Source organism: Pseudophaeobacter arcticus DSM 23566 (genome assembly GCF_000473205.1).
GTDB lineage: Bacteria > Pseudomonadota > Alphaproteobacteria > Rhodobacterales > Rhodobacteraceae > Pseudophaeobacter > Pseudophaeobacter arcticus.
The window spans coordinates 2,793,696-2,905,404 of record NZ_KI421507.1; the positions used below are offsets into that span (position 1 = coordinate 2,793,696).

104 protein-coding genes and 2 pseudogenes (2 of these 106 only partly in view) are annotated in these 111,709 nt (G+C 60.2%); 51 read left to right on the forward strand and 55 right to left on the reverse strand.

Going from position 1 to position 111,709, the window contains the following annotated elements; translation table 11 throughout:
• The 4 genes in view from ARCT_RS0117780 to ARCT_RS0117795 are tightly spaced (at most 57 nt apart) and all read right to left on the reverse strand, a layout consistent with a single transcriptional unit that may run on beyond the window.
• On the reverse strand, window positions 1-472 hold the beginning of the coding sequence (locus tag ARCT_RS0117780; protein ID WP_027241274.1) for an ABC transporter ATP-binding protein. It extends 647 nt beyond the left edge of the window; the window shows 472 of its 1,119 coding nt (coding positions 1-472); it begins with the start codon at window positions 470-472; the stop codon falls past the left edge of the window.
• On the reverse strand, window positions 469-1,290 hold the full coding sequence (locus ARCT_RS0117785; protein WP_036785109.1) for an ABC transporter permease: 822 nt from the start codon (window positions 1,288-1,290) through the stop codon (window positions 469-471). The genes ARCT_RS0117780 and ARCT_RS0117785 overlap by 4 nt, the downstream gene beginning before the upstream one ends.
• A gap of 3 nt (window positions 1,291-1,293) precedes the next feature.
• Window positions 1,294-2,181, reverse strand: a complete 888-nt coding sequence (locus ARCT_RS0117790; RefSeq protein WP_027241276.1) for an ABC transporter permease — start codon at window positions 2,179-2,181, stop codon at window positions 1,294-1,296.
• Between the two features lie 57 nt (window positions 2,182-2,238).
• Window positions 2,239-3,354: a polyamine ABC transporter substrate-binding protein gene (locus ARCT_RS0117795; RefSeq protein ID WP_027241277.1), complete on the reverse strand. Its 1,116-nt coding sequence runs from the start codon at window positions 3,352-3,354 to the stop codon at window positions 2,239-2,241.
• A gap of 105 nt (window positions 3,355-3,459) precedes the next feature.
• Here ARCT_RS0117795 and ARCT_RS0117800 point away from each other — a divergent pair, with 105 nt between their 5' ends.
• Complete coding sequence (locus ARCT_RS0117800; RefSeq protein ID WP_027241278.1) at window positions 3,460-4,332, forward strand: LysR substrate-binding domain-containing protein; 873 nt, start codon at window positions 3,460-3,462, stop codon at window positions 4,330-4,332.
• Window positions 4,333-4,522: 190 nt separating this feature from the next.
• Here the strand turns inward: ARCT_RS0117800 and ARCT_RS27645 are convergent.
• The 5 genes and pseudogenes from ARCT_RS27645 to ARCT_RS0117825 form a co-directional block, all read right to left on the reverse strand.
• Window positions 4,523-4,776 (reverse strand): annotated as a pseudogene (locus ARCT_RS27645) (sulfatase-like hydrolase/transferase); the annotation flags it as partial.
• Between the two features lie 131 nt (window positions 4,777-4,907).
• The gene (locus ARCT_RS0117810; protein WP_027241280.1) at window positions 4,908-6,266 is read right to left on the reverse strand and encodes a TRAP transporter large permease; all 1,359 of its coding nucleotides are present in this window, start codon (window positions 6,264-6,266) and stop codon (window positions 4,908-4,910) included.
• Window positions 6,263-6,772, reverse strand: a complete 510-nt coding sequence (locus ARCT_RS27250; RefSeq protein ID WP_051360863.1) for a TRAP transporter small permease — start codon at window positions 6,770-6,772, stop codon at window positions 6,263-6,265. Before ARCT_RS27250 ends, ARCT_RS0117810 begins: the two co-directional genes overlap by 4 nt.
• Before the next feature lie 19 nt (window positions 6,773-6,791).
• On the reverse strand, window positions 6,792-7,814 hold the full coding sequence (locus tag ARCT_RS0117820) for a type 2 periplasmic-binding domain-containing protein (RefSeq protein ID WP_027241281.1): 1,023 nt from the start codon (window positions 7,812-7,814) through the stop codon (window positions 6,792-6,794).
• 71 nt (window positions 7,815-7,885) lie between these two features.
• Entirely contained in the window at window positions 7,886-9,343 is a 1,458-nt protein-coding gene (locus ARCT_RS0117825; protein WP_027241282.1) for an amidase family protein, read from the reverse strand.
• A gap of 296 nt (window positions 9,344-9,639) precedes the next feature.
• Here ARCT_RS0117825 and ARCT_RS27255 point away from each other — a divergent pair, with 296 nt between their 5' ends.
• From ARCT_RS27255 to ARCT_RS0117845, 3 genes are all read left to right on the forward strand, one after another.
• Complete coding sequence (locus ARCT_RS27255) at window positions 9,640-10,395, forward strand: TetR/AcrR family transcriptional regulator (protein WP_051360865.1); 756 nt, start codon at window positions 9,640-9,642, stop codon at window positions 10,393-10,395.
• A 283-nt stretch (window positions 10,396-10,678) separates the two neighbouring features.
• On the forward strand, window positions 10,679-11,833 hold the full coding sequence (gene ampC / locus ARCT_RS0117840) for a class C beta-lactamase (RefSeq protein WP_027241284.1): 1,155 nt from the start codon (window positions 10,679-10,681) through the stop codon (window positions 11,831-11,833).
• 267 nt (window positions 11,834-12,100) lie between these two features.
• Window positions 12,101-12,388, forward strand: coding sequence for a hypothetical protein (locus tag ARCT_RS0117845; protein WP_027241285.1), 288 nt, complete (start codon window positions 12,101-12,103; stop codon window positions 12,386-12,388).
• Between the two features lie 22 nt (window positions 12,389-12,410).
• Here the strand turns inward: ARCT_RS0117845 and ARCT_RS0117850 are convergent, their stop codons facing one another.
• On the reverse strand, window positions 12,411-12,893 hold the full coding sequence (locus ARCT_RS0117850; protein ID WP_027241286.1) for a MarR family winged helix-turn-helix transcriptional regulator: 483 nt from the start codon (window positions 12,891-12,893) through the stop codon (window positions 12,411-12,413).
• Window positions 12,894-13,111: 218 nt separating this feature from the next.
• On the opposite strand from ARCT_RS0117850, the gene ectA reads away from it, so the two are divergent.
• The 4 genes from ectA to ARCT_RS26465 all read left to right on the forward strand — a co-directional run bounded on the left by ectA (window position 13,112) and on the right by ARCT_RS26465 (window position 16,221).
• Complete coding sequence (gene ectA / locus ARCT_RS0117855; protein WP_154665396.1) at window positions 13,112-13,642, forward strand: diaminobutyrate acetyltransferase; 531 nt, start codon at window positions 13,112-13,114, stop codon at window positions 13,640-13,642.
• 66 nt (window positions 13,643-13,708) lie between these two features.
• A complete protein-coding gene (gene ectB, locus ARCT_RS0117860; RefSeq protein WP_027241288.1) occupies window positions 13,709-14,995 on the forward strand; it encodes a diaminobutyrate--2-oxoglutarate transaminase in 1,287 nt (428 codons plus the stop codon).
• A gap of 4 nt (window positions 14,996-14,999) precedes the next feature.
• Window positions 15,000-15,398: an ectoine synthase gene (locus ARCT_RS0117865; RefSeq protein ID WP_027241289.1), complete on the forward strand. Its 399-nt coding sequence runs from the start codon at window positions 15,000-15,002 to the stop codon at window positions 15,396-15,398.
• A 157-nt stretch (window positions 15,399-15,555) separates the two neighbouring features.
• Entirely contained in the window at window positions 15,556-16,221 is a 666-nt protein-coding gene (locus ARCT_RS26465; protein ID WP_051360867.1) for a GntR family transcriptional regulator, read from the forward strand.
• An 84-nt stretch (window positions 16,222-16,305) separates the two neighbouring features.
• Here ARCT_RS26465 and ARCT_RS0117875 read toward each other — a convergent pair whose 3' ends face one another.
• Together ARCT_RS0117875 and ARCT_RS0117880 are read right to left on the reverse strand one after the other, a co-directional pair.
• The gene (locus ARCT_RS0117875; protein WP_027241290.1) at window positions 16,306-17,793 is read right to left on the reverse strand and encodes a flavin-containing monooxygenase; all 1,488 of its coding nucleotides are present in this window, start codon (window positions 17,791-17,793) and stop codon (window positions 16,306-16,308) included.
• An 11-nt stretch (window positions 17,794-17,804) separates the two neighbouring features.
• Window positions 17,805-18,266, reverse strand: coding sequence for a cupin domain-containing protein (locus ARCT_RS0117880; RefSeq protein ID WP_027241291.1), 462 nt, complete (start codon window positions 18,264-18,266; stop codon window positions 17,805-17,807).
• Between the two features lie 189 nt (window positions 18,267-18,455).
• On the opposite strand from ARCT_RS0117880, the gene ARCT_RS0117885 reads away from it, so the two are divergent.
• Complete coding sequence (locus ARCT_RS0117885) at window positions 18,456-19,409, forward strand: AraC-like ligand-binding domain-containing protein (RefSeq protein ID WP_036785113.1); 954 nt, start codon at window positions 18,456-18,458, stop codon at window positions 19,407-19,409.
• Window positions 19,410-19,462: 53 nt separating this feature from the next.
• Here ARCT_RS0117885 and ARCT_RS0117890 read toward each other — a convergent pair whose 3' ends face one another.
• The 5 genes from ARCT_RS0117890 to phnD all read right to left on the reverse strand — a co-directional run bounded on the left by ARCT_RS0117890 (window position 19,463) and on the right by phnD (window position 23,900).
• On the reverse strand, window positions 19,463-20,365 hold the full coding sequence (locus tag ARCT_RS0117890; protein ID WP_027241293.1) for an HAD-IIA family hydrolase: 903 nt from the start codon (window positions 20,363-20,365) through the stop codon (window positions 19,463-19,465).
• A gap of 58 nt (window positions 20,366-20,423) precedes the next feature.
• The gene (gene phnE / locus ARCT_RS0117895) at window positions 20,424-21,236 is read right to left on the reverse strand and encodes a phosphonate ABC transporter, permease protein PhnE (protein WP_027241294.1); all 813 of its coding nucleotides are present in this window, start codon (window positions 21,234-21,236) and stop codon (window positions 20,424-20,426) included.
• Window positions 21,233-22,027: a phosphonate ABC transporter, permease protein PhnE gene (phnE, locus tag ARCT_RS0117900; protein ID WP_027241295.1), complete on the reverse strand. Its 795-nt coding sequence runs from the start codon at window positions 22,025-22,027 to the stop codon at window positions 21,233-21,235. Before phnE (ARCT_RS0117900) ends, phnE (ARCT_RS0117895) begins: the two co-directional genes overlap by 4 nt.
• Window positions 22,024-22,797 (reverse strand): phosphonate ABC transporter ATP-binding protein, encoded by a 774-nt coding sequence (phnC, locus tag ARCT_RS0117905; RefSeq protein WP_027241296.1) that lies wholly within the window; start codon window positions 22,795-22,797, stop codon window positions 22,024-22,026. The genes phnE (ARCT_RS0117900) and phnC overlap by 4 nt, the downstream gene beginning before the upstream one ends.
• 122 nt (window positions 22,798-22,919) lie before the next feature.
• Window positions 22,920-23,900 carry a phosphate/phosphite/phosphonate ABC transporter substrate-binding protein gene (gene phnD, locus ARCT_RS0117910; protein WP_027241297.1) on the reverse strand — a complete coding sequence of 327 codons (981 nt, stop codon included), beginning with the start codon at window positions 23,898-23,900 and terminating at the stop codon, window positions 22,920-22,922.
• A 262-nt stretch (window positions 23,901-24,162) separates the two neighbouring features.
• Between phnD and ARCT_RS0117915 the strand changes: the two genes are divergently transcribed.
• Entirely contained in the window at window positions 24,163-24,885 is a 723-nt protein-coding gene (locus ARCT_RS0117915) for a response regulator (protein WP_027241298.1), read from the forward strand.
• Window positions 24,885-27,377, forward strand: coding sequence for an ATP-binding protein (locus ARCT_RS0117920; RefSeq protein ID WP_027241299.1), 2,493 nt, complete (start codon window positions 24,885-24,887; stop codon window positions 27,375-27,377). The genes ARCT_RS0117915 and ARCT_RS0117920 overlap by 1 nt, the downstream gene beginning before the upstream one ends.
• 69 nt (window positions 27,378-27,446) lie before the next feature.
• Here ARCT_RS0117920 and ARCT_RS0117925 read toward each other — a convergent pair whose 3' ends face one another.
• Window positions 27,447-28,652, reverse strand: coding sequence for a YbfB/YjiJ family MFS transporter (locus ARCT_RS0117925; protein ID WP_027241300.1), 1,206 nt, complete (start codon window positions 28,650-28,652; stop codon window positions 27,447-27,449).
• A 328-nt stretch (window positions 28,653-28,980) separates the two neighbouring features.
• On the opposite strand from ARCT_RS0117925, the gene ARCT_RS0117930 reads away from it, so the two are divergent.
• Complete coding sequence (locus tag ARCT_RS0117930; RefSeq protein WP_240476335.1) at window positions 28,981-29,487, forward strand: rhomboid family intramembrane serine protease; 507 nt, start codon at window positions 28,981-28,983, stop codon at window positions 29,485-29,487.
• Window positions 29,488-29,575: 88 nt separating this feature from the next.
• Here the strand turns inward: ARCT_RS0117930 and ARCT_RS0117935 are convergent, their stop codons facing one another.
• The 3 genes from ARCT_RS0117935 to ARCT_RS0117945 all read right to left on the reverse strand — a co-directional run bounded on the left by ARCT_RS0117935 (window position 29,576) and on the right by ARCT_RS0117945 (window position 32,649).
• Window positions 29,576-31,090, reverse strand: coding sequence for a tripartite tricarboxylate transporter permease (locus ARCT_RS0117935; protein WP_027241302.1), 1,515 nt, complete (start codon window positions 31,088-31,090; stop codon window positions 29,576-29,578).
• Between the two features lies 1 nt (window position 31,091).
• Window positions 31,092-31,574, reverse strand: coding sequence for a tripartite tricarboxylate transporter TctB family protein (locus ARCT_RS0117940; protein WP_027241303.1), 483 nt, complete (start codon window positions 31,572-31,574; stop codon window positions 31,092-31,094).
• A gap of 76 nt (window positions 31,575-31,650) precedes the next feature.
• Window positions 31,651-32,649 carry a Bug family tripartite tricarboxylate transporter substrate binding protein gene (locus ARCT_RS0117945; RefSeq protein WP_027241304.1) on the reverse strand — a complete coding sequence of 333 codons (999 nt, stop codon included), beginning with the start codon at window positions 32,647-32,649 and terminating at the stop codon, window positions 31,651-31,653.
• A 106-nt stretch (window positions 32,650-32,755) separates the two neighbouring features.
• On the opposite strand from ARCT_RS0117945, the gene ARCT_RS0117950 reads away from it, so the two are divergent.
• The 3 genes from ARCT_RS0117950 to ARCT_RS0117960 are packed head-to-tail and all read left to right on the forward strand — an operon-like array spanning window position 32,756 to window position 35,809.
• Window positions 32,756-33,421, forward strand: a complete 666-nt coding sequence (locus ARCT_RS0117950) for a response regulator transcription factor (protein WP_027241305.1) — start codon at window positions 32,756-32,758, stop codon at window positions 33,419-33,421.
• The gene (locus tag ARCT_RS0117955) at window positions 33,414-34,799 is read left to right on the forward strand and encodes a sensor histidine kinase (RefSeq protein WP_027241306.1); all 1,386 of its coding nucleotides are present in this window, start codon (window positions 33,414-33,416) and stop codon (window positions 34,797-34,799) included. Before ARCT_RS0117950 ends, ARCT_RS0117955 begins: the two co-directional genes overlap by 8 nt.
• The gene (locus ARCT_RS0117960; RefSeq protein WP_027241307.1) at window positions 34,778-35,809 is read left to right on the forward strand and encodes an ABC transporter substrate-binding protein; all 1,032 of its coding nucleotides are present in this window, start codon (window positions 34,778-34,780) and stop codon (window positions 35,807-35,809) included. Before ARCT_RS0117955 ends, ARCT_RS0117960 begins: the two co-directional genes overlap by 22 nt.
• A 224-nt stretch (window positions 35,810-36,033) precedes the next feature.
• Here ARCT_RS0117960 and comE read toward each other — a convergent pair whose 3' ends face one another.
• Both comE and ARCT_RS0117970 read right to left on the reverse strand, forming a co-directional pair.
• Window positions 36,034-36,600 (reverse strand): sulfopyruvate decarboxylase subunit beta, encoded by a 567-nt coding sequence (gene comE / locus ARCT_RS0117965; RefSeq protein WP_027241308.1) that lies wholly within the window; start codon window positions 36,598-36,600, stop codon window positions 36,034-36,036.
• Window positions 36,597-37,103 carry a decarboxylase gene (locus ARCT_RS0117970; protein ID WP_027241309.1) on the reverse strand — a complete coding sequence of 169 codons (507 nt, stop codon included), beginning with the start codon at window positions 37,101-37,103 and terminating at the stop codon, window positions 36,597-36,599. The genes comE and ARCT_RS0117970 overlap by 4 nt, the downstream gene beginning before the upstream one ends.
• A 173-nt stretch (window positions 37,104-37,276) precedes the next feature.
• On the opposite strand from ARCT_RS0117970, the gene ARCT_RS0117975 reads away from it, so the two are divergent.
• Window positions 37,277-37,879, forward strand: a complete 603-nt coding sequence (locus ARCT_RS0117975; protein ID WP_027241310.1) for a hypothetical protein — start codon at window positions 37,277-37,279, stop codon at window positions 37,877-37,879.
• Window positions 37,880-38,047: 168 nt separating this feature from the next.
• Here ARCT_RS0117975 and ARCT_RS0117980 read toward each other — a convergent pair whose 3' ends face one another.
• Together ARCT_RS0117980 and ARCT_RS0117985 are read right to left on the reverse strand one after the other, a co-directional pair.
• The gene (locus ARCT_RS0117980; protein ID WP_027241311.1) at window positions 38,048-38,455 is read right to left on the reverse strand and encodes a universal stress protein; all 408 of its coding nucleotides are present in this window, start codon (window positions 38,453-38,455) and stop codon (window positions 38,048-38,050) included.
• 111 nt (window positions 38,456-38,566) lie between these two features.
• A complete protein-coding gene (locus ARCT_RS0117985) occupies window positions 38,567-38,893 on the reverse strand; it encodes an antibiotic biosynthesis monooxygenase family protein (RefSeq protein WP_027241312.1) in 327 nt (108 codons plus the stop codon).
• A 146-nt stretch (window positions 38,894-39,039) separates the two neighbouring features.
• On the opposite strand from ARCT_RS0117985, the gene ARCT_RS0117990 reads away from it, so the two are divergent.
• Together ARCT_RS0117990 and ARCT_RS0117995 are read left to right on the forward strand one after the other, a co-directional pair.
• Window positions 39,040-39,741 carry a TonB-dependent receptor gene (locus tag ARCT_RS0117990; protein ID WP_027241313.1) on the forward strand — a complete coding sequence of 234 codons (702 nt, stop codon included), beginning with the start codon at window positions 39,040-39,042 and terminating at the stop codon, window positions 39,739-39,741.
• 97 nt (window positions 39,742-39,838) lie between these two features.
• Window positions 39,839-40,354, forward strand: a complete 516-nt coding sequence (locus ARCT_RS0117995; RefSeq protein ID WP_027241314.1) for a HugZ family pyridoxamine 5'-phosphate oxidase — start codon at window positions 39,839-39,841, stop codon at window positions 40,352-40,354.
• Window positions 40,355-40,363: 9 nt separating this feature from the next.
• Here ARCT_RS0117995 and ARCT_RS0118000 read toward each other — a convergent pair whose 3' ends face one another.
• From ARCT_RS0118000 to ARCT_RS0118010, 3 genes are all read right to left on the reverse strand, one after another.
• Window positions 40,364-42,649: a glycosyl hydrolase family 28-related protein gene (locus ARCT_RS0118000; RefSeq protein WP_027241315.1), complete on the reverse strand. Its 2,286-nt coding sequence runs from the start codon at window positions 42,647-42,649 to the stop codon at window positions 40,364-40,366.
• A 397-nt stretch (window positions 42,650-43,046) separates the two neighbouring features.
• A complete protein-coding gene (locus tag ARCT_RS0118005; protein WP_027241316.1) occupies window positions 43,047-44,681 on the reverse strand; it encodes a lysine--tRNA ligase in 1,635 nt (544 codons plus the stop codon).
• 127 nt (window positions 44,682-44,808) lie between these two features.
• The gene (locus ARCT_RS0118010) at window positions 44,809-45,702 is read right to left on the reverse strand and encodes a LysR substrate-binding domain-containing protein (RefSeq protein WP_027241317.1); all 894 of its coding nucleotides are present in this window, start codon (window positions 45,700-45,702) and stop codon (window positions 44,809-44,811) included.
• Window positions 45,703-45,839: 137 nt separating this feature from the next.
• Here ARCT_RS0118010 and ARCT_RS0118015 point away from each other — a divergent pair, with 137 nt between their 5' ends.
• The 3 genes from ARCT_RS0118015 to ARCT_RS0118025 all read left to right on the forward strand — a co-directional run bounded on the left by ARCT_RS0118015 (window position 45,840) and on the right by ARCT_RS0118025 (window position 49,235).
• The gene (locus ARCT_RS0118015) at window positions 45,840-46,346 is read left to right on the forward strand and encodes a cupin domain-containing protein (RefSeq protein ID WP_027241318.1); all 507 of its coding nucleotides are present in this window, start codon (window positions 45,840-45,842) and stop codon (window positions 46,344-46,346) included.
• 139 nt (window positions 46,347-46,485) lie between these two features.
• Window positions 46,486-46,908, forward strand: a complete 423-nt coding sequence (locus tag ARCT_RS0118020; RefSeq protein WP_027241319.1) for a tellurite resistance TerB family protein — start codon at window positions 46,486-46,488, stop codon at window positions 46,906-46,908.
• Window positions 46,909-47,180: 272 nt separating this feature from the next.
• Window positions 47,181-49,235 (forward strand): molybdopterin-dependent oxidoreductase, encoded by a 2,055-nt coding sequence (locus ARCT_RS0118025; RefSeq protein ID WP_027241320.1) that lies wholly within the window; start codon window positions 47,181-47,183, stop codon window positions 49,233-49,235.
• A gap of 109 nt (window positions 49,236-49,344) precedes the next feature.
• Here ARCT_RS0118025 and dacB read toward each other — a convergent pair whose 3' ends face one another.
• From dacB to ARCT_RS0118040, 3 genes are all read right to left on the reverse strand, one after another.
• Complete coding sequence (gene dacB / locus ARCT_RS0118030) at window positions 49,345-50,868, reverse strand: D-alanyl-D-alanine carboxypeptidase/D-alanyl-D-alanine endopeptidase (protein WP_027241321.1); 1,524 nt, start codon at window positions 50,866-50,868, stop codon at window positions 49,345-49,347.
• Window positions 50,869-51,093: 225 nt separating this feature from the next.
• Complete coding sequence (locus ARCT_RS0118035) at window positions 51,094-51,717, reverse strand: nicotinate-nucleotide adenylyltransferase (protein WP_027241322.1); 624 nt, start codon at window positions 51,715-51,717, stop codon at window positions 51,094-51,096.
• Between the two features lie 113 nt (window positions 51,718-51,830).
• Entirely contained in the window at window positions 51,831-52,922 is a 1,092-nt protein-coding gene (locus ARCT_RS0118040) for a hypothetical protein (RefSeq protein ID WP_154665397.1), read from the reverse strand.
• 120 nt (window positions 52,923-53,042) lie between these two features.
• Here ARCT_RS0118040 and ettA point away from each other — a divergent pair, with 120 nt between their 5' ends.
• A complete protein-coding gene (gene ettA / locus ARCT_RS0118045; protein WP_027241324.1) occupies window positions 53,043-54,710 on the forward strand; it encodes an energy-dependent translational throttle protein EttA in 1,668 nt (555 codons plus the stop codon).
• A 3-nt stretch (window positions 54,711-54,713) separates the two neighbouring features.
• On the opposite strand, the gene ARCT_RS26470 is transcribed toward ettA, so the two are convergent.
• Complete coding sequence (locus tag ARCT_RS26470) at window positions 54,714-55,553, reverse strand: putative phage abortive infection protein (RefSeq protein WP_154665398.1); 840 nt, start codon at window positions 55,551-55,553, stop codon at window positions 54,714-54,716.
• Window positions 55,554-56,132: 579 nt separating this feature from the next.
• On the opposite strand from ARCT_RS26470, the gene ARCT_RS0118055 reads away from it, so the two are divergent.
• Together ARCT_RS0118055 and ARCT_RS26475 are read left to right on the forward strand one after the other, a co-directional pair.
• Window positions 56,133-56,504 carry an eCIS core domain-containing protein gene (locus ARCT_RS0118055; protein ID WP_027241325.1) on the forward strand — a complete coding sequence of 124 codons (372 nt, stop codon included), beginning with the start codon at window positions 56,133-56,135 and terminating at the stop codon, window positions 56,502-56,504.
• Between the two features lie 186 nt (window positions 56,505-56,690).
• A complete protein-coding gene (locus ARCT_RS26475; protein WP_036785120.1) occupies window positions 56,691-56,891 on the forward strand; it encodes a hypothetical protein in 201 nt (66 codons plus the stop codon).
• Between the two features lie 304 nt (window positions 56,892-57,195).
• Here ARCT_RS26475 and ARCT_RS0118065 read toward each other — a convergent pair whose 3' ends face one another.
• Entirely contained in the window at window positions 57,196-57,624 is a 429-nt protein-coding gene (locus ARCT_RS0118065; protein WP_027241326.1) for a thioredoxin domain-containing protein, read from the reverse strand.
• Window positions 57,625-57,777: 153 nt separating this feature from the next.
• Here ARCT_RS0118065 and ARCT_RS0118070 point away from each other — a divergent pair, with 153 nt between their 5' ends.
• Complete coding sequence (locus ARCT_RS0118070) at window positions 57,778-58,359, forward strand: L,D-transpeptidase (protein WP_027241327.1); 582 nt, start codon at window positions 57,778-57,780, stop codon at window positions 58,357-58,359.
• Window positions 58,360-58,650: 291 nt separating this feature from the next.
• On the forward strand, window positions 58,651-58,857 hold the full coding sequence (locus tag ARCT_RS0118075) for a cold-shock protein (protein ID WP_027241328.1): 207 nt from the start codon (window positions 58,651-58,653) through the stop codon (window positions 58,855-58,857).
• A 59-nt stretch (window positions 58,858-58,916) separates the two neighbouring features.
• On the opposite strand, the gene ARCT_RS0118080 is transcribed toward ARCT_RS0118075, so the two are convergent.
• A complete protein-coding gene (locus ARCT_RS0118080; RefSeq protein ID WP_027241329.1) occupies window positions 58,917-59,582 on the reverse strand; it encodes an arylesterase in 666 nt (221 codons plus the stop codon).
• 50 nt (window positions 59,583-59,632) lie between these two features.
• Between ARCT_RS0118080 and ARCT_RS0118085 the strand changes: the two genes are divergently transcribed.
• Together ARCT_RS0118085 and ARCT_RS0118090 are read left to right on the forward strand one after the other, a co-directional pair.
• Window positions 59,633-60,340: an ABC transporter ATP-binding protein gene (locus ARCT_RS0118085; protein WP_027241330.1), complete on the forward strand. Its 708-nt coding sequence runs from the start codon at window positions 59,633-59,635 to the stop codon at window positions 60,338-60,340.
• Window positions 60,337-62,928, forward strand: coding sequence for an ABC transporter permease (locus ARCT_RS0118090; RefSeq protein WP_240476336.1), 2,592 nt, complete (start codon window positions 60,337-60,339; stop codon window positions 62,926-62,928). The genes ARCT_RS0118085 and ARCT_RS0118090 overlap by 4 nt, the downstream gene beginning before the upstream one ends.
• A gap of 172 nt (window positions 62,929-63,100) precedes the next feature.
• Here ARCT_RS0118090 and ARCT_RS0118095 read toward each other — a convergent pair whose 3' ends face one another.
• Complete coding sequence (locus tag ARCT_RS0118095; RefSeq protein WP_027241332.1) at window positions 63,101-63,568, reverse strand: RrF2 family transcriptional regulator; 468 nt, start codon at window positions 63,566-63,568, stop codon at window positions 63,101-63,103.
• Between the two features lie 106 nt (window positions 63,569-63,674).
• Between ARCT_RS0118095 and ARCT_RS0118100 the strand changes: the two genes are divergently transcribed.
• Window positions 63,675-64,244, forward strand: coding sequence for a gamma-glutamylcyclotransferase family protein (locus ARCT_RS0118100; RefSeq protein WP_027241333.1), 570 nt, complete (start codon window positions 63,675-63,677; stop codon window positions 64,242-64,244).
• 263 nt (window positions 64,245-64,507) lie between these two features.
• On the opposite strand, the gene gltX is transcribed toward ARCT_RS0118100, so the two are convergent.
• Window positions 64,508-65,833, reverse strand: coding sequence for a glutamate--tRNA ligase (gene gltX, locus ARCT_RS0118105; RefSeq protein WP_027241334.1), 1,326 nt, complete (start codon window positions 65,831-65,833; stop codon window positions 64,508-64,510).
• A 347-nt stretch (window positions 65,834-66,180) separates the two neighbouring features.
• Between gltX and ARCT_RS0118115 the strand changes: the two genes are divergently transcribed.
• Window positions 66,181-67,119 (forward strand): MBL fold metallo-hydrolase, encoded by a 939-nt coding sequence (locus ARCT_RS0118115; protein WP_027241336.1) that lies wholly within the window; start codon window positions 66,181-66,183, stop codon window positions 67,117-67,119.
• Window positions 67,120-67,201: 82 nt separating this feature from the next.
• On the opposite strand, the gene ARCT_RS0118120 is transcribed toward ARCT_RS0118115, so the two are convergent.
• Together ARCT_RS0118120 and ARCT_RS0118125 are read right to left on the reverse strand one after the other, a co-directional pair.
• Window positions 67,202-68,512, reverse strand: coding sequence for an NAD(P)/FAD-dependent oxidoreductase (locus ARCT_RS0118120; protein WP_027241337.1), 1,311 nt, complete (start codon window positions 68,510-68,512; stop codon window positions 67,202-67,204).
• Window positions 68,513-68,707: 195 nt separating this feature from the next.
• The gene (locus ARCT_RS0118125) at window positions 68,708-70,366 is read right to left on the reverse strand and encodes an NAD+ synthase (protein ID WP_027241338.1); all 1,659 of its coding nucleotides are present in this window, start codon (window positions 70,364-70,366) and stop codon (window positions 68,708-68,710) included.
• Between the two features lie 194 nt (window positions 70,367-70,560).
• Here ARCT_RS0118125 and ARCT_RS0118130 point away from each other — a divergent pair, with 194 nt between their 5' ends.
• Window positions 70,561-72,075, forward strand: coding sequence for an MORN repeat-containing protein (locus ARCT_RS0118130; protein WP_027241339.1), 1,515 nt, complete (start codon window positions 70,561-70,563; stop codon window positions 72,073-72,075).
• Window positions 72,076-72,400: 325 nt separating this feature from the next.
• Window positions 72,401-73,975 (forward strand): 2-isopropylmalate synthase, encoded by a 1,575-nt coding sequence (locus ARCT_RS0118135; RefSeq protein WP_027241340.1) that lies wholly within the window; start codon window positions 72,401-72,403, stop codon window positions 73,973-73,975.
• A 98-nt stretch (window positions 73,976-74,073) separates the two neighbouring features.
• Here ARCT_RS0118135 and ARCT_RS0118140 read toward each other — a convergent pair whose 3' ends face one another.
• The gene (locus ARCT_RS0118140) at window positions 74,074-74,862 is read right to left on the reverse strand and encodes a 23S rRNA (adenine(2030)-N(6))-methyltransferase RlmJ (RefSeq protein WP_027241341.1); all 789 of its coding nucleotides are present in this window, start codon (window positions 74,860-74,862) and stop codon (window positions 74,074-74,076) included.
• A 270-nt stretch (window positions 74,863-75,132) separates the two neighbouring features.
• Between ARCT_RS0118140 and ARCT_RS0118145 the strand changes: the two genes are divergently transcribed.
• The 5 genes from ARCT_RS0118145 to rodA all read left to right on the forward strand — a co-directional run bounded on the left by ARCT_RS0118145 (window position 75,133) and on the right by rodA (window position 80,845).
• A complete protein-coding gene (locus tag ARCT_RS0118145) occupies window positions 75,133-76,182 on the forward strand; it encodes a rod shape-determining protein (protein WP_009809486.1) in 1,050 nt (349 codons plus the stop codon).
• 62 nt (window positions 76,183-76,244) lie between these two features.
• Window positions 76,245-77,234 (forward strand): rod shape-determining protein MreC, encoded by a 990-nt coding sequence (mreC, locus tag ARCT_RS26480; RefSeq protein ID WP_036785128.1) that lies wholly within the window; start codon window positions 76,245-76,247, stop codon window positions 77,232-77,234.
• A complete protein-coding gene (locus tag ARCT_RS0118155) occupies window positions 77,227-77,766 on the forward strand; it encodes a hypothetical protein (protein WP_027241342.1) in 540 nt (179 codons plus the stop codon). Before mreC ends, ARCT_RS0118155 begins: the two co-directional genes overlap by 8 nt.
• The gene (gene mrdA, locus ARCT_RS0118160) at window positions 77,763-79,709 is read left to right on the forward strand and encodes a penicillin-binding protein 2 (protein ID WP_027241343.1); all 1,947 of its coding nucleotides are present in this window, start codon (window positions 77,763-77,765) and stop codon (window positions 79,707-79,709) included. Before ARCT_RS0118155 ends, mrdA begins: the two co-directional genes overlap by 4 nt.
• Window positions 79,706-80,845 carry a rod shape-determining protein RodA gene (gene rodA / locus ARCT_RS0118165; RefSeq protein ID WP_027241344.1) on the forward strand — a complete coding sequence of 380 codons (1,140 nt, stop codon included), beginning with the start codon at window positions 79,706-79,708 and terminating at the stop codon, window positions 80,843-80,845. Before mrdA ends, rodA begins: the two co-directional genes overlap by 4 nt.
• On the opposite strand, the gene ARCT_RS0118170 is transcribed toward rodA, so the two are convergent.
• Window positions 80,830-81,699, reverse strand: coding sequence for a LysR family transcriptional regulator (locus ARCT_RS0118170; RefSeq protein ID WP_027241345.1), 870 nt, complete (start codon window positions 81,697-81,699; stop codon window positions 80,830-80,832). The genes rodA and ARCT_RS0118170 overlap by 16 nt on opposite strands.
• A gap of 91 nt (window positions 81,700-81,790) precedes the next feature.
• Here ARCT_RS0118170 and ARCT_RS0118175 point away from each other — a divergent pair, with 91 nt between their 5' ends.
• Window positions 81,791-82,201 carry a VOC family protein gene (locus ARCT_RS0118175; RefSeq protein WP_027241346.1) on the forward strand — a complete coding sequence of 137 codons (411 nt, stop codon included), beginning with the start codon at window positions 81,791-81,793 and terminating at the stop codon, window positions 82,199-82,201.
• Complete coding sequence (locus tag ARCT_RS0118180; protein ID WP_027241347.1) at window positions 82,198-83,124, forward strand: 2-hydroxyacid dehydrogenase; 927 nt, start codon at window positions 82,198-82,200, stop codon at window positions 83,122-83,124. Before ARCT_RS0118175 ends, ARCT_RS0118180 begins: the two co-directional genes overlap by 4 nt.
• Before the next feature lie 135 nt (window positions 83,125-83,259).
• Here the strand turns inward: ARCT_RS0118180 and ARCT_RS0118185 are convergent, their stop codons facing one another.
• The 6 genes from ARCT_RS0118185 to ARCT_RS0118210 all read right to left on the reverse strand — a co-directional run bounded on the left by ARCT_RS0118185 (window position 83,260) and on the right by ARCT_RS0118210 (window position 90,460).
• Window positions 83,260-85,275, reverse strand: a complete 2,016-nt coding sequence (locus ARCT_RS0118185; protein ID WP_027241348.1) for a M3 family metallopeptidase — start codon at window positions 85,273-85,275, stop codon at window positions 83,260-83,262.
• Window positions 85,276-85,592: 317 nt separating this feature from the next.
• The gene (locus ARCT_RS0118190) at window positions 85,593-86,669 is read right to left on the reverse strand and encodes a HesA/MoeB/ThiF family protein (protein WP_027241349.1); all 1,077 of its coding nucleotides are present in this window, start codon (window positions 86,667-86,669) and stop codon (window positions 85,593-85,595) included.
• Complete coding sequence (gene dut, locus ARCT_RS0118195; RefSeq protein WP_027241350.1) at window positions 86,669-87,124, reverse strand: dUTP diphosphatase; 456 nt, start codon at window positions 87,122-87,124, stop codon at window positions 86,669-86,671. The genes ARCT_RS0118190 and dut overlap by 1 nt, the downstream gene beginning before the upstream one ends.
• Before the next feature lie 94 nt (window positions 87,125-87,218).
• Window positions 87,219-88,433, reverse strand: coding sequence for a bifunctional phosphopantothenoylcysteine decarboxylase/phosphopantothenate--cysteine ligase CoaBC (gene coaBC, locus ARCT_RS0118200; protein WP_027241351.1), 1,215 nt, complete (start codon window positions 88,431-88,433; stop codon window positions 87,219-87,221).
• Between the two features lie 162 nt (window positions 88,434-88,595).
• Window positions 88,596-89,519 (reverse strand): ChaN family lipoprotein, encoded by a 924-nt coding sequence (locus tag ARCT_RS26485; RefSeq protein WP_240476337.1) that lies wholly within the window; start codon window positions 89,517-89,519, stop codon window positions 88,596-88,598.
• A gap of 62 nt (window positions 89,520-89,581) precedes the next feature.
• Window positions 89,582-90,460, reverse strand: coding sequence for an RNA polymerase factor sigma-32 (locus ARCT_RS0118210; RefSeq protein WP_027241352.1), 879 nt, complete (start codon window positions 90,458-90,460; stop codon window positions 89,582-89,584).
• Between the two features lie 166 nt (window positions 90,461-90,626).
• Here ARCT_RS0118210 and cobU point away from each other — a divergent pair, with 166 nt between their 5' ends.
• From cobU to ARCT_RS0118230, 4 genes are all read left to right on the forward strand, one after another.
• Entirely contained in the window at window positions 90,627-91,274 is a 648-nt protein-coding gene (cobU, locus tag ARCT_RS0118215) for a bifunctional adenosylcobinamide kinase/adenosylcobinamide-phosphate guanylyltransferase (RefSeq protein ID WP_379574788.1), read from the forward strand.
• Window positions 91,271-91,852, forward strand: a complete 582-nt coding sequence (locus ARCT_RS0118220; RefSeq protein ID WP_027241354.1) for a histidine phosphatase family protein — start codon at window positions 91,271-91,273, stop codon at window positions 91,850-91,852. The genes cobU and ARCT_RS0118220 overlap by 4 nt, the downstream gene beginning before the upstream one ends.
• Before the next feature lie 84 nt (window positions 91,853-91,936).
• Window positions 91,937-92,620, forward strand: coding sequence for a glutathione S-transferase (locus ARCT_RS0118225; RefSeq protein WP_027241355.1), 684 nt, complete (start codon window positions 91,937-91,939; stop codon window positions 92,618-92,620).
• Between the two features lie 243 nt (window positions 92,621-92,863).
• Window positions 92,864-94,372: a YifB family Mg chelatase-like AAA ATPase gene (locus ARCT_RS0118230; protein WP_027241356.1), complete on the forward strand. Its 1,509-nt coding sequence runs from the start codon at window positions 92,864-92,866 to the stop codon at window positions 94,370-94,372.
• Here the strand turns inward: ARCT_RS0118230 and ARCT_RS0118235 are convergent.
• The 4 genes from ARCT_RS0118235 to rsmI form a co-directional block, all read right to left on the reverse strand.
• Entirely contained in the window at window positions 94,361-95,269 is a 909-nt protein-coding gene (locus ARCT_RS0118235) for an alpha/beta hydrolase fold domain-containing protein (protein ID WP_036785131.1), read from the reverse strand. The two genes, ARCT_RS0118230 and ARCT_RS0118235, sit on opposite strands and share 12 nt — an antisense overlap.
• Window positions 95,269-96,204, reverse strand: coding sequence for a glutathione synthase (gene gshB / locus ARCT_RS0118240; RefSeq protein ID WP_027241358.1), 936 nt, complete (start codon window positions 96,202-96,204; stop codon window positions 95,269-95,271). The genes ARCT_RS0118235 and gshB overlap by 1 nt, the downstream gene beginning before the upstream one ends.
• An 84-nt stretch (window positions 96,205-96,288) precedes the next feature.
• Window positions 96,289-96,663, reverse strand: coding sequence for a YraN family protein (locus tag ARCT_RS0118245; RefSeq protein WP_027241359.1), 375 nt, complete (start codon window positions 96,661-96,663; stop codon window positions 96,289-96,291).
• Window position 96,664: 1 nt separating this feature from the next.
• Window positions 96,665-97,522 carry a 16S rRNA (cytidine(1402)-2'-O)-methyltransferase gene (gene rsmI / locus ARCT_RS0118250; protein WP_027241360.1) on the reverse strand — a complete coding sequence of 286 codons (858 nt, stop codon included), beginning with the start codon at window positions 97,520-97,522 and terminating at the stop codon, window positions 96,665-96,667.
• An 86-nt stretch (window positions 97,523-97,608) separates the two neighbouring features.
• Here rsmI and ARCT_RS0118255 point away from each other — a divergent pair, with 86 nt between their 5' ends.
• Genes ARCT_RS0118255 through murJ form a run of 3 tightly spaced genes read left to right on the forward strand, consistent with a single transcriptional unit; the run spans window position 97,609 to window position 103,161 of the window.
• Window positions 97,609-98,781, forward strand: a complete 1,173-nt coding sequence (locus tag ARCT_RS0118255; RefSeq protein WP_027241361.1) for a penicillin-binding protein activator — start codon at window positions 97,609-97,611, stop codon at window positions 98,779-98,781.
• Complete coding sequence (locus ARCT_RS0118260; protein ID WP_027241362.1) at window positions 98,741-101,575, forward strand: [protein-PII] uridylyltransferase; 2,835 nt, start codon at window positions 98,741-98,743, stop codon at window positions 101,573-101,575. Before ARCT_RS0118255 ends, ARCT_RS0118260 begins: the two co-directional genes overlap by 41 nt.
• On the forward strand, window positions 101,572-103,161 hold the full coding sequence (murJ, locus tag ARCT_RS0118265) for a murein biosynthesis integral membrane protein MurJ (protein ID WP_027241363.1): 1,590 nt from the start codon (window positions 101,572-101,574) through the stop codon (window positions 103,159-103,161). The genes ARCT_RS0118260 and murJ overlap by 4 nt, the downstream gene beginning before the upstream one ends.
• 142 nt (window positions 103,162-103,303) lie before the next feature.
• Here murJ and ARCT_RS0118270 read toward each other — a convergent pair whose 3' ends face one another.
• Window positions 103,304-103,990 carry a rhomboid family intramembrane serine protease gene (locus tag ARCT_RS0118270; RefSeq protein WP_027241364.1) on the reverse strand — a complete coding sequence of 229 codons (687 nt, stop codon included), beginning with the start codon at window positions 103,988-103,990 and terminating at the stop codon, window positions 103,304-103,306.
• Between the two features lie 137 nt (window positions 103,991-104,127).
• Between ARCT_RS0118270 and trpS the strand changes: the two genes are divergently transcribed.
• Together trpS and ARCT_RS28985 are read left to right on the forward strand one after the other, a co-directional pair.
• Complete coding sequence (trpS, locus tag ARCT_RS0118275) at window positions 104,128-105,156, forward strand: tryptophan--tRNA ligase (RefSeq protein ID WP_027241365.1); 1,029 nt, start codon at window positions 104,128-104,130, stop codon at window positions 105,154-105,156.
• Between the two features lie 20 nt (window positions 105,157-105,176).
• Window positions 105,177-105,344: pseudogene (locus ARCT_RS28985) on the forward strand (pentapeptide repeat-containing protein); the annotation flags it as partial.
• A gap of 23 nt (window positions 105,345-105,367) precedes the next feature.
• Here ARCT_RS28985 and ARCT_RS0118280 read toward each other — a convergent pair.
• From ARCT_RS0118280 to paaG, 4 genes are read right to left on the reverse strand one after another with little or no spacing between them, the layout of a single operon-like run.
• Window positions 105,368-105,964: a TetR/AcrR family transcriptional regulator gene (locus ARCT_RS0118280; protein WP_027241366.1), complete on the reverse strand. Its 597-nt coding sequence runs from the start codon at window positions 105,962-105,964 to the stop codon at window positions 105,368-105,370.
• Between the two features lie 20 nt (window positions 105,965-105,984).
• Window positions 105,985-107,319, reverse strand: coding sequence for a phenylacetate--CoA ligase PaaK (paaK, locus tag ARCT_RS0118285; protein WP_027241367.1), 1,335 nt, complete (start codon window positions 107,317-107,319; stop codon window positions 105,985-105,987).
• A 14-nt stretch (window positions 107,320-107,333) separates the two neighbouring features.
• On the reverse strand, window positions 107,334-107,759 hold the full coding sequence (gene paaI, locus ARCT_RS0118290) for a hydroxyphenylacetyl-CoA thioesterase PaaI (protein ID WP_027241368.1): 426 nt from the start codon (window positions 107,757-107,759) through the stop codon (window positions 107,334-107,336).
• Window positions 107,760-107,773: 14 nt separating this feature from the next.
• Entirely contained in the window at window positions 107,774-108,559 is a 786-nt protein-coding gene (gene paaG / locus ARCT_RS0118295) for a 2-(1,2-epoxy-1,2-dihydrophenyl)acetyl-CoA isomerase PaaG (protein WP_027241369.1), read from the reverse strand.
• Window positions 108,560-108,745: 186 nt separating this feature from the next.
• Here paaG and paaZ point away from each other — a divergent pair, with 186 nt between their 5' ends.
• The 3 genes from paaZ to ARCT_RS0118310 form a co-directional block, all read left to right on the forward strand.
• Window positions 108,746-110,776: a phenylacetic acid degradation bifunctional protein PaaZ gene (paaZ, locus tag ARCT_RS0118300; protein ID WP_027241370.1), complete on the forward strand. Its 2,031-nt coding sequence runs from the start codon at window positions 108,746-108,748 to the stop codon at window positions 110,774-110,776.
• A 69-nt stretch (window positions 110,777-110,845) separates the two neighbouring features.
• Window positions 110,846-111,649, forward strand: a complete 804-nt coding sequence (locus tag ARCT_RS0118305; protein ID WP_027241371.1) for a PaaX family transcriptional regulator C-terminal domain-containing protein — start codon at window positions 110,846-110,848, stop codon at window positions 111,647-111,649.
• 30 nt (window positions 111,650-111,679) lie between these two features.
• Window positions 111,680-111,709, forward strand: the beginning of a protein-coding gene (locus tag ARCT_RS0118310; RefSeq protein WP_027241372.1) for an alpha/beta fold hydrolase. The gene runs 936 nt beyond the window's last position; only the first 30 of its 966 coding nucleotides appear in the window; it begins with the start codon at window positions 111,680-111,682; the stop codon falls past the right edge of the window.

The following is a 111,709-nucleotide window of genomic DNA, read 5'->3' on the forward strand; positions in this document are numbered from 1 at the left end:
GCAGCACTTTGGGTTCCAACACCAGGCTGCGGGCGAGGGCAACGCGCTGGCGCTGACCGCCTGACAGACGCGCGACATTGCGGTCTGCGTAGGTGGAAATGCCCAACCGTTCCAGCCAGTCGTCGGCACGGCGGCGGCGCTCTGCCCCGGCAACGCCGCGCATCTTTAGTCCGAACTCGACGTTTTCCCGCACGGTCATGAAGGGGAACAGCGCGAGGCTTTGCCAGACCATGGGGGTTTCCCGCTCCCAGACCGGCAGTTGGTCGATCCGGTTGCCCGCAAGGATGATCTCACCCCGGTCTGCGGTTTCAAGACCGGCAAGCATGCGCAGGCTCGTGGTCTTGCCACAGCCGGACGGCCCCATGATTGCGATGAACTCCCCTTGCGCAATATCCAGCGAAAACTCTTCGACGGCGATGAAGTTACCATAGGACTTGGCAAGCCCCGCCAGTTTCAGATGTGTGTTGGTCATGATGTCTCCTCCTTGGACATGGCGCCGCCGCTCTGGCGCAGGACCACGGCAAGCGCGATCAGAACCAGCGTCAGGGTGACGGAAAAACTCAATGTGCCGATGACGTGGATGGTCGGGTCGACCTGGCCCTGAAGCGTGGTCAGAACCGCAACGGGAATGGTCTGGTTCAAGCCACCCGTGAACCAGGAGATCACATACTCGTCGAATGACACGGCAAAGGTGATCAGGAAGGCAGCAAGGATGGCCGGCAACGTATGCGGCAGCACGATGCGGGCGAGCGCGGAATGCGGCAGGGCACCGAGGTTCTGGGCTGCGGTTTCCAGCGTCTCATCCAGTTGCGCCAACCGCAGACGGCAGACCGCCATCGCAAAGGGCGCGGCGATTACGACATGCGCGGCAACTACGGCGGCAAGCGTGCCGGCAATGCCGATGCGGGAGAAGAAAGCCAGCATCGCCAGACCCAGGATGACCAGCGGCACCGTCGGCGGCAGCAAGGCCAGCGCCAGCACGGCCTTCTGGCCCACGAACCGAAACCGATAGTCCGCATAGGCTGCGGCAAATCCCAGGGCTGTGGCAATCAACGCGGTGATCCCGGCAACCGTCAGGCTGTTGCTGAGGGCCTCTAGCATGGCGCGGTCGGTCAGGACCTGCGCGTACCACTTGGTGCTGAACCCCGACATGCTGAGGCTTGGGAAGCGGTCGGCGCTGAAGGAAAACAGGACCGCCGACAGGATCGGTGCGTAGAGCAGCAGGAAAACCAATGCGAGTCCGGCAATCCAGAAGGCTTTTGGCAAGGCGTGTTTCAGATGCGGAGGCATGTCTTATCCTTTCTCGCGGTAGGCCCAGAGGACGGTTACAAAGGCGGTGACCAGCAGGCTGGCGATCATCAGCAGCGACACCACGGCGGCGCGCGGCCATTGCTGACCGGCCCGAACAAGGTCCGTCACGAGAATCGGCAGGGTTTGGAAGGTGCCGCCGCCCAGATAGGAGGCGCTGACGAACTCGGCATAGGACAGCAGGAAGGCAAACAGCAGCCCCAGCGTCAGCCCGGGCCGGGCTGCGGGCAGGATGATGCGGAACAGGATGGCTCCGGGACGGGCGCCAAGGTTGGCGGCAGCCGAAATCCCGGTCCGGTCCACATTGGCAAGGGCGATGGTCTGCAGGATCAGGACCACCGGCAGCGCCAGCGTTGCATGGCCGAGAAACAGCGCGAAATAGGTGTTGAGAAGGCTTTCCCCCTTGCCACCCAACGCCTGAACAACGGAGGAGATCACGCCGCCCTCTGTCAGGAAGACCTGCCAGGAATAGATGCGGACGAGATAGCTTGTGAAAAACGGCGCAATCGCAAACCCCAGCAGGATCAGCCGCTGGCGCGGGGCTGCGACAAAGGCCATCGCGTAGGAGGCCGGAAAGGCCAGCAGCGAAATCGCAACCGCACTGGCCATCGACAGCCCGTAGCTGCGCCAGAAACTGGCCCAGAGGAAATCGAGGCCTAGAACATAACGCCAGGCCGACAGCGTGGCGTCCGGCGTCAGCCGGTAGTTCACCACGGACCAGAATGAAATCGCCACCAGCAAGCCAAGCGGCACTGCAAAGAACAGCAGCAGCCAGGCAGGCAGCGGCAGGACCCAAAGCGCCTGCCAGGCACGATTAAAGAGAAAGTGGAACCGGCGCCCCGAAGTGCGGGCCGGGAAAGCAGAGGAAGTCATGTCGATATCTCCGATAAGGCTGCGGCCCCGACGATTGCGCCGGGGCCGGACCGGACATCAGGCGTTTTTGTAACGCGTCCAGGCGTCGTTCCAGGTTTCCAGAGATTGCTGTACCGGAAGCTCCCGCAGCCGGATGCGCCCGGCGCGGATCTCATCAAGTGCATTGGGACCGTTCAGCACCATGTTCTGGCGCTGCGCCTCTCCTGGCAGTTCATCATTCAGCCGCGCCCAGCCCGCCCGCGACGGGATCATCGCCGGATAAGCCTTGAGCGTGGCGGTCTTCACCTGCCCTTCTGGCGACAGCATGTATTGGATGAATGTCCGGGCCAGATCCTGGTTTTCTGACTGCGCGCCGATCGACAGCGACTCGGTCCATTGCAGGCCACCTTCCTCGGGGATGGTCGTGGTGACATCCGCACCATCGCGGGCCAGCACGCCGGTGATCCAGTCGCCGATGCCGGGGATCGCGGAAACCTCGCCCGAACGCAGCGCCGACAGCATCCCGCCGTAGTCATAGAAACCGCGCACCTGAGGCCGGAGCGACATCATCGTCTCGGTCAGTTCCGCCCAGTGCGCCTCATCAAGGTCAAACGGCGACGCGTTGCCATTGAGGAGGCTCAACGCGCCCAGGTTGGGCAGATGCCAGTCGAAATGGCCGATGCGTCCCTCGTGCTGCGGATCCCACATGCTGCGATAGCTGCGGGCTTCCGCCTCGCTCATCGCGGCGCGGTTATGAGACAGCCCAAGGAAACCGAACCGCAGGAAGACCGCATAGGGCTGACCGTCGAACCAGTGGCCGCGGAAATTCTGAAACTCCGGAAAGAAGTCGTCGAACGGGTAGTCCTCAGGCGTCAGCGGTTCAATGAAGCCCGCTTGCTGCAATTGCACGACGTATTCCGCATCCGACAGGATTACGTCGTAGGTTCCGGCCGGAGACTGCGCCATTTGCGCGAGCATTTGGTCGCCGCCGACATATTCCTTGGCACGGATGCGAACATTGTGCGTCTCCTCGAATGCGCCGATCACATCGGGGTCGGCATGGCCTGCCCAGGTGAGCATCGACAAGTCGCGGCGACCCTGTGCGCGCAGGACAGCCGGGGTGGCGATGACGGCCGTGGCCGCAAGAACCCCCTTGATCAACCGCCTCCGGGTGGTGATAGTATTGTGTGTCATTTTTCCCTCCCTTTTCATTCAACAAGCTTCAGAAAGAGGAGGCCAAAAAACAAATGACCATTCGTCAGGCCAAGCTGAGATTTCTTTGCGCAAGTGGGCAACGCCATGCGTAAACTGCCGCCGTTAAACGCAATTCGAGCCTTCGAAGCGGTCGCCCGAAGGCTCAGTTTTGCCGAGGCTGCGGAAGAGCTGAGCGTCACCGCCACCGCCATCAGCCACCAGATCAGACATTTGGAAGCCTATCTTGGCTTCCAAGTGGTAGAGCGCCGCCCCCGTCAGATCGCCCTCACTCCTGCCGGGCAAGAGTTGTTCCCCAAGCTGCAGACGGCTTTTGATATCTTGGGCGAAGCCTTCGCCATGCTCGACAAGGACGTCGAGCAATCGCTGGTCCGTGTCACAACCACATATGCCTTTGCAGAACGCTGGCTGGTTCCGCGCCTGCCAGATTTTTTCGACAAGCACAGCGAGATCAGGGTTGAGGTCGAAACCGATGACGACGTTCTGGACTTGCGGGTTGACCGGCTGGACCTGGCGATCCGATATGGCCCCCAGGCCTCCGTGAATGAGGAAGCTGAGGTTTTGTTCTCGGATCGCTACATTCCTGTCAGTCTGGCTGACCGTCCGGAAACTGGCTTGCAGGACAACCGGCTGCTGGGATTCCGCTGGCGCAACCCGGACATGGGCGGCCCGACCTGGGAAGAATGGTTTAAGGAAGCCGGGGAACCGTTCCCGCCGGACCGCATTATCCGTTTCAGCGATGAAAGTGCGGCTTTTAACGCGCTGGATCAGGGGTTGGGGCTGCTTTTGTCCAGCAGTGCGCTAGTCGAAAAAGGTCTGCAATCAGGCCGCTATCGACAACTCCCTGGTCCTGAGCTGCGCGGATTTGCCTATTGCCTTGTGCTCAATCCGCTGTCGCGCAACAAGCACGGGGTGAAGACATTCGCCGATTGGGTTAGGCGAGCCGCCAAACAGATATGAGCCCAATCGCCTCCGCATCGCCAGCATTCATCTTTCCACGTTTCACCTCTGGCTAGACATAGATCTGGGCATCTGGCGCATTACCGCGCCCGAAAGCAATCAGTTCACGCGCCCAATGATGCGCAGATCCACATGCCTCGCCACTGACAAAATCCGGAATGAACAGCACGGTGCGGCCGCTAACCTCGATGTTGCCAAACGTGTTGTAGTACCGGTTGAGCGGGACATTGTTCCACGAGGCGCCATGGCTGTGAACATAGCGCCCCGTATAGATCGACATGCGCGAGGGACCACAGAGCGGCGATTGAATGCGGGCGTTGTCAAACCGCGCGCCGCGATCCGGTCGATATAGGGCGTTTTCAGATGCGGATGGCCATAGCCGCTCAGATAATCCCAGCGCAACTGGTCGAACAGGATGAGCAGGATCTTCTCGGGTGTGGCCAAGGGACGGTCCCTTTTTCGGTGGCGCGCTGCATGGGGTGCGGTGCAGGAGCATCGGCTGCCCTGCCGCTATCTTTATGAATGGCCGCGGCGGTGACGCCGCGACCTTGATCGCATCTTTGCAGGGCTTGACGCTAGCGCCCCATAAGCGTGGGCACCAGCATGGCGATAGGCGGGAAGGCCAGCACCAGCCCGAGCAGCACCAACATGGCTACAACGAAAGGCGTCACGCCGCGAAAGATGGTCCAGACGCTAATGCCGGTGGTTGCGGCCTTGACCACAAAAACATTGATCCCGACCGGCGGCGTGATCAGCCCCAGCTCGATCGCGATCACCGCGACGATGCCGAACCAGACCATGTCCACGCCCATGGGTTTGAGGATCGCCGCGACCACGGGGACCGTCAGCGTCAGCATGGCGATGCTGTCAAACACACAGCCCAGCGCCAGATAGACAGCAACGATACACAGCACGACCTGAATATTGCTGAGCTCATGGGCGGCCAGCACATCCGTCAGGGTGCGGGTCATCCCGGCGAGGTTGACGAAGTTCGAGAAAATCAACGCGCCAATGGCAACAATAAAGATCATGCCCGTGGTGATGCCGGTTTCGACCAGGCTTTCCCACAGGCTGCGCCATGTCAGGCGCTTGCGCAGCAGGGCAAAAAGTGCGGCAAAGATGACACCGACTCCGGCGGCTTCGGTGGCGGTGAAGATGCCCAGGTAAATACCCCCGATGATCACGACAAAGATCACCACGATGCCCCAGACCTTGATCACCAGCCGCATCCGCTCGCGCATCGGGACAGGTTCGGCACGCGGACCGGCAGTCGGGTCGATCATCGTGGTCATGCCGATGGCAAAGAAAAACATCAGGGTCAGGATCAGCCCCGGCAGGATGCCAGCCATGAAGAGATCGGCAATGTCGGTTTCCGCCAGGATGCCATAGAGCACCATCGGCACCGAGGGCGGGATCAGAATGCCCAGCGTACCACCGGCGGCAATCGATCCGGTGGACAGCGAATCCCGATAGCCAAAGCGCCGCATGGAGGGCATCGCCACCCGCGAGATCGTTGCGGCGGTGGCGATGGAGGAACCACAGACTGCGGCAAACCCGGCGCAGGCCGCAACAGTGCCCATCGCCATCCCGCCCCGGCGATGGCCGAGAAACGCGTTTGCCGCATCATAGAGATCCTGGCTCAACTGGCTGCGGTGAATGAAGGCGCCCATCAGCACAAAGAGCGGGATCACCGTCATTCCATAGTTGGTAGAGACATCGAACATCTGCTGTCCGGCCATGGAGACCGCCGCGTTGACGGCGCGGGCGTTATACTCCAGCCCGCCGTCGCCCCACCAGATCAACGCCTGACCAACCATATCGGCCCGAGCGATGGCAAAGCCGGCCACGCCAACCAAAATCAGCGAAAACCCCAGTGGCACGCCGCCAAAGGCCAGCAACAGCAAGACCACAAAACCAATCAGTGATAGGGTCATTCAAGCGTCTCCTCGGGTTTGAGTGTCGGCGCCGACTTGCCGCCTATTGCCTGCACCACCAGCACGGCCGAGACCGCTGCCGCCAGCCAGGCGAGGACCGTCATCGCATAGGCAACCCGCGCCAACGGGATGCCAAGTGACCCCGACAGCGCCGCGCCATGTGACAGGTGGTTGGCCTGCACCCCCATGCGCCAGGCCAGGAACACCAGCATCAGGGTTATGATGACCAACATGATGACGCGATGGATGCGCCGCGCGCGACCGCTCAGGCGGTCGGTCATCATGGAGATGGTCAGGTGCCCCTCTGCCCGCGTGGTCAGGGGCAATGCCGCAAAGACCGACAGGGCCATCAGGTATTGGACGATCTCATAGCCGCCCGGCAGCGGGGCGCCAAAGAAGTAGCGCCCCACGACATCGATTGCGGTGATCAGCGCCATTGCCAGAAGAAAGGTCGCCATGACCGCTTCCAGCACGCGCTCCACCCAGCTCCAGGCGGTTCTGAACATCCCCCGCTCTCCCCTCACCTCAGTTGCCGGCAGCGACGAGGGCGACTTGCTCGCGGTAATAGGCAAGCGCCGCAGCGCCATCGATACCGGCGGTATCGGCCGTGTCGATCCAGCTTTGATAGATCGGACTCCAGGCTTCTGCGAGCGCCTCGACCAGCGTATCCGACGCCTCGTGGATCTCACCACCAGCGGCAATAAAATCCTCACGGGCCTTTTGGTTTATCGCATCCGTCGCGCCCAGGCGGCGACCAAGGGCCTCCCCCGACAGGCTGTGAATGATCGCCTGATCCTCAGGCGAGATGGTGTCCCAGATCTCGTCGCCGAGGTAGAAGGCAAAGGCAGGCGAGTAGAAATCGTTGGGCAGCACGGTGACGGATTTGGTGAACTGCAAGACGTTGAAGTTCAACACCGAAGGGTAATTGATGCAGCAATAGGCATCGACCACGCCGCCAGAGATCACCTCATACATGCGCACCGCAGGCCCGGGCGAGACCACAGCCCCCAGTGCCGTCAACGACCGCGAGGCATAGCCGGGAAGCGCCCAGAACTTGGCCCCCTGAAAGTCCGAGATGTCGTCGAACACCGTATCGTTCATCGAATAGAAGCTGCCCGGTGCCACGGTCAAAAGCCCCAGCAACTCGACACCCTCCAGCGTTTCCGCCTTCGACAGGTGCTTCTCATAGGTGCGCCAGGAGGCAATTGAGCCAGCCATCGCGCTGGAGTTCACGGAGGGCAGCATGGAAATCTGCAACAGCGGGTTCGAGCCTTCGAGGAAGCCCGTCATGATGAACCCGCCATCCGCGATGCCCTGCTGTACCATCGACAGCAATTCCGGGGGCGGCGCAAGCGTGGCTTCGGGAACATGGAAGGTCACCCGCCCGTCGGTCTGGGCTTCGATCTCATTGAGCCAGGGGTGGATGACATCGGTATAGAGCGTGTCGTTCGGCCCGAGGAAATTGTTGAACACGATGGTTGTATCGGCCTGCGCCGCAAGCGGGCTCGCCATGAGCGCCGCTGCAAAGAGTCCAGAGAATTTTGACATGTCGTCTTCCTTTCAAGATATCTTGCGCCGCAGCGCTTGCCGGGTGAATTGAAATCAGGGCGGCGCCACGATCAGGCGAACCCCGGTGGCGGAACAAAGCCGCCAAAGACCGCGTCGCACAGCGCGGTGAAGCGCATCGTGGTGCGGTCTGCGTATTCCGCGCCGATGGCCTGAACACCAGCGGGCAAGCCGCGCACCGGATCGGGCAAGGGGCGCACGGTCGCGGGCAGATGCCCCAGCGTCGCGATGCCCGGCCAATAGAGGTTTTCCATATAGGGCCGCGTCACGCCGCCGACCTCGAGAACCCGCGACATCTGCGGCACCGGCCCGTGCCCGTCCTCGGTCTGATGCGGGAAGGCGACGGTCATGCTGACCGGGCACAGAAGAATGTCGAAATCAGTAAACCAGGCGCGCCAGGCCTGCCGCAGTTTGGCCTGGCGTTCGACCATCTCGGCGACTTCGGCAAAACTGGACCGGGTTGCCCGCGCCACCTGGTCGGGCAGACTGCCTTTGGGATGTTGGGCTGCGGCTTCGGCATAGGCGTCAAGCTCGGCCTGGGGGACACCGGATCCGATGGTTGCAAACAGCAGCGCGATATAAAGATCATCATTGCCGATCAGGGGGGCCGGTGTCTTGTCGAGATAGGTCACCTGCACGCCCTGCCCCGCCAGCGCCGCCGCATAGGCCTCGATCGCCTCGGCATAGGCGGGATCGACCGGGTTGCCACCGGTCCAGACGGCGACGCGATAGTCAGAAAGCGCCTCGTGCCGTGGCTTGGGCAGGTTCAGAACCCAGCCGCTGTCCGGCATACCGCCAGCCAGCAGATCGAGCCCCAGCTCCAGATCGGCGCCGCAGCGCCCCATCGGACCGCTGACCGCGAGCGGCGATGTCGCCAGGGCGCCCAGCGGCGGTACCTGGCCACGCCCGGGGATGATGTCAAAGGTGGGCTTATGCCCCCAGACCCGGCAGAAATGCGAGGGGATGCGGATCGAGCCGCCGATGTCGCTGCCCAGCTCCAACGCCGTGAAGCCCGCAGCCAGCGCCGCAGCCGCCCCTCCAGAAGAGCCGCCGACCGTGCGGGAGGTATCCCAGGGGTTGCGGCAGACGCCGTGCAGCGGGTTATAGCTCTGGTGGTCCGAGGCGGCGACCGGCACGTTGGTCTTGCCCCAGATCACCGCGCCAGCCGCGCGCAGCCGGGAAACTGCCACTGCATCCTCAGCCGAGACATAATCCTTCAGCGCGGGTATTCCGGCGGTGGTGTGGAAATCCTTGACCTCGTAGGTTTCCTTGATGGTCATGGGCAACCCGGCCAGCGGGCCGGACGCGCCAGCGGCATCCGCCGCCCTGGCCGCCTGACGCGCGGCCTCTGCCCGAACCTCGACAACCGCATTCACCTCGTTATCGAGCCGGGCGCGACGCTCCAGACAATGCTCCAGCAGTTCGAGTGCGCCGATTTTGCGGGCCTTCAGCGCCGCAACTGACTCGACGGCGGTCCACTGATGGGGGGCTTTTTGTAGGAATTCAGTCATTGAGCGGCCTTGCTTATGAACGATTGAAGAAATTTTGACAGGTCGGACCAAAGGCCCTGCGGCATCGACAGGCTGCAAGCCGCGCGTTCGACGCCCAGCATCTGGCCCCACCAACGGACTCTTCCAGCGCGTCTGATCGTCAACGTCATGCTCCCCCCTCTCAGCCCAATGTCACCAGTGGTGATATTAGGCGAAAGCGATCCAATCTTGTCAAGCCTCATCGCATTTATGGAGGTCTTACCGGGCAAGCTGAGCTTGTCGAGCCGGGCCGCTCATGTTACGAAGAAGCCCCTCAGATGTCGGGAAATAATGCGACCGTGAACCAGCAAGAGACACCCAAAGCGCCCCAGAAATTGCGCAAAAAGGGATATCATCACAAAGACTTACGCAACGCACTGTTGGAGACGGCCCTGGTTCTTATTGATCAGCGGGACGGCCCCCATTTTTCACTGCGCGAGCTGGAACGGGCGCTCGGCGTCTCCCATGCCTCGGCCTATCGTCACTTTGCCGACAAGGCGGCCTTGCTGGATGCACTAACGGCAGAAGGATTCGGCAGGCTGGCCGCTTGTCAGGGGGAAGAGCTGAAAAAAGCGGGGGGCGATCCGATGGATCGGCTCAAGGCACTTGGCGTCGCCTACATTCGCTTTGCCCTGAACAACAAGGGGTTCTTCTCGTTGATGTTCTCCGAACGCGGAGACGAAAATCCCGAGCGCAGCAACAGGATCCAGCACAATCAGCAGGCCCTGGAAACTTTGCTGGGCTGTATCATCGCTTGCCAGACCGCCGGATTGATCGCCGATGGTGATCCAAAACGTATCGCCGGCTATGTCATTCTCGCCACCCATGGTCTGGCGGCCTACCGGACGCAGGGCCATGACCCCTTGGGCAGCGGCAGCGACGATACATTCTTTCCGGGCATTGATGCGGTCAACGAATTGACCATCGCCCCCCTGCTGCTCGATCGTCCAAGCGCGTCCGAGATGTCCAGGCGCTGGTTCGCGCCCCTCGACCCTGCGCTGCGGACCAGCGCGGAACCGCAGTCGGAAAGTTGATTTCGGGTCTCGTCATGCGTTTCAACATAATCCGAAAAAAGGGCTTCAAACGGCGATGTTGCACAAATCAGGCTTCAGTTTGAAAACGCCCTTTCCCGCCTGAGTTCAGGCGACGGATCGGTATCACCACGTCAGCCTCTCGTTCAATGATCGCACCGTGGCACCCTCGCGTGTCATAAGCGTCTTGCCGCGCATTTGGTTGGACGTGCGAATTCGCATTTGCATTTACGTCGGATGAAAAATAATCGACGAAGCCCAAAAAACGAACAATGCTGAGGCAGCAATGAAGACATTAACCCTTGCAGCGGCCGCGCTGCTGACCATCCCGACCACACTTGTCGCGCAAGATCTGACGGATGCTCAGTTCACCGGCCTGGCGCGTGACAACTTCGCACCTGTGATTGCAAAATTCGACATCCCCGGACTCGTCATCGGCATCACCTACCGTGGAAAACAGCATTTCTATGCGACGGGGCTAGCCGCGCGCGAGGGCGAGATTGCAGTATCGCCGGAGACGATCTTCGAACTGGGATCAATCAGCAAGATCTTCAATGCGACCCTTGCGGCCCTGGCCGAACAGCAGGGCATCATTGATCTTGAGACCCCGGTGTCGGCTAGTCTGCCGGACCTGAAGGGCTCCGCCTTCGACGACATCAAGCTTGTCGATCTGGCCACGCACGTCACCGGTGGTCTTCCACTGCAAGTTCCAAACGAGGTGCAGGATGTGCCTGAGCTGATCAACTGGCTGGCAGATTGGCAGCCCCCTCAGCCCGGTGCCCGCAGCTATTCGAACGTCAGCATCGGACTGCTGGGGCACATCACGGCGGATGCGTTGGGGATGCCTTATGCGCAGGCAGCGGAAGACATCCTGTTTCCGGCGATGGGCCTGACCAGCACTTTCGTGAACGTGCCGGATACCAAAATGGATCGCTACGCCTTTGGCTATGATCGCAAGACCGACGCGCCGATCCGGGTAAACCCCGGTGTGCTGGCGGACGAAGCTTACGGCGTGAAATCCACCGCGCGCGACATGGTGCGCCTGCTTGCACTGGAACTGGGCCACGGCGACACAGATCCGGCGCTGGCTGCCGCCCTGGAGCGGACCCGCGAGGGCCGGGCCGAGACGGCTTTTTACACGCAAGACATGATCTGGGAACAATATCCCTGGCCCGCCGATAGGGCGGCGATGGAGGCTGGCAACGGCTATGACTTCATCCTGTCGCCCCAGCCCGCCACCGCCATCACGCCACCTATGCCGCCGCAGCGGGACGTCATCCTGAACAAGACCGGGGCCACCAACGGCTTCGGCGGCTATGTGACGCTTCTGCCCAGTCAGGACCTCGGTATCGTCGTTCTGGCCAACCGGAATTATCCGAACGAGGCCCGCGTCCAAGCCACTTACAACCTGATCGAAGACCTTTTGGCAGTGCACAAATAGCAAACAATAGAAGCCACTTGAGGGGTCCGAAGCAATTCGGGCCCCTCTATGTGTTCCAATACGTCTGTACTACAAAGCCGGGGAAAACCGCTTTGATCGTGAGATAGGCACTGAAAGGAGCCAGTCGAACTCAGGAATACATTTGGGAGCGCGTGCTTGGCCAAGCTTTCAGGCAGGGGGGGCATCGGAATTCTCTATGATGAGTCCAGGCACTTGTTTTCTGAGGGCACAAAGTCAAACCGCGTATTCTTGGACAGTTTCAAGTCAATGATGATTTTGTCCGGCGTCTCGTTGTTGACAAAATACGCCAAATCCTGCGAGCAGCGCGACAAAGATGAACTCGTCATGCTTTTGTTAGCCTTCGCCGACAAAGTAGATGTTGATATCGAAAAACGTGTCACCCGGATTTTTGGGCTCGCCTTGATCATGCCTACGCGCACCGAAGGGGCCTTTTCTTTGAGGAAAACTGTGCAGGCGCATGCTTATGCCCAATTGGCATCTGCCAAAGCTACTTTTCCTTTGATTTTGCACTCTCTTCCCGATTTCACCGGTTGAGAGGCATAACCCAAGGGTGGTTTTACTGGGGGCCGGCCGGGCGGATATCGCCGGTCGCCAAAACAGGAGAGGCGTCCAGATCTTCTGCGTCCAACATGGCGGCGACCCGTTCCAGACTGGCAACCAGCATCGCCTGTTCCCAATCCTCCAAGGCGTTAAATTTGCGCACAAAGCGTTGCTGCAATGGATCGGGCGCGTCCACAAGAGTTTCCCGCCCCGCATCAGTCAGCATGATATGAATCTGCCGCCGGTCTTCGCTGGATTTCTGCCGCAGGGCCAGCCCATCCCGGACAAGTTTGTCGACCAGAGACGTGACTGTCCCTTGCGAGACCTGCATGCGCAGCGAGATCGCCTTTGCCGTGACAAAACCATTCTCCGCGATGATCTGCAGAACGCGGAACTGAGCAGGGGTTACACCGGTCGCCTGACGGATTTCGCGCCCGAATAGTTCAGTTGTGCGGATAATGCGGCGAAGCGCGATCAGGCTACTGTCGATACGGTCCATGAAATCCCCGATGGTTTAGACATCAAAGCATACCGTATCGCTTTGGTGCCTTCAATTCTCAAATCACTTCCATAAATGAAGCAAATAATGGTGAATTATCGACATCTATCGACTTATTGCGACAATAATTCGCATATATTGACAAAAATTACTTTGCTAGTTGAAGTTTTACCTCTCACCTGATACTTCGACAGCAGAAGCGACAAAAGAGGATCAAAATGCAATACCCAATTGACCCAATGCGCATCGACCTGCCCTCAATTCGCAAACCCGTTGCGGAAGACGGCGCCAAGGTTTGGGAGCTGGTTCAGGCTTGCAAACCGCTTGATGAAAACTCCATGTACTGCAATCTTTTGCAGAGCGACCATTTTGCTGACACCTGCTGCCTGGCAGAACTTTCACAGGAAACTGTGGGCTGGGTTTCCGCCTATGTCTTGCCCAATGATCCGGAAACGCTCTTTGTTTGGCAGGTTGCTGTGGCTGAAAAAGCCCGCGGCCGCGGGCTGGGGTCCTTGATGCTGCAATCCATTCTGCAGCGCCCTCAATGCAAAGCGGTAAACCGCCTGCAAACCACAATCACCGCTGACAACAATGCGTCCTGGTCCCTGTTTCGCAGATTTGCAGGTCTGCAAGACAGCCAAATGGATATTCAGCCCTACTACACGCAGGCGCTGCATTTCCAGGAGCGCCACAAGACCGAAAACCTCGTCACCATTCCTTTGACAAAACTGCAGGCGCTAGCTGCCTAGCCCATGCGTTTACCGTTTTTTGCCAGTCACTTTTACCTGCCTCCTCTCAAACCGGAAAGAAGTCGTATGTCTACGCAATCTGCCAACAAAGCCATTTTTGGACGTCGGGAATCAGAAGCGCGCAGCTATTGTCGCGGCTTCAATACAGTCTTCACCTCTGCCAAGGGCTCAGAGATGACAGACCAGAGCGGGCGGCAATACATTGATTTTCTCGCCGGCTGTTCATCGTTGAACTACGGCCACAATGATCCGGACATGAAACAAGCCTTGATCGCGCATTTGGAAACCGATGGTGTTGCCCATGGCCTGGATATGCACACCGCTGCGAAGGCCCGGTTTCTGGAGGTTTTTGAGCAGCTTATCCTGCAGCCTCGGGAGATGGATCACAGGGTGATGTTCACCGGGCCAACGGGGGCAAATGCCGTTGAGGCCGCGATGAAAATCGCCCGCAAGGTCACCGGCCGCAGCAATGTCATTTCCTTCACCAACGGCTTTCATGGCGTCACCCAGGGGGCGCTGGCGGCGACCGGCAACAGCTACCACCGCAGTGGGGCCGGTGTTCCGCTCAACAATGTGACGCGGATGCCCTATGACGGATATCTGGGCCAATCCTGCGACACCACCGATTTTCTGGAAGCCATGATCAAAGACCGGTCTTCGGGCATGGATGCGCCTGCCGCCATTCTGCTGGAAACCGTTCAGGGCGAAGGCGGGCTGAATACTGCCAGCGCCGACTGGTTGCAGCGGGTAGCCGAACTGGCGCAAGAGGCCGGGGCGCTGTTGATTGTCGATGACATTCAGGCCGGTTGTGGCCGAACAGGTGGTTTTTTCTCCTTTGAAGAGGCTGGCATTCGTCCCGATATTGTGACCTTGGCAAAATCAATCTCTGGTTTTGGCCTGCCGATGGGACTGGTGCTGGTAAAGCCAGAACATGACATCATGGGGCCAGCAGAGCACAATGGCACTTTCCGTGGCAACACCCATGCCTTTGTAACTGCAACTGTTGCCATCGAAAAATACTGGTCTGACGACAGGCTGCAGCAAAGCATTGCGCGCCGGTCCGAGATCATCGCGACGGGGTTGCAGCAAATGGCCGATCTGGTTCCAGATGCGCGGCTAAAGGGCCGTGGCATGATGCGGGGGGTGGACCTGCGCTGTGGGGACTTGGCCAGCAAGATCTGTGCGCGGGCTTTTGAACAGGGCCTCATCATCGAGACTTCGGGTTCCGAGGATCAGGTGGTCAAGGTTCTTGCGCCTCTGACGACGCCTGACAAGATGCTTCAGCACGGGCTCAATATTCTAATCAACGCCGCACAAGATGTGATCGGCACCCATAAATTTGCAGCGGAGTAATTCCATGATCGTCCGAGATTTCAACGACATCCTCAAAACAGAACGCAACCGCGTCGTATCAGACGCCAAATGGAGCAGCGTGCGCATGCTTTTGGCGGAAGACAAAATGGGGTTCTCGTTCCACATCACCTTCCTGGAGCCCGGATCAGAGCACACTTTCGAATACAAGAACCACTTTGAAAGCGTCTATTGCATGCAGGGCACCGGGTCGATCAAGGATCTTGAGACAGGTGAGGTTCACATCATCCGCCCCGGCGTCATGTATGCTTTGGACAAGCATGACCGCCATACGCTTTTTGCGGAGGAAGAGTTGGTCATGGCCTGCTGCTTCAATCCACCTGTGACAGGAAACGAAACCCACCGCGAGGACGGATCCTACGCCCTCGAGCTTGAAACCGCCTGAACAAACCGGCCTGAACAAACCGGCCTGAACAAACCGGCCTGAACAATCCGGCCTGACGAAACGGCCCGAAGGAACACAAGAGGGACCGTGGTTGTTTGTTTAACCCCTGCGGCCCTCACCGACAGGCAACAGGCGATCCATCGCCGGAAAGCGCGGCATGAATAAGCTGGTGAGTGCATTGGAAGCTGCGGAGGGTGTTCAAGATCGATTGAGCATCATGTACGATACGCTTCGGTTTCGCATTTGCACATTGCACTACCCACCGGGAATGCGACTGTCAGAGACGGCTGTAGCAGAAGAATTCGCCTGCAGCCGCACACCGCTGCGTCGGGTTCTGGCCTGGCTGGAGCGAGAAGAACTTATTGCTTCGCGCCAGGGCGTTGGCACATTTGTCACCGCGATCGAACCCGCGTCACTTGCACAAAGCTTTGTGGTGCGCACCGCACTAGAGCGGGCCGTGGTGGAAATTGATCCGGTCCGTGATCTGGCGGCAGTCGCAGCACGCTTTCAAACGCTAAGTGCGCGCTGCGCAAAGCTGCAAGCCGAGCCGGACATGATAGGCTTTGCGCAGATTGACATGGAGGCATTTGATGCCTTTGCCGAAACCACCACAAACACCGCCTTGCAGGCAAGCGCAAAGAGCTATTATGGCCGCACCACGCGGCATCAGTTGCACCGTCTGGCAAAGGACAAAGCCTGGCTCGCTGCCGCTTGTGACACCCTGTGTGCGCATGTCAGCAATATCCACTCGGCGGTACAGGTGGCAAATTTGGAAGCCGCAGCACATTACCAAATCGCCTATACCAGAATGCTCGCACCCTAGGGTCAGGGCCCATGGTTTTAGGGTCCTGACCCAAAAGGCTTCATCGCAATGGCACATTGTCCGTGCGGTTTGTCTTACGCCCCCTTACCCGGCCCGGTAGTCTGGTGCTGAGGCCAGAAATTCGCCATAGGCATCTGCATCGGGAAACGAAAACTGTTCGGCCAGGGGATTTGAACGCTTTGTCTTGGTGGCCCCCATATCCGCAAGCAGCTCATCAAAATGTTTGAAATGGAACGGGGCCGAACACAGCCCGCCATAGACCTGAGCCGCCGGGCGTTCCTTACGCCGCCAGTTCAGCATCATCTCGATATTACTGTTCATCTCCTGCGCGTCTGGCTGCTGGGCCAGTTGCCCATCAGCATAGCGCACCAGCCAGTTGGCGATCATTTCCGCCGACAAAATGGTGCAGAAGCTGGAGTTGTAACCAACAAATCCCACTTCCGGCAGGTCCGGGTTCACCGACAACCGATAGACCCTATATTGACCATCGTTTTCAATCAGCTTCTCGCGGTATTCTTCGGGCAAAACGGGGATGCCCAGCTTCCAGCCGACAGCCAAAACCGAAACATCACATTTCACCCGCTCGCCGGTGCTCAGGACCACGCTGTCCCCCTCATAGTGATCAAAAGTCCCCTGAACGAGTTTCAGTTTCCCGGATTTCAGGGTTTCAAAGAACCCCGGAGTGACCAAAGGCAGGGAACAGGATGCCTCTTTTTCGATCGGCGTATCCGGCACCATGTTCCATTTCTTCAGCCCCAATTGCAGCTTCAGCATGGTTTCCAGCCCACGAAAATTGGCCCAGACAAGCGGCTTGGTGACTGCGGCAAACAGCTTTTGCAGCGGGCTGCGCCCCCAACTGTTGAACTGCATCTCCTGCGCCCGCATATACAGCAGGTGTTTGAAGTTGATGCCGCCAATGAAGTAAGGCACCCGCCAAACATTCTTGCGGTAGACCATGGTCACCTGTTTGGCCCCATGATGAGCCGCGTTCACCGCAATATCGGTTGAAGACTTTGAGCCGCCCAGAACAACCACATGTTTGCCCTGTGCTATCTCTGAATCGGTGTATTCCGAGGAGTGCATGACCTGCCCCCCCTGCGCAACAAATGCCTCCTGTCCGGGATGGGTGATAATGTTCTTATAAGAAAACTGCCCGGTACAGATCGCAACAAAATCAAAGTCTTGCCTACGGGTTCGCCCTGCACTCTCCAGCGTCAGGGTCCAGCCCGGCTTGCCGTCGGTGCGCCGCTCCATCCCCACCACATCCGTGTGTAGCTGATAAAGACGGCCGAGCTTGTGCTTGGCCGCATAGGAATGGATATAGGCATGCACCTGCGGCCCCTTGGGCCATTGCGGATAGGCATCCGGCATCGCCATATCGGTAAAGCGATACAGGTCCTTTGGGCTTTGCGTTTGTACACCGGGATAGGAGCGCGACAATTCCCAGACGCCGCCAAAATCATGACTGCGTTCAAACCCGATAACGCGATGGCCCTTTTCGTCAAATGCCTTGGCGGCGGCCAAGCCAGCGACGCCGCCGCCAATGACGGCAACTGTTTTTCTATTCACCATCTGGGCTCTCCTTACGCCTCTGGGGGCGGCGGCAGGAAGTCGACCTCGTGCAGGGCGGAGATCCGCACCAGTTCTGCAGGATCTGTTACCCCATCCAATGCCCCAAACAGATCAAAAAGCTTGCGCGACGGCGCCACGCCAAAGACGCATTTGGCCTCTGCTCCTGACCGGTTATAGACCCCATGCGCCAGGCCCATCGGCATGCGGATCAGATCACCTGGTCCGGCTTTGTTGGGTTTGACGTCGCCTTCTTCATAGCCAAAATCCACCTCCAGATTGCCCTCGACGATCAGGATCCATTCATCCTGCGTCGGATGGACATGCGGCGGTACAAAGGTGTCAGCGGGCACCACCGCGTGCCAGATCATGGCATTGTCCGAATGCAGCTTTGGTGTGTAAATCTGGCCCACCACGTTCCACGCGACACCTTCAAGCCCGATGTCGGCTGATGTTACTCCGGCTGTTTCTTTCATGTTTTTTCTCCCTGTTATGGCTGAATGCCACAATCAGCGTACTGCGCAGGCTCGGTTTGCTTTGTCCAAATTGCGCAAGAAAATGCGTTCTCGAAAGTGCTTGCTTTAAGTTTAAAACTTTTTAGGCTGCTTGGGATGGAACCAGAATTCCTAAGGAAATCGGCTGATCCCCTTTGCGGGCATCGCCTGTTGCATTCAACAGACGTTGAACTTGCGCGCGCTGCGGTGGCTGAACAATTCTGCGATCACGATCTGATACCGGGACCCGCGCATGGCACATTTGACGCCTGCCATAACCAGGCCCAAGGTCAAAGCCTGTCGCTGAACTATATGCGATATGGCTGTGATGTGACGATCAATCCCGGTGAGCTGACAGATTTTTACCTAGTGCAAATCCCACTGTGTGGGGCCGCCAAGGTGCGCAATGGGCGCAAGACGGTAGAGGCAACACACAGAACCGGATCGGTGCTCAATCCCACCCGTGACACACATATGGTCTGGTATGGCGGCTGCGAAAAGCTGTTGCTTCAAATCGACGCCGCCGCGTTGCACCAAACGGCTGAGCGGATCTTGGGGCAATCGCTCCTGCATCCCATCGTGTTCGATCCCGCGCTCCGGTTGGAGTCACCAGAGCTGCAAAACTGGGAAAGAAAATTCCGGGCCGCCGTCGCCGTCGCCGACCAGAAAGGCGCTTTTGGCGACAGCCAGCATAAGCACCAAGCCCTGTTCGAAGAGGAGTTGATTGCCGGCTTGCTGATGGCCCAGCCCAGCACCGTTCATCATATTCTGACGCAGGCCCAGCCACATGTGTCTTCGCCGCAAATCAATCGGGCCCGCGCCTATATCCTGGAGAACCTGACAGACCCGATCACCGTGGCCCAGATCGCCGCCGCCGCAGGCTGCAGCATTCGCAGCTTGCAACTGAGTTTTCAGCAGAGCTTTGGCTGCACCCCAATTGGTTTTCTTCAGCGACAGCGCCTGAACCATGCGCATATGCTCGCACAGTCCCTGCCCAAAGATACCCTGGTCAGTGGCATTGCCTACGAAGCCGGCTTCTTTCATTTAGGCCGGTTTTCCATTGCCTACCGCGAGGTCTTTGGCTGCTCCCCCAGGGAAACCCTGGCGCAGAACCGATTTTCGTAAGCCCCCGCAACGCTAGGGTAAGGCCCCATTAAACCAGGCAGGGCATTGCGCCCTTAGGTGGTGGCAACCACCCAATCCGGGCGGATTCCAGAGCTGCAAATAAAGGGCGCGACATCGTGGCCGCGAAACAGGCCATGATCCGTGATCAGGATGGTGCCGATGCCGGCAGCTGCGCCGCCCAGAACATCGGTATGCAGCGTATCGCCCACCATGGCGATGCGGTGGCGGGGGATGCCCGCCAGCCGGTTCAAAGCCACCTCAAACGCATTGCCATAGGGTTTGCCGTAGAACGCAGCCTGCAGGCCCGTTTTAGCAATGATGTCATGTGCTATCAGGCCTGGTTCCAACGACAGGCCCTCCTCACGGGGGGCGACCAGATCCGGGTTGGCGACCACCAAAGGCCGGGGGCGGTCTAGTAGCGCCTGCACCACCGCAGCGGTGTCAGCCTCGCGCCAGCGGGCAGAGGACAGCAGCAGGATCCCGCCAGCGCTGCGCAACAGGTCAGGGTTGTCGGCCAAATGGGCAATCCGGGCTGCAGCTGGCGCATCGCTGAAATCATCGCCCTGCGCCGCAGCTGCGGCCCAGACCTGTGACGGCGGTAGTTCGGGAAGATTGGCAAAGGCAACATCGCGGCTGGAGACCACCTCACAGGCGTCAAAATCAAAGCCAAGCCTGTGGTATTTTGCCAGAATTTCGGCGCGCGTATAGCTGGCCGCATTGGTGAGAACAATCAGCCGCTTGCCCAGGGCGCGCAACGCAGCCATCTGCTCTACCGCGCCTTTGATGGCGGTTTCACCCCGGTTCAGAACGCCAAAGGCATCCAGAATATAGGCGTCAAAATCCGGTGCTGTATCGCTGAGGTCGCGCCCGGTGCGAAAGGTCTGACAGAACGCAGCACTGGGCAGGGCTGCCCGCAGGCTCTCATAGCGTTGAAAGGCCCATTTGGTGTCGATCATGGGGAGTGGCCTTGAACTAAGTACATTTGGCGGCCAGCGGGGCCGGCCGCCAGAAGGCTTATAGGATTTTCTTGCGCATGTAAGAGGAAACCACCTCTCCGAACACAACAAGCGCCAGGATGGTAAGCAACACCATGGAAACCTCGGGCCAGTTGAAGGTGTCGATTGCCCCCTGCAGGATCATCCCGATGCCACCAGCGCCCACAAGTCCCAGCACGGTGGATTCACGCAGGTTGATGTCCCAGCGCAGGATCGCAATGGCAAAAAAGGCGGGCATCACCTGAGGCACAATGGCGTAGAGCACAATCTTGAACCGCGAGGCCCCGCAGGCCTCCAGAGCCTCAACCGGTTTATGGTCAATCTCTTCAATGGCTTCCCCCAGCAGTTTGCCCAGGAAACCAATAGAGCGAAACATGATGGCCACGATGCCCGCAACAATGCCGGGGCCAAAGATGGCCACAAAAAGCAGCGCCCAGATAATGGTGTTGACCGAACGCGACGACACCAGGATGAAGCGGCCAATCCACAGGGCCACCCGGTTCGGCGTTGTGTTCTGCGCCGAAATATAGGCGACCGGCAATGACATCACGACAGCAAACATGGTGGCCAGTGTGGCGATGTTTACCGTCTGCCAGATGGCCTCCAGGATCGACGGCAGATTGCTGGGATCCGGTGGCATCATGCGGCCAAAGAGATCGCCCATCTGTGTCGGAGCGTCCCAGACCCATTCCCAGATCACGTCGATGCTGCTGAGGGCCCAGGCCACGATCAAAAGGGTGCACATCAGGCCGCCGTAGCGCATCAGGCGCTGGCGCAGAGTAAAGCGGGACCAGTGGTCAAGTGTCTGGTGCAGGGGGTGAGTCTTCATCATGCGATCCGCTTTCTGATAAATCCGCTTACCGCTTCGGACACGAGAATGACGCCGACGATGACCATGGTGATGGCCAGGGCAAAATCATAATCATAGCGGCCAAAGGCATTGGCCAGGGTGGCGCCAATGCCACCTGCCCCAACGATACCAACCACCGCAGAGGCCCGCAGATTGCTGTCCAACTGGTAGATGCCCAGGCCCACAAGCCGTGGCATGATCTGGGGCATCACCGCGTAGACCAGGGTCGAGAGAAAGCCCGCGCCAACCGAGCGCATCGCCTCAACCTGGCCAAAGTCGATCTCTTCGATCCGTTCGGCCAGCAGTTTGGCCACAAAGCCAATGGAATAGACCACCAGCGTCAAGGCGCCGGCAAAGGGACCAAAGCCAACCGCCTTGACAAAGATGATGGCGACAATCACCGGATGAAAGCTGCGCGCCACGATAATGATGCCGCGCCCCAGAAAGTAGATCGGCCTGATCGAGATATTGCGCGCCGCCATAAAGGCCAAGGGCACCGACAGGGCAATGCCGCCCACGGTTGCCAGGATGGCAATCTTCAGGCTTTCCAGAAAGCCGTCGATCAGCAGACCGGAGCGTTCAAAATTTGGCGGAAACGCCCCGTTAAAGATCCGCTGCGCCCGGCGCATGCCGTCAGAAACCCGTTCCCAATCAATGGGCAATGTGGCCAGGGTGACAACAACATAGATGGCAAGCGCAGCATAAAGCCCGTAGCGGAGCGTCGGGTTCTTGATAAAGGCAGGCTTGCGCCAGGTGGTTCTATCCGTGCTCATGCCACGGCTCCAACTTCGGCGCGGTCCATGGCCGGTACCCCGGCGTAGATTTCATCCATTTCCGGCTTGTCCAGCTTGCCCGGCAGATCATCAAAAATGATGCGCCCATAGCGCATGCCGACGATGCGGTCGCTGTATTCCTTGGCTTCGGTCACGTTATGGATGTTGATGATCACCGGCAATTTCAGCTCAGAGGCGAGATCACGCAGCAGAGACATGATCTGCTCAGAGGTCTTGGGATCAAGCGACGCCGTGGGCTCATCCGCCAGCAGAATTTCGGGGCGCTGCATCAAGGCCCGCACCACACCAACCCGCTGGCGTTCCCCGCCCGACAGCTCATCCGCGCGTTTGTCGGCGTAATGGGCAATGCCAACCCGCTCCATCAGCTCATAGGCGTGGCGGATATCTTCGCGCGGATAGCGGCGGGTCAGCGCCGCCCAGGTGGAGATATAGCCCAAACGGCCCGACTGCACGTTTTCCATCACCGTCAGACGGTCGATCAGATTGAAACTTTGAAACACCATGCCAATGCGGCGGCGGGCGCTGCGCAGCTCGCGGCGGTTCAGGGTGGTGAATTCGGTGCCGTTCAGATCAATTGAACCGGAGGTGGGCTCAACCAATCGATTGATGCAGCGCAAAAGCGTGCTTTTACCAGCCCCGGAAGAGCCGATAACGGAGGTCAACTGATCCCCTTCGACAGTCAGATCCAGCTCCTTGAGCACAGGATCGCCGGAGCCATATCGTTTGGTCAGCTTGGAGATTTTTAGCATTGGGGGTCCTCGGGCATAGCGCAGCTCGGCCTATGGCACGCGCCCCGCAAGGGGCCGCGCCAGGCCGGAAAAAAGGACCCGGACAACGGCCAAGCGCTGTCCGGGGTGTTTTGGGGGTCTGATTACTTACCAGCGAGCCCTTGCGGCGTATATTCCACACCGTTGGACTTCTGGATCTGACGGATAACCGCCCATTGATCCTGGTAGGTGATTGGAATGAACTTGCTGACGCCCGAGAATTCGTCCCCCAGCTTGGTGCCGGCAAAATCAAAGGTAAAGAACGCCTCTTTGATTTTCTCGGCCAGCGCCGGGTCCAGGTTGTGGGCCAGGTTGAAGGAGGTGGTTGGGAAAGGGGCGCTTTCCCAGATCATGCGCACATCTTTGGCGTCATAGAGCCCACGTTCTGCCATGCGCTCAACCACTTCAGAAGCCACCGGAGCTGCGTCATAGTCGCCAGCCACAACACCCAACATGGATTGGTCATGGGAGCCAGAGTAGGTCACTTCGTAATCTTTGTCAGGTTCAATGCCCAGAGCCGGGAACAGGGCGCGCGGCGCCTGGTTGCCGGAGTTGGAGGTCGGCGAGGTATGTGCAACGCGGCGCCCCACCAGGTCTTTCACTTCCTTGATATCGCTGTCTGCCTGGGTAAAGACCTGCAGTTTATAGCCAAACTGGCCGTCCTCGGCGCCCATGATGGCAAAGGGCACAGCCCCTGCGAGGTTCACGGCAAAGGGTGTCGGCCCGGTGGAGAAACCCGCCACATGCAAGCGGCCCGAGCGCATGGCCTCAACCTCGGCGGAGTTGGATTGCACCGCAAAGAACTGCACATTCTTGCCGGTGACCTCTTCCATATGTGAAATGAAGGGGGCCCAGATATCTGCATAAACCGCCGGATCCTCAACCGGGGTATAGGCAAAGACCAGGGTGTCCGGATTGCGCAGCTCTGCCGCATCGGTTGGGGTATCCGCAACCAGATCGCCGTTGGCGTCACAATAAAGTTCGTCCAGCGCGCCACGGTTGGTGCAGTCTGCGGCGGCAGCAGCAAAGGCGCTTGCCGACAGGATGCCCAGTGCTGTTGCAGCTCGGGTAATAAATGGTGTCATGGTGTCCTCCCTTTTCACGCCTGCCTTTGGAAGTTCAGCCAAGGACAAGACGCTGACCTGCCCAGGATAGGTGCGCACTCCACACAGAGGCGAGTCCGCCTCTGTTAACGGAACAGACGGAGACCCTGTTTAATGTTAACAATATTACAAACCCGGTTGTATGGGCTTAAAATCTGGCAAGGTCTGCGTCACTGAATCGCAAAGGGTCACTGCCGCATGGAATTCTGCTCTGCGAGTGGTCACAGGAAAAGGGAGCAAGTATATGGGCAAAACCGAGCCGCTCATTGCTATTGTCGACGACGATGAAAGCGTGCGCACCACCCTTTCCGCCTTGATGCACGAAAGTGGATTTGAGGCCCTCAGCTGCCCCGACATCGCTTCGTTTATGGCCCTGGGCGACCCGCCGCCGGTGGATCTGGCCCTGATTGACCTGCGCTTGCGGGGCGAGTCCGGATTGACCCTGGCGATCCACATTCGCGAGCGCTACGAAATCCCCATTGTGATGCTGACCGGCGTTGGAGACGAGATCGACAAGATCATCGGACTGGAAACCGGCGCCGATGACTATCTGATCAAGCCTTTCAACCCGCGCGAGCTGGTCGCCCGCATCCGGGCGGTGCTGCGCCGCTATGGGCATGGCGGCTCAAAACCCAGTGCGGCCTCCGGGCAGGGCATCGTCTTTGGCAGCAAACGTATTGATATTCAGACCCGCCGGGTGCTGGACGCCGAGGGGGAGGAAATCCCGCTTACCAATGCAGAATACCGCCTGCTGGAGTATTTTGCGCGCAATCCCAACAGGGTCATCCCGCGGCCAGAACTGTTGGAAGAGCTGGGCTCCGATATGCAGCGCTATGTTGACCGGACCATTGATGTGCTGATTTTACGCCTGCGCCGCAAGATCGAGCCCGTTGCCTCCAAACCGGTGCATCTGCAGACCCGCCGCGCCCAGGGGTATATCTTTCACCTGTCGCCAGAAGGTCAGTGATGCCTTCGCTGTCTGACCTGAGTGTCCGGTTTCGCCTGTCGGCGGCGATTGCCGTTCTGTTTGGCCTGATCCTGTTGGTCAGCATGATTGGGTTGCTGGTGTTGAACCGCACCGAGCTGTGGATGAACGTGCTGCATAAGGACACCCTGGCAGAAGTATCCGACGCCCTGGATCTGTCACGGGAATCTGCCGATCTGGCAACCTCGGCGCCGTTCTTATATGCGCTTTTCCCGCCGTTTCAGCTGGAACAGGAAAAGGCCAAGGTTTTGGCCAACCTGGACCGGATCGAGACCCTTGCGGCCGATGACCCAGAGCTGGACTTGCCGGTGGCCCGTCTTCGGTTTGCCATTGATGATCTGACAACAGCCCTGGCGCCACAGACCGCACGACAGGCAGACCTGGATGCAATTGATCGCGACATGGTGCGGCTGAACCAGCGGGTCAGGCGTTTCGCCGGGGATCGTGCTTTGCCGCTGGCCGAGCGCGAAGTCTGGTCTGGTCTGCAACAGCTGACGGCCAGTGCAATTGGGGCGGGACGCGCCAATGCGCTCATCGAGCTGGGCGAAGCACGCCGTCGCTACACACAGCAGCGCGATGTGGTGTTCGCGCAGCTCTTGCCGGTTCATGCCACGACATTGGCCGAGATAGAGCAAGCCGCCCAGCGCGGCGAAAGCCTGTTTGTTCTGAAACATCGCGACCTGGCGGCGCGGCTGGATGCGGAAAACGCGCTGTTTCGCATCCGGCAAGAGGCCCGCCGCGTCAGCGCCTTTGCCGAGGCAAAGGTCGCCCAGGCGGAGAACCGTCTGTCACAGGCCCGCGCAGAGACCTCCAACAACCTGGCCATTGCCAAGAACGCCTTTCTGGCCCTCACCACCGCCAGCTTGCTGGTGGCGATCACATCATCGCTCTATGTGTCGCGCTATGTGGCGCACAACCTGCAACGCATTGCCCAGGCCATGCGCAGGCTTGCAGCCGGGAACCATCGCACGGATCTGCCACAGGGGCCAAATTCCGAGGATGAAATTGGCCAGCTCTATGCGGCCTTTCATGTGTTTCGCGAGAGCGCCCGCAAGCTGGAGCGCAGAACCCGGCAGATTGGCCATCAAAACGCACTGTTTTCGCGGGTATTTCGCAACATCAAAGATGGCGTGGCAATTGCCTCTGCCAATGGCTGGATCGAGGCTGAAAACGACAATCTACGCCAGCTCCTGAGGCTGCCCCCCGCACAGGGCAACGCCCGCGCGCGGGTTTCGGATCTGATTGCGGACTCCCGCTTCACACGGCGGACCTCGGCCAGTGAACATGGCGGGTTTGAAGAATATGCCGATCCGTCCGGCAATGTGTTGGAGCTGCGCCGCTCCCCCCTGCCAAATGGAGAGGAGGTCTGGCTGTTGTCCGAAACCACCGAGCGCAAACGGGTGGAGCAACGGTTGGAAGAAATTCGCCGGGTTGAGGCGCTGGGAAAAGTCTCTGGCGAGGTTGCCCATGATTTTGGCAATATCCTGTCTAGCATCTCAGGCAATCTGCATCTGCTGGAGGCCGCAGATGCCGAAGCGGCCCGGCATCTGCATACCCGGCTGAGATCCGCCCTGGATCTGGGCGTATCGCTGACAGAGCGGCTGTTGGCTTTTGCCCGCAAACAGCATCTGGAGCCACAGGTGACGGACATCGGATTGCTGATCGAGGGCATGGCTGATCTGTTGGAAATCGCCGTGCCAAGCTGTGTGTCGATGGAATTTGACATCCCACCTGAGCCGGTTTTTGCCAAAGTAGATCCGGGGCAGTTGGAAAGCGCGGTGTTGAATCTCTGCGTCAATGCCGGTCAGGCGATTGGTCAGGCCGGACATATTCGCGTCTGCGTGACCGGCGAAGACGGGGCGCAGCTGTCAATCCATGACGATGGCTGCGGCATGTCGCCAGAGGTTCTGCGCCACGCAACAGAGCCGTTTTATTCCAACCGCAACGATGGCAGCGGCACCGGGTTGGGTCTGTCCATGGTCGACGGCTTTGTCCATCAATCTGGTGGCCAGCTCACCCTCGCCTCGTGCACAGAGCGCCCGCATCAAGGTACCACCGTGACACTGAAATTTCCTGCGCTGGCCGAGGAAATCAACCCGCCCGGTGAGGTGTTGACGCCAGGAACGGCTCTGGTGATTGATGACGATCCTGCCTACCTGGCTTCTGCGTCAGAGGCCCTGGAGCGGTTGGGCTATGTGGTTTTCCGGGCGGGAAGTTTTAGCGAGGGCAGTGCTCAGTTGCACCAGCAACCCCGGCTGGACCTAGTGCTCAGTGACCTGAACCTGGACAATGGCGCCTCGGGATGGGAAATCCTGCAACTTGCACATAGGTTGTTTCCAAAGTGCCGACTGGCCCTGATGTCGACCCGAGAAACATACCGTGTCCCCAAGGAGCTTGAGGCTGCGGCGCGGCCCGCGAAACTGCCAAAACCCTTTACCGATTCAATGATGCGGAGACTGGTTGCATCCTCCTGATGCCATGCATTTTGTGATTTTAGATGCCTGATCCAGACACCAGCGGCGGCCCGTGCTGCACAGATCAGCTCAAAGCGGTTTTTGCAGCAGGGCGGCAACGGCACCAATCAGCAACAGACCCGCAGCGGCCAATAGGCTGACACCAATGCTGTTAAACAGATCGCCAACCAGGCCGGCACCATAGGGCCCAAGGGTCTGCGCGACAGCAAACACCACGGTAAAGAGACTGATCGCCCCGGCCCAGCTTTCAGGCGGCAGGTTCTGGCGGGCAAAGTTGGTGACCGCGCCGGGCGCCATAAATACCGACAGGCCAAAGACCACCGCCGAAATGAGCAGCGCGGATCCGCTCGGCAGCACCACCGGCAGGGCAGATCCAATCGCGATACCGGTCAGGATAAGGGCAAGTGGCACGCCAGAATTGTAGCGCACCAAGACGGGTCGCCAAACCAGTGGTGACACACAGATACACAGGCCCAGCAGAACCCAGACCAGCGCAATAAACCCTGCGCCCGCCGCCTGTTCGGTCATCCAGGCCGACAAAAAGGTGAGATAGACGATATAGCCCAGCCCAAAGCCTGCATATCCTGCAAGTTCGGGCAGCATTCTGCGCAGCGGCAGAGGCGCAGACCGAAGAGGCGCCTGTACCGAGGGACGCAGTTGCAAGGCAGCCCACAGGCCCAGGGGCAGAAACGACAGGCTGACCGCGCCGATAGCGATCCAGCCCATAGGCCAGGACCCGGGTCCAAACCGATCGAGCATCAGCGGCAACGCCGCGCCGGTCAATACAATGCCAATCCCCCCACCCGATCCAAACAGGATCGCGATGGCCAGCGCGTTGCGCCGCGCATCGTTTTGAAACAGGCCCGCAGCCAGTGCCCCCGCAGAGGAAAAGGACATCGCGCCCAGGGTGCCCGCCAGAATACGCCAGAGCGTCTGCCACCACAGCGCCGCATTCAGCCCGGTGGCCAGAATTGCGATGGTTGTAGTGACCAGACCAAATGCAAACAAACGCGAAGGCGAGATATGCCGGATCAACAGCATGGTCAGAATTGCCCCGGCAACATAGCCAAGCGCATTGGCCGTGTTCAGCCATCCAGCCTGGGCATAGTTCCATCCCATTTCGGATTTCATCGCAGGCAGCATCACCCCATAGGCAAAACGGGCAAAGCCATTGGTGACCGTCACCCCCAGCGCCAACCCGGCCAGCACCAGCCAGGGGCGGGCTGGGGCTGCAGGGATGGCAGGATCATCCGGTGATGCTGGTGCAGGAGACATGCAAGCCTTGCTTTGAGCGACGCTCCTGAAGTGGAACACCATCCGTGGCAAGCTGCCAACGATAGGCCGCCTGATCAAGCCAATTTGTGAACTGAGGTGCGGTTTCTCGCCCCGTCGTGACCCAACAGGACTGGCCCGTGCTCATACAGCCGGCCCCGATGCCCCCCACAGCATGCGCCAAAGCCCAACCTGTCGCGCGGTCCTACCGCAAACTGAAATCTGGGTTTAACAGACCATTTCCCGCCTTCCCCGGCTGTGTTACCCAGCCCCTGATGCGGATAAAGCGTGAGCGGTGGTTTTGGAACGGTTCCTTTGGCTGGCAATAGTATTGGGCGTAATCTGGACGGTCGAGGTGGTGAACCTGGTCTCAGGCTACGCGCTGAACCGAGTGTTTGGCTTGCTCCCCCGATCCATTGGCGGATTGGACGGGATCCTGTTTATGCCGTTTCTGCACGGCTCTTTGAGCCATGCTGCAGCCAATACCGCGCCGCTGGTCATTCTCGGCAGTCTCCTCGCGGCCACCGCCCCAAGGCTGGTACTCAAGGCGTCGGTGCTTATCACTGTGCTGGGCGGTCTTGGCGTCTGGCTCTTTGGTGCCACCGCAATACATGTCGGAGCCTCGGGGCTGATCTTTGGCTGGTTCGGTTTTTTGCTCACCCGTGGTGTGATGACGCGGCAGCTGGTGCCACTGTTGGTCACCATTGGGGTGACCTTGGTCTATGGCACGATGATCTGGGGGATCCTGCCGGGGCAACCTGGCGTCAGCTGGGAGGCCCATCTGTTTGGCTGTGCGGCGGGGATCTTTGCAGGCTACGCCCTGAGCAACCAAGCCTAACCCGCCCTGAGCCCAGGTTCAGAATTCCAAACCTTCCAGTTCCAAGTCGGCCTCAGCCGGGGGCTTTCCCAGGCTGAGGCCTTGTAGATCAGTCGCCGTCTGCCACGCCCTGCGCCCGCAACCGTGCCCGACGCGCCCGGTAGCTGGGCAGCAGCACCAGCAGTGCGGCACAGGCCAACAGGCCCAGCGTCAGCGGCCGCTCCCAGATAAAGGCGGCGCCATCATAAAGCTGCATGGAGCGCGAAAAATTGTCTTCGAGCATGCCGCCCAGGATGAAGCCGATCAGCAGCGGTGCCAGTGGATAATCGGCAAAGCGCAGCGCCGTGGCACAGACCCCAAAGCCAACCAGCAGCAACAGCTCGGTTGCATTGTTCTGTCCGATATAGGCCCCCATCAGGGTGAAGAAGAGAATGAAGGGGATCAGATAGCTGCGCGGAACCGACAGCACCTTGGCAATATAGGGGATCAGCGGCAGGTTCAGGATCAGCAGCACCAGATTGCCAATGAACATCGACATGATCACCGCCCAGAACACTTCTGGCTGGTCGATCATCAACCGTGGCCCCGGCGTCACATTCAGCGCAACCAAAGCCCCCAGCAAAATCGCCGTGGTGCCAGAGCCCGGAATGCCCAGGGTCAGCAGCGGCACAAAGGAGCCGGTGCAGGCCGCATTATTGGCGGTCTCTGGCGCCGCCAGACCCTTGATCGAACCCTTGCCAAATTCCTCCTGTTCCTGCTTTGTCGCCAGGCTGCGCTCCACTGCATAGCCCAGGAAGCTGGCGATGGTGGCCCCTGCCCCCGGCAAGACACCAATAAAGAAGCCCTGGATAGACTGCCGTCCTATGACTGGGGCAATGGATTTTGCCTCCGCCCGGCTGATGCGCAGATCCTTGATCGCCCCGCTGTCGGCCTCTTGCGCGGTTCTGGGTTTTAACACCAGAAACAGCGCCTCTGGCAGGGCAAACATGGCCATCGCCAGGGTGATGAACCCAAACCCCGACTGAAGATCCATCAACCCCATGGTGAACCGTGGCAGATTGAACAACGCGCCTTCGCCAACGGTGGCCATGATCAACCCAAAAGTGGTCATCAACAGCGCCTTGGCCACCTGTCCGGTACCGGCAAAGGCGGCAATCGCCGAGAGGCCAACAACCATCAGGGCAAAATACTCGGGCGAGTGAAACAACAGCGCCACCGAAGACAAAGCAGGGGCAAAGATCATCAGCAACAGGGCGCCAATGGTGCCGCCGGCAAAGCTGGCGATGGCGGCAATGGTCAGCGCCTTGCCCGCCTTGCCCTGCCGCGCCATCGGATAGCCATCAAAACTGGAGGCAACAGTTCCCGCCACCCCCGGAGCATTCAGCAGGATCGACGAGGTCGAGCCGCCAAAGATGGCGCCGTAATAGACCCCCGCCAGCAGGATCAGGGCCGCCGAAGGGTCGCCCATCGAGATCGCCACCGGGATCATGATGGCAATGATCGACATCGGTCCCAGCCCCGGCAACATGCCGATAAAGGTGCCGATCAGGCAGCCGCCAATCACCATCAGCAGGTTCTGCACAGAGAGGGCCGTTTGCAGGCCAATGAGTAATCCTTCGAGCATATCAGCCTCCCCAGAAAACAGGCAGCGGGCGCATGTAGATGCCCAGAACCTGCTGAACCAAATACCAGACCACCAGCGTCGCAATCAGGGCAATCGGCACCAAGTAGCGCCAGCCCCGTTCCCCCAGAATGGTGGCCCCAAGGATGAGAAAGGCAGAGGTCGAAACAATAAACCCGACAGGGCGCAGGCACAGCGCATAGGCAACCATCAACCCCAGCAGCATGAGCGCCTGGCCCAGATGGTAGTCCCCCAAGCGGCGGTAATCGATCTCGGCGGGTTGTTCCTCGCTCTTTTCCAGCCCAAACAGGATGGCACAGCAGGCAATCACCCCAAGAATGGACAGCACCTTGGGAAAGGTGCTGGGCCAGATCGGATTGCGTTTCATGAACGGCGCAAGGCTGCTGTCCATGGCGAACCAGGCCGTATATCCATAGGCCAGACAAATACTTAACAGGATCAGTGCGATCCAGCGATCAAGAGCCATTTTCCCCTCCCTGCCCTTTAACAGTGGCAAGGCGATAGCCCGCCTTGCCACATCTCGTTTGGTCACCTGATGCGCGTTACAGGAAGCCCAGCTTTTTCATCAGATCGCCAATGACCCGTTCCTGTTCTTCCAGGAAGCTTCTGAATTCATCACCCGAATTATGGATGTTCACCCAGCCATTGCGGGCGCGGACCTCTTCCCATTCTGGCGTTTCGTACATTTTGGTCAGGGTCTCCTGATACATCGCCAGCTTGTCCTCAGGCAGGCCGGGGGCCGCAAAAAAGCCGCGCCAGTTGACAAAACTGGTGTCGATGCCCTGTTCCTTCATGGTCATCACATCCGGCGCCACGCCGACGCGCTCGTCAGAGGTGACACCGATGATTTTGACCTCCCCGGCGTTGGCCAGGTTAATCGCCTCGGAAAAGCCCGTCGACAGGGCTGCAATTTCACCCGAGAGCAGCGCCGCCATGGCCTTGCCGCCGGCATCATAGGGAATATATTTCACCTCCAGCGCGTCTTTGCCTGCGGCCTCCATCACCATGGCTGCAACCAGGTGATCCATCCCCCCTGGAACAGAACCGCCACCAATCGCGGTTTTGGACGGGTTGGCATCATAGGCAGCCAGCAGATCGCTCATCGAGTTCACAGGGCTGTCCTTGCCGACAACGATGGCGGCGTAATCGCCAATGGTGCCTGCCACCAGCGTCAGATCGCGAAAGTTATGCGGGAACACCCCGGTGAGCGAGCGGATCACGATCGGCGTTGAGTTGACCATCAGCGTGCCATGGTTGCTATCGGCATTTTCAATCAGATAGCCGATGGCCTTGCCGCCACCTCCGCCAGACATGTTTTCGTAAGACGCCGTTGCCACAAGCCCCGCCTTGGTCAGGGCCTCACCCGTTCCACGTGCAGTCCCATCCCAACCGCCACCGGCACCACCGGGGATCAGAAAGTGAATGCTATCGAGCGCTTTGTGCTCCTCGGCCAGGACCGGCGCAGCCAGGCTCCCAGCCAGGCCCAATGTCGCAATTACGCTCGCTATCAGGGCGCGACGGCCCATCTTAAGTGTCATCATGATTTCCTCCCATTTGACAACTGTCCGAAAGGCGGCTCAGTTGAGAGAGACAAACACAAGAAGCTGACACCGAGCTGTCACGCGATGAAAAAAGTGAAAAGAGTGTATGAAGTTCCTTTTGGTCGAAGACAATATGGACCTGGCAAAGGCGATTTGTGCACGCATGCATCTGGATGGTCACACCATTGATCACGCTAGCAGAATTGATGATGCAATTGCCTATTCCCAGACCGGAGACTACGATCTTATCCTGCTCGATATCATGCTGCCCGATGGCGACGGGCGCAGCTTTCTCAAACAGCATAGAGACCAGAAACGCGACACAGCTGTGATTGTTCTGACTGCCCGGTCGCAGGTCTCGGACAGAATCAGCATGTTGGATCTGGGCGCCGATGACTATGTGACCAAACCCTTTGACCACGAAGAACTGCAGGCGCGTTGCCGGGCGGTGTTACGTCGCAAAACCGGCACATCGCAGGCGGTGTTGCAGCTTGCCGACGTGCGCTTCAATCCGGTCGCCGGGGTGGTCACGGTTTGTGATAAACCGGTGAATTTGCGCAATCGAGAGTTGCGATTGCTTGAAGTCCTGTTCAATGCGCCGGGGCAAATTTTCCCCAAACAGAAACTGGCGGACCGGCTGTTTTCCTACGACGAGGATGTCTCTGAGAATGCTGTGGAGGTCTATATCGCACGGCTGCGCAAACATCTCGAAGGGTCTGCCCTAAAGATCACCACCCTGCGCGGGCTTGGCTATCGGCTGGATCATGGTTGAGATGCCGCAGATCGCGGGGTCCCTGCGCAACCGGCTTGCGGTGACCCTGATCGGCGGTGCGTCACTGCTGGCGCTGCTGCTGTTTCTGGTGGTCAGAAGCTACGCCGCCCAGATCGCGCAACAGGGGCAAGACAGCATTCTGGGCGCCTCGGTCTCCTCAATTCTGGATGCCGCCGTGCTGCGCGATGACCAGGTGGAGATTGATTTTCCCTATGCCTCCTTTTCGATGCTGACCACGCCGGCGCATGACCGGGTATTTTACGCAATCTACCGGGATGACAAATTGTTGTCGGGCTATGCGGATCTGCCTCGGCCAGACAGCCCCGGCAATCCCGGCAGCTCTGACAGCGGCGAGCGGCACTATCAGACCGCTGAGTTCATCGGCAAACCCATCCGGATATCAACCGCCTCGCGCACCCTGCTTGGTGCCGATGTCAAAACCCATATCACCGTTTCCGTGGCTCAGACGCAGGATGCGCTCTCGGACCGGCTGAATGCCATCTCCCGCAATGTTGCCTCCTTTGGCATTGGCTTTTTTGTGCTGGTGGTGCTGTTGTCCTTTTGGGCCACCTCCATCACCATTGCACCGCTCAATCGTCTTGCCACCTCGGTCACCCGGCGCGGCCCTCAGGACCTGAGCCCAGTCAACAAACCCGTGCCCACCGAGATGCTGCCGCTGGTGCTCTCTCTCAACCGGTTGATGGCCCGGCTCAATCAGTCGCTGACCCAGTCCGAAGATTTTATCGCCGAGGCCGCCCATCGGGTGCGCACGCCGCTTGCAACGGTACGCTCCTACGCCGAAACCACGCTCCAGCGGGTCGACAAAGAACAGAACCGGCAGGCGCTCAGGTCGATGATCCGGGCCATCGACGAAAGCTCGCGCGCGGCGGGGCAACTGCTGGATCACGCGATGATCACCTTTCGCGCCGACCAGCTGGAATACCAGCAGTTGGACCTGGTCGATCTGGTACAGGATTTGGTGCTGCGCCTCACTCCGGTTGCCGAAATGAAGGACATCGACCTGCGTCTTGATCTTGACCAGCCAGCCCTCTGCATGGGCGATCCCATCCTGCTGCAAAACGCCATTCGCAATCTGATCGACAATGCCCTGAAGTATTCCCCAAGCGAAAGCACCATAGACATTCGGGTGTCCTCCAGCCCCCGGCCGCAGGTCGAGATCCACGATCAGAGGCCGGGGTTCCCCGCCGATGAAATCTCTGATCTGGCCCTGCGGTTTTCGCGTGGCAATAATGCCGAGGGGACAATCGGCTCGGGGCTGGGGCTGACAATTGCCCAGGATGTCGCCATTGCCCATGGCGGAACCCTGGCCCTGTCCAACCTCAAGGAAGGCGGCGCATGCGTTATATTCTCGCTCTGATCCTGTCGCTTTTGCCGCTTCTGGCCTGCGCGCAAGACCGGGAAGCACAAAACCGGGACACCTGGGAAGACCGGGCGATGTTTCAGGGCAGCGCGTCGCGTCAGACGCTCAGAATTCTGTCCAGCACCGACAGATCCTTTTTTGCGCCGATCATCACCAGTTTCCTTGCCCAGCGCCCCGAGCTTGCCATCGAATACCTTGTCTCCGGGACCGCCGAGGTCGACCGCATCTTCCGCCAGGATCCCAGCCAGTTTGATCTGGTCATTTCCAGCGCCATGGATTTGCAGTTCAAGGCGGCCAATGACGGACTTGCGCTGCCGATTGAAGATGTCACCACGCCCGATTGGGCCCAATGGCGACAGAGTCTCTTTGCCTTTACCACGGAGCCCGCAGCCATTGTCATTCGGCGCGCAGATTTTGCAGGTCACCCGCTGCCGCAAACCCGTCAGGACCTGATCCAGGCCCTGCGCGCCCGCCCCGAGGTTTTCCGCAACAGGCTGGGAAGCTATGACATTCGCCAGTCCGGTCTGGGCTATCTCTTTGCCACCCAGGATGCCCGGGCCTCTGAAACCTATTGGCGGCTGATGGAGGTGATGGGCAATCTGGGCACGCGGCTGTACTGCTGTTCCGGCGATATGATCACCGACCTGCAAAATGGAGAGCTGGCCGTCGCCTATAATGTGCTTGGCAGCTATGCCTCTGCCCGCACCAAAAACAGCGATGATCTGGCCGTGATCCTGCCCGCTGATTTCCCCATCACCATGATGCGAACCGGCTTTGTGTCCGCCATGACCACGCAGCCAGAACACGCCGGGGATTTTATCCGCCATCTGCTGGACATCCAGTCCGCGCCATTGGACCCACAGGTCTTTCCTTTGCCGCCACTGATCCCGGCATCTGGCTCGCAGCCCCAATTTGCAATCACGCTGGACCCGGCCTTGATGACCTATCTGGATAGGCTGAAAAGGCGCACCTTCCTGAAGGAATGGGTCAGCGCCGTCATTCAGTGAACCGGGCAGAAAACTGCGCAATAGGCCGCTTCGCTGCTCTGGCAGTCTGAACAGCGCCGCCATTCAGATTGCCCGATACCTGGTTGCCTGGGCGTCTGGGCGTCTGGGCGCAAGGTTGGCAATGTGGTGGTGATGTAAACCCCGACAGGATCAACTGGCCCACAGGCTGCCAGCACGGACCACCCCCGGCAAGGATGGCCTGTGCCAGAGTTACGATCCTGCCCCTAGGCCTGCACCGCCTTCATGAACCGATCCCGGATCACCACAGGATCCAGGGGGATGGCCGGCATCTTGGCATTACCACTGTCACATTTGACCACCAGAACCGTTGCCGGGCCGCCCTGCTCCGCCTGTTTCAGCGCCTGCGCCAGGGCTGCAGCGGTGTCGACGTCCTGCACCTCAACCACAGAGTCACAGCCCGCAGCCCGCGCCATGCCGGCAAGGCAGGTCTTTTTGCCAGTGTAGGTTGGCTGATCCCCGGTCGACCCATAGGAGCCATTGTCGATAATCATCAGGATGTAGTTACCCGGGGCATTGTTGCCGATTGTCGGCAGGGTGCCGAGATTGGTCAGGACCGAGCCATCGCCATCAATCACCACCACCGGTTTGGGCTGCGCCAGCGCCAGGCCCAGGCCAATCGAAGAGGCCAGGCCCATGGTGCCCAGCATGTAGAAATTGCTCGGTTGATCGTCGATGGCATGTAATTCCTGACTGGGAATGCCGATATTGCAGACGACCAGCTGATCCCGCAGCAGGGGCGCGATCTCGGTTAGGATTTCAGATCGGATCATTGGTCGCCATAGCCTCCCCAGAAATTGGCATCGGTCAGGATCGCCACCGGTTTGTTGCACATGAAGGTATACTTGAGGATCATATCCAGTTCATCCACGTCGGATTGTTTGTGGAAATGATAGGTCGGAATGTTCAACTGGGCCAACAGGGCCTTGGTATGCAGTGCCATCTCGACCTGACAGGCCACCGGTTCGCGCAGCTCACCGCGATAGGAGATCAGCATCGGCAGTGGCATCCGATAGTATTGAATGAGCGTGGCCAGGGTATTGATGGTCACCCCAATCGCCGTGTTTTGCATGATGATCGCCGGACGTTTCCCCCCCATCCAGGCCCCGGCACACAGCCCCATGCCCTCGTCCTCCTTGTTGGAGGGAATATGAAAAACCTCGTCGCGCCTCTCAACTTCGTCGATCACCCCGGCCAGTTGTTTACAGGGAACGGTGGTGACAAATGAAATGTCGTTGGCAACAAGATCATCCACGATCTTCTTGTCGATGTTCATTTTGGACATGCCTTTCATTGCGCCGTGCCTCCTTGCTCTACCACAAGAACTGCCGGGTGGCATCGTTTGGCGCCCCCTGACCTTGGTTGCGTCGAAATCTGCCCCCCACATGCAAGGCACCTTGCCACAATCCACTTTCATGCTACCCTTCGCTAGTATTGAGGAGAGTTTTTATGAGTTTTGTTAAGCAAGTTGCGATCTCAGCCCCCCTGGTTGCCCTTTTTGCCCTGGCACAGAGCCCCACCTCTGTTTCCGCAGGCGGCGATGCTGGTGGGAGCGGCGCCTCCTATGGGTTGAGCAACACAGCAACCCGGTCTGTGACAAAGACGCTGTCACGTGGGGGCGCGCAATGCCGCAAGCAGCCCCCCGTCTACCGCTACGATTGCTACCGCTTGGTCTACCGGCGCGCGGCAAACCAACTGCAGGGGAATAGTGCCTATTCCGAAGCGCAGCAAGCGCTGGAACTGGTCGAACGCAGCCTGGAAGCGGCGGTTGCACAGAACCGCGACAGCACGCAGCCCAAACGTCGGCGCGCTTTTGAAACCTATACGCCGGTAAAACCCGCCGCCATCCCAAGGGTCAAACGTGCCGCGATAGAGGCGTTGGAACAAGCCGAAACCATTTTGCTGCGGTCGCCCGCAAACAAGCAAGAGCACTATACCCGCATCGCTGAGGCGATAAACTCCAACAAGGTCCTGTTGCGATCTGCCCTTTTGTCCGGTGGCATGATCCGCTTTGCCCAGACCCTGATCACAGGTTTTCTGCGTCAGGGCTGACGCCTGCCAGCTGCCCCATTGCGCCCTGAAGCACCCCGGCGCGCAATGGCCTGCAAGGGGGGGGGGGGGCACCGGCCCCAAAGCAAAACCTCTGCCGCACGCCCCCTGCTGTATCTGTGGTGTCAAACCTGCGACATTAAACCTGTGGCCCGCAAAAGGCCAAAGCGATCAACGGACCACATGCACCGCACAGGCCGCATGGCGCACCACCTGGCTGGCGGTTGAACCCAGCAGCAAATCTTGCATGCCCGGACGGTGGGATGAGATAATCACCAGATCGGGCTTGTTTGCATCTGCCCAGTCGAGAATGGAACGCCCCGAATGCCCCTCAATAACAACGCTTTTGGCGTTTGGCAGGGGTTTGGCCAGGGCTGCCAGCTCAGCCTCCAGCGCCTTGCGGGTCTCTGCCATATATTCTGCAGACATATAGGAGATCGCGTAGGCCGGGACCTGTTCAACCACATGCAACAGCGTGATCTTGGCCTCTGGTGTGGCCAAGAGCTGCGCAAGCTTCAGCGGTGCTGAGACATCGCGGTCAGGGTCAAACGAAATTGGCACGAGAATATTGTGATACATGATAAGCCTCCTTGGCTACTCGCCTAAACAAGAGCATGGCCCCAGATCATCCTATGGACCTTGATCCAAATCAGGAGTTATGCCCTTTGTGATTTTGTCCCGACATTGCGATCATAGAGCCTCAAATGTCGCTGCGACCTCATACATAACCGGCTCAAAGCTGCGGCACAGCTCGTTGATTTGACGGTTGCGCGCCCGCATCTCGGCAGAGCGCAGCATCGCCATGAAGTCCTCGCGGCTGCGCCATTGTGAGTAGTTTGCAATCCGCGTCTGGGCGTCATTCACATGCAGCCCAGCCGCTATAAACCCCGGTTGTTTCGAGATATATTCGCCATAGGCATCCTTGAGCGCATCCAAAAGATCCTGGCAGGTTCCCGGCGTCATTTCAAAGGTCGTAATAACCGTTTGGATATCCGCACCATCAGTGATGTTAGGCATTGGCTTCTCCCTGGCTGTTTCGCTACGTGTGACAAGCCTACGATGGTTCCGCCAAGAAACAGACTCGTTTTTGCGTAGATGATTGCCAGCGCGGGGTGTGTACACGTATAACATGAGCATGTTATCGCAACCTCCCCCATAAGGCCATGCCCCGCCGCGCACATCTGGTTCTGGCGCTTTGGGCCGCGACCCTGCCTCTGGCTGCCAATGCCGGAGCCTGGAAGCACCCTGTCGACACGGGCTTTGCTTCTACCAGCTTTACCCTGCGCAGATCTGACCAGGGTTTGGTGAGCGAGTTTGGCTATTATCGTGACTTTGGCCTCTCAGCCCGGTTTGATCTGGGCATTGACCTGAACCAACAGGACAACCAAGAGGGCCATGTCCTGGTCTTTGCCCGCCTGCCTCTGCGCCAGGGCGGAGACAAAACCCAAATCGCGGCCGAACTGGCGCTTGGGGGCAATCACGCGCAGTTGCAGTGGCACCCGATGTACCGGCTCACCCTGTCTACCGGGCGCAGCAGACGCACACTCAGGGGCACCCTTTGGGGCAACCTTGATCTGAGTTTTGAACAGCGCGGCGATGCCCCCCACCCCTTGTGGAAGCTGGACGGCAGTTTTGGACTAGACAGCAGTCGGCGGCTCTCGCCGCTTTTGCAGGTTGAGACAAGCTTTGGCCAGGGTGCAGATTTCGCCTATGCGATAACGCCCTCCCTGCGTATCAAGCTTTCTGGCCTGTCCTTGGCCGGAAAACACAGGTTCGAGAAGAGCGACCTGACCATCGGGCTTGAATATCGGCACGCAAAGACGCAGAGTCTTGGCCTCAAGATAGCCCTGTGGCAGCGCTTTTGATGCATCGCCCTAGCCAGATTTTCCCTGTTTCCCTGCCCCAAATTCCCCTGACCCAATTTCCCTTGCCCCAATTTCCTAAGACCCAAAGACTGGCGCCATGACACCGATCCCCCCCAAGGCCTCCCCGACCACCAACCCGATCCGCCCGACCAACGATGAGGCCCGTGCCCTGGCTCAAAGCCTGATGAGCCAGGCCCGCTTTGCCGCTCTGGCCACCCTGGATGCCAGTGGCAGCCCACTGGTAACACGGGTCGCTTTTGGACTCTGCCCTGCAGGCCAGCCGATCAGCCTGATGTCCAACCTCGCCCAGCACAGCCAGAACCTGGCAGCAAACCCCGCGTGCTCGCTGCTGGTCGGGGAGCCCGGCCCAAAGGGAGACCCGCTCACCCATCCCCGGCTTAGTCTGGTGGGCACAGCGCGGTTTGTCAGCAACCAAAGCCCAGAGCATCAGGAAATGGCCACGCATTACCTGCGCAGCCATCCAAAATCCAAACTCTACATCGGCTTTGCGGATTTCTCGTTTGTCCGCTTTACTGTGCAGCTGGGCAACCTGAACGGCGGCTTTGGCAAGGCTTTCAACCTCACTCCAGGTGACCTGTCGCCTCTCAGCTAGGTGGCGGGCCTATTTATCGACCCGCACCACCACCTGCACCTCACCGCGCAGGGCCTCGCCCCAGTTCAGCTTGACCTCATCGCGGTTGCTGCCCTGCTCCAGCTGTACCCAGGGGCGGGGATATCTATAGGTGCCGCTGGAATTGCGCATCGGCCCAATGGCCACCACCGCATCCACTGCCCGCGCCCGCCCCTGAAACGGCATCGCCCCAGCGGTCGAGACCGTCCAGGTCGTGGCATCCGTCGCCTGCTCGTGGCGGATCCGTAACGGGCTGGCCACCGCAGTTGAAATCCCATGGAAAGTATTGCCCTCAAAAAACACCGTTTTGCTGCGGCTGAAATCAAGGTCGGAAAAGCTGGTATCCACCCGCTCAGCCCGGTCAATATTGCCATTGATCGACCGGAACTTATTGCCCGAGATGCTCACCCCATTGAGGAAATGCCCGGTGCCGTAGGGTTTGATCACCACATAGCTGAACCAGGGCGCCACATCGCTGGACAGGAACACATTGTCGGAGATCGATAGGGCACTAAAGGAAAACCCACTGGAGAAATTCGGGGTTGGATCCTGCTCGTTGGTCCATTCAATAAAACAGTTGTCGACATAGTTATCCGACACTGTGCTGGCACAATAGGTCGAGGCCAGGATCAGCCCCGCCGTGCGTACGCCCCCCGCGATACTGTCCCCCTGGAAGAAGTGATTGCCGGTGATGGTGTTATTGGCCCCCGCAAGCAGCGCAAAATGGCGGAACTTGGTCACCCGGTTGTTGCGCAGCTTGGCGTCATTGGCATTGACGTTGATCCCGACGCTGCTGCGATCCGGCACATCCTCAGCCTCTTCCGCCGACAGGAACTGGCAATGGTCTACCAGAATGCCCTGACAGCCCGAGCCAATCGAGGTAATGCCGCGATCCTTGGGCCGCGAAATAAAGCAATGGTCCAGGCTGAACACCGTCCCGGCCGAGGGCAGGCGCAGCGCGCTACAGTGGGAATTGCACTGGAGCTCCACCTCAGTCATGCCAAATTTGCTCAGGGCGCTGAACCCACTGAAATCGAGCATGTACTTGAAATCCTTGAAGGTGAACACCTGGGTGCCCGCCGCATCAAAGAGCGGCGCATTCAGGGTGATCTCGCCCGCGCCGGTATTTTTGCTGCGCACGTAGATCTCGCGGCCAACACCCGCCCCCTCCACCAGCGCGCCTACCGGGATATTGGCGATATTGCTGACACTTTTCAGCTTGCGCGGGTCATTGGGATCATAGGTGGCCTGCTCGGTCCAGGTCTCAGTATCCCAGGCCGCCCCCCCCGAGGCCGCCAGCTGGCCGTTGCGGATCACCCGACGGGTCGAATATGAGCTGCGATTGGGCACCGCCGCCTGCATATCGATCGGCGCCGTCACCGTGACCATCCGCCCGGCCAGATCCAATGATTCATGATCCGCAGAATTCAGCAAGGCCTGAAAACCCTTCTTGAATCCCTCTTCCTCATTGCCAAAAGCCGCCGCATAAGACGGGAAGTCAAAATTCTTGCGCAGCAGCAACATCTTGTCCACCGGCATCCGAAGGCTGCCTTCAAACTGTACCGGATGGTTGAAAGAAACGGTCTGGGCCAGAAAATACTGCCCGGCAGGCACCAGGATCTGCCGCCCCGCAGCGGCCGCATCCGCCGCTTCAAAGGCTGCGGTATTGTCCGTCACATCATCGCCAATGGCGCCAAAATCGGTCACATCCACCAGGCTGATCATATCGCGCAAAAAGGCGCTGGTCAGATCGGTAATTTCGATGTCATCAATGCGCACAACGCCGCCATTGGGGCCAATCAGGTCCAGGCCAAAGTGACCATAGACCGCCGCCAGCCCCCAGGGCATATCCACGCCCGCGCGACTGCCGGTGCCGATAATCGCGCTGACCTCAACCACCCTGCCATAGGCGGTCAGCGTCGTACTGCTGCCCACCTCGATCACCCCTGGAACATGGCTATCGCTGCTGTCCCCGGCCCAGGCTGCAATCCGCACCGTTGGCAGCGCGCCGCTGACAGCCTTGATCCGGGCCTTCACCTGCAAATAGCACCCCGGCAGCAGCGGCGTTTTCCCCATGTAGCGCAGCTTCTGGGTGGCCTCCAGTTTCTGCAACTCCAGGCAGCCGGCAAAATCCGCATCAGCCACCACAATCGCCGCATTGGCCACCCCGTCATAGGTATCAGAGCTCGGCGTGCCATCGCCGCTCGACCAGACATCCAACCCCGCTTCAAACTCTGGCGGCGTCAGCTGAAGACCCGCAGTAATCACCTTGTTCATCCCAAAACCCTTTCCAAGAGCGCGCATGCATATCGCCGACAAGAGCTAGAGATCCGGGTTTAAAACCGCCCGATCAAGGCGCGCGCCCCCCCTGCACCCCCCCGCCCTCCTACGGCCCGGCTTTGCTTTGGAGCCTGCCCCTCGCCTGAGGACCGCCCGGCAGGGAAAGGTGGCTGTCCCAGACCAAATCGCCGAGGGGCCCCGCCTCTTCAGGTGGGGATGCGGCTATTTTGTTTGGAAGGCAGCCGCCGCCCCCTGCCAGGACCTCAGATCAGGTGAGGAGCAGATCTTCAAAGCTTTGCTTGGGTGGAGTCCTGAGCTGAAAACACCTCATCAAAACAAAAAAAGAGAGCGCCCAAAGGGCGCTCCCAATTCTTCCGAACTAAGCTGCGTGATCTCAATCAGCCAGGGCACGGTCAATCAGCGCGATGGTCTCATCGACGCCATAAAGCGCGATAAAGCCACCAAACCGTGGCCCCTGGCTGGCGCCCAGCAGCACCTCGTAGATGGCAGTGAACCAATCGCGCAGCGGCTCAAACCCGTGGATCGTGCCAATGGCAAAGACCACCGATTGCAGGAATTCCTCATCGGCAAAATCAGCCTCGGGCAGGGGCTCATCCTTGCCCAGAATAGCGTTCTTTTTGGCAATCGCCGCCAGCGCGGCCCCTGGCGATTTCAGCGCATCCGCCAGATCCTGCAGGGCAACACGTTCCTGATCGCTGGGGGCGCGGAACACCTTGGTTGGTTTGACGTAATCATTGAAATAGGCCACCGCGAAACCCGCCGCCTGATCCATCGTTGGATTGCTCTGCGGCGTCGCATCGGGGGCATATTTGTTGATAAAGCCCCACATGGTTTCCTTGTCCTCCGCACTGGAGGCAGAAGCGAGGTTGAGCAACATCGAGAACGGCACCACCATATCCGACTCTGGCACATCGCCGGCGTGAATATGCCAGACCGGGTTGTTGAGCCGCGCCTTGGTGTCCTGCGTCGCATAGGCCCGCAACTGCTGATGATATTCGTCAACCGCCTTGGGGATCACGTCAAAATGCATCCGTTTGGCAGTCTTCGGCTTGAGATACATAAAATAGGACAGGCTCTCGGCGCTGGCATAGGTCAGCCATTCGTCAATCGAAATCCCATTCCCAGAGGTTTTGGAGATCTTCTGCCCATTGGCATCCAGGAACAATTCATAGGTGAAATGATCCGGTGCCCGGTGGCCCAGGATGCGGCAGATCTTGTCATAGATCGGCGTATTGGTGCTGTGATCCTTGCCGTACATCTCAAAATCGACCCCAAGCGCCGCCCAGCGCGCGCCAAAGTCGGGCTTCCACTGCAGCTTCACATTGCCGCCGGTGACCGGCACGGTCCATTCCTTGCCGTCATCATCGTCAAAGGTGATGGTGTGGGTTTCCGCATCAACCTTTTTCATCGGCACATAAAGCACCCGCCCGGTTTCCGGATGAAACGGCAAAAAGATCGAATAGGTCTGGCGCCGCTCTTCGCGCAGCGAGGCCAGCATTACCTCCATGATCTCATCGTATTTCTCAACCGCGCGTTTCAGCACCTCGTCAAACTGACCCGAGCCATAAAATTCGGTGGCCGAGTAGAACTCATACTCAAAACCAAAGGTATCGAGGAACCGGCGCAGCATGGCGTTGTTGTGATGGCCAAAGCTCTCGTGCGTGCCAAAGGGATCCGGCACCGAGGTCAGCGGTTTTTGCAAATGTGGCACCAGGCTGTCGGCATCGGGCACATTGCCCGGCACCTTGCGCATCCCGTCCAGATCATCGGAAAAACAGATGAGCTTGGTTGGAATATCGCTAATCACCTCAAAGGCGTTTTTGATCATGGTGGTCCGGGCCACCTCGCCAAAGGTGCCGATATGCGGCAAGCCTGAGGGGCCATAGCCAGTCTCAAACAGGACATAGCCCTTCTCTGGCGCGCCCTTGGCATAACGTTTGAGCACCCGGCGGGCTTCTTCAAACGGCCAGGCCTTGCTCTTCAGAGCGGTGTCGCGCAGTTCAGACATTGCTGTTCTCCATCAGCGGCCCCTTTGGCCGCCTAAATCCTGTCCCGCTGCCCTATGCAGCAGGTCGGCCCGGTCTATTGCGCAGATGCAGCATGAGTCAATGAACAGAGCCCTGCCAACAGCCGTTTCAGTCCGGAAAATGCGCCTTTTCGACAATCCAGTCCAGAATCCGTCGTACATCCTTCTGGGCCGCAGCCCCGTCCCGCAGCCCGGCAAAGTAGCCGCGCGCCGATGTGGTGGTTGGTGCCTGCAACCGCAACAGGGCGCCGGTCTCGATAAAACTATCCAGGATCCCGCCCCAGGCGAGAAAGATCCCCTGCCCCGCCAGTCCGGCATTCACCAGCATGGCATAGGAGTTGAAATCCAGCGTCCGCGCCCCGCGCGGCATCACCTGACCTGCCGATTTGAACCAGCTTGGCCAGTCATGCCACTGGTTGCGGGCCGATTCCATGGTCAGAAAGGTCATGCGGGCAAAATCATGCTCCTGAACCGTCATGCCAAGGCGCGTCAGATACAGCGGGCTGGCTGCGGCAAAGACTTCGTTGCTAAGCAGGCGTGTTTCCACGTCGCCCCCGTCAACGGGCAGGCCAAAGCGGACAGTCAGATCCCCGGGGCGCACGGCCTCGCCATACTCCTGGCTTATGATACGAATCGTCACCTCAGGAAAGGCCTGCTCCAGTTCCCCCAGGCGCGGGATAAGCCAGAAACCAACAAATCCAGAGGGTGCCGTGACCGTCACAACCCGGGTTTCTGCGGCTTTTCTGATCTGTGAGACCGCGTCTTCGATTTGACCAAACCCACTGTGCAGCGCCTGCAAGAGCTCTTTACCTGCATGGGTCATACGGGCTGGTTTATGGGTTCTGTCAAACAGATTGCAGCCCAGATCCGCCTCCAGCGTCGCGATCCGGCGCGAAATTGCCGGCTGCGAGACATTCAGCTCTTCTGCTGCCCCTGTCAGTGTACCATGGCGTGCCGCCGCGTAGAATGCGGTGAGCCCTGAAAAGCTGGGAAGACGCTCCATCTAACATAACCTCAACGTATATTATGCTGCAGCTTTAGCGCATTGAGCCAAACAGCAAAACCCCCTTATCTGGCATCAGTCGCCAGGTCCTACCACTCCCCCTCGACAGTCACTCAAACCCCAAGGAGGCCCAACACATGCAGCAGGAAATGCATCAGGATATTGCAATGGACATTACCACCCTTGCCACTGATCTCAGCGAAACCGAACAGCTGCATCAGGCCTCCAATCTGCCCCATGCCCCGCAGGAAACGCCGCTGGTGGTGGATGCCGCACAGGTCCCCCTGTCCGGTGGCACCGATGCCGCCTTTGGCGAGGTCCGCTGGCGCACCCTGATCAACAGCTGCGCTGAGACATCCCGCGATATGGTGCTGGGCATCGCCGAGTTTGAACCCCATGGCCGCTTGCTGCCCCATCGCCACGACCCGGCGGAATTTTATTTTGGCCTCGAAGGCTCTGGCACCGTGACCATCGACGGCACCCCCCATAACATCCGCCCCGGCGTTGCCATCTATGTGCCCGCCAATGCCGAGCACGACACCCAGGCCGGCCCTGAAGGTCTGCGCTTTGCCTATGGCTTTGCCGAAAGCAGCTTTGAGCAGATCACCTATCGCTTTACTGCCGCCGAAGAGGCCCAGGCGTAAAACGATCCAAATGCGGCCCGGATCCGGCTGTTTACCGCCGCTTTCACAACAGTTTCACATCAATAGGCCAGAGGCAGGAGTTGAACCCGCCCCTGGCCGCGCCTATCCTTGGGCCTGAAACGCGCACAAAGGATCTCCCATGACCGAGAAAAACGCCCAATCCATGTCCCATCAGGACTGCCTTGTGGCCCTGATGGTGGCGGTCTCTGCCTCGGACGAAAACATCCGCACCGCCGAACTGATCAAGATCCAATCTGCCGTCAACATGCTGCCGGTCTTTGCCGATTACGACATTGACCGCATGACCCGGATTTCCAACACGGTGCTGGATCTGTTTGAACAGGAAGACGGGCTGGAGGCCCTGTTTGGCCTGATCCGCGACGACCTGCCAGAACGGCTGTATGAAACCGCCTATGCGCTGGCCTGCGATGTGGCGGCCGCCGATGGCAAACTGGCCGAGACCGAGCTCGAATTTCTGGCTGAGGTGCGCTATGAGCTCAACATCGACCGGCTGCATGCCGCCGCCATCGAACGCGGCGCCCGCGCCCGCCACATGGTCTAAACCCGCCAGTCCATCTTGCTGTGTTGTTTGCCCCGGGCTTGTGGTCTGGGGCTTTCGCCAGTGTGCCAGCTCTTCACAGGTCGCTCTTCACAGGCAGCGATTCACAGGTCGCTCTTCACAGGTCACTCATTGCAGGCGGCCAGACCTTTCGCGAAGAATTGGTCTGGCCTTTCGCGAAGAATTGGTCTGGTGAAATAGTGCATTTTTGGCCCTTAAAGACAACACAGCCCAACCGTTAAACTGCCTCCAACCATCGTCTTTGGAGCCCGTTTATGAACCAGCCACTCGACATCCGCACCCTGCCTTCGGTCTGCCCGCTGGACTGCCCCGACACCTGTAGCCTCAACGTGCAGGTGCAGGGCGATACCGTGGTCGCGGTCAAAGGCTCCACCGCGAATCCCTATACCGCCAATGTGATCTGCAACAAGGTGGCGCGCTATTATCCCGCGTTTGTGCATGGCAAAGCCCGGCTCACCCATCCGCTCAAACGGGTGGGACCGCGGGGCTCTGGCCAGTTTGAGCGGATCAGCTGGGACGCGGCGCTGGATATGGTGCATGCAGGGTTCAGCAAGGCCATTGCAGCCCATGGTCCCGAAAGCGTGCTGCCCTTCAACTATGCCGGCCCCCATGGCGAGCTGGCCGCTGGCTCGATGGACCGGCGGTTCTTTTACCAGATGGGCGCCAGCCTGCTCAACCGTGGCCCGCTGTGCGGTGGGGTGCGCGGTGGCGCCTATGCCAGCCTGTTTGGCGCTGCCCCCGGCATGCCACCAGCGCAGATTGAGCACTCCGACCTGGTGCTGGTCTGGGGCAATAATGTCACCGTTTCCAACCTGCATCTGGCGCCGCTGCTGAAAAAGCTGCGGGCGCGGGGCGGCACCCTGGTGGTAATTGACCCCAAGCGGATCAAGATTGCCGAACAATGCGACATGTATCTGCAGATCAAACCCGGCACCGATGTGGTGCTGGCCATGGGGCTGGCGGCTGAGCTGGAGCGGCGCAAGGCGCTGGATGAGACCTTTATCGCTGAATGGGTTGCGGGCTTTGATCCCTATATGACCCAGGCCCGGCAGTATGGGCTGGCGCAGGTTGTTGAAACCTGCGGCATCAGCGCCGAAGAGTTTCATGCCCTCGCCGATGTGATGATAGCGGCCAAAAACATGGCCTGCGCCTTTGGCAACGGGATTGAACGCGGCCGGTCTGGCGGGTCCGCCCTGCGGGCTGGCATGGCGCTGCCTGCGCTGCTGGGGCACCATGGGCGGCTGGGGGCCGGGGTCATCGCCAAATCCGGCGGCGCCACCCCCAAAACCCAGGCAAGGCTGCACGGCAACCACTTGATCAAGCCCGGCACACGGGTCCTCAACATCGTGGATCTGGCCAATATCCTGCAGGACGACAGCCTAGAGACACCGATCAAAGCGACCATGATCTACAATCACAATCCGGTGGCCACCCACCCGGATCAAAGCAACCTGATGCGCGCCCTGATGCGCGAGGATCTGTTCATCGCCGGCTGTGATGTGGTGATGACCGACAGCATGGCCTATTGCGATGTGATCCTGCCTGCCGCCTCACATTTTGAGTTCGACGATATCTACGGCGCTTACGGTCAAAACTATCTGCAACGGGCCGCACCGGTGATCCCTTGTGTCGGGGACAGCCTGCCCAACACCGAGATCTTTCGTCGGCTGGCCGCCCGGTTTGGCTATGATGAGGCCCTGTTTCAGGCCAGCGACACCCAACTGATGGATGCGGCCATCGACGAGACCCACCCGCAGCTAGGCGGCACACCCCCCAGCCAGATCGCCCTGGATCGCGCCATCGAAATGATGGCGCCGGATGGCGAACCGCTGGTGATGTGCAAAAACGTCTCCCCTGCCACCGCGTCGGGCCGGATTGAGCTGTTCAGCCAGGACTATGAGGCGCGCTATGGCTTTGGCGTGCCGCGCTATGACCCGGTGCCGCAGGCGCTGCCCCTGACACTGATCACCCCCAGTTCCGCCAAGCGGACCAATGCCACCTTTGGCAGCGACCCGGCCTCCACCGGGCCGGAAGATCTGGAAATGCACCCCACAGATGCCCGGGACCGGGGATTGCAGGATGGCGATATCGTCTCGGTCTGGAACGCGCTTGGCGCTGTCACCCTGCGACTCAAGATCACCACGGCCACCCGCCCCGGTGTGCTGTACTCGCCCAAAGGCACCTGGCGCGGCAGCTCGCAGACCGGATTCACCGTCAACACGCTGATCCCGGCGGATATCCGCACCGATATCGAGGATGGCGCCTGCTATAATGAGACCTTTGTCGAGGTGAAACCCACCAAGGCATAGCCTAGGGTTGACGGCGCGCTGGACAGGCCTCACGGGCGAAGGTCCGGCCCTCTGCTGCAGTCCTGCCACCCTCAACCGGGGCGGCGGCGGGGCGGCGGCGGGGCGGGCTTCAGGTGCCGAAGCTTTGCCCCCAGCGTTCGATCAGCTGTTGCTGCAGACGCTTGGCCCTTTTGTTCCAACTCCGGGCGCCCGCTGGGCGCTCGCGTTCCGTCCGGCTGATGCGCGCCCGCGCCTTGGAATCGGCAGCAAAGATCGCAAAGGCCAGAACGGTACCGCTGGAGGTGGTCAAAAACCCGCCCAAGCCGGAGACAAAATTCAGGGTTCCCGTTTTGGCTGCCACCTCGATCGGATGATTTTTGATAATCCGGCCATTGCCATCGCGCATCGGGAAGCTCTTGAGCAGCGGTTTGAGGCTACCAGTCTTATAGGCGGCCACCAGCACCTTGAGCAATGCATGCGGGGCCACCCGCGAGGCCTCTCCCAGGCCGGAGTGATCGACCATGCGGATCGCGCTCACGCCGTATTTGGCCCGCGCCCAGCGCGACATTTCAGCCGCCGAATCCTTTAGCCCCTTGGGGCTTTTGCCGCGTTTGCCTGTGGCCGTCATGCCGATCATTTCTGCCATCAGATTGTTGGAGTATTTCAACATCGCCTTGAGCATCAAATCCAGCGGTGGGCTGTGATGCTGTGCCAGCAGGGTGGCGGTTGGCAGCGATGATATCGGTTTGGCCGCCTTTAGCGTGACGCCATGCGCCCGCGCCATGGTGCGAAACACATCTGCGGCATATTCGGCTGGGCGCCGCACCGGCAGCCAGCGCGACCCGCCTTTGCCCAGCGCCTGCGAGGCCACGGTCCAGCTGTCAGCCCCATTGCGATCCGCATAGGTATAAACCGGCAGGGCCCGATTGGCGACTTTCATCCGCGCCATGCTGACCTCGGGACGGTATTTTGTGGTGCGGGCATCCATGGTGACGCTCCAGCCTGTGCCAGCCCGTTTCCATTCAAAATGCACCCGGTTGAAATTCAACGCGATACCGGCAACAGCAGGGCTATAGCCCACATGATCGGGCTGATCTGCGTCAATGGTAGAAACACGCGGCAGCGCCCCGTCCCAAACTTTGAAACCACCGCGCACCTCGCGGACCCCTGCCTTTTTCATCGCCGCCGCAAGCTGCGCCAGATGATCGGTGTTCAGCATTGGATCGCCGCCACCGGCCAGGATCAGATCCCCCGTCAGCACCCCGCCCGACAGGGTTCCGGTTGTCAAAATCCGCGTGGTAAACCGGTAATCTGCCCCCAGACTGTCGAGCGCATAAAGCGCCGTCAGCGCCTTGGCGACGCTGGCGGGCGGCAGCGCCTCTTCGCCGGCATGAGATTCCAACTCTTTGCCATTGGTGACCTCGGCAACCGCACAGGCCACCTGTCCGGACAGGTCAGACCGCGCCAGCAAGGTCTCCAGGCTCGTCGCCGCGCTGGCCTGGGTGGTGCTGGCCTGGGTGACTCCAGCCCCCGAGCCGAGCCCAGCTGCGGCACGCGCCTGTGGTCGTAACGAGGTTTGGGGCGCATTGGCCAGTGCCGCTGGCGCGGCCAGAGCCGCTGCGGCGGCAGTAAGGAAGGAGCGTCTCGAAAACATGTCAGTCAATATCTAATAAAATTTCTACCCAGCGGCACATGAAGACCATATCTACCATACGCATCATATATCATACCCCATCTGTGGTAAAATCACCTGCAAAAAGCTCCGCCCCTGACAGTGTCCTGTAACAACAGCCTCCGCAGGTGGTAGCAGCCTGCCGCAGCAAAGGGTCGCCAAAAAGGCAGCAATTGGCTCTTTTCGGGTCAGGTGCCGCGCCTGACGTCAGTCCTTGTCTGAGGGCCGGTCTGACGACCAGCCCCCCGTGGCACGGATCGCGGTAGAGCTCTGCGCGATCATCGGCACATTGACAAAGCACCAGGCCGGGGCCTGCGACCGGGCCAGGCACTGGCTCTGACTGTCCTTGACCATCTGGCTGCGATAGATCCGCGCCGCGGGCGAGAGCCGCGCAGAAATCCGGTCTCCGGGTCGCGCCAGCACGCCAATCGGCACGGTCTCCATAATCTGTTGCCAGTCCTTCCAGCGGTGGAAATGCGCCAGATTATCCGCTCCCATCAGCCAGGTGAACCGCACCTGCGGATAGAGACGCCGCAGCGCCCGCAGGGTTTGCGCCGTATAGCGGGTGCCCAGCCGTGCCTCGATATCGCTGATCCGCACCCTTGGGTGATCCATCAGATCCTGCGCCGCTGCCACCCGTCGCTCCATGCTGGCAGGCGCACGGCTCTTGAGCGGATTACCGGGCGAGACCAGCCACCAGAGGCAATCCAGATCAAACCGCTGCAAGGCCGCCCGGCTGATCTGCACATGGCCCAGGTGGGCCGGATCAAACGACCCGCCCAGCAAGCCCACGGTCATGCCGGGGCGCAGATATGGAAACCCCTGCATCATCTGGGACTTGATGCACATAAATCACCGGAATTCCAAGACCCAAGCGCAGGGTGATGCCTCATGCCATATGCATGTCATTTCCAATTGCCACCCAGCCCACCACCCATGACAAACTAGCACAGCTCTAAACGCTGCATTTTGGGATCCGCAAAAATCAGTTGGCATCCAGAAGGAGACATGGCCAGCCAACCACGAAAAGAGACTTGCTTTAGAATACGCCATTCAGGCTCCGCGTCATGAAAGGGTAGTACGTAAATCCCCTGAACATCCGACGGAAACCCTTGCCCGTGAATGTGGGCCACAAGCTGGCTCTTCGTTGGATAAAGAGAAATCTTACGATAGCATCCACAGCCGCAGGAAAAGCAGTTAAAGCGCTCCTTGTAATCAGCAACCCAAGGCCCCTTGGGTAGGTCAATCGCTTGCAGGTCGTGGGCTTCCATATCGAGGCGCCAAACAGTCGTGGGCCAGTCTGCTGGACGCCCCGCATCCCTAAACGCGCCGCTTAACCAGTAGGCTTTACCGCCCGCCTCACGCCGAACTTCTGGCACGCCATTCCTTTGCCAGAGCCTCTTGCCAGGCGCTTCAAGCCGGTTGTGAAACCTTTGCCCATTTGCCCCGTATTCAAAGACAAAAGTGCCATAATCCGCACCCGTCAGGACATTCTGTGCCTGATGGCGAGAGAACAAATCAAGCCGCAATACAGCAGGAATATCAGGCTGATTTTGTCGTGGATTTTCCAGGGTATATTCGCCATACCCCTCTCGCGGGACTATTTCACAGTCTATCCCATTCAAGGTCGTTCCTATCAGAGATCTTGGAATCCATTCCCACTCCAGAACCTCTTTTCCATTCAAATGAACGTGGATGACATCCCGGCTGCTCGATATCCCTGATCCTGTTGTAACAGTGTAGTCCAAAATCCATCGATCATGAGAAAAGCAACTGGATGCCACCAACCTGTCTGTATCTTGACGATCCTGCGGTAAAGAGAAGACCACAGGGCCGGGCCGCAAATCGTCCGCTCGCCACACACGCACATCGTGATCGGTTAAAACCAGAAATTCCTCTTCTGAAAGAAATCGCACTGGCTGCGCGTCTGCCGTAACGGGCCTTCGGGCGCTTGTTTCCCACCAATACGAACCGAAATAGCCCAGAGCAACCAGGGCAACCAGGGCCAACAAAGGTCTAAAGCGCATGTCAAACATCCCAAAATCTTTGACACAACAGTAGCTACCCACGCTTTGCATTAGAAGCCCAATTGCCCCCTGCCCCCGCATCCGCTATCACACCAGCCAGCACGCATTCCCCCATCATGGAGCAGTCACATGGCCGCCTATCAATACGTCTACCACATGCAGGGTGTCTCCAAGACCTACCCCGGTGGTAAGAAATGCTTTGAAAACATTCACCTCTCCTTCCTGCCCGGCGTAAAAATCGGTGTTGTCGGCGTCAACGGCGCGGGTAAATCGACCCTGATGAAGATCATGGCCGGTCTCGACAAGGATTTCACCGGCGAAGCCTGGGCCGCCGAGGGCGCGCGCGTTGGCTACCTGCCGCAGGAGCCCAAGCTCGACGAGAGCCTGACGGTGCGTGAAAACGTCATGCTGGGTCTGGCTGAGAAAAAGGCCAAGGTTGATCGCTTTAACCAGATCGCGGTTGAGATGGCCGAGAACTACACCGACGAGCTGATGGAAGAGATGACCGCGCTGCAAGACAGCATTGATGCGGAAAACCTCTGGGATCTGGACAGCCAGGTGGATGTCTCGATGGAGGCGCTGCGCTGCCCCCCCGATGACGCCGAGATCGCCAATCTGTCGGGCGGTGAAAAACGCCGGGTGGCCCTGTGCAAACTGCTGCTCGAAGCCCCCGACATGCTGCTGCTCGATGAACCGACCAACCACCTGGATGCGGAAACCATCGCCTGGCTGCAACAGCACCTGATCGACTACAAGGGCACCATCCTGATCGTCACCCACGACCGCTATTTCCTGGATGACATCACCAGCTGGATTCTTGAACTCGACCGCGGCAAGGGCATCCCCAACGAGGGCAACTACTCGGACTGGCTGGAGCAAAAGGCCAAACGGCTGGCGCAGGAGGCCCGCGAGGACAAATCCAAGCAGCAAACACTGGAGCGCGAGCTGGAGTGGATGCGTCAGGGCGCCAAGGCGCGTCAGGCCAAATCAAAGGCCCGGATCAACGCCTATAACGATCTGGCCGAACAGTCCGAGCGCGAAAAGCTGACCCGCGCCCAGATCGTCATCCCCAATGGCCCGCGCCTGGGCAGCAAGGTGATCGAGGTCAAGGATCTGGCCAAACACTACGGTGACAAGCAGTTGGTTGAAAACCTGTCCTTTGATCTGCCCCCCGGCGGTATTGTCGGTGTGATCGGCCCCAACGGCGCCGGTAAATCCACCCTGTTCCGCATGCTGACCGGCCAGGAACAGCCCGACAGCGGCTCGGTCTCTTATGGCGACACCGTGAAGCTTTCTTATGTGGATCAGTCACGCGATGACCTGAAAGACAATGAAACCGTCTGGGAAGCCATCTCTGGTGGCGCCGAAATCATCGAACTCGGCGACGCCCAGGTGAATTCCCGCGCCTATTGCTCTTCGTTCAACTTCAAAGGCGGCGACCAGCAAAAACCGCTGAACCTGTTGTCCGGCGGCGAGCGCAACCGGGTGCACATGGCGCGCCTGTTGAAAGAGGGCGGCAACGTGCTCTTGCTCGATGAACCAACCAACGATCTGGACGTGGAAACCCTGCGGGCGCTCGAAGACGCGCTGGTGGATTTTGCCGGCTGCGCCGTGGTGATCTCCCACGACCGTTTCTTCCTCGACCGGATCTGCACCCATATGCTGGCCTTTGAAGGCGACGCCCATGTGGAGTGGTTCGAGGGCAACTTTGAGGACTACGAAGAAGACAAGAAACGCCGCCTCGGCGCCGATGCCATGGAGCCCAAGCGCCTGAAGCACAAGAAATTTGTGCGGTAGTTTTTACTCGCCAAAAGCAGAGGGGGAGTAAGTATCCTTCCCCTCTGTCAGTTCATACAAACGGCTTTCTTTATCTACATTTTTTAGAACAGAATACTTTTCCAACAATGGTTTGAATTTCTGTCCTCTAAGAGACAACCCGTTGAGAAAAAGAAGCATGGCCTCGTCGTCCGATAGCTGCGCTCTGATCAGGTTTGTGTAGAGACGTTGATCGATCTCATCGCTTTTGTGAACAAACTTGAAAAGATTGTATAAAGTCCTGAAATAGTGCCCAAGCTCTGAATTATGATCATCATAAAATTCTTCATAGGCATCTTCCGTACGACCACCTTCGTTCGGTCCTGAATAAGAGCCTCTCAATCTCAAGTGCTGGCTTCTCATAATTCGGTCAAGAAACACTGGAAAAACGTCTTTGCCCGTTACCGAGGGTTTGTCTTTTGAAACAAGGTCCATCTCGGCAACAATTTGGTTGAACACCGACAGGTACTGGAAAAAAGTACTCTCAAATGTTTGTTTGCGTAGATACGTTAGTTGAACAGCAGCAAGATTTTGCTGCTCTTGCATCATCCTTTTCGTTCCCGCCAATTCGGATTTCAAAAGCCTGACCTCATGCTTTTGAAGGAAAATTGCATAGATCACCGCTGCGAAGGCTAGCCCGGTAAACAGTGCATTCACTGCGCCGAACATATCCCCGAATGTTCCACGCGCATCATACGAATGGTTAAATGAAACAAGAAAATTCACGCACCAGAGCAAAAACACCAGAACACCGAGGACAACTGCAAGCCAAGGACTTGGCCCATTTGTTTCCTGAGTGTCTTTTTCTTCAGAACTACTTTCCACAACACATTCCCCCCTAGGTCACCATACAACCTATTCAAGAACAGTTGCTGTCAACCAAAGAAAAACGCAAGGCCCGCGCCTGACCTTGGGGAGGTGCAAATGCGCCTTCGTCATGCTGAAAGCATGCCTCCGGCATGACGAGAAGGTCAGGCGCGGGCCTGGCGGCCCAGGGATCAGCCCACAACCGTCATCTTCCAAAGCCGCCGCCACCAGCGAAGGGCTCCGCCCGTCCACACTTCAAACAGTGTCCCACACTGTTTGTCCCTACGGGAACCAGTGTGAACTCCACGGAGGGAAGGTCAGGCGCGGGCCTGGCGGCCCAGGGATCAGCCCGCAACTGTCACCTTCCAAAGCCGCCGCCGCCAGCGAAGGGTTCTGCCCGTCCCTGCCTCTGTCAGCGGCGGTGCAAACGGGTTGAATTTCATCTTTCCAAAAATATTCTCGCCGAAGGCAAAGCAGGATGGCGCTAGCTCCCCGCCCTACTGTCCCTTGCATTTGGTCTTTTTGCCGCGCTGCGCTAGGCTGGACAGACCTCACGCCGGTCTGTTTCCGTGTCATCTTGTTTGAAAGGGTTCCCCAATGCCGATCTCTGCCGAAGACGTTGCCGCCCAGGTCGAGGCTCTCAAGGGCAAAAAGGCCAAGCGCAAAAGGCTGACAACCGCGCCCGAGGGCACCAAGGGAAAAAAACTGCCCAGTGATCTGCGCAAAGGGCTGGAAGCACATTTTGGCAGCAAGCTGGCAAAGGTTCGGGTGCATAGCGGCGGCAATGCCACCGACCTGTGCAAGGAGCTCAAAGCCAAGGCCTTTACCATTGGCAATGATGTCTACTTTGCCCGCCCTGCCAGCGCCAAGAACACCAGCTTACTGGTGCATGAGCTCACCCATGTTCTGCAACAGGGCCGTGGCAAGATGCCAAAACCACGTGACGGACAGGCCTTGGTTTCAAAATAGTTAGATCAAACCGCACCGGGGCACACGGTTTTTTTCCGCCAGCTTTCCAGCATCTTACTGGTGCGCATTTCAGCCTGGCCCCACAACGCGCACAGTTTAAACAAAATCTTAACCTTTTCTAACTGTATTAGATGAACGGCACCGCGCTAGTTTACTGTCAGGCTGCCAACAAGAGAGAGAGGCCACATGGCGTTTGCGAGTATCATTCTGGGTTCCATTCTTGGCTTCTTCTCGGCCGTCACCGGTGCTGTCCTGTTTGATCTGGCCTTCTGGCAAAGCCTGCTGGTCTACTCCGCTTCCGGCGTTCTTTTTGCCATTCTTGCGATCACCACACTGGTACTGCGCAGTGGGATCACCATGGAAAAGCAGGCAACAGCCAGCGCCTGAAATCCCAACGCGTGACCACACCCCCTGATCATCAGCCTGCAGGCCCTCAGAACGTGAGGCGCGCCCCGGTTTTCAACCGCCTCAGGTCACCTATCCTGTTGGATAGGAAGGCCACCACAAATCCAGCAATTTAAATACGGCGTTTTGACGACCCCTTTGCAATACAGGGGCGGCGCGTGTGATTTGTAACGTGATTTTTGCGGTGCAAGCGCTGTTGCATGGGGCGTTCCGCACCTCAATCCGGCCATTGCGAATGCCACATTCGGTAGCCGATAATATGGCCCCCCCCTTGGCACAGAATGCGCTAGCGCGCCTTGATCCAGGCCACAATCTGTCCTTCCCGCAAAGCCCCTGACTGGCGCTTTTTCTCCTTGCCCCGTTCAAAGAGCGCCAGGGTTGGTATGCCCTTGATACGATAGCGCCCTCCTGTGGACTGGTGACGCTGGGTGTCCAGCTTGACCAGACGCGCCTGCCCGGCCAGTTGTTTGGCCGCCTTGGCATATTCCGGACCCATCATCTTGCAAGGGCCACACCAGGGGGCCCAAAAGTCCACCACCAAAGGCAGATCATCGTTCTGTGCCGCCTTCTGCAGCACCGCCGGATCCACATCCACCGGCTGTTTTGGTACCAATGCCGCGCCACAGCTACCGCATTTTGCCCCCGCCATCAGCCGGGCCTCCGGCACTCGGTTCAGCTGCGCACAAGACAGGCAGGTCAAGGTTTTCATCGCCATCTGTTCTGCCATCACCTGCACTCCAATATGTTGTTTCCACGAAATATAGGATCTGTTCGAGACACTGCAAGCCAAAGGACCTGGCGACAGGCTTGACCCCAGCAAGGGCGACACGCACACTGGCTGCACCCTGTTCCAACATGTGAGGCCCAGATGATTTCTCGCCGCGCGTTTTCCACCTCTGCCCTGGCGGCATTTTCCGCCGCCCCCCTGTCCGGTCTGGTCCGGCCAAGCCCCGCCCTGGCCAAAGAGGCGCCGGTCTTTGATCCCACACCGCAATATGTGCGGATCAAAAAGGAGTTTCTCCCCGGTGAGATCCTGATCCTGCCCCGATCATACTACCTTTATTTCGTGACCGAACAACGCAAGGCCATTCGCTATGGCGTCGGGGTTGGCAAGGCCGGCCTGGAATTCACCGGCAGTGCCGTCATCCAGCGCAAACAGGAATGGCCCAGCTGGCGCCCCACCCAGGAGATGATCGAACGGAGTCCGCGCAGCTATGGGCGGTTTGCCAACAATAGCTATGTACAGCCAGGCGGACCGGACAATCCGCTGGGCGCACGGGCGCTCTATCTCTATCAAAACGGGGTGGACACCTACTTCCGCATCCATGGCACCACCCAGCCGGAGACAATTGGCTCATCGGCCTCCAATGGCTGTATCCGGATGCTGAACGAACATGTGACCGATCTTTACAATCGGGTCCCCATCGGCACCAAGGTCACAGTCTTGTAGCCGCCCGGTTGCCGCAGCCTATTGTCACAAACCGCCCTATAGGTCGGCAATCAAAGGCCTGTTTCGCCTCTTGGCACCCGTTCCGAGCGCCAGATGCAACGCTTGCGGCAATCCCTGCAAAGACGAATAGAATTTTTCTTGCGTGGGGGCCTCTTCTGTCCAATGCTGTCACCGCGAGGTCATAAAAGGGGTGCAAATGGTCCCTGATGGGTGGATTTCCCCCAGAATGAACGAGCCACACTGCCGCATGTTGCGGGCAGAGCGCGTGAGAAGAAACTAGGAGAAGAGACGATGGCAACTGGCACCGTCAAATGGTTCAACACCACAAAAGGCTTCGGCTTTATCGCCCCCGACAGTGGTGGAAGCGATGTATTTGTTCACATTTCTGCAGTTGAACGGTCCGGCCTGACAGGCCTCGCAGACAACCAAAAGGTAAGCTACGAGATGCAGCCCGGCCGCGACGGTCGTGAATCTGCTGTGGATCTCGCGCTGCTTTAAGCCGCCAAAGATGACCCAATCTGGCGGCCCCTGTTTGGGGCCGCTTTTTGCATCTAGCCCTAGCTGTCCCCAGCGGCAGCTTCGATCCGGGCGGCCAGCTCCAGCACCACAGGTCCAAGAGCCGCCACATTCAAGGCCACTCCCCTGGCATTGGGGTGAATATTATCCCCCTGCATATAGGCCTGCGCCGCCGCCGGATCATGTCCCGCAACGGCGCGAATGCCGGCAAAAGCATCCGCATGCAGCAGGGCGCCAAACTCCTGCGCCAGCTCTGCATAGATGCTGTCAAAACTTGCCTTATACTCTGGTCCAAAATTCCCCGGCGCCTGCATCCCGATCAACAGCACCTCAACCTCGCGGGCCTGGGCGGCCAGCAGGATCTGACGCAGGTTCGCGCGCGCCTGAAGCGGCGGCAGACCGCGCAGCAGATCATTGCCCCCCAACAGCACGATAAGACCCTGCGGCTGATCCGCCAGTGTCCAGTCTATTCTGGCAGCGCCGCCAGCGGTGGTATCGCCGGACACGCCTGCATTGGTCAACCGGACCTCAGCCCCCTGTTCTTGCAGCCAGTTTTGCAACTGCGGCACCAGCCCATCGCCCTGGGGTAAGCCATAGCCCTGGACCAGACTGTCTCCCAAAGCCGTTATCCGCAGCTCCTCGGCCCGGCTCCCAGACGCAAGGGTGGCAACAATAATAATCCCAAACAGGGCCAAAACCTTGCGCATCTCAGCAAATGCTCCATATCCGATAGAGTATATTTAACAGGCGCAGCTTCATGACAGAAACAGATAGACCCGTTCTTCACCTTAAAGATGCGTCTTTAACCCTGAATGGCAATACCGGACCGGTGCGAATTCTGCAGGATATCTCTTTGGATGTCTCACGCGGAGAAACCCTGGGGCTGATTGGCCCCTCGGGATCGGGAAAGTCTTCGCTGTTGATGTTGATGGGCGGGCTGGAGCTGGCAACCAGCGGCCATATTTCTGCGCTGGGGCAGGATCTGACGGCCATGGATGAGGACGCGCTGGCGCGGTTTCGCCGCAATCACATGGGGGTGGTCTTCCAAAGCTTCCATCTGATCCCGACCATGACAGCGCTGGAAAATGTCGCCACCCCATTGGAGCTGGCAGGACGGCGCGACGCCTTTCAGCTGGCCCAGGCCGAGCTGGAGGCCGTGGGTCTGGGCCATCGTGCGGGCCATTTCCCGGCGCAGCTCTCAGGCGGGGAACAACAACGCGTGGCCCTGGCCCGCGCCCTGGCACCCCGCCCAGAGATCCTGTTGGCGGATGAGCCCACCGGCAATCTGGACGAGGCCAATGGCGCCGCGGTGATGGATCTGTTGTTTGACCTGCGCGACCGCTCAGGCGCCACGTTAATCATGGTGACCCACGCGCCAGAACTGGCCAGCCGCTGTGATCGGGTGATCCGCCTGCGCGATGGCCGACTGGCAACCGCCACAGCCGCAAGTGAGGCGGCAGAATGACGGGCCAGTCCCACGGCCAGTCGCTCAGCCAGTCCCGCGGCCAATCCCGCAGCCAGTCCCGCGCGCGCGTCTCTTCGCTGCGCCTGGCCTGCCGCTTTGCCCTGCGCGAGCTGCGCAGCGGCGTCAAAGGCTTTCGCATCTTTCTTGCCTGTCTGGCCCTTGGGGTGGCGGTGATTGCAGCCATTGGCTCCATCCGCGCCTCGATCGAGGCCGGGTTGACCCAAGAAGGTGCCAGCCTGCTGGGCGGCGATGCCGAACTCACCTTTACCTACCGCTTTGCCACTGACGAAGAGCGCGCCTGGATGGCCGCTCACTCCGACGCCGTTTCGCAGATTGTCGAGTTCCGCTCGATGGCAACCCTGGGCGACGAACGCGCCCTGACCCAGGTCAAAGCGGTTGATAGCGCCTATCCGCTGACCGGCAGCCTGACCCTGCAGCCCGACATCCCCCTGAGCCAGGCGCTGGCAGGCAATGGCACGCTGCCCGGTGTGGCGATGATGCCGGTTCTGGCCGATCGGCTGGGGCTACGCCCCGGGGATACGGTCCGCTTTGGCACCCGCGACTTTGTGCTGATGGCCACCATCAGGACCGAGCCAGACGCCGCCGCCTCCGGCTTTACCCTGGGACCACGCACCCTGGTGGCGCTGCCGTCCCTCGATGGCTCTGGCCTGTTGGCGCCCGGCTCGCTGTATTCCACCAAATACCGCCTGACCCTGCCCCCGGACACCGACCTCGACGCGCTGCAGGCCGAGGCCCGCGCCCAGTTTGAGGACAACGGCATGCGCTGGCGTGATGCCCGCAACGGCGCCCCCGGCATTGCCACCTTTGTCGACCGTCTGGGCGGATTTCTGGTGCTGGTCGGGCTCTCTGGTCTGGCGGTGGGGGGCGTTGGCGTCTCTGCTGCCGTGCGCGCCTATCTGGCCACCAAGACCGAAACCATCGCCACCCTGCGCACCCTTGGCGCCGAGCGGCAGGTGATTTTCCTCACCTATTTCCTGCAAATTGGTGCGCTGACCCTGCTGGGGGTCGGCATCGGGCTGCTCCTCGGGGGGCTGGGTCCGATCCTGCTGGGGCCGATGATTGCGGCGCAGCTGCCCTTTCCGGCGCTTTTTGCGGTCTATCCCGCCACCCTGGTGGAGGCGGCGCTTTATGGCTTTCTCACGGCCTTTATCTTTGCGCTCTGGCCACTGGCCCGGGCCGAACGCATTCGCGCCGCCTCGCTGTTTCGCGGCGCCTTGGGCGAGGTGAACCGCCTGCCCGCCCTGCGCTATATTCTGGCAACCGCCCTGGCGCTGGCGCTGCTTGTGGGTTCTGCCGCCTGGTTCTCTGGCGCCGCCAAGCTGGCGCTCTGGACCGCAGGGGGGCTGATGGGCGCGCTTTTGGTGCTGCTGGTTGCCGCTGTCACCCTTGGCTGGCTGGCGCGGCGCGGATCCCATATCAGCCGTGGCCGCCCGGCGCTGCGATGGGCGCTGGCCGCTATTGGCACCTCCCGCGATGGCGCCGTACCTGCGGTCCTGGCTTTGGGGCTGGGGCTGACGGTTCTGGCCGCCATTGGCCAGATCGACGGCAATATGCGCCGCGCCATTGCCGACAATCTGCCCGATGTGGCGCCCTCCTACTTCTTTGTCGATATTCAGCGCGACCAGATGCCCGCCTTCCTGCACCGTGTCGAAGGAGACCCCGCCGTCAGCAAGGTCGAAAGCGCGCCAATGTTGCGGGCGGTCATCACCAAGATCAACGGCACCCCCGCGCAAGAGGTCGCTGGCGATCACTGGGTGGTGCGCGGCGATCGTGGTGTCACCTATGCAGCGGCGCAACCCAAGGGCACCGAGGTGGTGGCAGGCAGCTGGTGGCCTGAGGATTACACCGGCCCGCCGCAGGTCAGCTTTGCCGCTGAAGAGGCCGAGGAACTGGGTCTGGATCTCGGCGATACCATCACCCTGAACGTGCTGGGACGTGACATCCAGGCCGAGATCACCAGCTTTCGCAATGTTGATTTCTCCACGGCCGGCATGGGCTTTGTGCTCACCCTCAATGAGGCGGCTCTGGCCGGTGCGCCGCATAGTTTTATCGCCACGGTCTATGCCGAAACCAGCGCAGAGGCGCAGATCCTGCGGGATCTGGCCCAGGCCATGCCCAATATCACGGCCATTCGGGTCCGCGATGCCATTGACCGGGTCTCTGACATTCTGCGCCAGCTGGCGGCAGCCACCAGCTATGGCGCAGCTGCCACCCTGATCACCGGGTTTCTGGTGCTGCTGGGCACCGCCGCCGCCGGAGAGCCAGCGCGGCGCTACGAGGCGGCCTTGCTAAAAACCCTCGGTGCCTCACGCCGCAGGATCCTGCTGAGCTTTGCCCTGCGCTCGATCATTCTAGGAGCCGGGGCTGGCACTGTTGCGTTGCTGGCCGGGGTCGCCGGCGCCTGGGCGGTCAATATCTACGTCTTTGAAACCGCCTATGTGGTGATCTGGCCCAATGCGCTGGCGGTGGTCTCTGGCGGCATTGCCACCACACTGCTGGCGGGTTTGATCTTTGCCTGGCGTCCACTGGCGGCCCGTCCCGCCCGTATCTTGCGGGCCCGTGAATAGGGGCACGGGTCCCCCCTGCTAAGGATCTGTTTCAACAGGACCTCAAGGATAGAAGACCCCAGGAATAGAAAATCCCAGACCAAACCGGGTCTGGGATTTTGACATGCAGCAGGGGCTATACCTGCGGACAGGCACCCAAAAGAAGTAAGGACAGCAGCGGATCAGCGCAGATTTAACCCACCGCAGCCCTTGCAGGACTGGCGCAGGCCACCGGCTGCAGGATACGCATCAGATCGTGATTGTCGCAGATCAGCGCTTCCAGAGTGATGTCGTCCAGCGAGGCATAGAAAGCCTGCGCCGCATCCGAAAGCGCCACCTTCAGGCGACAGGCACTGGAGAGCGGGCAGGTGTTATCGGCATCGGCAAAACACTCCACCATTGGCAGCGCACCTTCGACATCCCGAAACACATCGCCAATCTGGATTTCCTCTGGCTGACGGCCCAGGGTCATGCCCCCGTTGCGCCCACGCTGGGTGTGCAGATAGCCAAGCTGGCTCAGCTGGTTGATCACCTGGGCCAGATGGTTTTCCGAGATATTGCAGCAATCGGCAATCTCGGCCTTGGTGACCAAACGATCCACGTTTGCCGCACAATACATCAGCAACCGGACGGCGATATTGGTCCTTTTTGTAATGCGCATAATCCTGACTCCCGCTACTTTCAGCTAGGGATGTATGGCACGGCCCGCCAAAAAGCGGTTTGACATACATCAATTGGCCCGGCTTCAAAAATGGAATACCGATTAAATGACGCCCCTTCCTCCTTATTTCTTTGGCTATGGCAGCCTGGTAAACACCGCCACCCACGACTACCTGGATCCGCAGCCCGCACGGCTGAGCGGCTGGCGGCGCAGATGGTGCCATACCGCCCTGCGCGATGTGGCCTTTCTCACCGTCGAGCCCGCCCCGGAGGTTGAGATCGACGGGGTGATCGCCGCCGTGCCAAATGCCGACTGGCAGGCGCTGGACGCGCGCGAGTTTGCCTATGACCGCCTGCCCGCAGATCACCAGATCCGTCACTCCCTCCCAGATCACACCGAGATTTCCCTCTATGCGGTACCGCCAGAGGCGCAGACCCAGGGTAGCGATCGCCACCCCATCTTGCTGAGCTACCTTGATGTGGTGGTGCAGGGCCATCTACAGGTCTTTGGCGCCGCGGGCGTGGAGGCGTTTTTTGCCAGCACCAGGGGCTGGGAGGCGCCAATCCTGAACGACCGACAGCAGCCACGCTATCCCCGCCATCAGGTCTTGTCAGCCAGCGAGCAGCAGCTGGTCGACCACCATCTGTCCCAGCTGAACCTCCAGATCCTGAGCTAATCTTTTTTACCCGGCGCCCCAAGGTCCCCCAGCGGGCAAAGACCTGCGCTGCCATCGGCGCCGGGCGCCGCGCCGGGCAACGCCCGGCGCCCGGCCCAACTGTGTCGTCCCATTCTTTGAATGGGGCTGAACAGGCGGGAGCCCCCCCTTTATCCGCAACACGCTTGACAAAAAGGCGACCCCGCTCAGGGCCGCCTTTTGTTTCTTTGGCTATCGCCAGCCAGTCAGTTCGTTGGGTAGTGAGTTGGTTAATTCGTCGCGAGTTAGCCGCGCGCCTGCACAACCGACATCAGCGCCAAAAGCGCGCTCATGTCAGGCCCGCGTTCGCGCCCTGTGACCGCCTTGCGCAGCGGCATGAACAACCCCTTGCCCTTGCGGCCGGTGGCCTCTTTTACAGCCGTGGTCCAGCTCTTCCAGCTCTCACTATCATAGGGCCCTTCCGGCAGCAGTTTCATCGCCTCTGCGATGAACTCCGCGTCCTCCTCCGCGATCATTGGCGCGGCACCGTTTTCACACAGCTCCCACCAGCCCTGCAGATCTTTCAGCGTGGTGATGTTTTCCTTGGCCATCGCCCAAAAGGCCTCCTGCTTATGCGCAGGGACACCCAGCGCCTCCACATGCGGCTTTACCTGTTCCAGCGCCAGCGACTGCAAATAGCGCGCGGTCAGCGGATACAGATCATCGACATCAAACTTGGTTGGCGCCGAGCCAAAGCGGTTGATGTCAAAGCCCTCAATCAGCTCCGCCATTTCTGCGCGCACTTCAACCGGATCCGAAGATCCCAGCCGGGCCATCAGGCTCAGCAGCGCCATCGGCTGCACGCCGGCCTCGCGCAGATCGCGCAGCGCCAGGGTGCCAAGGCGTTTGGACAGCGCTTCGCCCTGCGGGCCGGTCAACAGCGAGTGATGGGCAAATTCGGGCACCGCGCCGCCCAGAGCCTTGATGATCTGGATCTGGGTGGCCGTATTGGTCACATGGTCCGATCCGCGCACCACATGGGTGACGCCCATCTCGGTGTCATCTACCACCGATGCCAGGGTATAAAGGAACTGTCCATCGCCACGGATCAGCACCGGATCGGAAACGGACGCGGCATCAATCGAGATATCGCCCAGCACGCCGTCTTTCCACTCGATGCGCTCTTGATCCAGCTTGAAACGCCACACGCCATCGCCGCGTTCCGCGCGCAGGGCAGCTTTTTCATCCTCTGACAGCGCCAGGGCCGCCCGGTCATAGACTGGTGGCTTGCCCATATTGAGCTGTTTCTTGCGCTTCAGGTCCAGCTCGGTCGGGGTTTCAAAAGCCTCATAAAACCGGCCAATAGAGCGCAGCTCATCGGCGGCAGCGACATAGCGCTCCAGCCGCTCGGACTGGCGCTCAACCCGGTCCCAGGTCAGGCCTAGCCATTCCAGGTCCTGTTTGATCGCATCGACATATTCTTCCTTCGAGCGCTCAGGATCGGTGTCATCAATACGCAGAATGAATTCTCCGCCTGCCTTGCGGGCAATCAGAAAATTCATCAGCGCGGTGCGCAGATTGCCGACATGGATATATCCAGTGGGCGACGGGGCAAAACGAGTGGTTGTCATCAGATATCTCCTGTTGCCCTGCCCATCTCACATGGGGCCGGCTTTGTCCAGTTTTCGCAGCATCCCCCGCAACATCCCCTGCCACATCCCCCATGACATCCCCTGTGACATCTCCGGCCCGGCAATCGCCTGAAACACAGGCCAGACCCAGGCACCTGCCAGACACAGGCACCTGCCAAACAATGGCACACAGTTGCGTGAAAGGGGCCGCATGCCTCTTTGATTTATGCCATGCCGCGCTAGTCTAACAGCCGACGATCAAGACGCAGGCCTTGCAAGCGACCTTTTGAAAACGCCGCGACAGGCGAAACCCAATCCTTCGCCGCCCATCCCAGAGAGGACTACCAATGACCGTGAAATTCACCCGCCGCACAGCCCTAACCGCCGCAGCTGCCCTGCCCTTTGCGGCCACCGCGCGCAGCGCCAGTGCAAGTACCAGTGCCGAAATGGCCAAAGCCCCCGCGTCCCATACGCGCAGCTTCAAACTTGGCGACTTTACGCTGACCACACTGCTGGATGGCAGCCGGCCCGTTGGCGACGCCAAGGCCATTTTTGGCGGTGGCGCAAGCGAAGCTGAATTTGCCGCCACCTCGGCGCAGAACTTCATTCCCGCCGATATGGCGCAGTTCTTCTTTACCCCCACACTTGTTGACACCGGCCAAGAGAAAATCCTGTTTGATACCGGCCTGGGCCAAGGCGGCATTCAGACAGCCCTGGCCGAAGTGGGCCTGACCCCGCAGGATATCGACGTGGTCGTGCTCACCCATATGCACCCCGACCATATCGGCGGCCTGACCACGGCGGGGGCGGAAACCTTTGCCAAGGCCCGCTATATCACCGGTCGCCAGGAGTTTGATTTCTGGAGCAAACAGGAGGACGGCAACCGTATCGGCGATCTGATGGCCCAAAAGCTGACGCCATTTGCCGAAAAGCTCTCGTTTCTGGAGGATGGCGGTTCAGTGGCCTCGGGGATCAGCGCCACGGCCAGCTTTGGCCATACCCCCGGCCATATGGGCTACCTGCTGGACAGCGGCGGGAAGCAGCTGATGCTGACCGCCGATCTGGCCAATCACTATGTCTGGTCCTTTGCCCATCCGGACTGGGAGGTGAAGTTCGACATGGACAAAGAGGCCGCAACCGGCGCGCGCCGGAAGATCCTCGATATGCTGGCCAGCACCCGCACACCAATGATTGGCTACCACATGCCCTTCCCGGCGGCCGGCTATGTGGAAACACGCGGCTCCGGTTTCCGCTTTGTGCCCGTCAGCTATCAGATGATGGGCTGAGCCCGACCAAAACCAACATAAAACCAAAGGAGCTGCCTGAAGATCACCTTGGCAGCTCCGGGGCTACTTTGCAGTTCCTGGGTTACTTTTTCCAGAACCGCGACAGGCGGAATTCATAAGGGTCCACCACCGGGGTATCGCCGGTGACCAGATCCGCTGTCAGACGTCCCGCCGCCGGACCGATGCCAAAGCCATGGCCGCTGTATCCGGTGGAGACAAACAACCCGGGCAGATCATCCACCTGCGAAATCACCGGCACCGCATCCGGGGTGACATCAATCAACCCGCCCCAGCTCTGCACCACATCAGCGCCCTGCAACACCGGAAAGGCCTTTTGTGCCGCCTCCCAGCCCTGTTTGATCGCCTTTTGCGACGGAGCCGGGTCGAGAATTCGGTTTTTTTCAAACGGGGTGGTCTGCTGCGGCGACCAGGAGCGGTCCTGCGCAGCCTCTTGCCACCAGCGACCCGACCCGGTGAGACGCAGCTGAAGCGAGCGCCATTCCTGCAGATAGCTGGGCAGGAATTTCAGCCCCAGCCGCAGCGTGTCGGGGACGATATCGACGATATTCTCGGTGCCATTGGCAATGGTATAGCCGCCATCCAACCGCTTGCGCAGCGAGAAGCCATTGCACCAGACCGCGGTTTCCGGCCCATCCTGAACCGCCGAGGTGCGCAGGACAGAATTCAACACTTTCAGCTGCGGCAGCGAGACCCCGGCATTGCCCAGAAACAGCCGCGACCAGGCGCCACCTGCCACAACCACGGCCGAACAGGCCACCCGGCCGCGTTCCGTGACCACGCCGCTGATCCGCCCGGCTTCGGTGTCAACCGCGCGCACCGCGCATTCGGTCATCACCCTGGCACCCGCGGCCTGTGCCGCCCGCGCGATGGCATGGGTTGCCAGTTGTGGCTCGGCCCGACCATCAAGAGGGGTGTAATACCCGGAAATCACCTTGCCCTGATAGCCCGGCATCACCTGCTTCAAAAAATCTCCGCGCAGCATTTGCCCCGGCAGATCCAGCGCCGCCAGATTGGGCGCCCAGCTTTCCAGCTTGGCCTCTTCGCGGCCGCGCTCTGCGGTGTATAAAATACCGGAGCGCTGATAGCCGGTGGGATGGCCGGTGCGCGCCTCCAGCCCCTCCCACAGACGCATGGACTCTGCCATCAGTGGCAGTTCACGCGGGTCACGCTGCGAAATTCGCACCCAGCCCCAATTGCGTGAACTCTGCTCGCCCGCGATCTGTCCTTTTTCGCACAGCAACACGGAAAACCCGCGCTCTGCCAGCTCAAGTGCCGTTGAGGCGCCAATAATTCCGCCACCAACAACAACCGCGTCAACGCGTTTGGGCAGAGCAAGATCGGCTTGGAAATGGGGCAGCTTAGGTCCAGGCATGAGATGGTCTATGCCGCGCTGCTGGCATTTGGTCCAGAGGACAAAACAGCCCTCCATCGGGCAGGGAACAAAATGTGATTTTTCGGACGCATGCTTGGTTTTCTCGGGGTAAGGCTATTGGTTTAAATCATTTGAAATCAGGCGGATTACGGCATCAAAGCACCAAAATGACACCGCTTGATCTCAATATAATAGTTAAGAAGAATCACGAAAACGATTGACAATAGGATAGCGACGATCAAGCCAGAATGCCCGTGGAGACAGCCGCGCGCCGGGGGCGGATTGGTAGCGTTTATATTCACTGATATAAATCAGGTGCTCAACCCGCTTGACTGTTTCGCGCGCGAAACCTTTGGCCACACAATCCGCGATCGAGCCCTCCTGATCGACCAGAATATCCAGAATGGCATCCAGCTCGGGGTAGTCCGGCAGGCTGTCGCTGTCTTTCTGGTCGTCCCGCAGCTCGGCTGAGGGCGGCTTGTCGATCACATTGGGGCGAATGACCTCTCCCGCCGGGCCCATCATCCAGGGACGGTGATTGGCATTGCGCCAGCGGCAGGTCTCAAACACGCGGGTTTTATAGAGATCCTTGATCGGGTTGTAGCCACCGTTCATGTCGCCATAAATTGTCGCATACCCAACGGCCACTTCGGATTTATTGCCGGTGGTGAGCAGCATCTCGCCAAACTTGTTCGACATCGCCATCAACAACAGCCCGCGCAGGCGGGACTGGATGTTTTCCTCGGTGACGTCTTCGTCACGCCCGGCAAACAGCGGCGCCAGCGTGTTTGAGATGGCACTGCGGCCTTCGGCGATGGGCACATAGTCGTAATGCACCCCCAGAGCTTTGGCGACGGCCTCGGCGTCGTCCAGCGATTCCCGGCTGGTGTATTCAGATGGCAGCATCACACAGCGGACATTTTCGGCGCCAATCGCATCCACGGCAATGGCGGCAACAATGGCGGAATCCACCCCGCCCGACAGCCCCAACAGTGCCTTTTTGAACCCGGTCTTGCCCATGTAGTCGCGCAAGGATTCGACCATGGTGCGATAGTCCTGCTCCCATTCGTCAGGCAGATGAGCCTTGTCGCCCTCAACCGCGCGCCAGCCGTCGGGGGTGCGCTGCAGATCCAGCTGGGTAATTGCCTCGTCAAACACCGGCATTTGCAGCGCCAAAGCCCCGTTTGGGTTCAACACAAAGGTGCCGCCATCAAACACCTGATCATCCTGACCGCCCACCAGGTTGAGGTAGATAACCGGCAGGCCGGTCTCCACCGCGCGGGCCACCATGTGATTCTGCCGCACTTCCATCTTGTTGCGATAATAGGGCGAGCCATTGGGAATCAGCAGGAACTCAGCACCGGTCTCTTCCAGGGTTTCCGCCACGTCCTCGTGCCAGCCATCTTCGCAGATGGGTGAGCCGATCCGGGTATCTCCAACCGCATAGGGACCACCCAGCGGCCCCACATCAAAGATCCGCACCTCGTCAAAGACGGTTTCATTGGGCAGGTGATGTTTCAGACACTGCGAAGCAATCTTGCCATCCTTGAGGATCAAATAGGCATTATATAGCTTATCCCCGTCGACCCAGGGGCAACCAATTGCCAGCGCCGGACCATCGGCGCAGTCCTGCGCCAGCTGTTCGGCCGCCGCTATGGCCGCCTGATAGAACACCGGCTTCATCACCAGGTCCTGGGTGTTATAGCCGGTCAGGAACATCTCCGGCAGCGCCACCAGATCCGCCCCGGCCTTGCGCCCCTCAGCCCAGGCTTCACGCGCCTTTGCAGCATTGCCCGCAAGATCCCCAACGGTGGGGTTCAATTGCGCCAGTGTCACCCGGAAACGATCAGCCATCCTGCACAAGCCCTTTGCAAAACATGTTCCCAGTCGTTTATCAGATCGGGAGCCAAGGAAAAGGGGCGAGCGCAAAAGACATTGCGACATGCGGTTTGCTCGCTTAGTTTCCAAGCAAGTCGCCCACAAGTCACCCATTGGCAAAAGCAAATCCCGCGCTGGTCCAGACCGGCACAGGTTAGACAGAGGTTTTTATGACCGGTTATAGCAGAACGCTTGCGATACTTTCCTTTCTGACCCTGGCCAGCGCCGTCGGAAGCCCCGTCTGGGCCCAGGACGGCACGATCATCACCAGTGAGGACGAAATCGGCGGGGTCTATGAGGGCACCTTCCGCGGCGGCATGCAGCATGGCACCGGCACCTATCGCCTGCCCAATGGCTATGAATACTCTGGCGACTGGGTGGACGGAGAAATCCTCGGCCATGGCGTTGCGCGCTTCCCCAATGGCTCGGTCTATGAGGGCGAGTTCGTCAAGGGCAAACCCGAAGGTCTGGGCAAGATCACCCTCTCGGATGGTGGCACCTATGAGGGCGAATGGATGGCCGGCGTCATCAATGGCCAGGGGGTCGCCGTCTATGCCAATGGGGTGCGCTACGAGGGCAGCTTTGTCCAGGGGCATCATCAGGGCAGAGGCGTATTACAAATTCCCGGTGGCTATGTATATGACGGCGATTGGGTCGAAGGCCGCAAAGAGGGCAGTGCCACGATCACCTATCCCGATGGCGACAGCTATCAGGGTGATATCGTCAATGGCGAACTGCACGGCAAAGGCACCCTGCAGATGGCAGACGGGGTCCATTATGAGGGCGACTGGGCCAACAATCAGATGCATGGCATCGGGACACTCACCCAGCCCAACGGGGATATCTATACCGGCCCGCTGGATCAGGGACGACGTCAGGGGATCGGCACCCAGACCTATGCCAATGGCGACATCTACGAAGGCATGTTTCAGGATGATCTGCGCCATGGCACCGGTACCTTTACCAAGACCGACGGCTATACCTATACTGGCGACTGGCTGGCCGGCCAGATCGAGGGCAATGGCCGCGTCACTTATCCGGATGGCTCGGTCTATGTCGGACAGTTTCAGGACGACCTGTCCCATGGCACTGGCAAGATCACCTATCCGGATGGCTCCACCTATGAGGGCGACTGGATCGCCGGGGTGATCGAAGGCAATGGCACCGCGACCTATCCCAATGGTGTGACCTATACAGGGGCCTTCCAGAATGCCCGCATCCACGGCCAGGGCGTCATGACTGACACCAGCGGCTATCGTTATGAGGGCGGCTGGAAAGATGGCCAACGCCACGGCGAGGCCCGCGTCACCTATGCAGATGGCTCGATCTACAGCGGCAGCTTTGTGAACAGCCAGCGCCACGGCCAGGGCAAGATCGAAATGACCAGCGGCTTTATCTATGAAGGCGACTGGAGCGAAGGCAAAATCACCGGCTCAGGCACAGCCACCTATGCCAATGGCGACATCTACGTCGGCAGCTTTGTAAACGGCAAACGCCAGGGACCTGGCACCATGACCTATACCGGTGGCCAAACGGTCAGCGGCGACTGGGTCAATGGCGCGCCCCCAACAGCGGGTAGCGATGGGACCGCCACGGATACCGCACCTGACGCCGCGCCTGACACCGGGACAGATACCGCACCTGACACCGGGGCAGATACGGCGACGACACCTGCTGCCGATTGAAGGCAGATCGCAGGCCGGTCAAAGAATGACAGCTCTGGGGCAGCCACACCGGGTTGCCCCGCTTGGGCTGCAACTATTTGATGCAGGCTGCCACATTTCTCACTTTTCATTCACAATCAGCTCTGTATAAATCAGCTCATGACAGTTTGCGCAGATATCCCCATGACCAACGCCGCCCTGCGCGGTGTGTCTCTGCGCGCCCTACTACTGCTCCTAGTCCGCCTCTGAGCGTGCCTTTTGGCGCGTCCGCTCAGAGGAGAATGGATTACGCGTCAGAACACACCCCCAGAAATGGACTTTAGGACAGAGCTAGAAAGTTACCAAAATGACATATGTTATCAACAAAGGTCGCGTGCTGATCTTCGACACCACCCTGCGTGATGGCGAACAAAGCCCCGGCGCCACCATGACACATGACGAAAAGCTCGAGATTGCCGAGCTGCTCGATGACATGGGCGTCGACATCATCGAGGCCGGCTTTCCCATCGCCTCGGAAGGCGATTTCAAAGCGGTAAGCGAAATCTCTGAGCGGTCAAAGAATTCGGTGATCTGCGGGTTGGCCCGTGCCAATTTCAAAGATATCGACCGCTGCGCCGAAGCCGTGCGCAGCGCCGCGCGCCCGCGCATCCACACCTTTATCGGCACCTCGCCGCTGCACCGCGCCATTCCCAATCTCACCATGGATGAGATGGCCGAGAAAATCCACGAGACCGTCACCCATGCGCGCAACCTGGTGGACAATGTGCAGTGGTCGCCGATGGATGCCACCCGGACCGAGTGGGACTATCTGTGCCGGGTGATCGAGATCGCCATCAAGGCTGGTGCCACCACCATCAATATCCCCGACACCGTCGGCTATACGGCCCCCGCCGAAAGCGCCGATCTGATCAAACGCCTGATCGAGACCGTGCCTGGCGCTGATGAGGTGATCTTTGCCACCCATTGTCACAATGACCTTGGCATGGCGACGGCAAATTCGCTGGCCGCCGTGGCAGGTGGCGCACGTCAGATCGAATGCACCATCAATGGGCTTGGTGAGCGGGCCGGCAATACCGCGCTCGAAGAGGTGGTGATGGCGCTGAAGGTGCGCAATGACATCATGCCCTGGACAACCGGCGTCGATACCAAAAAGATCATGCATATCTCGCGGCGCGTTGCCACTGTTTCGGGGTTCAACGTGCAGTTCAACAAGGCCATCGTCGGCAAGAACGCCTTTGCCCATGAAAGCGGCATCCACCAGGATGGCATGCTCAAGAACAAAGAAACCTTTGAAATCATGCGCCCCGAAGATGTGGGCCTGTCCGGCACTTCGCTGCCGCTTGGCAAACACTCGGGCCGGGCAGCCCTGCGCGACAAGCTCAACACTCTCGGGTTTGAAGTTGGCGACAACCAGCTGAAAGACCTGTTTGTGCGCTTCAAAGAGCTGGCCGACCGCAAGAAGGAAGTCTTTGACGACGATATCATCGCGCTCATGCGGTCTGGCGAGAATGCCGAAAGCGACCATCTGCAACTGGTCTCGATGAAGGTTGTCTGCGGCACTGGCGGCCCGGCAGAGGCAACGGTGGAAATGGAGATCGACGGCGAAGACCTGACCGCAGTGGAAAGCGGCGACGGTCCGGTGGATGCCTCGTTCAAGGCGATTCGCAAGCTCTATCCAAACACCGCCCGTCTGCAGCTGTATCAGGTGAATGCGGTGACCGAAGGCACGGATGCCCAGGCCACGGTGTCGGTCCGGCTGGAAGAGGACGGCATCATCGCCACCGGCGAGAGCGCCAATACCGATACGGTTGTGGCGTCGGCCAAGGCCTATATCAACGCGCTGAACCGGGTGATCGTGCGCCGCGGCAAAGTTGGCGAAGGCGTCGACACCCGCGAGATCTCATACAAAGACGTCACCTAATAAGGCGAGATCTTTTGACATCGTGCGCCGCACAGCAATGTGGCGCACGATGTATGGTTTTCTGAACGATACCTGAACAAGTATTAGCGCGCGCCAGCTTAGCGCAGCGCCGCAAAAAGCGCGTCCAGGCGGGCGCATTCGGCCTCGGTGCCGAAGGGTGTATTGACCACAAACATGCCAGAGCCAATCATCCGGTGCCCTTCGCGCGCCGGTGGAAACCGCACCTCGTGGCGCAGGGCGCCGGGCAGATTTTGATTTTCCAGCGCCCGCAGCATGGGTCCATGGGCGCCATCCTTCAGGATCGGATACCACAGGGCAATAATGCCGACGTTCCATTTGCGATGCAGATTGGCGATGATGCCGGGGATGCGGCCATAGTCGCTTTTGATTTCATAGCTTGGATCAATCAACAACACACCGCGCCGGGGGGTGGGTGGCGCCAGCGACTGCGCCAGTTCAAACCCATCCTGCAGATGCACCCTGGCCCGCCCCCGTGGCAGCGCCTGACGCAGGGCCTCGTGCTCGCCGGGATGCAGCTCGGCAAAATGCAGGCTGTCCTGAGGGCGCAGCAAGGTCGAGGCAATCAGCGGGGAGCCGGGATAGGCCATATCGCCATGCGCCGCCTGACAGGCCGCCAGCGCCCGGCGCAGCGGATGCTCGGCTGGCAACAACCCATCGCTCAGAATGCGATCAATGCCCGCTGCCGCCTCACCGGTTTTGACCGCCTCTGGCGCGTCCAGATGGTACAGACCCCGCCCGGCGTGGGTCTCGATATAGCTGACCGGTTTGTCCTTGCGGGTGAGGTAGGACAGAATCATCGCAAGCAGCGCATGTTTCTGCACATCGGCCAGATTTCCGGCATGATAGATATGTTGATATGATAGCATATCACCGACTTTAGCGTGAATTTGCCCCATACGAAACCTCGAAAGAAACCCGGCACGATCTCGACCCCTGCCTGCCAGGCGGGATCTATCCCCGTCGCCCTGCCCCCGGCAAAGCACAAGCCCGATGCCCAGAATATCGCCTGGGCCGGCGAAAAGGCGCTAGTTGACCGTAAAACGCCCTTTCGCGGCAGGGCTGCGCTGGTATAAGACCATGATCTGCGACCCTCGCAGAGTCGCCCCACGCTGCAGTTCAATAGGATCATATTTTATATGGCGCTTTTCGGAAATCTTGGCGGTTTGTTCACCACGGACATGGCTATCGACCTCGGCACCGCAAATACGCTGGTCTATGTCAAAGGCCGCGGCGTGATCCTCTCGGAACCCTCTGTGGTGGCCTATCACATCAAAGACGGCGTCAAAAAGGTACTGGCGGTTGGCGAAGACGCCAAGCTGATGCTGGGCCGGACCCCCGGCAGCATCCAGGCGATCCGCCCCATGCGCGAAGGGGTGATTGCCGATTTTGACACTGCCGAAGAAATGATCAAACATTTCATTCGCAAGGTGCACAAACGCTCGCCGTTCTCCCGCAAGCCAAAGATCATCGTCTGTGTGCCCCACGGCGCCACCCCGGTTGAGAAACGCGCCATTCGCACCTCGGTGCTGTCGGCTGGTGCCGGACGCGCCGGCCTGATCGCCGAACCGATTGCCGCCGCCATTGGCGCTGGCATGCCGATCACCGACCCGACCGGCAACATGGTTGTTGATATCGGCGGCGGCACAACCGAGGTTGCGGTTCTGTCGCTGGGCGATATCGTCTACGCCCGCTCGGTGCGTGTGGGCGGTGACCGCATGGACGAAGCCATCATCTCTTACCTGCGCCGCCAGCAAAACCTGCTGATCGGTGAGGCCACCGCCGAACGGATCAAGACCTCTATCGGCACCGCCCGGATGCCCGACGATGGCCGTGGTCAGTCGATGCAGATCCGGGGGCGCGACCTGCTGAACGGCGTGCCAAAAGAAATCGAAATCAGCCAGGCCCAGGTCGCCGAGGCCCTGGCCGAACCGGTGCAGCAGATCTGCGAAGCGGTGATGACTGCGCTGGAAACAACACCGCCGGATCTGGCGGCTGACATCGTGGACCGGGGCGTCATGCTGACCGGTGGTGGCGCGCTGCTGGGGGATCTGGATCTCGCCCTGCGCGAACAGACCGGGCTGGCCGTCTCGATTGCGGATGAATGTCTGAACTGTGTGGCACTTGGCACCGGCAAGGCGCTGGAGTTCGAAAAACAGCTGCGCCACGCCATCGACTACGACAGCTAAGCCATAACCTGCCCTGCCCCCGCTGAAGCAGGGGGCAGTGACAGGTGTCGGAAAGGAGCCCCTTGGCCAAAGACCGCTCCCAGCGCGAAGACTATACAACCCCGCTGCGCCGCCTTCTGGTCGTAGTGGCCTGTCTCTGTCTGGCCGCGCTGTTTCTGGTCTGGCGGATCGACAGCCCAAGGGTGGAACGGTTTCGCGCACAGCTGATTGACGCGGTTGTGCCCAATATGGACTGGGCCATGGTGCCGGTCACTGGCGCCATCAACCTGTTCCGGGACTTCCAAAGCTACCAACGTCTGGCCGAGCAAAACCGCGAGCTGCGCTCGGAGCTGCGCCAGATGCGGGCCTGGAAAGAGGCCGCCCTGCAGCTGGAGCAGGAAAACGCCCGGTTGCTGGATCTGAACAATGTGCGGCTTGATCCAAAACTCACCTTCATTACCGGCGTGGTCATGGCTGACAGCGGCTCGCCGTTTCGCCAGTCGGTGATTTTGAACGTAGGCGCCCGCGACGGCATTCAGGATGGTTGGGCCACCATGGATGGCATCGGCCTGGTTGGGCGCATTTCCGGCACTGGCCGCAATACGGCCAGGGTGGTGCTGCTGACCGATGCGGCCAGCGCCGTTCCGGTCACCATCCAGCCCTCGGGACAGACAGCGCTGGTGACCGGCGACAACAGCACGGCGCCGCTGCTCACCTTTTTGGAAAACGCCGATCTGGTGCGCCCCGGCGACCGGGTAATCACCTCTGGTGATGGCGATGTCTTTCCTGCCGGTCTGCTTGTCGGGCAGGCAACGCTGGATCGCAGTGGCCGCATGCGGGTGCGGCTATCGGCAGACTATGAACGCCTGGAGTTCCTGCGGGTCCTGCGCCATCATGGCACCCAGGTCATCCGCGATCCCGGCGGGCTGATCGTCCCGGCCCCCGGCGCCAATACCCCCAGATCCCGTCCCGGCGATCTTGAACTGGGGACCGACACTCCTACCGACATTCCCACAGACATTCCCACCGACGGGGCCGCAGATCCCGCTGCAAGCGGAGCGGACAATGGCTGAGGTTACCCCAGGCAGAATTCATCTCATGCGGGTTGGGTTTGCAGCGCTTGCCTTTGTGATCATCTTCTTTCACCTGTTGCCCCTGAACACCCAGGTCCGCAACTGGGCGCCGCCGGATCTGATCATTTGCCTGGCCATGGCCTGGTCGCTGCGCCGTCCGGACTATGTGCCGGTGCTGCTTCTTATTCCGGTACTGCTGATGGCCGATCTGCTGTTTCAGCGCCCGCCCGGCCTGTTGACCCTGCTGGTGGTGCTGGGCTGCGAATTCCTGCGCTCGCGCTCTCAGCCGCAGCATGAAACCCCCTTTGTCGCGGAATGGCTCTCGGTTGCCCTAGTGATCACTGTCATCACCTTGCTGAACCGCCTGACCCTGTCCGTCTTTGCCATTCCCCGCACCCCGCTGAGCTTGTCTGGGATCGAAATGTTTGCAACAATTGCCGCCTACCCGCTGGTGGTGCTGGTCAGTCAAAGCCTTTTGGGCGTCCGCAAACTCTCAGCCGCCGAAGCCGAAATTCTGGAAGCCCGTAAATGAGACGCTCTCCCAAAGATCAGGAAGGCGCCCACCGCAAGCTGAGCCGCCGTGCTTTGCTGTTGGGGGGGATGCAACTCGGGCTTGTTGGTACGCTTGCGGCGCGCATGCGCTATTTGCAGATCGACCAGGCGGATCAGTTTCGCCTGCTGGCCGAAGAGAACCGCATCAATATTCGCCTGCTGGCACCAGCCCGCGGCGAGATTTTTGATCGCAACGGTCGGGTGCTGGCGCATAATTCGCCCTCCTACCGGATCATCATCGTCCCCGAAGATGCCGGCGACGTTGAGCAGGTCATCGCCAAACTCTCCGATCTGATCACCCTGCCGCCAGAGGAAATCGAGCGCGCCCTTGCTGAAATACGCCGTGGCCGTCCCTTCTTGCCGATTACCCTGGCCGATCAGCTGAACTGGGAAGACATCTCCAAGGTCGCGGTGAATGCCCCTGCCCTGCCTGGGATCACGCCCGAAGTGGGGTTGACCCGGATCTATCCGCAGCTTGATGATTTTGCCCATGTGGTTGGCTATGTGGGTCCGGTGTCGGACTATGATCTCAGCAAACTGGAAGCGCCTGATCCAATCCTGCGCATTCCGCGATTTCAGATCGGCAAGGTCGGGTTTGAGGCCAAGCGCGAAGATATGCTGCGCGGCACTGCCGGGACCAAACGTATCGAGGTCAACGCCGGTGGCCGGGTGATGCGCGAGCTGGACCGCAAAGAAGGTCAGGCCGGGGCCGATATGCAACTGGCGGTGGACGCCGACCTGCAGAACTATACCCAGGCAAGACTGAACAATGAAAGCGCCGCCGTGGTGGTGATGGACTGTGAAAACGGCGATCTGCGGGCCATTGCCTCGGCGCCGAGTTTTGACCCCAACCAGTTTGTGCGCGGCATCTCGGTGGCCGACTACCGCATGCTGACCGACGATCCCTACCGCCCATTGGCCAACAAGACTGTGCAGGGCACCTATCCGCCGGGCTCAACCTTCAAGATGGTGACCTCCCTCGCCGCCCTTGAGGAGGGGTTGATCGGGCCAGAGGACACCGTCTACTGCCCCGGTTACCTAGAGGTTTCCGGGCGCAGGTTCCACTGCTGGAAACGGGCTGGTCACGGCCATGTCGACCTCAACACCTCGCTCAAGCAATCCTGCGATGTCTATTATTACGACCTGGCGATCAAGGTCGGTATCGACAAGATCTCAGCCATGGCCAATCGGCTGGGGCTGGGGGTGCGTCACGATTTGCCAATGTCGGCGGTGGCCAGCGGGCTGGCCCCCAACCGCGACTGGAAATCGCGGGTGCGGGGACAGGAATGGCTGGTGGGCGATACCGTCAACGCCTCGATCGGCCAGGGCTTTATGCTGGCCTCGCCGCTGCAACTGGCGGTGATGACCGCCAGACTGGCCACCGGACGCAACCTGTCGCCCCGGCTGATCAAATCCATTGATGGCATCGAGCAGCCCTCGGGCGCGGGCGAAAGCCTTGGCCTGAATGAAAACAATCTGCGCATGGTTCGCCGCGGCATGTATTCGGTCAGCAATGACCGGCGCGGCACCGGCTACCGCTCGCGCATTATCGCCGAAGGCCTGCGCATGGCGGGCAAGAGCGGCACCAGCCAGGTGCGCAACATCACCGCAGCCGAGCGCGCCGCCGGGGTGATCCGCAACAAGGATCTGCCCTGGGAGCGCCGCGACCATGCGCTTTATGTCTGCTTTGCGCCCTTTGACGACCCCAAATTTGCGGTCTCGGTGATTGTCGAACATGGCGGTGGCGGCTCCACCGCCGCGGCCCCGATTGCCCGCGATGTCATGTTGCAGGCGCTTTATAACGGCACCCCACCGCTGGAGGCCTACCCCAAGGGTGACCGCAAGCGGATCAAGGCCCAGCAGGACAGGCTAGAGCGCGAACGTGCCAAACGCGCCGAAAACCCGGACAGTGACCGCGCATGAGCTATCTAGAACATAACGCCAAATCGACGCCTTCGGGCCTGCGCAAGATCCTCTATCTGAACTGGCCACTGACCCTCTTGCTCACCTCGGTGGCGGCGGTCGGTTTTTTGATGCTGTACTCGGTGGCGGGAGGCTCCTTTACCCCCTGGGCCGAACCGCAGTTCAAACGCTTTTTGCTTGGCATGAGCGTGATGCTGGTGGTGGCCATGGTGCCCATCTGGTTCTGGCGCAATATCTCGGTTCTGGCCTATCTGACATCGGTGGTGCTCCTTTTGGCCGTCGAGTTCTTTGGCACCGTCGGCATGGGGGCACAGCGCTGGATCGACCTTGGCTTTATGCGGTTGCAGCCCTCGGAGCTGATGAAGATCACCTTGGTGATGTTGCTGGCCGCCTATTACGACTGGCTGCCAGCAGAACGCAGTTCGCGCCCGGTCTGGGTCTTGGTCCCGGTGCTGATGATCCTGTTTCCCACATTTCTGGTGCTGCGCCAGCCTGACCTCGGGACCTCGATCCTGCTGATGGCAGCCGGCGGCGGAGTGATGTTTCTGGCCGGGGTGCACTGGGCCTATTTCACCGCCGTCATTGCCGCCGGTCTCGGCCTGGTGGCGGCCGTCTTTCAAAGCCGCGGCACCGACTGGCAGCTGCTGAAGAACTACCAGTATCTGCGCATCGACACCTTCCTTGACCCGTCACAAGACCCTCTTGGCGCCGGCTATCACATCACCCAGTCAAAAATCGCCCTGGGATCCGGTGGCTGGTCCGGGCGCGGCTATATGCAGGGCACCCAATCGCGGCTGAACTTCCTGCCGGAAAAACACACCGATTTCATCTTCACAACCCTGGCCGAAGAGTTTGGCTTTATCGGCGGGCTCACCCTGCTGAGCCTCTATGTGCTGATCATCGTGTTTTGTGTTGCCACCGCGCTGGCCGCCAAAGATCGCTTCTCCTCCTTGGTGAGCCTCGGCGTCGCCCTGACCTTCTTTTTGTTCTTTGCCGTCAACATGTCGATGGTCATGGGGCTGGCCCCGGTGGTTGGCGTGCCGCTGCCGCTGGTCTCTTATGGTGGCTCGGCGATGCTGGTCCTGCTGGCGGCCTTTGGTCTGGTGCAAAGCGCCAATATTCACCGCCCGCGCTGATCCCCCCCGGTGCCCTGCAGGATCTGCAGCACCAGCGTCAGCACCGGTCTGCGCCGATCCCGGCTCCAGCTCAGCAGGCCAATGTCGCGGTAAAGCCCCGGAATCGGGACAAATTCAGCGCCGCGGGCATAGCGGCGCAACGCCGCCCATCTGGGCAGCACCGCGCGCCCCAGCCCATCCTCCACCAGCATCGCGATGCTTTCCAAGGCGTCCATCTCCGCCAGGATCTTGGGGCTGTCGTGTTGCGCCACCAGCGCCTCCCAGCAGACAGCGCCGCCCCAGGCCTTCCGGCTGTACAGAATATACGGCAACGCCTCGACAGAGCCTTCGACAGCCGCCGCCTCGGGCAGCAGCCAGCCGATCTCCTGGCGCGCGACCGGGGTGAACTGCATCGCCTTGGGCAGGGGAAACCCGGGACGCACGATCACCGCCGCATCCAGCTTTTCTGCCTCGAACTCGGCAAACAAGGCGCTCGACGCACCCGGAGACAATTGCAGCTCAACCTGCGGTGCGGTGCGGCGCAGCCCGGCAACCAGCGCCCTGGCATGATCACCAATCACCGTGGAAATGGCCCCCAGTCGCAGCGGCCCCTCCAGCCCATCGCCATGCAACAACCCCTTCAGCGCCTGCTCGTCGCGCAGCAATTGCCGCAACCCCGGCAGCAGGGTGCGACACTCAGGCGTCGGCTGCATCACCCGCCCGGCCCGGACCAAAAGCGGCACACCCAAAAGCGCTTCCAATGCCGCGATCCGCTGCGCCACCGCCGAAGGCGTGATGCCCTCGACGCGGGCCGCCGCCGCCAATGAGCCCGCGTCTATGACCAGAACCAAGCTAGAGACAAATCTTAAATCCATGAGAAAAACTTATGTCTGAACACAGAAAAGCAAGCTAGGGCTTTCTTTTCTTTTCGCGTAGATCACAGGCACCCAATCAGGAGAGCGCAACATGAGCATCTTTCACCTCGCCTACCACGTAGATGATCTGGACAAGGCCCGCGCCTTTTACGGTGGCCTGCTGGGCTGCAGCGCGGGACGCAGCACCGAGACCTGGATCGATTTCAACTTCTTTGGCCACCAGATATCCCTGCATCTCGGCCCGGTCTTTGCCACCAGCAGGACCGGAAAAGTCGGGGATCATATGGTGCCGATGCCCCACCTTGGGGTGATCCTGCCGCAGGAGGATTGGCAATTGTTGGCAGATCATCTGATCGCAGCCGGGCTTGACTTCACCCTGGCACCAATGACACGTTTTGCCGGTGAGCCCGGCGAACAAAGCACCATGTTTTTCCATGACCCTGCGGGCAACCCAATTGAAATCAAAGGCTTCAAGGACATGTCCGGAGTATTTGCCACATGATCAAAGTCCAGTTTGCCGCCCGCCCCGAACGCTGGGAGACCTACCAGACCCCACTGGAAACCGCCTTTTCTCAGGCCGGTCTGCAGGTGGACCTGCGCCAGGATCACCCGGCGGCAGAGGTGGATTATGTGATCTATGCGCCCAATTCTGACCTGCAGGATTTCACCAGCTATACCGCCTGCAAGGCTGTGCTCAGCCTCTGGGCTGGGGTGGAGAAAATCACCGGCAACAAAACCCTCACCCAGCCGCTGTGCCGCATGGTGGACCCTGGCCTGACCGCTGGGATGGTAGAATGGGTCACAGGCCATGTCCTGCGCTACCACCTGGATCTCGACCACAGCCTGACAACACAAGACCGATGGGATCCTGTCGTGCCGCCCCTGGCGCAGGAACGCCCGGTCACCCTGCTGGGTCTTGGCGCGCTTGGCGCCGCCTGCGCCAGGGCTCTGGCACAGCTTGGCTTTCCGGTCACTGGCTGGTCACGCTCGGCCAAATCGCTCACCGGGATAACCTGTGAACATGGCATCGACGGGTTTCCCCGTGCCCTGCACCAGGCCCAGATCCTGGTGCTGCTGCTGCCGGATACGCCCGCAACAGACAACATACTCAATGCAGAATCCCTGGCCATGTTGCCCAAAGGCGCTCGGATCATCAATCCCGGCCGCGGCCCCTTGATCGACGACGCCGCCCTGCTGGCGGCCTTGCACAGCGGCCAGATCGCCCATGCCACCCTGGATGTCTTCCGCCAGGAGCCCCTCCCCATGGACCACCCCTTCTGGCCCCACCCACGGATCACGGTCACGCCCCATATCGCCGCAGAAACGCGCGCCCTGACAGCCGCACAGATGATTGCCAAAAACATCCAGCGCGGCGAAAGCGGCCTGCCCTTTCTCAATCAGGTCGATCGCCAACTCGGCTACTGATCCCCCCCCAAGGCTGCAAACACCGGCAACCAACACGGGCAATGGCAGGCCCCTCCCCCATTTCATCTTACAAAAAATACCTCGGGGGAGGTCGCAGACCGGGGGCAGCGCCCCCTCCCCGGCCCAGTCGTGTACCTAAGCTTCAACCAGCCCACGCCCTTTCAGCAGGGCTTCCACCCCGGGCAGGCGCCCCCGAAACGCGGTATACAGCTCTGCCGGATCCACCGATCCACCGGTAGACAGGATATAGGTCTCCAGCGCCCGGGCACGCTCGGGATCAAAGGCACCGCCCGCCTCTTCAAAGGCGGCAAAGGCATCCGCATCCATGACCTCGGACCACATGTAGCTGTAATAGCCGGAAGAATAGCCATCGCCAGAAAAGACATGGGCAAACTGTGGCGTCGCATGGCGCATGGTAATTGCCGCAGGCATGCCAATTTCAGCCAGGACCTCCGTCTGTTTTGCCATCACATCCTCAGGGGCCGCGCCCTCGTGAAAGGCCAGATCAACCAGGGCCGAGGCGACATATTCAACCGTCTGGAACCCCATATCATAGGTCGAAGCCCCAAGCACCTTGCGCAGCAGCTCTGGCGGCATGGCTTCGCCGGTCTCGGCATGGGTGGCAAATTCTCGCAAGACCTCGGGCACCTCCAGCCAATGTTCATAAAGCTGGCTGGGCAGTTCGACAAAATCACGAGCCACCGAGGTGCCGGAAATGCTCTCGTAGCTCACATTTGACAACATCTGATGCAGCGCATGGCCAAACTCGTGAAACAGGGTGCGGGCATCATCCCAGGACAACAGTGCCGGCTCCCCCTTGGCAAAGTTGCACACATTGATCACGATCGGGCTGGTCGCTATGGGGAAATTGGCCTGGGCGCGCATTGCAGAACACCAGGCACCAGAGCGTTTGGAGCCACGGGCAAAATAGTCGCCAATAAACACCGCCAGATGTTTGCCATCGCGGGTGACCTCCCAGGCGCGGCAATCCGCATGATAGAGCGGCACATCCAAAGGCGTGAACTCCAGGCCAAACAAACGATTGGCGCAGGCAAAGCTGGCCTCGATCATCCGGTCCAGTTGCAGATAGGGCTTCAGTTCCGCCTCATCGAGATCGTGCTCCACCCTGCGGCGTTTTTCCGCGTAATAGCGCCAGTCCCAGGGTTCCAGATCGCCGTTGATGCCATCCTCATGCATCATCTGCGCCAGGATGTCCGCATCCGCATTGGCGCGCGCCACGGCGGGCTGCCAAACATCCATCAACAGCCCGCGCACCGCTGCCGGAGTCTTGGCCATCTCGGTTTCCAGCTTGTAATCGGCAAAGCTGTCATAGCCCAACAGCGCCGCCCGTTCGGCCCGCAGCGAGAGGATCTCGGCAGCGATGGCACGGTTGTCCGTCTCGCCCCCATTGGCGCCACGGGCGGCAAAGGCGGCAAAGGCCTTTTGTCGCAGATCCCGGCGCGGTGAGAACTGCAGGAAGGGCGTGATGATCGAGCGTGACAGGGTCACCACCGGCCCGGAGGCGCCTTTTTCCGCGCCAGCGGCCCGCGCCGCATCCACTACAAACTGCGGCAGCCCTTCCAGATCCGCCTCGCCAAGCTCCAGTTGCCAGTCGCGCTCATCGGCCAATAGATTCTGGGTGAACTCGGTCCCAAGGGTCGCCAACCGGCTCTTGATCTCCTGCATGCGGGCATCGGCCTGCCCCTCCAGCGCAGCCCCCCCGCGCAGAAAGCCACGATGGGTGAGCATCAAAACCCGTTGCTGTTCGGCGGTGAGATCCAGGGTGTCGCGTTGATCCCAGACCTGTTTGATCCGCGTATAAAGCGCCTTGTTTGCCGTAATGGACGAAAAATGCGCCGCCAGTTTAGGGGAAAATGCCCGTTGCAGGGCCTGCCGCTCTGGATTGCTGTCGGCGCCCGCCACGGTGTAAAACACCGACAAGACCTGCTCCAGCGCCTGCACCGGCGTCTCCAGGGCCTCGATCACATTGGCAAATGTGGCCGGCTCTGGGTTCTCTGCAATTTCCTTGATCCAGGCCTGATGCTGCGCCAGAGCCTGATCCAGCGCGGGCGCAAAATCCGCATCGGTAATCTGATCAAAAGGGGCAATTTCAAAAGCGGTGTCCCAGGGGGCCAAGAGGGGGTTTGTCATCAAAGCGTTCTCCTTTGGGCAAAGGGTAACGATGAAGCGCCATGGCCGCAATCAAGCAAGGCCCTGCCCTTTGGTTTGACAGCAAGATCCCGCGAAAGAAAAAAAGGGGGGGCTCCCGCCAGCGCCAGCAGCATCAAAGATGCTGCCTTGCTGTTGGGCCCGGCCGCGCGCCAGGGCGCGCGGCGGCTGCGTCCAACAACATGGGCTGCGATACCAAAGGATATCCAGCTGGTATCAGGACCCTATCCATCTGGTATCGGGCGCCTAAAGGTCAGGATCAAAAACCTTGGGCCTCGAAACCTCAGAACTGGCCGAGATCAGACGGAAGCACCGCCTGAAACACCGTCGGACCCACAGCCGGACCCACAGACGGGACAATCCTCGCGCGGGGCCAGGCGGATTTTGCGGCTTTCGCCATAAAGCGCGTCATAGATCAGCATCTCGCCGCAAAGGGATGCGCCCGCACCGGTCAGCGCCTTGATCGCCTCTACCGCCATCATCGCGCCAACAACCCCCGGCAGCGGGCCAACCACGCCGGCCTGCGCACAGGAGGGCGCCAGCCCCTCGGCCGGGGCTGCGGGGAAGATACATTGATAGCAGGGGCCGCCCGATTTGGGGTGAAACAGGCTCAACTGGCCTTCCCACTGCGACAAAGCACCGGAAATCAGCGGCTTCCCCAGTTTCACCGCAGTCTCATTCACGAGGTAGCGGGTCTCAAAATTATCGGTCCCATCCAGGATCAGATCAAAATCGGCAAACAGATCCTCGGCGATATCCGCCGTCAGCCTGCGGTGAAAGGGGCGTACCTCGACATAGGGGTTTTGCGCCCGCATCGCCGCCTCGGCTGAGAAAACCTTGGGCATGCCGATATCCTGATCCCGGTGGATCACCTGCCGCTGCAGGTTGGCGTTTTCCACCTCATCGTCATCAATCACGCCGATCGTGCCAACGCCGGCGGCAGCCAGATATTGCAGGGCAGGCGCCCCGAGCCCGCCGGCCCCGATCACCAGAACCCTGGCCTGTTTCAGCTTCTTTTGCCCCGGTCCGCCTAGCTCGCGCAGCACGATGTGGCGGGCATATCGGTTCAGCTCGGTTTCAGAAAACAGGGAGGGAGGCTGTGACATCGGGCTGCCTTGTGATTGCGCACGGTTCTTGAGTTGAGAGATAATCCAGCCATAGCCCGCCGCCAAGAGGCCAAAACCGCCAAGGATCAGCCAGGGCATAGGCGATCCACCTGTTGCCTCGCGCAGATCATGGCCTTCGGGGAGGGTCAGTTGCAACAGCACAACGGCGACAAAAAGCACCGACAGCAAGCTGGCCCGCAGTGCGCGGCTCCAGCCCAGATAGGCACCGCCCCACCAGGTAAACGCCGCCAGAGCCAGAATGCGCAGCATCAGCGTTTGCCGGTGGAGCCAAAGCCACCGCTGCCGCGTTCAGACCCGGACAAGGCGTCAACCAGGGCAAACTGCGCCTGCAGCACCGGAGCCACAACCATCTGCGCGATGCGATCCCCATGGGCGATGGTGAAATCCGCCTCTCCGGCGTTCATCACAATCACCCCAAGCGGGCCACGATAGTCGCTGTCGATGGTGCCGGGGCTGTTTGGCAGGGTAATCCCATGTTTCAGCGCCAGCCCCGAACGCGGACGGATCTGCACCTCATAGCCCTGGGGGATCTCCAACCGCAGCCCCGTCGGCACCAGAGACCGGGCACCAGGGGCCAGGGTCAGACTGGCGCGATCCGGAAAATTGGCCCGCAGGTCCGCCCCGGCAGCCCCGACAGTTTCATAAGCGGGCAGAGGCAGGCTCTGATCTGCGCCCGCCTCATGGGTTACTTTGATCTCAACCATAAGGGCCTCATTCATTTGGATCGTGTCGTCATCGGGGTATGTTCTGGCGCTCGCGGCCTGGCATGGAGCACTGTCCTGGCGCGCCGTTCTGGGGTCAGCCCTCACCGTTCAGAGCTGCAGCAATACGGGCGGCCAGTCGGGCAGCAACCTCTGCCTTGCCCATGCGCGGCCATTCCTCCGCGCCCTGGTCGGAAATCAGAACCACCGCGTTCTCGGCCCCGCCCATGATGCCCGTGGCCGGTGAGACGTCATTGGCGACAATCCAGTCGCACCCCTTGCGCAGGCGCTTGGCAGTGGCGTTTTCCACCACATCATTGGTCTCGGCGGCAAAGCCAACCACCAGCGGTGGCCGCCCCTGCGCCATCCGCGACACGGTTTTCAGGATATCCGGGTTCTCGGCGAACTCCAGAACTGGCAGCCCGTCCTTTGATTTCTTCAGCTTGCGGTCCGAGGCACTGGCAACGCGCCAATCGGCAACAGCGGCCGCAAAGACCCCGGCATCCACCGGCAAGGCCGCCTGCACCGCCGCTTCCATCTCAAGCGCGCTTTGCACCGCCACGACCTCTACCCCCTCGGGGGGCCGGACCTCTGCAGGGCCCGTGATAAACACCACCTCCGCGCCCTGATCGCGCAGAGCACGGGCCAGCGCTGTCCCCTGCGCCCCGGAGGAGCGATTGGCGATATAGCGGACCGGATCAATGGGTTCATGCGTCGGTCCGGAGGTCACCAGGATACGGCGCCCGGCCAGGCTGCCCCGCGGCGCATCCGACCCCAGCTGCGCCGTGATGGCGGTCATGATTTCAGCTGGCTCTGCCAGTCGGCCAGGGCCAAATTCACCACAGGCCATGCCCCCCTCATTGGGGCCGACAAAATGCACCCCGTCGCCGTGCAGGGTTTGGATATTGCGCCGGGTTGCCGCATGTTCCCACATGCGCACATTCATCGCCGGGGCCAGCAGAACCGGCGTATCCGTTGCCAAAAGCAGGGTCGAGGCCAGATCATTGGCCAGACCATGCGCCATTTTTGCCATCAAATCCGCAGTGGCGGGGGCCACCACAACCAGATCAGCGCTGCGCGACAGCTGGATATGGCCCATTTCGGCCTCGGCGGTCAGGTCAAACAAATCCCGGTGCACCGCTGCGCCGGACAAAGCGGATACCGACAAAGGCGTGACAAATTCTTCGCCTGCACGGGTCAAAACCGGTGTCACACTGGCGCCCTGATCCTGCAGGCGCCGGATCAGCTCCAGTGATTTATAGGCCGCGATGCCGCCCCCAATGATCAGAAGAATTTTCTTTCCTGCCAGCATCTCGACTGCCCTTCATTAACCGGACTTGGCCACAAGCCCGCGGCAACCCTAGCCGCTGCAAGGGAAAGAGTGAAACGCTTTTGCCGCGCGGCAACACCTGCCCCCAAACCTGCCCCCAAATCCTGCTCCCGCCGTCACACACCCGGCGTCATTACAAATGTCCTATTCGGATTTGACAAAACCCAGGCAGGGATCGGGGCGCTCCATTGCCGGAGCCGAAAGCACAACATCAAAATGCCCCTGGATTGCCCCCTCTTCCATCTGCCCCAGCGCGCGGATCACCACGCCGGGCAGGGCGCGCTCCAGATAGACCGCAAGACCCCGGTCCAGCCGGGCATGTCCATTTCCGGTGATCACCACCACCGGGCCGCCGGTCTGATCCAACGCCCGTTTTGCGGCAGCGGCAAGGCTGGCGTCCCGCAACCGTTGGACATCAACCAACATGGGCAAGATCTCTTCCGGCACGGCGTTGCAATGATTGGACATCTGCTCCGCTTCGCGCCCGGCCTGCTCTGCTTTGGGCAGCGGCTGATCCAGCCCAAACTGCTGGGCCTGCGCACCAAAATGGCTGGCGACCCCAACCTGCAAGGCTGCTTTGGATTGCGCGCGCGGCACCAGGGCGCCAAAATGCAGCGCCTGCGCAGCCGCCTTGAACACCGGTGCATAAAGGGCAAAATCGGGCCAACCAGAGGCTTGCCAGTCCAACGCCCGGGCGGTCTCTTCTGCATTTTGCAGGATCCGCGGCTTCAGCCCATCGGCCTGCACCTGCGTGATCATCTCCCAGATCAGAGCCCTGGGCTGCAGCGCTGTGACCAGGTCGGCCTGCACCTGATGGTGCCTTTTGTTGTCATGCACCTCGCCGAGGATGATCACATCCGCCCCGGCCAGAACATCCGCGACCTGAGCCACTGTTTGTGCATGAACCGCAGGATGTGCATGAACCGCAGCCGCTGCGCCCTCTGCCCTGGCCCCTGCTGTCAGGCCCGTTGTCAGGCCCGTGGCCAGACCTGTTGCCAAAACCGCTGCCGCGCTGATCCGCACAGTTCGCCTGATCACAGTCCACCAGATCACAGTCCACCTGATCACGGCATGGCAAATCAAGGCAGTCACCCGACCACCAAGGTATCCGACTAAAAAACTAAGCTTTCTCATAAAAGCAGTTTGTGCACTTCCCGTGAGCGGCTATCAAGCATTTTTCTCATTTTCACAAAGGCCGCCGCCTCCAGCTGGCGCACCCGCTCTTTTGACAGGCTCAGCTCGCAGCCCAGATCCTCCAGGGTGCGCGGTGGGCTGCGTAATTTGCGCGCCACCACGATCCGCTGTTCGCGCCCGGTCAGGGTCTGCATCGCCTGCACCAGCCAGCCGCGCAGCTTGCGGCGATCATGGTTCCACTCGGCCAATTCTGCTGCCTGGGCGCTGTCATCCTCCAGGATCTCGATCCATTCCCGCCCGTCAGGCTCGCTCGACTGCACCGCATTGAGCGAAAAATCACTCCCCGACAGGCGGCCATCCATCATTTCAACATCCCGGATAGGCACGCCGATCTCGGAGGCAATTTTCTGATGCAACTGATGTTTGTCCAGCCGCAGCCCCTGTGTGTCGGCCTGCCGTTCCAGCTGCGCCTGCACCCGGCGCAGGTTAAAGAACAGCGATTTCTGCGACGAGGTGGACCCCGTGCGCACCATCGACCAGTTGCGCATTACATAGTCCTGCACCGAAGCCTTGATCCACCAGACCGCATAGGTCGAAAACCGCACCCCACGGTCTGGGTCGAACTTATCCGCTGCCTTCATCAACCCCAGGCCCGCCTCCTGGATGAGATCATTCATCGGGGCGCCGTAACGTTTGAATTTCACCGCCATCGAAATTGCCAGCCGCATATAGGCATTGATCAGCCGGTGCAGCGCCTCGACATCGCCGTCATCCCGCCAGGCATACGCCAGCCGTTTCTCTGTTTCTGCATCCAGCAGCTCTGCCTTCATCGCCGTCTTGGACAATGGGTTTTTTGTGATATGGTCAAGCGTCATTGTTCCCTCCGGGCTCAGATCGTCTTGCAAAACGGCGCATATCAGGGCGTAGCAATGCGTTGACCTCAGATATGGCCGGGTAACCGCCTCTCCGCAGCGCGGTGCCACGGCACAGTCTCGAAATGTGCCCCTCTGATCTGTCACCAGAACACTGGCCATCTCTGTCATGAGAGCACTGGCCATCGCGCAAATTGGTAGGCCAGCAAGCGGCACGGGTGCTGGCTGCCCTCTTGTTTTGGGCCTCTCCAGCAGGTACGCACAAAAGCGAAACCGTTCACCACCAAGGGTAAAGAACTTGTCGCCATCTGTCACATTCATTCTGGGCGGCGCCGCTTCGGGAAAGTCCAAATTTGCCGAAAATCTTTGCTTTAAATCAGCAAAATCAAAAAGTTACATCGCAACATCACAAGTATTTGATGATGAGATGAAAGCGAAGGTCGCAGCCCATTTGCGGCAACGCGGAACAGATTGGACCACCTATGAGGAACCTCTGGAGGCCGCAACACTGTTGCATCAGCTGCCCGGGGATCACATCTGCCTGCTGGACTGCGCCACCATGTGGCTGACCAATCACCTTTTGGCGGAACACGATCTGGCAGCGGCCCAGGCCAAACTGCTGGACGCCATCAAGGCCTGCCCGGCGGAGCTGGTGATCGTCTCCAATGAGGTGGGTCTTGGGATTGTGCCGGAAAATGCCCTGGCGCGCCGGTTCCGCGAGGCCCAGGGGCGGCTCAACATTGCGCTGGCTGCCAGCGCCGATACTGTGGTGCAGGTCACCGCCGGGCTGCCACTGGTTTTGAAAGGCCAGCTATGAAATCTCGCCTGTTTCTTGTCCGCCATGGTCCCACCCATGCCAAAACCATGGTCGGCTGGTCGGATCTGCCCGCAGATCTAACGGATACCGCTGCCCTGTCGCGACTGGAGGCGGCTTTGCCAGCCGAAGCCCTGGTGGTGTCCTCAGATCTGATCCGCGCCGTGGAGACCGCCACGGCGGTTCAGGGCAACCGCCAGCGCCTGCCCCATATGCCAGCCCTGCGCGAAATCCATTTTGGCGACTGGGAGCTGCGCAGTTGGAAAGAGATCGACGCCGAAGATCCCAGCCGCATTCGCGCCTATTGGGAGAGCCCCGGCGATACCACCCCACCGGGCGGTGAAAGCTGGAATGAGGTCTGCGCCCGGGTCAACGATGCAATCGACAGCCTGCTCGCCGACCATGCCGGGCGCGATCTGGTGATTGTCGGCCATTTTGGCCAGATCCTGACGCAGATCCAGCGGGCAGAGGGCCTCAGCGCTGAGGCCGCTTTTTCGCACCGTATTGACAACCTGTCGGTCAGTGAGCTGTCCTATGGGCCAGAGGGCTGGCGCAGCGGTGCGCTCAACCAGCTTATTTAGAGCCATCAAATAATCAATATTTGTGACTTATTCCCCCACAAATATTCGATTTATGAATACCCATCGAGTTGCTAGCGTCCTCCCATGACGTATGAACTCTATATTGGTGATCGCATGTATTCCAGTTGGTCGTTGCGCGGCTGGCTCATGCTCGAAAAATTTGCAATCCCGCATAACATCCATCTGGTGGGTCTCTACGCGGGCACGATGGCGCAGGATATGGCGCATCTGGCCCCTGCCCGCCTGGTGCCGACGCTCAAGACCGACCAGGGGCTGGTGATTGGCGAGAGCCTCGCCATGGGGGAAACCCTGGCCGAGCACTTTCCCACAGCCGGGCTTTGGCCCAGGGTGCCGGATCAACGCGCCACAGCGCGCTGGCTAGTGAGCGAAATGGTGGCCGGGTTTTCCGCCCTGCGCGGCGATTGCCCGATGCAGCTCTCCCATGTCTGGACAGGGTTCACCCCCTCCCAGGCGGTGCTGGCCGATCTTGCACGGATCGAAGAGCTTTTTGCCCATGCCCGCAAAATCTCTGGCGCCCAGGAGGGGTATCTCTTTGGCAGCTACTCGCTGGCAGAGGTGTTCTACACCCCGGTGGCCGCACGGATCATTGGCTATGACCTGCCGGTTTCTGCCGCGACGCGGGCCTATTGCGAGTTGCTGCTGTCGGATCCTGCGGTGCTCAAATGGCAGGCCCTCGCGCGCGAGGTCACCTATGACCCCGAGCCCTACCTTCAGGATCTGGACCGGGCGGCCTGGCCTATCGGCTAGTCCTGCCCTCCCTTTGACCCGCCCGGACACCTGCCCGGACATCTGCCAACTTTCCCTCAAGTCCTGATTTCCCGCCTGCCCTGATTTCCCGCAAGCCTGACCCTAAACAATGGCCAAAGCGGCCAAAAGCGTAAAGCTTGCGGGAAATCAGCGCAAAAAGCGCCAGATACCACCGGACCAATGCAGACTCCGATACCACGGAGCCTATGGTTTTTCCTTGTTTGATCAAGGGAATGGAATGGCATGATCAGCCGTGCAAACACAGTTGCCTTTCACGGCATAGATGCACGTCCCGTTGAGGTGCAATGCTCCCTGGTGGCTGGCCTGCCTGCCTTTGCCATCGTCGGCCTGCCGGACAAGGCAGTGTCAGAAGCGCGCGAGCGGGTGCGCGCTGCCTTTGCCTCCATGTCGATTGCCCTGCCCGCCAAGCGGATCACCGTCAATCTTTCGCCGGCCGATCTGCCCAAGGAAGGCAGTCATTTTGATCTCCCCATCGCCCTGGCCCTGCTCGCCGCCATTGGTCTCATCCCGCCCGATGCGGTGGCGCAAACCGTTGCTTTGGGAGAGCTGTCACTGGACGGCATGTTGATGCCTGTCACCGGCGCCCTGCCCGCCGCGATGAGGGCCGCTGCCACGGACCGGCATCTGCTCTGCCCCAAAGCCTCCGCAGCCGAGGCCGCCTGGGCCGGCGATGCGCTGGTCATAGGCGCGGCCAGCCTGACCGAAGTTGTGCGCCATTTTACCGGCGAGATGCCGCTCGCCCCGGCCCGCCCCGGTGAGATGCGCAGCGACCCCATGCGGCGCGATCTGCGCGACATCAAAGGCCAGGAACAGGCCAAGCGCGCCCTGGAGATCGCGGCGGCCGGGCGCCATCACCTGCTGCTTGTCGGCCCGCCCGGCTCCGGGAAATCCATGCTGGCGGCCCGGCTGCCGTCGATCCTGCCGCCGCTAACCCCGGCCGAGGCGCTGGAGACCGCGATGATCCAGTCCCTCTGTGGCCTCATCGACGAAGGGGGCATCAATCGCAGCCGCCCCTTTCGCGAACCCCATCACACCGCCTCGATGGCGGCCATCGTTGGCGGCGGCAGGCGGGCGCAACCCGGTGAGATCAGCCTGGCCCACAATGGCGTGTTGTTTCTGGATGAACTGCCCGAATTCAATCGCGCCGTGCTGGAGACCCTGCGCCAGCCGCTGGAGGCCGGCGAGGTGATGATTGCGCGGGCCAATGCCCATATCCGCTACCCCAGCCGGTTTATGCTGGTGGCGGCGGCCAACCCCTGCAAATGCGGCTACCTTGCCGATGCCGCCCGCGCCTGTGCCCGGGCTCCGGGCTGTGGCGAGGACTATCTGGGGCGCATTTCCGGCCCGATGCTGGACCGGTTTGATCTGCGTATCGAGGTGCCGCCCGTAGCCTATAAGGATCTGGACCTGCCCGCCGCCGATGAGGGCTCATCCGAGGCGTCGCAGCGGGTGGCACTTGCCCGCGAAATACAGGCCGCGCGCTATAGCGACCTGCCCGAGGTCTGGCAAAACGCAGATGCCGAAGGTCCGGTGCTGGAGCAGGCAATCGCATTGACCGATGCCAGCCGCCAGCTGTTGCAGCGCGCTGCGGAACAATTCGGCCTATCGGCGCGCGGCTATCACCGGGTGATGCGCGTTGCCCGCACCATTGCCGACCTCGCCTGCCGTGATCAGGTTGAACGCCCACATCTGGCCGAAGCGCTGAGCTTCCGCCTGCCGCTAATCGGCTGAGGCCGCGCCAAAGGCCCTGTTCGCAAAAGCTGCGGCCTCTGTTAGTGCCGCCTGGCCCTCGGGCAGCATCCCTGCCAGAAACTGCCAGACATGGGGCACATCCTGCCAGATCTTCAAATGCACCTCACCGCCCGCCGCCAGCAGCCGCGCGGCCATGCGATCCGCATCTGATCGCAGCACTTCACCGTCGCCAACCTGGATCAGCACCGGCGGCGGATTGGGGAAATCGGCAAACAGCGGCGAGGCGCGCGCATCTGTCGGCTCGGCACCGGCGAGGTAAAGATCAACCGCCTCCTGCATCCGTGCCGTGGGGATGATGGCATCCCGGTGCCGATTACCCTGAACGCTGGCGCCGCTCAGCGTCAGATCGCACCAGGGAGAAAACGCCACCAGCCCGGCAGGGCGCTCCTGCTCTGACAGCAGTTGGGCAAGCAGCGCCAGCGCCAAGCCCCCCCCGGCACTGTCACCGGCCAGGAGGATATCGCGGGCAGCATATCCGGTCTGGCGCAGATGGCGCCAGCAGGCCAGCGCGTCGTCAAAGGCGGCGGGAAACGGAGCCTGCTGCATCAGTCGGTAGTCCGGGATCAGGATCTCTGTCGCACAGGCATGCGACAGGCGCGACAGCATGCCCTGATAGCTGCGCGCACTGCCAGCCAGATAGGCACCGCCATGCAGAAACAAAATGACCCGCCCTGGCTGGGTCCTGCCCTGTGAGAGCAAATATAGTGGCACCGGCCCCGGGCGGCGCTGAAAGCGGGTCAGCGGCAGCGCCGGGCTGAGCACAGGCGCCAGCCATTCAAAGCTGCGCCGTGCCAAATCGGGATTTCCAGCCCGCTGCAGCACAGGCTTCACCGCATAGCGCATCCATGCATTGACGGCCCGGCGCTGCCAGCTCATCAGCTGATTTTGGCCTCAATCGCCTGCCAGATCTTCTCGGCGATATTCACCCCGTCAAAGCGTTCCAACTCCTGGATACCGGTGGGTGAGGTCACGTTGATTTCGGTCAGATAGTCGCCGATCACGTCGATGCCGACAAAGATCTGGCCCTTTTCCTTCAACAGCGGCCCGATAGCGGCACAGATTTCCAGATCACGCTCGGTCAGGCCGATCTTTTCAGGGCGTCCCCCCACATGCATGTTCGAGCGCGTCTCGCCCGCCGCAGGCACCCGGTTGATCGCCCCGACAGGGTCGCCGTCGACCAGGATCACCCGCTTGTCGCCATTGCTGACATCGGGCAGAAACTTCTGCACAATCAACGGCTCGCGGCTGAAACCGGTGAACAGCTCGTGCAAAGAGGCGAGGTTGCGGTCATTGGCATCCAGCCGGAACACCCCGGCGCCGCCATTGCCATAGAGCGGTTTGAGAATGATATCACCATGGCGCGCCTTGAAGGCCTTGATGGTGTCCAGATCGCGGGCAACGGCCGTGGGGGGCGTCAGATCGGGGAAATCCAGAACCAACAGTTTTTCCGGGTAATTGCGTACCCAGAAGGGATCATTCACCACCAGGCAGTCGCCTTTCAGGCGGTCCAGCAGGTGGGTCGAGGTGATATAATGCATGTCAAAGGGCGGATCCTGCCGCAGCCAGATCACGTCAAAATCGGCCAGATCAACTTCGCGCATCTCCCCCAGGATAGCGGGCGTCCCGGCGACCCGCTGCACGGTCATGTCCTGGCCGCGCGCGGTGATCTTGCCCTCCTGATAGGCGAGCTGATCGGGCAGGTAGAAAAACAGCTCATGGCCCCGCGCCTGCGCTTCTTCCGCCAGGCGAAAGCTGCTGTCGGCGTTGATGTCCACACCCATAATCGGGTCCATCTGAAAGGCAATTTTCATGGCAGTTTCCCTTTTGCTTTCGCCATAGATGACGCAGCCGGGAGCGAGGTTCAATATGCCATGTTCAAATTGCTGCGGCCGGGATCATCCCTGACCATAGGCGTTTTCCAGGATCTCAACCTCGCCGCCGCCAAAGACCAGCACCACATCAATGCGCGCCTCACTCAGACTGCCGCTGGGTTCCTGCTCCAGAAACAAGGCAGCTGAGGCCTGCACCCGGCGCATTTGTCGTGGTGTGATCCGCGAGAGCGCCGCCTCATAGCTGGGACCGGTCTTGACCTCGGCAAAGACCAGGAGCGCGCCTTTGCGCAGGATCAGGTCGATCTCTCCTGCCGCCCCGCGCCAGCGCTGCTCAACCAGGGCATAGCCCAGCGCCGCATAGGCGCGCGCCGCCTGCTCCTCAGCCGCAGCCCCCGCAAGATGCGCGCGCAATCCGGTAGAGGCAGGTGGCTTGGGCATCTCAGCTCTCTTTGGCCAGTTTCAGCGCCATCTGGTAGACCTTGCGGCGCGGCATCTCATGCGCCTCAGAAACAATGGCGGCGGCATCTTTCACCGAGTTGTCGACCAGGGCGGCCCGCAGGTCGCTTTCGATGTCGCCATCGCTTGCCGCCACCTCCGAGGCCCGGTCCACCAGCACGACAATTTCGCCCTTCACCGGTTTTTCCTCCAGGCTGGTGGCCAGTTCGGCCAAGGGCAGGCGACGCACCTCTTCGAATTTTTTGGTCAACTCGCGGCACAGGGCCGCCGGGCGATTGCCCAACACCTCTGCCATATCCGCAACCGAAGCTGCGATCCGTTTGGGGGATTCGTAAAAGGCCAGAGTGCCGGGAATCGCCGCGACCTCCTCCAGCCGTTTGCGCCGTGCCCCGCTGGCATTGGGTAAAAAGCCCGCAAAAAAGAAAGCATCGGTCGGCAATCCCGCCAGCGCCAGGGCCGTGGTTACAGCCGTTGCACCGGGGGCGGAGGTCACCAGATGCCCCGCCTCCGAGGCGGCTTTGGACAGGCCATAACCAGGATCGGCGATCAGTGGCATGCCCGCTTCGGAGGCATAGGCAACCGATTTTCCGGCTGCCAGCGCAGCCAGCAATTTGCTGCGTGCACCCACTCCGCTATGATCATGGTAGGCGATCACCTGCCGCTCCCGCATCGGCACGCCGTGGATTTCCATCAGGCGGCGCAGCGAGCGGGTGTCTTCGGCGGCGATCAGATCCGCCGAGGCCAGCACATCCAGCGCCCGCAGCGTGATGTCGCGCGCCGTGCCCAGAGGTGTTGCCACAAAATACAGTCCCGGCAACAAATTGACGATCTGATGATTCACGCTGGACCCGCCTTTTTGGTCGTTTATTATCCCCCCAGAACCAACACGGCGCACGCGCGCCGGACAAGGGGAGTTACAAGTCCATTATGTTTGCTGTTTTCAAACGGGCCCGCAAGGCAACTTTGTCTGCAATCGCCGCGATTTCCACATTTGCACTCGCCGCCTGCGATCCGATTGCGATCGGCGGCGGACCCACAATCAATACATCCAAACCCGTTCCCGTCGCGCTGCTGGTGCCGCGCGGCTCCGCCCAGTCTGGCGACTCGGTGCTGGCGCAAAGCCTGGAGAACGCTGCCCGTCTGGCGATTGCCGATCTGCAGGGCGTGCAGATTGACCTGCGCATCTATGACACGGCTGGTGATCCGACCCGTGCCGCCGCCGCCGCCACAGAGGCGGTGAATGCCGGCGCGCGGATCATTCTGGGCCCTGTCTACGCCGAAGCCGCCAATGCCGCCGGGATCGCCGCCGCCCGCAAGGGCGTCAATGTCCTGGCCTTCTCCAACACCACCTCGATTGCGGGCGGCAACGTCTTTATTCTGGGGCCAACCTATGACAACACCGCCCGCCGCCTGACCGCCTATGCCAAAGCGCAGGGCAAAAACAACATCCTGATTGCAGGCGGCAACAACGCTTCAGGCCTGGCCGGCCAGACCGCGATCCGCAACGCTGCGGCCCAGTCCGGTGTGAATATTACCAGCAGCATTGGCTACGAGCTGTCGCAAAAAGGTGTCATCAACGCCATTCCGCAAATCCGCTCCGCGACAGGCAGCGGTGGCGTGGACGCGCTGTTCCTGACCGCCACGACTGCCGGAGCGCTGCCGCTGCTGACCCAATTGCTGCCCGAAGCCGGGGTCAAACCCACCGACGTGCAATATATTGGCCTCACCCGCTGGGACGTTCCCGCCCAGACCCTGGCGCTGCCAGGGGTACAGGGCAGTTGGTTTGCCATGCCCGACCCCGGCAAGGCCCGCGGTTTCCGTGATCGCTATGAGGCCACCTATGGCAATGCACCACATTCCATTGGTGGGCTGGCCTACGATGGGATTGCCGCAATTGGCGCTCTGGTCGGAGCCGGCAAAGCGGATGCTCTGACGGCAGCGGCGCTGACCCAGGGTGCAGGATTCCAGGGCACCAGCGGTATCTTCCGTCTGCGCCCCGATGGCACCAATGACCGTGGCTTGGCCATTGCAACGATTCAAGAACAGAAGGTAGTCATCATTGACGCAGCCCCCAGCAGCTTCTCCGGCGCAGGATTCTGATCCTGCCCGGACTGCCCACCGCGATCAGCCCGAAGCCACGTCCCCCTCTGGGCTGATCTGCGATGCTTCCGCCATTTTCAACCTCGCTGAGGTCCAGGCCCAGATTGCAGCCCTGGCCAAAGAGGTCGAGCCAGATGGCTTGCGCGCTGAAACCGTTGCCCTGCTGCGCGAGGCCAACAAGCAGGGCCGCGCCGTCATTGCAGAGGCCTTTGCCGAGGCGCCTTTTGCCGCCCGTGCCCTGACCAAATCCTACAGCTATCTGACCGATGGGCTGGTGTTGACGGCCTTTCATGTGGCCACCAGCTATCTGCACCCGGTTGGCTCGCCGACCTCGGGGGAGCGGATCGCCCTGATCGCGGTGGGTGGCTATGGCCGCGGCGAGATGGCGCCGTTTTCAGACGTCGATCTGATGTTCCTCACCCCCTATAAGATCACCGCCTGGGCGGAGAGCCTCATTGAATCGATGCTCTATATTCTCTGGGATCTGCGGCTCAAGGTGGGGCACTCCAGCCGCACGATCAAGGATTGCATCCGGCTTGGGACGGACGATTACACCATCCGGACCGCGATGTTGGAACAGCGGTTCCTGGCCGGAGATCACGACCTCGCAGATGAGCTGGAGGCCCGGCTGAGGTCCGAGCTGTTTTCCCGCGATGCCCAGGATTTTATCGAAGCAAAACTGACCGAGCGCGACGAACGCCATTCCAAACAGGGCCAGCGCTATATGGTTGAGCCCAACGTCAAAGAGGGCAAAGGCGGGTTGCGTGATCTGCAATCGCTCTACTGGATCGCCAAATATGTCTACCAGGTGCAGGATGTTGCCGATCTGGTCCCCCTCGGGCTGTTCACCCCGGAGGAGCTCGACACGTTTTCCACCGCCGCCAACTTCCTTTGGGCGGTGCGCGCGCATCTGCATCTGGCCACCAATCGCCCGACCGAGCAGCTCAACTTTGATTTGCAGGTCGAGATCGCCAACCGCATGGGCTACACGGATCGCGCCGGGCGGCGCGGCGTTGAAATCTTCATGCAGGAGTATTTCCGCCATGCCACAACCGTGGGCGATCTGACCCGGATCCTGCTGACCAAACTTGAGGCCAGCCAGCAAAAAAGCGCCCCCCTGCTGGAGCGTATTTTCCGCCGTCGCCCAAAAATGAAACCTGACTACAAGGTCATTCACAACCGGCTGGATCTGGTAGACCCCAAAACCTTTCTCGACAACAAATTGAACCTGCTGAGGATCTTTGAAGAGGCGCTGCGCACCGGCATGTTGATCCACCCGGATGCCATGCGGCTGGTCACCGCCAATCTGGATCTGATCGACGAGGATATGCGCAACGACAAGGAAGCCCAGAGGATCTTCCTTGATCTGCTGTTGAAACATGGCAATCCAGAACGGGCTCTGCGCCGGATGAACGAGCTTGGTGTGCTTGCGGCCTTTATCCCCGAATTTGAGCCCATCGTGGCGATGATGCAATTCAACATGTATCACTCTTATACCGTGGATGAGCACACCATTCAGGTGATCTCCAACCTCACCGCCATCGAGAAGGGCGAGCTGGAAGAAGAGCTGCCGCTGTCGTCGGAGGTGATCCGCAAGGGCATCGACCGCAAGATTCTGCTGGTGGCCATGCTGCTGCATGACATCGGCAAGGGGCGTGAGCTGGATCACTCCATCCTTGGCGCCCAGATTGCCCGCAAAGTCGCCCCCCGCCTGGGGCTGAACAAGGACGATAGCGAGACGGTGGAATGGCTGGTGCGCAATCACCTGCTGATGTCGGACATGGCGCAAAAGCGCGATATTGCCGACCCGCGCACCGTGCGCGGCTTTGCCAAGGCGGTGAAGTCGGTCAAGCGGCTGGATCTTCTGTTGGTGCTGACGGTCTGCGACATTCGCGGCGTTGGTCCGGATACCTGGAACAACTGGAAGGCCGCGCTGCTGCGCGCACTCTACAACCAGACCCGCGAGGCGCTGGACAATGGCATGGAGGCGCTGAACCGCGCGCACCGGGGGGCTGCCGGCAAAAAGGCGCTGCGCGCCGCTCTGCCCGATTGGTCCAAGGCGGATCTTAAACGCGAAACCGGGCGCCACTATGATCCCTATTGGCAGGGGCTGCATGTCACCGCCCACGTCGAATTTGCCGAAATGCTCAAAGAGCTTGAAGACAAGGACGACGCCGCTGGAATTGTCATCCGGCTGTTTCCCGATGACGACCGCGACGCGACGCGCGCCTGTTTTGTCATGGCCGATCACCCCGGCATTTTTGCCCGTGTCTCTGGCGCCCTGGCGCTGGTGGGGGCCAATGTCGTCGACGCCCGCAGCTATACCACCAAGGATGGCTATGTGACGGATGCCTTCTGGATTCAGGATGCGGATGGCCACCCGTTTGAGGCCTCCCGGCTGCCGCGGCTGAACCAGATGATCCTCAAGACTCTCAATGGAGAGGTGATCACCGGCGCGGCGCTGGAGACCCGCGACAAGTTCAAAAAACGCGAGAAGGCCTTTAAGGTGCCCACCCATATCATCTTTGATAATGAGGGCTCCGAGATCTACACCATCATCGAGGTCGACACGCGCGATCGCACCGGGCTGCTTTATGATCTGGCCCGCACCCTTGCCGGCGCCAATGTCTATATCGCCAATGCGGTCATTGCGACCTACGGCGAACAGGTGGTCGATACCTTCTACGTCAAGGATATGTTTGGCTTGAAATACCACAGCAAATCAAAGCAGGATTTCCTGGAGCGCAAACTGCGCGAGGCGATCTCCGAAGGATCCAAACGGGCGCAATCATGAAACCGGTAAAATTGCTGTCGGGCTTTATGACGGTTGGCTTTTGGACCCTGGCCAGCCGCATCCTGGGATTCGCCCGCGATATCATGATCGCCAGTTTCTTAGGCACTGGCCCGGTGGCCGAGGCCTTTCTGGTGGCCTTTAGCCTGCCCAACATGTTCCGTCGCTTCTTTGCCGAGGGCGCCTTTAACACCGCCTTTGTACCGCTGTTTTCCAAAAAGCTGCAAAAGAACGAAGATCCCGTCGGCTTTGCCCGCGATGCGCTGACGGGCCTGGCGACGGTGCTGATCGTCTTTACCCTAGTGGCGCAGCTGGTGATGCCCTGGCTGGTTCTGGCCATGGCCAGCGGCTTTCGCAATGATGCGCGTTTTGATCTGACGGTTGATTTTGGCCGTATCACCTTTGCCTATATCCTGTTTATCTCGCTGGCGGCGCTGCTTTCAGGGGTGCTCAATGCCTCGGGGCGGTTTGCGGCGGCGGCAGCGGCGCCTGTGTTGCTCAACATCGTGCTGGTTGGCGCCCTGTTGCTGGGGGAGAGCGGCCTGGTAGACGCCTTTCTTCCCGCCAGCCGCCCCGATTTGCCTGGGTTTTCCCAGGGCACCCTGCTGGTCTGGGCCACGCTGCTGGCCGGGGTGGCACAGATGGCCCTGGTCTGGATTGCCGCCAGCCGGGCGGGGTATCGCCTGACCCCACGTCGGCCACGGCTCACGCCGGATCTCAAGCGTCTGGCGGTGATTGCCGCGCCTGCCATGCTGGCCGGCGGGGTGGTGCAGATCAACCTGTTGGTCGGACGTCAGGTCGCCAGTTTCTTTGACGGGGCCATTGCCTGGCTCAGCTATGCGGACCGGCTGTATCAGCTGCCCCTCGGTGTGGTGGGCATCGCCGTCGGCATCGTCTTGCTGCCCGACCTGTCCCGTCGGTTGGCTGCCGGGGATGCCGCCGGGTCGCAAAACGCCTTCAGCCGCGCCGGAGAGATCTCCCTGGCGCTGACCATTCCCTCGGCCATCGCGCTGGTGGCCATTCCCCTGCCGCTTGTGTCGGTCTTGTTTGAGCGCGGCGCCTTTTCTTTTGCCGACAGTCAGGCCACGGCCCTGGCGGTGGCCATCTATGGTCTGGGGCTGCCCGCCTTTGTACTGCAAAAGGTGCTGCAGCCGCTCTATTTTGCCCGCGAAGACACCCGCACCCCGTTCCGCTTTGCGCTGAACGCCATGGTGGTCAACGCCCTGGTGGCCATTGCTGGCGCGGCGCTGCTTGGCTTTATCGGTGCTGCCATCGGCACCACGGTGGCCGGCTGGGCCATGGTCTGGCAACTGGCGCGCGGCACCGGAGAGATGGGGCAAAGTGCCCGGTTTGATGCAAGGTTCAAGCAGCGGATCTGGCGTATCCTGGTGGCCTCCGTGCTGATGGGAGCCCTGCTTTGGGGCGCCGCCCTGGCGCTGGAGCCCTGGCTGTTCAGCGCCAGCATCCGCTATCCGGCGCTGGCATTCTTGGTGGCGCTTGGCATCTTCAGCTATTTTACCATCGGTGCCGGTATTGGCGCATTCCGGCTGTCTGATTTCACAGCCAGCCTGCGTCGCAGCAAGGGCTGAGACGCCGCGCAGCCTCTCCCCCCGGCCCCCTCGCAAACCTCATGCGCAACCGCGCCGCGCCTCAGCGCGGCGCCCGGCCCAACGGGATGCGACATTGTTAAATGTCGCGAGACGGGCGGGAGCCCCCCCTTTTTTTTGCGCCCTAGTCGCGACGGATAGTGCTGCGGATACGCGCCCAGCCGCCAGGGGCCAGAAAGAACGACAACCCAAATCCGGTGGCAAAGCCGCAAAGATCAGCAACCCAGTCCTTTTGTCCGCCAAACAACAGGCCAAACAGCAGCTGCGCCCCCATCAAAAAGGCAATCAGCGAAAAGGCGCGGCTTTGCTGCGCGCCCACCAGCGACAGTTGCCGCCACAAAATATAGGTAAAGGCGCCAATCAGCCCGTAGACCGCCGGAAACCCGCCAATCAGCGGCACCGGACTGTCGATCAGCACCGCATAGCCAACCGCACCACCGATGGCCGAAAGCATAAAAATGATGACCATGGCCAGATCGCCCATCACCTCCCCCACCATCTTGCCCATGGCCAGCACAAAGACGCAGACAAACAGGGCATGGGTAACCCCCCCATGTACAAAGCTATAAGACAGAAACCGGATGAGATGCTCCACCGGCCATTGCCCGGTCTCAACCATCCACCAGAAAATCTCTGATGAAAACGCATAGGACTGCATAGCCGACAGCCGCCAGCCAATGGCCTCGGGCCCACCAATGATGCCCCGCATACCCAGAGAAAATGCCGCCTCGATCCCCATGATCACCAGGACCAGCGCCACCACTGCCGGCGGCAGCGGGTTGACGGGAGAGATATTTGGATCGTCACTCATAACTTGTCGTGCTCCTTGACCTGTCGCGGCCCATTTCAGGCGCCAGCAGCCCCGCCTGTGGACGCTGCCCTGTTGACGCTGCCTTGGCCCATGGGTAAGCGACTAGGGACCATAATTCCAGACGGGAGTTTCGCCCCATGAGCGATACGACATTTACGCCGCGCGTCTTCTCCGGCATCCAGCCTTCCGGCAACCTGCACCTGGGCAACTACCTTGGCGCCCTAAAGCGCTTTGTCGACTGGCAGGACCGCGATGTGGAAAGCGTCTATTGCATGGTTGACCTGCATGCGATCACCGTCTGGCAAGATCCCAGCGACCTGCGCCAAGCCACCCGAGAGCTCTGCGCCGGGTTCATTGCCGCAGGCATCGACCCTGAAAAATCCATCCTGATCAACCAAAGCCAGGTGCCCGAACACGCGCAGCTGGCCTGGATCTTCAACTGTGTCGCCCGTATGGGCTGGATGCAGCGGATGACACAGTTCAAGGACAAGGCAGGCAAGAACACGCAAAACGCCTCCCTTGGCCTGCTCGCCTACCCCTCATTGATGGCAGCCGACATCCTGATCTACCACGCCACCCATGTGCCGGTTGGTGAGGATCAGAAACAGCACCTTGAACTGACACGCGACATCGCAACCAAGTTCAATCACGACTATGGCGTTGATTTCTTCCCGCTGACCGAACCGGTGATCGAAGGGGCCGCCACCCGGGTGATGTCGCTGCGTGACGGTGCCAAGAAGATGTCGAAATCCGACCCATCGGACGCCAGCCGCATCAACATGACCGACGATGCCGAGGCTATTGCCAAAAAGATCCGCAAGGCCAAGACCGACCCGGATGCGCTGCCATCTGAAGCCAAGGGCCTGGAAGAGCGCCCCGAGGCACGCAATCTGGTCAATATCTATGCTGCGCTGAACGAACAGACGGTGGATCAGGTGCTGGCGGATGTTGGCGGCAAGCAGTTCTCGGAATTCAAACCCATGCTGGTGGATCTGGCAGTGGCAAAACTGGCGCCGATCTCGACCGAGATGGCGCGGCTGATGCAGCACCCCGATGAGATCGACAAGATCCTCACCCGTGGGTCCGAGCGCGCCCGCGCCATCACCGCGCCGATCCTGCGCCAGACCTATGACATCGTCGGACTGATCCCTCCGGTCACCGTCTAACGGTCACCAACCTAACGGGCACCAACCTAACGGGCACCAACCTAACGGGCACCAACCTAACGGGCACCAACTTAACGGGCACCAACTGTTCAAAAGCCCACTGTTCAAAAAAAGCCAAAGGGCCGCTCAGGATAAACCGGGCGGCCCTTTGGTTTCACGCAAGCAGTGTTTTTCACGCAAGCGGTTAGCCGCCCCGCCTGGATCGGTGCGATTAGAGCCCGCGCACCCCTTTCAGGGTCAGGTCCGCGACCAGATCAGCATAGTCTTCGCGGGCTTTGGAACCAGCTCCGGAGTTCCACATATAATACCAGTTGAGCATACCAAAAACGGACATGGTCGTGGCGCGCAGCTTGGCCGGATCCATGGCAAAAACCGCAGGCGCAACCGCCTGAAGCGTGTCGCTGAGGAACTGAACCATCTCTCGCTGATAGGCCCGCAACAGTTTTTGCTGCTCCTCCGGCAGCGCCCCCATGGAGCCGGACTGCACCTTATGCTCGTAATCTGCGCCCTGATAGGCCAGCAGCACTTCTGCGACCACCCGGCGCAGTCTGTCATCCGCAGAGAGACCCTCCAGCTCAACCCCGCAAACCCGGTCGCGCAGCTCGCAGAGATAGGTATCAAGAAGGCCGAACAACACGGCCTCCTTGCTGTCATAGTAGTGATAGATATTGGCCTTGGAGATCCCGCATTCGCGCGCCAGCTGGGTCATCGAGGCGCGATCATAGCCCGCCTCGGCAAAGACCTTGGCGGCAGATTTCAAAATCTGGGTACGCTTTTCATCGTGATCTTTTGCAATGGTGCGGGCCATGGGCTCTGCTCACTCTCTGATTAATCGGCGTCGCGGTTGTCGATGACCCGTTTGGCCTTGCCCTGGCTGCGTTCCACCTCGCCGGGGTCGCCTACGATGATCTCGGTGGAGACGCCAACCATATCCTTGATCCGCTTGGTCAACATCCGCGCGGCGGCGGTTTTGCTCAGCTCATCGGTGGCATCCGGGTTTGCCTCAACAAAGACCCGCATCGCATCCATGCGGCCGGATTTGTACAGCTCGATCTGGTAATGCGGTGCCAAACCGCCCGTGGCCATCAGCTGCTCTTCGATCTGACTGGGAAAGACATTGACGCCGCGCAGGATGATCATGTCATCGGAGCGCCCGGTGATCTTTTCCATCCGCCGCATGCTGCGCGCGGTGCCAGGCAGCAGGCGGGTCAAATCACGGGTGCGGTAGCGCACCATCGGCAGGCCTTCCTTGGTGAGGGTGGTAAAGACCAGCTCGCCCATTTCGCCATCGGGCAGCACTTCGCCGGTCTTGGGGTCAATGATCTCGGGCAGGAAATGGTCCTCCCAGATCACCGGGCCATCCTTGGTCTCGACGCATTCGCTGGCAACACCTGGCCCCATGATCTCGGACAGGCCATAGATATCAACCGCATGCATATCAAAAGCCGCCTCGACCTCGCGGCGCATGGCATCGGTCCAGGGCTCGGCGCCAAAGATGCCAACCTGCAACGAGCTGTCGCGCGGATCCAAACCAACCTTATGAAGCGGATCCAAACCAACCTTATGAAACTGCTCAAGGATATTGAGCATGTAAGAGGGCGTCACCATGATGCCATCGGGCTGAAAATCGGTGATCAGCCCCACCTGCTTTTCGGTCTGGCCACCAGACATAGGCACCACAGTGGCGCCCAGGCGTTCAATCCCGTAGTGGGCGCCCAGGCCGCCGGTGAACAGCCCATAGCCATAGGCGTTATGCACCATATTGCCCTTGCGCAGACCCGCTGCTCGCAAGGACCGCGCCACCAGATCGGCCCAGTTGTCGATATCGCCCTTGGTATAGCCAACCACCGTCGGCTTCCCCGTGGTGCCCGAAGAGGCATGCAGGCGAATGATCTGCTCGCGGGGCACCGCAAACAGCCCAAAGGGGTAGTTGTCGCGCAGGTCGTTTTTATAGGTAAAGGGGAACTTCGACAGATCCGACAGCTGCTGCAGGTCATCCGGGTGGACACCCGCCGCGTCAAAGCGCTCTTTGTACATTGGCACATTGTCATAGGCATGACGCAGCGACCACTTCAGGCGCTTTAGCTGTAGCGCGCGGATTTCATCAATTGAGGCAATCTCGATGGCATCGAGGTCGGCCTTATTGGGGGACAGGTCTTTCATGGCGTTCTCCTCACCTATTCTTCGAACAACTGGCCCTTGATCGCGCGGGACAGCCCGCGAAAGGCAGCGATCATCTGGCCGGTTTGGGTCTCTACTGTCACATCATAAATGCCACTGCGCCCGGTCAAAGAGACCTCTGTGGCGCGGGCGATCAACCGCTCTCCCAGCCTGCCGGGGGCGGTAAAGGTGATGGAATTGCTCTGCGCCACCGTCGATTGGTTGCGGCTGTTGCAGGCAAAGGCAAAGGCGCTGTCGGCCAGCATGAAGGTCACGCCACCGTGGCAAATACCATGGCCGTTGCAATGATGCGGCTCCACTGTCAGCTCCAGGGTGGCGCTGCCCTCATCAATCGCGGTGATCTCCATCCCCGCCCATTTTGAGGCATTGTCGCTGGCCCACATGGCCGCTGCCGATTTTTCGGCCCGTTCTTTGGGGGTCATGGTGGGGGTCATGCTCAGTTTCCCTGAAATTTCGGCGCGCGTTTTTCCAGGAAGGAAGAGACGCCCTCGGCATAATCCGCGCTTTCGCCGCAGGTCTTCATCGCGTCGGCCTCTTGCTCCAGATGCGCGTCCAATGTGGCAACGGCAGCGTCCTGAATGCACTGTTTGCTCAGCCCCAATCCCAGGGTTGGGCCATTGCCCAGTTGCTGCGCCATGGCGCGCGCCTCTGTCATCAGATCTGCGTCCGGCAGCGCTTTCCAGATCAGCCCCCAGTCTTCGGCCTGTTTGGCCGGCAGTGGCTGCGCGGTAAAGGCCAGCCCCTTGGCACGGGCTTCGCCCAGCAGGCGCGGCAGATGCCAGCTGCCGCCGGTATCAGGGATCAGACCCACCTTGGAGAATGACTGGATGAATTTGGCGCTCTCAGCGGCAAAGACCATGTCACAGGCCAGGGCGATATTGGCCCCCGCTCCGGCAGCGACACCATTGACGGCGCAGATGACCGGGAAGTTCAGCGACCGGATCAGGCGCACCAGCGGCGCGTAAAAGGTCCGTACCGTATTGCCCAGATCAGGTGGGCCGTCCATCTTGCTGGGGTCGCGATCGCCCAGATCCTGCCCGGCGCAAAACCCGCGCCCGGCGCCTGTCAGCAGAATCGCCCGTGCCCCACCATCGCGTGCGGCCTCAATCGCGGCGCGCAGCGCATAGTGCATCTCATCGTTGAAACTATTGAGCCGATCGGGCCGATTCAGGGTGATCTCCACCCAGGCACCATGATCCGCAACCAGAATTGTCTCGGACATTTCTCTCTCCCTCATACAGCCCCTGCGCCAGCCAAAACCAGCGCGCTGCCAAATCCCTTTGACAAATTTCTTGCATAAACCGACCGGACGGTCAATATATCATTCAAAGCAAATACGAGGCCCCGCCTCAGCGTGTTGTCCGGCCAGGGGCCGACAGCGCCCCATCAGGAAAGAAAAGGACAGAACATGAGCCTTCAAGACGTATCAAGTTTTGCCGCAGGTGAATGGATCGCCCCAGGTGCCGGTGCCCGCAACATCGCCAGTGCCATAACCGGTGCGCCGCTGGCGCAGGCCGGCAATGACGCGCTGGATGTGCAGGTCATGCTGGCCTATGCCCGCGACACCGGTGGCCCAGCCCTGCGCGCGCTGACCTTTCATGACCGCGCCCGCATGATCAAGGCGCTGGCGGCCCATCTGGGCCAGCACAAACAGGCGCTTTATGATCTGAGCTTTGAAACAGGCGCCACCCAGGCGGACCATATGATCGACATCGACGGCGGCATCGGCACCATGTTTGTCTTTGCCTCCAAGGGGCGGCGCGAAATGCCCGACGCCAAGGTCTACCTGGATGGCGAGGTTGAGCAACTGTCGCGCAACGGCACCTTCCTGGGCCAGCATATCTGCACACCTTTGCAGGGGGTTGCGGTGCATATCAACGCCTTCAACTTTCCGGTCTGGGGCATGTTGGAGAAACTCGCCCCCAGCCTGCTGGCCGGCGTGCCTGCCATCGTCAAACCCGCCACCGCCACCTGCTATGTGACGGAACTGGCCGTGCGCTTGATGCTCGACAGTGGCATCCTGCCCGCCGGTGCGCTGCAGCTGGTGTCTGGTGGCCTGGGCGATATGCTGGACCATCTGACCCTGCAGGATGTGGTCAGCTTTACCGGCTCGGCCCAGACCGCGCTGAAGCTGCGTCAAAACCCGGTCATTCTGGAAAACTCCATCCGCTTTGTGGCGGAACAGGACAGCCTGAACGCGTCGATTCTGGGGCCGGATGCCACCCCCGGCACGCCGGAATTTGACCTTTTCATCAAAGAAGTCAGCCGCGAGATGACCACCAAGGCGGGGCAGAAATGTACCGCCGTGCGCCGCATCATCACGCCCGAGGCCCAGACCGAGGCCGTGATTGAGGCCCTGTCGGCACGTCTGGCCAAAACCACCATTGGTGACCCCCGCCTGGAAAGCACCCGCATGGGCGCGCTGGTTTCGAACAGCCAAAAACGCGACGTGCTGGAAAAAGCGGCGATTCTGGCCACCGAAGCCACCCGTGTTTACGGCGATCCCGATGATTTTACCGTGACTGGCGTCGATGCGGAAAAAGGCGCCTTTGTGCCGCCGATGCTGTTTCACTGCGAAAATCCCGATGCGGCCCAGCGCGTGCATGACACCGAGGCCTTTGGCCCGGTGTCCACCGTCATGGGCTACCGCGATCTGGACCACGCCGTAGCCCTGGCGAACCGCGGCGAAGGCTCGCTGGTGGCCTCCTGCATGACCAATGATCCAGCGGTGGCCCGCGCGGTTGCCCTGGGATCGGGCGCCTATCACGGGCGGATCTATTTCAACAACCGCGCCTCGATGCAGGAAAGCACCGGCCATGGCTCGCCGCTGCCGCATATGGTGCATGGTGGTCCCGGTCGCGCTGGCGGCGGGGAGGAGCTCGGCGGTATTCGCGGGGTGAAACACTATATGCAGCGCACCGCCATTCAGGGCAGCCCCGATATTCTCGCCGCCATTGGCGAACAATGGGTGCCCGGTGGCAGCGAAGTGACAGCACCTGCGCATCCCTTCACCCGCAAATTTGGCGAACTGGCAATTGGCGAGACCCTTAACAGCCCGTCGCGCCAGGTGACGCTGGAAGATATCGAGCATTTTGCCAATTTCACCGGCGATACCTTCTACGCCCATATGGATGACGCCGCCGCCAAGCGAAACCCCTTCTTCCCCGGTCGCGTCGCCCATGGCTATCTGCTGCTCTCCTTTGCCGCCGGTCTGTTTGTCGAACCCAACGAAGGCCCCGTTCTGGCCAATACCGGCCTGGACAACCTGCGCTTCATGAAGCCGGTTTCGGCAGGCGACAGCATCAAGGTTCGCCTCAGCGTCAAGAAAAAGACCCCCCGCAACGACGAATATGGCGAGGTCCGCTGGCATGTGACCCTGACCAATCAAGACGATGAAAAAGTTGCGGAATATGAACTGCTGACCATGAACGCCTTCTAAGGCGCCGAAACAGCAATACCGTTACGCTCCGGGCTGGTCTAACTGGCCCGGAGTGCCTATCCTGTTGTCATGACAGCAGCACTTTCCCTAGATTTTGAGGCGAGCATCGCCCAGCTTACCGATCTGCAGAACCTGCGGGTCTGGTCGATCATTGTCTCGCTGTTTGGCGATCTGGCGCAGAAACCCGGTGATCAGATCAGCGGCACCACCCTGACCCAGATCATCACCCCGATGGGGATCAAACCCGAAGCGATCCGCGTGGCGCTGCACCGTCTGCGCAAGGACGGCTGGATCGAAAGCACGCGCTCCGGGCGCGCCTCGGTACATTATCTGACCGAGTTTGGCCGCAACCAATCCGCCGCCGTGACCCCGCGCATCTACGCCCGCGCACCGCAGCCGCCACAGACCTGGCATCTGCTGATCGCAGAGGACGGCAGCGGCCAGGCCGCGCTGGAAGAAACCCTGCTGCTGCCGCAATACACCCAGGTCAACCGCCGCACTGCGCTGGGATGCGGGCCAGCTCCCGGCGGGCTGGACGATCTATTTGTGGCACAGGTCTCCGCGTTTTCCGTGCCCAACTGGCTGCAGGCCCGGCTGTTTCCGCAGGATCTGATCGAGGCCTGCCAATCCCTGCTTGACGCTCTGGCCAAGATCCCGCCCCCCGCAACCGACCTGTCCCCCGATCAGATTGCCACCCTGCGCACCCTGATCGTGCACCACTGGCGCAGAATTGCCCTGCGTCACCCGGTGCTGCCAACAGGGTTTTCCCCCGACGCCTGGGCCGGAGAGGCCTGCCGCACCCGTGTCTTTGCCCTGCTGGACAGATTACCGCGACCACAGCTTCAGGCTCTGGAACAGCGCCCCCCTGCCTAGCGATCCCCGTTTTTATACCGGAGTATTCCCATGTCCGCCCTTAGCAGTCTTGCCCTGATC

What these genes read in the sequence shown, in the direction of transcription:
- ARCT_RS0117785 (WP_036785109.1), bottom strand. Translation starts at nt 1,290, where the DNA reads ATGCCTCCGCATCTGAAACACGCCTTGCCAAAAGCCTTCTGGATTGCC.
- ARCT_RS0117790 (WP_027241276.1), bottom strand. Translation starts at nt 2,181, where the DNA reads ATGACTTCCTCTGCTTTCCCGGCCCGCACTTCGGGGCGCCGGTTCCAC.
- ARCT_RS0117795 (WP_027241277.1), bottom strand. Translation starts at nt 3,354, where the DNA reads ATGACACACAATACTATCACCACCCGGAGGCGGTTGATCAAGGGGGTT.
- ARCT_RS0117800 (WP_027241278.1), top strand. Translation starts at nt 3,460, where the DNA reads ATGCGTAAACTGCCGCCGTTAAACGCAATTCGAGCCTTCGAAGCGGTC.
- ARCT_RS0117810 (WP_027241280.1), bottom strand. Translation starts at nt 6,266, where the DNA reads ATGACCCTATCACTGATTGGTTTTGTGGTCTTGCTGTTGCTGGCCTTT.
- ARCT_RS27250 (WP_051360863.1), bottom strand. Translation starts at nt 6,772, where the DNA reads ATGTTCAGAACCGCCTGGAGCTGGGTGGAGCGCGTGCTGGAAGCGGTC.
- ARCT_RS0117820 (WP_027241281.1), bottom strand. Translation starts at nt 7,814, where the DNA reads ATGTCAAAATTCTCTGGACTCTTTGCAGCGGCGCTCATGGCGAGCCCG.
- ARCT_RS0117825 (WP_027241282.1), bottom strand. Translation starts at nt 9,343, where the DNA reads ATGACTGAATTCCTACAAAAAGCCCCCCATCAGTGGACCGCCGTCGAG.
- ARCT_RS27255 (WP_051360865.1), top strand. Translation starts at nt 9,640, where the DNA reads ATGTCGGGAAATAATGCGACCGTGAACCAGCAAGAGACACCCAAAGCG.
- ampC (WP_027241284.1), top strand. Translation starts at nt 10,679, where the DNA reads ATGAAGACATTAACCCTTGCAGCGGCCGCGCTGCTGACCATCCCGACC.
- ARCT_RS0117845 (WP_027241285.1), top strand. Translation starts at nt 12,101, where the DNA reads ATGATGATTTTGTCCGGCGTCTCGTTGTTGACAAAATACGCCAAATCC.
- ARCT_RS0117850 (WP_027241286.1), bottom strand. Translation starts at nt 12,893, where the DNA reads ATGGACCGTATCGACAGTAGCCTGATCGCGCTTCGCCGCATTATCCGC.
- ectA (WP_154665396.1), top strand. Translation starts at nt 13,112, where the DNA reads ATGCAATACCCAATTGACCCAATGCGCATCGACCTGCCCTCAATTCGC.
- ectB (WP_027241288.1), top strand. Translation starts at nt 13,709, where the DNA reads ATGTCTACGCAATCTGCCAACAAAGCCATTTTTGGACGTCGGGAATCA.
- ARCT_RS0117865 (WP_027241289.1), top strand. Translation starts at nt 15,000, where the DNA reads ATGATCGTCCGAGATTTCAACGACATCCTCAAAACAGAACGCAACCGC.
- ARCT_RS26465 (WP_051360867.1), top strand. Translation starts at nt 15,556, where the DNA reads ATGAATAAGCTGGTGAGTGCATTGGAAGCTGCGGAGGGTGTTCAAGAT.
- ARCT_RS0117875 (WP_027241290.1), bottom strand. Translation starts at nt 17,793, where the DNA reads ATGGTGAATAGAAAAACAGTTGCCGTCATTGGCGGCGGCGTCGCTGGC.
- ARCT_RS0117880 (WP_027241291.1), bottom strand. Translation starts at nt 18,266, where the DNA reads ATGAAAGAAACAGCCGGAGTAACATCAGCCGACATCGGGCTTGAAGGT.
- ARCT_RS0117890 (WP_027241293.1), bottom strand. Translation starts at nt 20,365, where the DNA reads ATGATCGACACCAAATGGGCCTTTCAACGCTATGAGAGCCTGCGGGCA.
- phnE (WP_027241294.1), bottom strand. Translation starts at nt 21,236, where the DNA reads ATGATGAAGACTCACCCCCTGCACCAGACACTTGACCACTGGTCCCGC.
- phnE (WP_027241295.1), bottom strand. Translation starts at nt 22,027, where the DNA reads ATGAGCACGGATAGAACCACCTGGCGCAAGCCTGCCTTTATCAAGAAC.
- phnC (WP_027241296.1), bottom strand. Translation starts at nt 22,797, where the DNA reads ATGCTAAAAATCTCCAAGCTGACCAAACGATATGGCTCCGGCGATCCT.
- phnD (WP_027241297.1), bottom strand. Translation starts at nt 23,900, where the DNA reads ATGACACCATTTATTACCCGAGCTGCAACAGCACTGGGCATCCTGTCG.
- ARCT_RS0117915 (WP_027241298.1), top strand. Translation starts at nt 24,163, where the DNA reads ATGGGCAAAACCGAGCCGCTCATTGCTATTGTCGACGACGATGAAAGC.
- ARCT_RS0117920 (WP_027241299.1), top strand. Translation starts at nt 24,885, where the DNA reads ATGCCTTCGCTGTCTGACCTGAGTGTCCGGTTTCGCCTGTCGGCGGCG.
- ARCT_RS0117925 (WP_027241300.1), bottom strand. Translation starts at nt 28,652, where the DNA reads ATGTCTCCTGCACCAGCATCACCGGATGATCCTGCCATCCCTGCAGCC.
- ARCT_RS0117935 (WP_027241302.1), bottom strand. Translation starts at nt 31,090, where the DNA reads ATGCTCGAAGGATTACTCATTGGCCTGCAAACGGCCCTCTCTGTGCAG.
- ARCT_RS0117940 (WP_027241303.1), bottom strand. Translation starts at nt 31,574, where the DNA reads ATGGCTCTTGATCGCTGGATCGCACTGATCCTGTTAAGTATTTGTCTG.
- ARCT_RS0117945 (WP_027241304.1), bottom strand. Translation starts at nt 32,649, where the DNA reads ATGATGACACTTAAGATGGGCCGTCGCGCCCTGATAGCGAGCGTAATT.
- ARCT_RS0117950 (WP_027241305.1), top strand. Translation starts at nt 32,756, where the DNA reads ATGAAGTTCCTTTTGGTCGAAGACAATATGGACCTGGCAAAGGCGATT.
- ARCT_RS0117955 (WP_027241306.1), top strand. Translation starts at nt 33,414, where the DNA reads ATGGTTGAGATGCCGCAGATCGCGGGGTCCCTGCGCAACCGGCTTGCG.
- ARCT_RS0117960 (WP_027241307.1), top strand. Translation starts at nt 34,778, where the DNA reads ATGCGTTATATTCTCGCTCTGATCCTGTCGCTTTTGCCGCTTCTGGCC.
- comE (WP_027241308.1), bottom strand. Translation starts at nt 36,600, where the DNA reads ATGATCCGATCTGAAATCCTAACCGAGATCGCGCCCCTGCTGCGGGAT.
- ARCT_RS0117970 (WP_027241309.1), bottom strand. Translation starts at nt 37,103, where the DNA reads ATGAACATCGACAAGAAGATCGTGGATGATCTTGTTGCCAACGACATT.
- ARCT_RS0117975 (WP_027241310.1), top strand. Translation starts at nt 37,277, where the DNA reads ATGAGTTTTGTTAAGCAAGTTGCGATCTCAGCCCCCCTGGTTGCCCTT.
- ARCT_RS0117980 (WP_027241311.1), bottom strand. Translation starts at nt 38,455, where the DNA reads ATGTATCACAATATTCTCGTGCCAATTTCGTTTGACCCTGACCGCGAT.
- ARCT_RS0117985 (WP_027241312.1), bottom strand. Translation starts at nt 38,893, where the DNA reads ATGCCTAACATCACTGATGGTGCGGATATCCAAACGGTTATTACGACC.
- ARCT_RS0117990 (WP_027241313.1), top strand. Translation starts at nt 39,040, where the DNA reads ATGCCCCGCCGCGCACATCTGGTTCTGGCGCTTTGGGCCGCGACCCTG.
- ARCT_RS0117995 (WP_027241314.1), top strand. Translation starts at nt 39,839, where the DNA reads ATGACACCGATCCCCCCCAAGGCCTCCCCGACCACCAACCCGATCCGC.
- ARCT_RS0118000 (WP_027241315.1), bottom strand. Translation starts at nt 42,649, where the DNA reads ATGAACAAGGTGATTACTGCGGGTCTTCAGCTGACGCCGCCAGAGTTT.
- ARCT_RS0118005 (WP_027241316.1), bottom strand. Translation starts at nt 44,681, where the DNA reads ATGTCTGAACTGCGCGACACCGCTCTGAAGAGCAAGGCCTGGCCGTTT.
- ARCT_RS0118010 (WP_027241317.1), bottom strand. Translation starts at nt 45,702, where the DNA reads ATGGAGCGTCTTCCCAGCTTTTCAGGGCTCACCGCATTCTACGCGGCG.
- ARCT_RS0118015 (WP_027241318.1), top strand. Translation starts at nt 45,840, where the DNA reads ATGCAGCAGGAAATGCATCAGGATATTGCAATGGACATTACCACCCTT.
- ARCT_RS0118020 (WP_027241319.1), top strand. Translation starts at nt 46,486, where the DNA reads ATGACCGAGAAAAACGCCCAATCCATGTCCCATCAGGACTGCCTTGTG.
- ARCT_RS0118025 (WP_027241320.1), top strand. Translation starts at nt 47,181, where the DNA reads ATGAACCAGCCACTCGACATCCGCACCCTGCCTTCGGTCTGCCCGCTG.
- dacB (WP_027241321.1), bottom strand. Translation starts at nt 50,868, where the DNA reads ATGTTTTCGAGACGCTCCTTCCTTACTGCCGCCGCAGCGGCTCTGGCC.
- ARCT_RS0118035 (WP_027241322.1), bottom strand. Translation starts at nt 51,717, where the DNA reads ATGATGCAGGGGTTTCCATATCTGCGCCCCGGCATGACCGTGGGCTTG.
- ARCT_RS0118040 (WP_154665397.1), bottom strand. Translation starts at nt 52,922, where the DNA reads ATGTTTGACATGCGCTTTAGACCTTTGTTGGCCCTGGTTGCCCTGGTT.
- ettA (WP_027241324.1), top strand. Translation starts at nt 53,043, where the DNA reads ATGGCCGCCTATCAATACGTCTACCACATGCAGGGTGTCTCCAAGACC.
- ARCT_RS0118055 (WP_027241325.1), top strand. Translation starts at nt 56,133, where the DNA reads ATGCCGATCTCTGCCGAAGACGTTGCCGCCCAGGTCGAGGCTCTCAAG.
- ARCT_RS26475 (WP_036785120.1), top strand. Translation starts at nt 56,691, where the DNA reads ATGGCGTTTGCGAGTATCATTCTGGGTTCCATTCTTGGCTTCTTCTCG.
- ARCT_RS0118065 (WP_027241326.1), bottom strand. Translation starts at nt 57,624, where the DNA reads ATGGCGATGAAAACCTTGACCTGCCTGTCTTGTGCGCAGCTGAACCGA.
- ARCT_RS0118070 (WP_027241327.1), top strand. Translation starts at nt 57,778, where the DNA reads ATGATTTCTCGCCGCGCGTTTTCCACCTCTGCCCTGGCGGCATTTTCC.
- ARCT_RS0118075 (WP_027241328.1), top strand. Translation starts at nt 58,651, where the DNA reads ATGGCAACTGGCACCGTCAAATGGTTCAACACCACAAAAGGCTTCGGC.
- ARCT_RS0118080 (WP_027241329.1), bottom strand. Translation starts at nt 59,582, where the DNA reads ATGCGCAAGGTTTTGGCCCTGTTTGGGATTATTATTGTTGCCACCCTT.
- ARCT_RS0118085 (WP_027241330.1), top strand. Translation starts at nt 59,633, where the DNA reads ATGACAGAAACAGATAGACCCGTTCTTCACCTTAAAGATGCGTCTTTA.
- ARCT_RS0118090 (WP_240476336.1), top strand. Translation starts at nt 60,337, where the DNA reads ATGACGGGCCAGTCCCACGGCCAGTCGCTCAGCCAGTCCCGCGGCCAA.
- ARCT_RS0118095 (WP_027241332.1), bottom strand. Translation starts at nt 63,568, where the DNA reads ATGCGCATTACAAAAAGGACCAATATCGCCGTCCGGTTGCTGATGTAT.
- ARCT_RS0118100 (WP_027241333.1), top strand. Translation starts at nt 63,675, where the DNA reads ATGACGCCCCTTCCTCCTTATTTCTTTGGCTATGGCAGCCTGGTAAAC.
- gltX (WP_027241334.1), bottom strand. Translation starts at nt 65,833, where the DNA reads ATGACAACCACTCGTTTTGCCCCGTCGCCCACTGGATATATCCATGTC.
- ARCT_RS0118115 (WP_027241336.1), top strand. Translation starts at nt 66,181, where the DNA reads ATGACCGTGAAATTCACCCGCCGCACAGCCCTAACCGCCGCAGCTGCC.
- ARCT_RS0118120 (WP_027241337.1), bottom strand. Translation starts at nt 68,512, where the DNA reads ATGCCTGGACCTAAGCTGCCCCATTTCCAAGCCGATCTTGCTCTGCCC.
- ARCT_RS0118125 (WP_027241338.1), bottom strand. Translation starts at nt 70,366, where the DNA reads ATGGCTGATCGTTTCCGGGTGACACTGGCGCAATTGAACCCCACCGTT.
- ARCT_RS0118130 (WP_027241339.1), top strand. Translation starts at nt 70,561, where the DNA reads ATGACCGGTTATAGCAGAACGCTTGCGATACTTTCCTTTCTGACCCTG.
- ARCT_RS0118135 (WP_027241340.1), top strand. Translation starts at nt 72,401, where the DNA reads ATGACATATGTTATCAACAAAGGTCGCGTGCTGATCTTCGACACCACC.
- ARCT_RS0118140 (WP_027241341.1), bottom strand. Translation starts at nt 74,862, where the DNA reads ATGCTATCATATCAACATATCTATCATGCCGGAAATCTGGCCGATGTG.
- ARCT_RS0118145 (WP_009809486.1), top strand. Translation starts at nt 75,133, where the DNA reads ATGGCGCTTTTCGGAAATCTTGGCGGTTTGTTCACCACGGACATGGCT.
- ARCT_RS0118155 (WP_027241342.1), top strand. Translation starts at nt 77,227, where the DNA reads ATGGCTGAGGTTACCCCAGGCAGAATTCATCTCATGCGGGTTGGGTTT.
- mrdA (WP_027241343.1), top strand. Translation starts at nt 77,763, where the DNA reads ATGAGACGCTCTCCCAAAGATCAGGAAGGCGCCCACCGCAAGCTGAGC.
- rodA (WP_027241344.1), top strand. Translation starts at nt 79,706, where the DNA reads ATGAGCTATCTAGAACATAACGCCAAATCGACGCCTTCGGGCCTGCGC.
- ARCT_RS0118170 (WP_027241345.1), bottom strand. Translation starts at nt 81,699, where the DNA reads ATGGATTTAAGATTTGTCTCTAGCTTGGTTCTGGTCATAGACGCGGGC.
- ARCT_RS0118175 (WP_027241346.1), top strand. Translation starts at nt 81,791, where the DNA reads ATGAGCATCTTTCACCTCGCCTACCACGTAGATGATCTGGACAAGGCC.
- ARCT_RS0118180 (WP_027241347.1), top strand. Translation starts at nt 82,198, where the DNA reads ATGATCAAAGTCCAGTTTGCCGCCCGCCCCGAACGCTGGGAGACCTAC.
- ARCT_RS0118185 (WP_027241348.1), bottom strand. Translation starts at nt 85,275, where the DNA reads ATGACAAACCCCCTCTTGGCCCCCTGGGACACCGCTTTTGAAATTGCC.
- ARCT_RS0118190 (WP_027241349.1), bottom strand. Translation starts at nt 86,669, where the DNA reads ATGCTGCGCATTCTGGCTCTGGCGGCGTTTACCTGGTGGGGCGGTGCC.
- dut (WP_027241350.1), bottom strand. Translation starts at nt 87,124, where the DNA reads ATGGTTGAGATCAAAGTAACCCATGAGGCGGGCGCAGATCAGAGCCTG.
- coaBC (WP_027241351.1), bottom strand. Translation starts at nt 88,433, where the DNA reads ATGCTGGCAGGAAAGAAAATTCTTCTGATCATTGGGGGCGGCATCGCG.
- ARCT_RS0118210 (WP_027241352.1), bottom strand. Translation starts at nt 90,460, where the DNA reads ATGACGCTTGACCATATCACAAAAAACCCATTGTCCAAGACGGCGATG.
- cobU (WP_379574788.1), top strand. Translation starts at nt 90,627, where the DNA reads ATGAGAGCACTGGCCATCGCGCAAATTGGTAGGCCAGCAAGCGGCACG.
- ARCT_RS0118220 (WP_027241354.1), top strand. Translation starts at nt 91,271, where the DNA reads ATGAAATCTCGCCTGTTTCTTGTCCGCCATGGTCCCACCCATGCCAAA.
- ARCT_RS0118225 (WP_027241355.1), top strand. Translation starts at nt 91,937, where the DNA reads ATGACGTATGAACTCTATATTGGTGATCGCATGTATTCCAGTTGGTCG.
- ARCT_RS0118230 (WP_027241356.1), top strand. Translation starts at nt 92,864, where the DNA reads ATGATCAGCCGTGCAAACACAGTTGCCTTTCACGGCATAGATGCACGT.
- ARCT_RS0118235 (WP_036785131.1), bottom strand. Translation starts at nt 95,269, where the DNA reads ATGAGCTGGCAGCGCCGGGCCGTCAATGCATGGATGCGCTATGCGGTG.
- gshB (WP_027241358.1), bottom strand. Translation starts at nt 96,204, where the DNA reads ATGAAAATTGCCTTTCAGATGGACCCGATTATGGGTGTGGACATCAAC.
- ARCT_RS0118245 (WP_027241359.1), bottom strand. Translation starts at nt 96,663, where the DNA reads ATGCCCAAGCCACCTGCCTCTACCGGATTGCGCGCGCATCTTGCGGGG.
- ARCT_RS0118255 (WP_027241361.1), top strand. Translation starts at nt 97,609, where the DNA reads ATGTTTGCTGTTTTCAAACGGGCCCGCAAGGCAACTTTGTCTGCAATC.
- murJ (WP_027241363.1), top strand. Translation starts at nt 101,572, where the DNA reads ATGAAACCGGTAAAATTGCTGTCGGGCTTTATGACGGTTGGCTTTTGG.
- ARCT_RS0118270 (WP_027241364.1), bottom strand. Translation starts at nt 103,990, where the DNA reads ATGAGTGACGATCCAAATATCTCTCCCGTCAACCCGCTGCCGCCGGCA.
- trpS (WP_027241365.1), top strand. Translation starts at nt 104,128, where the DNA reads ATGAGCGATACGACATTTACGCCGCGCGTCTTCTCCGGCATCCAGCCT.
- ARCT_RS0118280 (WP_027241366.1), bottom strand. Translation starts at nt 105,964, where the DNA reads ATGGCCCGCACCATTGCAAAAGATCACGATGAAAAGCGTACCCAGATT.
- paaK (WP_027241367.1), bottom strand. Translation starts at nt 107,319, where the DNA reads ATGAAAGACCTGTCCCCCAATAAGGCCGACCTCGATGCCATCGAGATT.
- paaI (WP_027241368.1), bottom strand. Translation starts at nt 107,759, where the DNA reads ATGACCCCCAAAGAACGGGCCGAAAAATCGGCAGCGGCCATGTGGGCC.
- paaG (WP_027241369.1), bottom strand. Translation starts at nt 108,559, where the DNA reads ATGTCCGAGACAATTCTGGTTGCGGATCATGGTGCCTGGGTGGAGATC.
- paaZ (WP_027241370.1), top strand. Translation starts at nt 108,746, where the DNA reads ATGAGCCTTCAAGACGTATCAAGTTTTGCCGCAGGTGAATGGATCGCC.
- ARCT_RS0118305 (WP_027241371.1), top strand. Translation starts at nt 110,846, where the DNA reads ATGACAGCAGCACTTTCCCTAGATTTTGAGGCGAGCATCGCCCAGCTT.